Source organism: Streptomyces sp. NPDC058052 (assembly GCF_042885515.1).
In the GTDB taxonomy this organism is placed as follows: Bacteria; Actinomycetota; Actinomycetes; order Streptomycetales; family Streptomycetaceae; genus Streptomyces.
In genome coordinates, this window is sequence record NZ_JBHVRX010000004.1 from 1 (window position 1) to 115,343 (window position 115,343).

Annotated in this window: 77 protein-coding genes and 2 pseudogenes; 47 read left to right on the top strand and 32 right to left on the bottom strand. The window is 71.1% G+C overall.

Going from position 1 to position 115,343, the window contains the following annotated elements; all coding sequences use genetic code 11:
* The first annotated feature begins 509 nt into the window (after positions 1-509).
* The gene (locus ACFVU3_RS06830) at positions 510-6,164 is read left to right on the top strand and encodes a DUF4011 domain-containing protein (protein WP_390064330.1); all 5,655 of its coding nucleotides are present in this window, start codon (positions 510-512) and stop codon (positions 6,162-6,164) included.
* A gap of 82 nt (positions 6,165-6,246) precedes the next feature.
* On the opposite strand, the gene ACFVU3_RS06835 is transcribed toward ACFVU3_RS06830, so the two are convergent.
* The gene (locus ACFVU3_RS06835) at positions 6,247-8,508 is read right to left on the bottom strand and encodes a UvrD-helicase domain-containing protein (RefSeq protein ID WP_390064332.1); all 2,262 of its coding nucleotides are present in this window, start codon (positions 8,506-8,508) and stop codon (positions 6,247-6,249) included.
* The gene (locus ACFVU3_RS06840; RefSeq protein ID WP_390064334.1) at positions 8,505-15,329 is read right to left on the bottom strand and encodes a DEAD/DEAH box helicase; all 6,825 of its coding nucleotides are present in this window, start codon (positions 15,327-15,329) and stop codon (positions 8,505-8,507) included. Before ACFVU3_RS06840 ends, ACFVU3_RS06835 begins: the two co-directional genes overlap by 4 nt.
* Before the next feature lie 490 nt (positions 15,330-15,819).
* On the opposite strand from ACFVU3_RS06840, the gene ACFVU3_RS06845 reads away from it, so the two are divergent.
* Entirely contained in the window at positions 15,820-18,615 is a 2,796-nt protein-coding gene (locus tag ACFVU3_RS06845) for an AAA domain-containing protein (RefSeq protein WP_390064335.1), read from the top strand.
* 76 nt (positions 18,616-18,691) lie between these two features.
* Here the strand turns inward: ACFVU3_RS06845 and ACFVU3_RS06850 are convergent, their stop codons facing one another.
* Positions 18,692-18,847: a hypothetical protein gene (locus tag ACFVU3_RS06850; protein WP_390064337.1), complete on the bottom strand. Its 156-nt coding sequence runs from the start codon at positions 18,845-18,847 to the stop codon at positions 18,692-18,694.
* Positions 18,848-18,945: 98 nt separating this feature from the next.
* On the opposite strand from ACFVU3_RS06850, the gene ACFVU3_RS06855 reads away from it, so the two are divergent.
* A complete protein-coding gene (locus ACFVU3_RS06855; RefSeq protein WP_390064339.1) occupies positions 18,946-19,074 on the top strand; it encodes a hypothetical protein in 129 nt (42 codons plus the stop codon).
* 181 nt (positions 19,075-19,255) lie between these two features.
* Here the strand turns inward: ACFVU3_RS06855 and ACFVU3_RS06860 are convergent, their stop codons facing one another.
* The 3 genes from ACFVU3_RS06860 to ACFVU3_RS06870 form a co-directional block, all read right to left on the bottom strand.
* Entirely contained in the window at positions 19,256-19,612 is a 357-nt protein-coding gene (locus ACFVU3_RS06860; RefSeq protein ID WP_390064340.1) for a hypothetical protein, read from the bottom strand.
* A gap of 164 nt (positions 19,613-19,776) precedes the next feature.
* Complete coding sequence (locus ACFVU3_RS06865) at positions 19,777-21,222, bottom strand: hypothetical protein (RefSeq protein WP_390064342.1); 1,446 nt, start codon at positions 21,220-21,222, stop codon at positions 19,777-19,779.
* A 50-nt stretch (positions 21,223-21,272) separates the two neighbouring features.
* Positions 21,273-21,713, bottom strand: a complete 441-nt coding sequence (locus ACFVU3_RS06870) for a hypothetical protein (protein WP_390064343.1) — start codon at positions 21,711-21,713, stop codon at positions 21,273-21,275.
* Positions 21,714-22,084: 371 nt separating this feature from the next.
* On the opposite strand from ACFVU3_RS06870, the gene ACFVU3_RS06875 reads away from it, so the two are divergent.
* Positions 22,085-22,642, top strand: a complete 558-nt coding sequence (locus tag ACFVU3_RS06875) for a hypothetical protein (protein WP_390064344.1) — start codon at positions 22,085-22,087, stop codon at positions 22,640-22,642.
* A gap of 155 nt (positions 22,643-22,797) precedes the next feature.
* Here ACFVU3_RS06875 and ACFVU3_RS06880 read toward each other — a convergent pair whose 3' ends face one another.
* The gene (locus tag ACFVU3_RS06880; RefSeq protein ID WP_390064346.1) at positions 22,798-23,214 is read right to left on the bottom strand and encodes an ATP-binding protein; all 417 of its coding nucleotides are present in this window, start codon (positions 23,212-23,214) and stop codon (positions 22,798-22,800) included.
* A 213-nt stretch (positions 23,215-23,427) separates the two neighbouring features.
* On the opposite strand from ACFVU3_RS06880, the gene ACFVU3_RS06885 reads away from it, so the two are divergent.
* Positions 23,428-24,267 (top strand): helix-turn-helix domain-containing protein, encoded by an 840-nt coding sequence (locus ACFVU3_RS06885; RefSeq protein ID WP_390064348.1) that lies wholly within the window; start codon positions 23,428-23,430, stop codon positions 24,265-24,267.
* Positions 24,264-24,467 carry a DUF397 domain-containing protein gene (locus ACFVU3_RS06890; protein WP_390064349.1) on the top strand — a complete coding sequence of 68 codons (204 nt, stop codon included), beginning with the start codon at positions 24,264-24,266 and terminating at the stop codon, positions 24,465-24,467. The genes ACFVU3_RS06885 and ACFVU3_RS06890 overlap by 4 nt, the downstream gene beginning before the upstream one ends.
* Positions 24,468-24,522: 55 nt before the next feature.
* On the opposite strand, the gene ACFVU3_RS06895 is transcribed toward ACFVU3_RS06890, so the two are convergent.
* From ACFVU3_RS06895 to ACFVU3_RS06905, 3 genes are all read right to left on the bottom strand, one after another.
* Positions 24,523-29,592 (bottom strand): class I SAM-dependent DNA methyltransferase, encoded by a 5,070-nt coding sequence (locus ACFVU3_RS06895; RefSeq protein ID WP_390064350.1) that lies wholly within the window; start codon positions 29,590-29,592, stop codon positions 24,523-24,525.
* A 10-nt stretch (positions 29,593-29,602) separates the two neighbouring features.
* A complete protein-coding gene (locus ACFVU3_RS06900) occupies positions 29,603-32,497 on the bottom strand; it encodes a DEAD/DEAH box helicase (RefSeq protein ID WP_390064352.1) in 2,895 nt (964 codons plus the stop codon).
* Between the two features lie 120 nt (positions 32,498-32,617).
* Entirely contained in the window at positions 32,618-33,832 is a 1,215-nt protein-coding gene (locus ACFVU3_RS06905; protein WP_390064353.1) for a protein kinase, read from the bottom strand.
* Between the two features lie 261 nt (positions 33,833-34,093).
* On the opposite strand from ACFVU3_RS06905, the gene ACFVU3_RS06910 reads away from it, so the two are divergent.
* Genes ACFVU3_RS06910 through ACFVU3_RS06925 form a run of 4 tightly spaced genes read left to right on the top strand, consistent with a single transcriptional unit; the run spans position 34,094 to position 42,385 of the window.
* Positions 34,094-35,794 (top strand): TIGR02677 family protein, encoded by a 1,701-nt coding sequence (locus ACFVU3_RS06910; RefSeq protein ID WP_390064355.1) that lies wholly within the window; start codon positions 34,094-34,096, stop codon positions 35,792-35,794.
* Positions 35,791-37,023: a TIGR02678 family protein gene (locus tag ACFVU3_RS06915; protein ID WP_390064357.1), complete on the top strand. Its 1,233-nt coding sequence runs from the start codon at positions 35,791-35,793 to the stop codon at positions 37,021-37,023. The genes ACFVU3_RS06910 and ACFVU3_RS06915 overlap by 4 nt, the downstream gene beginning before the upstream one ends.
* Positions 37,020-41,135: a TIGR02680 family protein gene (locus tag ACFVU3_RS06920; RefSeq protein WP_390064358.1), complete on the top strand. Its 4,116-nt coding sequence runs from the start codon at positions 37,020-37,022 to the stop codon at positions 41,133-41,135. The genes ACFVU3_RS06915 and ACFVU3_RS06920 overlap by 4 nt, the downstream gene beginning before the upstream one ends.
* Positions 41,126-42,385 (top strand): TIGR02679 family protein, encoded by a 1,260-nt coding sequence (locus ACFVU3_RS06925; RefSeq protein WP_390064360.1) that lies wholly within the window; start codon positions 41,126-41,128, stop codon positions 42,383-42,385. Before ACFVU3_RS06920 ends, ACFVU3_RS06925 begins: the two co-directional genes overlap by 10 nt.
* 883 nt (positions 42,386-43,268) lie before the next feature.
* Here the strand turns inward: ACFVU3_RS06925 and ACFVU3_RS06930 are convergent.
* From ACFVU3_RS06930 to ACFVU3_RS06945, 4 genes are all read right to left on the bottom strand, one after another.
* A complete protein-coding gene (locus ACFVU3_RS06930; RefSeq protein ID WP_390064362.1) occupies positions 43,269-43,934 on the bottom strand; it encodes a hypothetical protein in 666 nt (221 codons plus the stop codon).
* Between the two features lie 87 nt (positions 43,935-44,021).
* A complete protein-coding gene (locus ACFVU3_RS06935; RefSeq protein WP_390064364.1) occupies positions 44,022-44,843 on the bottom strand; it encodes a hypothetical protein in 822 nt (273 codons plus the stop codon).
* Between the two features lie 323 nt (positions 44,844-45,166).
* Positions 45,167-47,017: a DUF262 domain-containing protein gene (locus ACFVU3_RS06940; protein WP_390064365.1), complete on the bottom strand. Its 1,851-nt coding sequence runs from the start codon at positions 47,015-47,017 to the stop codon at positions 45,167-45,169.
* Positions 47,018-47,299: 282 nt separating this feature from the next.
* Entirely contained in the window at positions 47,300-48,019 is a 720-nt protein-coding gene (locus tag ACFVU3_RS06945) for a TioE family transcriptional regulator (protein ID WP_390064367.1), read from the bottom strand.
* A gap of 280 nt (positions 48,020-48,299) precedes the next feature.
* Between ACFVU3_RS06945 and ACFVU3_RS06950 the strand changes: the two genes are divergently transcribed.
* The 7 genes and pseudogenes from ACFVU3_RS06950 to ACFVU3_RS06980 form a co-directional block, all read left to right on the top strand.
* Positions 48,300-49,523 carry an erythromycin esterase family protein gene (locus ACFVU3_RS06950; RefSeq protein WP_390064369.1) on the top strand — a complete coding sequence of 408 codons (1,224 nt, stop codon included), beginning with the start codon at positions 48,300-48,302 and terminating at the stop codon, positions 49,521-49,523.
* 398 nt (positions 49,524-49,921) lie between these two features.
* Positions 49,922-51,052, top strand: coding sequence for a GHMP kinase (locus ACFVU3_RS06955; RefSeq protein WP_390064371.1), 1,131 nt, complete (start codon positions 49,922-49,924; stop codon positions 51,050-51,052).
* Between the two features lie 5 nt (positions 51,053-51,057).
* Positions 51,058-52,266: a PLP-dependent aminotransferase family protein gene (locus ACFVU3_RS06960; RefSeq protein WP_390064373.1), complete on the top strand. Its 1,209-nt coding sequence runs from the start codon at positions 51,058-51,060 to the stop codon at positions 52,264-52,266.
* A 76-nt stretch (positions 52,267-52,342) separates the two neighbouring features.
* Positions 52,343-52,786: a cell division protein SepF gene (locus ACFVU3_RS06965; RefSeq protein WP_043232592.1), complete on the top strand. Its 444-nt coding sequence runs from the start codon at positions 52,343-52,345 to the stop codon at positions 52,784-52,786.
* A gap of 493 nt (positions 52,787-53,279) precedes the next feature.
* The gene (locus tag ACFVU3_RS06970; protein ID WP_390064375.1) at positions 53,280-54,425 is read left to right on the top strand and encodes an AAA family ATPase; all 1,146 of its coding nucleotides are present in this window, start codon (positions 53,280-53,282) and stop codon (positions 54,423-54,425) included.
* Positions 54,422-54,799, top strand: a complete 378-nt coding sequence (locus ACFVU3_RS06975; protein WP_390064377.1) for a nucleotide pyrophosphohydrolase — start codon at positions 54,422-54,424, stop codon at positions 54,797-54,799. Before ACFVU3_RS06970 ends, ACFVU3_RS06975 begins: the two co-directional genes overlap by 4 nt.
* Before the next feature lie 234 nt (positions 54,800-55,033).
* Positions 55,034-55,516, top strand: a pseudogene (locus tag ACFVU3_RS06980) (DUF6099 family protein); the annotation flags it as partial.
* Positions 55,517-55,695: 179 nt separating this feature from the next.
* Here ACFVU3_RS06980 and ACFVU3_RS06985 read toward each other — a convergent pair.
* Positions 55,696-55,977 carry a hypothetical protein gene (locus ACFVU3_RS06985; RefSeq protein ID WP_390064379.1) on the bottom strand — a complete coding sequence of 94 codons (282 nt, stop codon included), beginning with the start codon at positions 55,975-55,977 and terminating at the stop codon, positions 55,696-55,698.
* A gap of 251 nt (positions 55,978-56,228) precedes the next feature.
* Here ACFVU3_RS06985 and ACFVU3_RS06990 point away from each other — a divergent pair, with 251 nt between their 5' ends.
* Together ACFVU3_RS06990 and mmuM are read left to right on the top strand one after the other, a co-directional pair.
* On the top strand, positions 56,229-57,152 hold the full coding sequence (locus ACFVU3_RS06990; protein ID WP_390064381.1) for an LLM class F420-dependent oxidoreductase: 924 nt from the start codon (positions 56,229-56,231) through the stop codon (positions 57,150-57,152).
* A gap of 4 nt (positions 57,153-57,156) precedes the next feature.
* Complete coding sequence (gene mmuM / locus ACFVU3_RS06995) at positions 57,157-58,083, top strand: homocysteine S-methyltransferase (protein ID WP_390064383.1); 927 nt, start codon at positions 57,157-57,159, stop codon at positions 58,081-58,083.
* Between the two features lie 106 nt (positions 58,084-58,189).
* On the opposite strand, the gene ACFVU3_RS07000 is transcribed toward mmuM, so the two are convergent.
* The gene (locus ACFVU3_RS07000) at positions 58,190-58,711 is read right to left on the bottom strand and encodes a hypothetical protein (RefSeq protein ID WP_390064385.1); all 522 of its coding nucleotides are present in this window, start codon (positions 58,709-58,711) and stop codon (positions 58,190-58,192) included.
* A 94-nt stretch (positions 58,712-58,805) separates the two neighbouring features.
* Here ACFVU3_RS07000 and ACFVU3_RS07005 point away from each other — a divergent pair.
* The 11 genes and pseudogenes from ACFVU3_RS07005 to ACFVU3_RS07055 form a co-directional block, all read left to right on the top strand.
* Positions 58,806-58,919, top strand: a pseudogene (locus ACFVU3_RS07005) (hypothetical protein); the annotation flags it as partial.
* A 40-nt stretch (positions 58,920-58,959) separates the two neighbouring features.
* Positions 58,960-60,648: a recombinase family protein gene (locus tag ACFVU3_RS07010; protein ID WP_390064387.1), complete on the top strand. Its 1,689-nt coding sequence runs from the start codon at positions 58,960-58,962 to the stop codon at positions 60,646-60,648.
* 190 nt (positions 60,649-60,838) lie between these two features.
* The gene (locus tag ACFVU3_RS07015; protein ID WP_390064389.1) at positions 60,839-62,053 is read left to right on the top strand and encodes a helix-turn-helix domain-containing protein; all 1,215 of its coding nucleotides are present in this window, start codon (positions 60,839-60,841) and stop codon (positions 62,051-62,053) included.
* Positions 62,054-62,177: 124 nt separating this feature from the next.
* Complete coding sequence (locus ACFVU3_RS07020) at positions 62,178-62,585, top strand: DUF6415 family natural product biosynthesis protein (protein ID WP_390064390.1); 408 nt, start codon at positions 62,178-62,180, stop codon at positions 62,583-62,585.
* Positions 62,582-62,812, top strand: coding sequence for a hypothetical protein (locus ACFVU3_RS07025; RefSeq protein WP_390064391.1), 231 nt, complete (start codon positions 62,582-62,584; stop codon positions 62,810-62,812). Before ACFVU3_RS07020 ends, ACFVU3_RS07025 begins: the two co-directional genes overlap by 4 nt.
* A gap of 476 nt (positions 62,813-63,288) precedes the next feature.
* Entirely contained in the window at positions 63,289-63,723 is a 435-nt protein-coding gene (locus ACFVU3_RS07030) for a recombinase family protein (RefSeq protein ID WP_390064392.1), read from the top strand.
* A 100-nt stretch (positions 63,724-63,823) separates the two neighbouring features.
* On the top strand, positions 63,824-65,305 hold the full coding sequence (locus ACFVU3_RS07035) for a 3' terminal RNA ribose 2'-O-methyltransferase Hen1 (RefSeq protein WP_390064393.1): 1,482 nt from the start codon (positions 63,824-63,826) through the stop codon (positions 65,303-65,305).
* Complete coding sequence (locus ACFVU3_RS07040) at positions 65,302-67,872, top strand: polynucleotide kinase-phosphatase (RefSeq protein WP_390064395.1); 2,571 nt, start codon at positions 65,302-65,304, stop codon at positions 67,870-67,872. The genes ACFVU3_RS07035 and ACFVU3_RS07040 overlap by 4 nt, the downstream gene beginning before the upstream one ends.
* Before the next feature lie 111 nt (positions 67,873-67,983).
* Positions 67,984-69,216, top strand: coding sequence for an arginine deiminase (locus tag ACFVU3_RS07045; RefSeq protein WP_390064396.1), 1,233 nt, complete (start codon positions 67,984-67,986; stop codon positions 69,214-69,216).
* A gap of 106 nt (positions 69,217-69,322) precedes the next feature.
* Positions 69,323-70,336 (top strand): ornithine carbamoyltransferase, encoded by a 1,014-nt coding sequence (argF, locus tag ACFVU3_RS07050; RefSeq protein WP_390064398.1) that lies wholly within the window; start codon positions 69,323-69,325, stop codon positions 70,334-70,336.
* A 133-nt stretch (positions 70,337-70,469) separates the two neighbouring features.
* Positions 70,470-71,903: an amino acid permease gene (locus ACFVU3_RS07055; RefSeq protein ID WP_390064400.1), complete on the top strand. Its 1,434-nt coding sequence runs from the start codon at positions 70,470-70,472 to the stop codon at positions 71,901-71,903.
* Here the strand turns inward: ACFVU3_RS07055 and ACFVU3_RS07060 are convergent.
* The 3 genes from ACFVU3_RS07060 to ACFVU3_RS07070 all read right to left on the bottom strand — a co-directional run bounded on the left by ACFVU3_RS07060 (position 71,857) and on the right by ACFVU3_RS07070 (position 75,014).
* Positions 71,857-72,336, bottom strand: coding sequence for an ATP-binding protein (locus ACFVU3_RS07060; RefSeq protein WP_390064401.1), 480 nt, complete (start codon positions 72,334-72,336; stop codon positions 71,857-71,859). The genes ACFVU3_RS07055 and ACFVU3_RS07060 overlap by 47 nt on opposite strands.
* A 173-nt stretch (positions 72,337-72,509) precedes the next feature.
* Positions 72,510-73,331 (bottom strand): PaaX family transcriptional regulator C-terminal domain-containing protein, encoded by an 822-nt coding sequence (locus ACFVU3_RS07065; RefSeq protein WP_390064403.1) that lies wholly within the window; start codon positions 73,329-73,331, stop codon positions 72,510-72,512.
* Positions 73,332-73,340: 9 nt separating this feature from the next.
* Positions 73,341-75,014, bottom strand: coding sequence for an AMP-binding protein (locus ACFVU3_RS07070; protein ID WP_390064404.1), 1,674 nt, complete (start codon positions 75,012-75,014; stop codon positions 73,341-73,343).
* 458 nt (positions 75,015-75,472) lie between these two features.
* Between ACFVU3_RS07070 and ACFVU3_RS07075 the strand changes: the two genes are divergently transcribed.
* Positions 75,473-75,889, top strand: coding sequence for a RidA family protein (locus tag ACFVU3_RS07075; RefSeq protein WP_390064406.1), 417 nt, complete (start codon positions 75,473-75,475; stop codon positions 75,887-75,889).
* A 97-nt stretch (positions 75,890-75,986) separates the two neighbouring features.
* Complete coding sequence (locus tag ACFVU3_RS07080) at positions 75,987-77,543, top strand: MFS transporter (protein ID WP_390064408.1); 1,557 nt, start codon at positions 75,987-75,989, stop codon at positions 77,541-77,543.
* 62 nt (positions 77,544-77,605) lie between these two features.
* Here the strand turns inward: ACFVU3_RS07080 and ACFVU3_RS07085 are convergent, their stop codons facing one another.
* Positions 77,606-79,135 carry a helix-turn-helix domain-containing protein gene (locus ACFVU3_RS07085; RefSeq protein WP_390064410.1) on the bottom strand — a complete coding sequence of 510 codons (1,530 nt, stop codon included), beginning with the start codon at positions 79,133-79,135 and terminating at the stop codon, positions 77,606-77,608.
* Between the two features lie 96 nt (positions 79,136-79,231).
* Complete coding sequence (locus ACFVU3_RS07090) at positions 79,232-79,591, bottom strand: VOC family protein (RefSeq protein ID WP_390064411.1); 360 nt, start codon at positions 79,589-79,591, stop codon at positions 79,232-79,234.
* Between the two features lie 528 nt (positions 79,592-80,119).
* Here ACFVU3_RS07090 and acnA point away from each other — a divergent pair.
* A complete protein-coding gene (gene acnA / locus ACFVU3_RS07095; RefSeq protein WP_390064413.1) occupies positions 80,120-82,849 on the top strand; it encodes an aconitate hydratase AcnA in 2,730 nt (909 codons plus the stop codon).
* A 97-nt stretch (positions 82,850-82,946) separates the two neighbouring features.
* Here acnA and ACFVU3_RS07100 read toward each other — a convergent pair whose 3' ends face one another.
* The gene (locus tag ACFVU3_RS07100; RefSeq protein ID WP_390064415.1) at positions 82,947-83,897 is read right to left on the bottom strand and encodes an FG-GAP repeat domain-containing protein; all 951 of its coding nucleotides are present in this window, start codon (positions 83,895-83,897) and stop codon (positions 82,947-82,949) included.
* Positions 83,898-84,414: 517 nt separating this feature from the next.
* On the opposite strand from ACFVU3_RS07100, the gene ngcE reads away from it, so the two are divergent.
* From ngcE to ACFVU3_RS07150, 10 genes are all read left to right on the top strand, one after another.
* On the top strand, positions 84,415-85,863 hold the full coding sequence (gene ngcE, locus ACFVU3_RS07105) for an N-acetylglucosamine/diacetylchitobiose ABC transporter substrate-binding protein (protein ID WP_390064417.1): 1,449 nt from the start codon (positions 84,415-84,417) through the stop codon (positions 85,861-85,863).
* A 94-nt stretch (positions 85,864-85,957) separates the two neighbouring features.
* Complete coding sequence (locus ACFVU3_RS07110) at positions 85,958-86,887, top strand: carbohydrate ABC transporter permease (RefSeq protein WP_390064419.1); 930 nt, start codon at positions 85,958-85,960, stop codon at positions 86,885-86,887.
* Entirely contained in the window at positions 86,887-87,819 is a 933-nt protein-coding gene (locus tag ACFVU3_RS07115) for a carbohydrate ABC transporter permease (protein WP_390064421.1), read from the top strand. The genes ACFVU3_RS07110 and ACFVU3_RS07115 overlap by 1 nt, the downstream gene beginning before the upstream one ends.
* A gap of 158 nt (positions 87,820-87,977) precedes the next feature.
* Entirely contained in the window at positions 87,978-89,198 is a 1,221-nt protein-coding gene (locus tag ACFVU3_RS07120; RefSeq protein ID WP_390064422.1) for an ROK family protein, read from the top strand.
* Between the two features lie 121 nt (positions 89,199-89,319).
* Entirely contained in the window at positions 89,320-90,384 is a 1,065-nt protein-coding gene (locus tag ACFVU3_RS07125) for a sugar ABC transporter substrate-binding protein (RefSeq protein ID WP_390064424.1), read from the top strand.
* A 240-nt stretch (positions 90,385-90,624) separates the two neighbouring features.
* Positions 90,625-91,404 carry an ATP-binding cassette domain-containing protein gene (locus ACFVU3_RS07130; protein WP_390064426.1) on the top strand — a complete coding sequence of 260 codons (780 nt, stop codon included), beginning with the start codon at positions 90,625-90,627 and terminating at the stop codon, positions 91,402-91,404.
* On the top strand, positions 91,401-92,711 hold the full coding sequence (locus tag ACFVU3_RS07135) for a sugar ABC transporter permease (RefSeq protein WP_390064428.1): 1,311 nt from the start codon (positions 91,401-91,403) through the stop codon (positions 92,709-92,711). The genes ACFVU3_RS07130 and ACFVU3_RS07135 overlap by 4 nt, the downstream gene beginning before the upstream one ends.
* A 222-nt stretch (positions 92,712-92,933) precedes the next feature.
* Complete coding sequence (gene dxs, locus ACFVU3_RS07140; RefSeq protein WP_390064429.1) at positions 92,934-94,853, top strand: 1-deoxy-D-xylulose-5-phosphate synthase; 1,920 nt, start codon at positions 92,934-92,936, stop codon at positions 94,851-94,853.
* A 214-nt stretch (positions 94,854-95,067) separates the two neighbouring features.
* Positions 95,068-96,546, top strand: a complete 1,479-nt coding sequence (locus tag ACFVU3_RS07145; protein ID WP_390064899.1) for an amino acid permease — start codon at positions 95,068-95,070, stop codon at positions 96,544-96,546.
* A gap of 106 nt (positions 96,547-96,652) precedes the next feature.
* Positions 96,653-97,738, top strand: coding sequence for a hypothetical protein (locus ACFVU3_RS07150; protein WP_390064431.1), 1,086 nt, complete (start codon positions 96,653-96,655; stop codon positions 97,736-97,738).
* Between the two features lie 106 nt (positions 97,739-97,844).
* On the opposite strand, the gene ACFVU3_RS07155 is transcribed toward ACFVU3_RS07150, so the two are convergent.
* Positions 97,845-99,983, bottom strand: a complete 2,139-nt coding sequence (locus ACFVU3_RS07155) for a 3-hydroxyacyl-CoA dehydrogenase NAD-binding domain-containing protein (protein WP_390064433.1) — start codon at positions 99,981-99,983, stop codon at positions 97,845-97,847.
* Positions 99,980-101,194, bottom strand: a complete 1,215-nt coding sequence (locus ACFVU3_RS07160; RefSeq protein WP_364944522.1) for an acetyl-CoA C-acyltransferase — start codon at positions 101,192-101,194, stop codon at positions 99,980-99,982. The genes ACFVU3_RS07155 and ACFVU3_RS07160 overlap by 4 nt, the downstream gene beginning before the upstream one ends.
* Before the next feature lie 308 nt (positions 101,195-101,502).
* On the opposite strand from ACFVU3_RS07160, the gene ACFVU3_RS07165 reads away from it, so the two are divergent.
* Positions 101,503-102,624, top strand: a complete 1,122-nt coding sequence (locus tag ACFVU3_RS07165; RefSeq protein WP_390064435.1) for an alpha/beta fold hydrolase — start codon at positions 101,503-101,505, stop codon at positions 102,622-102,624.
* A gap of 47 nt (positions 102,625-102,671) precedes the next feature.
* Here the strand turns inward: ACFVU3_RS07165 and ACFVU3_RS07170 are convergent, their stop codons facing one another.
* From ACFVU3_RS07170 to ACFVU3_RS07180, 3 genes are all read right to left on the bottom strand, one after another.
* Positions 102,672-103,955: an HRDC domain-containing protein gene (locus ACFVU3_RS07170; protein ID WP_390064437.1), complete on the bottom strand. Its 1,284-nt coding sequence runs from the start codon at positions 103,953-103,955 to the stop codon at positions 102,672-102,674.
* 81 nt (positions 103,956-104,036) lie between these two features.
* Complete coding sequence (locus ACFVU3_RS07175) at positions 104,037-104,702, bottom strand: response regulator transcription factor (RefSeq protein ID WP_015037008.1); 666 nt, start codon at positions 104,700-104,702, stop codon at positions 104,037-104,039.
* A 303-nt stretch (positions 104,703-105,005) separates the two neighbouring features.
* Complete coding sequence (locus ACFVU3_RS07180) at positions 105,006-105,731, bottom strand: DUF3000 domain-containing protein (protein WP_390064438.1); 726 nt, start codon at positions 105,729-105,731, stop codon at positions 105,006-105,008.
* A gap of 90 nt (positions 105,732-105,821) precedes the next feature.
* Here ACFVU3_RS07180 and hemE point away from each other — a divergent pair, with 90 nt between their 5' ends.
* Complete coding sequence (gene hemE / locus ACFVU3_RS07185; RefSeq protein ID WP_390064440.1) at positions 105,822-106,898, top strand: uroporphyrinogen decarboxylase; 1,077 nt, start codon at positions 105,822-105,824, stop codon at positions 106,896-106,898.
* A gap of 79 nt (positions 106,899-106,977) precedes the next feature.
* On the opposite strand, the gene ACFVU3_RS07190 is transcribed toward hemE, so the two are convergent.
* Together ACFVU3_RS07190 and ACFVU3_RS07195 are read right to left on the bottom strand one after the other, a co-directional pair.
* Positions 106,978-108,351 carry an FAD-dependent oxidoreductase gene (locus ACFVU3_RS07190; RefSeq protein WP_390064442.1) on the bottom strand — a complete coding sequence of 458 codons (1,374 nt, stop codon included), beginning with the start codon at positions 108,349-108,351 and terminating at the stop codon, positions 106,978-106,980.
* 9 nt (positions 108,352-108,360) lie between these two features.
* Positions 108,361-109,452, bottom strand: coding sequence for a DUF4349 domain-containing protein (locus ACFVU3_RS07195; protein WP_390064443.1), 1,092 nt, complete (start codon positions 109,450-109,452; stop codon positions 108,361-108,363).
* 138 nt (positions 109,453-109,590) lie between these two features.
* Between ACFVU3_RS07195 and hemG the strand changes: the two genes are divergently transcribed.
* Together hemG and hemQ are read left to right on the top strand one after the other, a co-directional pair.
* Entirely contained in the window at positions 109,591-111,075 is a 1,485-nt protein-coding gene (hemG, locus tag ACFVU3_RS07200; protein ID WP_390064445.1) for a protoporphyrinogen oxidase, read from the top strand.
* Positions 111,076-111,092: 17 nt separating this feature from the next.
* The gene (hemQ, locus tag ACFVU3_RS07205) at positions 111,093-111,806 is read left to right on the top strand and encodes a hydrogen peroxide-dependent heme synthase (protein ID WP_390064447.1); all 714 of its coding nucleotides are present in this window, start codon (positions 111,093-111,095) and stop codon (positions 111,804-111,806) included.
* Positions 111,807-111,968: 162 nt separating this feature from the next.
* Here the strand turns inward: hemQ and ACFVU3_RS07210 are convergent, their stop codons facing one another.
* The 3 genes from ACFVU3_RS07210 to ACFVU3_RS07220 are packed head-to-tail and all read right to left on the bottom strand — an operon-like array spanning position 111,969 to position 115,312.
* Positions 111,969-112,691: a TIGR04222 domain-containing membrane protein gene (locus tag ACFVU3_RS07210; RefSeq protein ID WP_390064448.1), complete on the bottom strand. Its 723-nt coding sequence runs from the start codon at positions 112,689-112,691 to the stop codon at positions 111,969-111,971.
* 45 nt (positions 112,692-112,736) lie between these two features.
* On the bottom strand, positions 112,737-113,771 hold the full coding sequence (locus tag ACFVU3_RS07215; protein WP_390064450.1) for a TIGR04222 domain-containing membrane protein: 1,035 nt from the start codon (positions 113,769-113,771) through the stop codon (positions 112,737-112,739).
* A gap of 5 nt (positions 113,772-113,776) precedes the next feature.
* Positions 113,777-115,312, bottom strand: a complete 1,536-nt coding sequence (locus tag ACFVU3_RS07220) for a DUF692 domain-containing protein (protein ID WP_390064452.1) — start codon at positions 115,310-115,312, stop codon at positions 113,777-113,779.
* Positions 115,313-115,343 lie beyond the last annotated feature (31 nt).

Consider the following 115,343-nt stretch of genomic DNA (forward strand, 5'->3'; position numbering starts at 1 on the left):
CCCGCTTCGGCGCCGGCTCAGGCAGCAACGGCTCGATCAGCGACCACAGTTCATCCGACACGATCCACGGCCGCGACTGACGTTTCCCCACGGCTAGACCAACGACCAGCCGAACCGAAAGTCACATGATCAACAGCTTCTGTTAGGACCTCTTACTGCCCCAACGACGGATCAGGCCCGAAGTCGGCGACCTGCATGGTGGCGGATCCTCCGGGCGGGCTGTTGACCTCGCCGCTGCCAGTCGAAGAAGGCCGCGAAGGCACCGGCAACCTTCTGCGCAGGCATATCGACACATTCGACCCACTGGGCCTCAAGTGGACCATCCGGGGGCGCGGAACGGCCGGTGTGGAGGCAGGTCGTGCCTTCTGAAGCCCTGCCGTCCCGCCTCTTCCGCGCTTGTTTCGTCCTCCTGGAGATCTTCCCCGGACGATGGGGGCGACGCACCGCTATGCTTCACCCATTTCGTCTCATGCCTTCACGGCATCTCCACAGTGAGGGAGCTGCGCTGTATGCCCCGTCAAGGCTCGCTGCCTGCCGCGGACCGCGCTCGGCTGGACAAGCTGCTCGCCTCATGGCGGGACTCGCTCATTGACCTGAGTCTTCGCAACCGGCTGCTCAACTATCAGCGCCGCTCCTCGTCCGCGGGCATGGATCTGGTTGAGCCCGGACTTGCAGGGGTGCTCGAAGGACTCTCCCGGGGCTGCACCTTCTCTGTCGTGCGCGACGGGGAGCCTGGCGAAGAGATTGCCGGTTCGGCCCCGACCCGCGAGGCGACCCCGACCAGCTCCACCACCGGCGCCAGGGCGATCGACACCCCCGCGTCCCGAGCCGGAGTAGGCGCCAACCGCCCTGGTGTGCAGCTCAAGACCTCCAAGACCACCCAGGCCGAGCAGGTCCGGCACCTACGGCGTCTGGCCCTGGTCGCGCGGGAGAAGTTCAACGACTACGGCCTCTGGGTTCTCCATTTGGGCGTGGGATTCCTTGACTGGACGCCGGTCTCAACCGCGGAGAAGAGCTTCAGTTCGCCCTTGGTGATCGTGCCGGTCGTTCTGGAGCGGCGTCGCGGGGACTCGTACGTCCTGAAGATCAACGCGAATGAGGAACCGTCCCTCAACCCGGCCCTCGCCATCAAGATGGGCGAGTTGGGTGTCACATGGCCGAGCGTTGAGCAGGTGGACCACCGAGACATTCCGGCTCTGATCGCGCGGGTACGGAATGCGGTCTCCGGGATGCGCGGTTGGAGAGTCACCAACCGAGTCGTGCTGGACACGTTCAACTCCAGCAAGGAGGTCATGTACCGGGACCTCCTCGACAACGCCGACCGAGTTCAGGCCAGCGACCTCGTGCGAGCGATCGGGCTCGGCGCCGACTCCGGAATCGCGTCCGGAACCTTTGCCTTCGAACCTGTCGACACAGACCGCATCGACGAGGTCCAGCCGCCCGAGAACGCTCCGCTCGTGCTCGACGCGGACTCGTCGCAGCGGCAATGCGTCGCTGCCGCGCTCGAAGGCCGCAGCTTCGTCATGGACGGGCCGCCCGGCACCGGCAAGAGCCAGACGATCACCAATATGATCGCGGGCCTGTTGGAGCAGGGCCGCACCGTGCTGTTCGTCAGTGAGAAGGCCGCCGCCCTCGATGTGGTCCGCAACCGCCTCGGCGATGTCGGTCTCGACGACTACGTCCTGGCGCTGCACAGCAACAACATGGGCCGGAAGCAGGTGGCGCAGGAGCTCGGCCAGGCGCTTCTGGCGCCTCGCCGTACCTCACCCGGCAGCGCCCAGGCGGACCTTCAGCGCGCGCGTCAGCTGCGCATGGACCTCTCCGGATACGCGGCGGCGATGAACGAGATACGCCCAGGTCTCGACGCGAGCCTCCACGATGTCCTGGGGCAGATCTCCCTTCTGGACGATTCCCACCCACTGCCCCCCGGTCCCGCCTTCGACGCGGCGGCCCTCACGGCTGAGCGGCTCGGTCATTCGACCGTGGCCGCCCGTCAGGTCAGCAGGTCGTGGCGTCCTGCGGCCGAAGGTGCCGCGTTCTCCTGGTACGGGCTGACCGCCGGCGAGGACCCGCTGCAGGCGCTCGACCTGACCACCGAGACCCTGGGCGAGCTGGCGACGAGGCTGCTGGAGCACACGGCCCTCCTGGCCGAACTCGACTGGGAGGGAGTCCGGGACACATCCCGGCTGATCTCCCTTCTCCGTGTCGCCGACGGACGGCCCACGCTGCCGCTCTCATGGCTGACCACCGACCACCACCGTCTGATCACGGACGTGTCGGACTTCCGGCGCCGTCTGGGCGAGGTCGTCGAAGCCGAACGCTCGGCGGAGCGGAAACTCGGAGTGGCGTGGAACCGACTGCCGGCCGAGGCGGACTCCACGCCGAGCCCGGAGGAAACCGCTCTCGCAACTCTGCTGCCCCCGGCGATCGACCTCGGTGCACTCACCGCTGACGCCACGCGCGAGCTCGGCGATCGACTGGAAGCCGATGCCGCAGCACTCGACGAGGCGGTCAAGTCACTGGCGGCGGTAGCCGCGATGTACGGTCTTCCGGCACCCGAGACCTGCGACGAGGCGCTTCGCCTGGGGCGCCTCGCCGGCCTGGCGGGGCACGCCGACGACGCCAAGCCGCCGGCGGTATGGCTCACCGGGGACAGTGCGAAGAGCGCGAGGGTCGCCGCGCACGTCCTGCGTGAAGCCGTCGACCGGCTGCGTGAGGCCCGGCGAAAGGCCGAAGAGTTCTTCACCGAGCGGGTGTTGCAGGAGGAGTCCCTCGAGGACGTGGCACACCGGTTCGCTACCGTGCACCGGTCCATCACGGCAAGGCTGACCGCGGCATGTCGCGCGGACCGGCGGGTGGTGCGGTCGCTTCTGCCCGAGGGCGGCAAGTGCAGCAAGGCGGTGCTGGCCGCGCTGCCGGGAGCGGTGGCCTGGCAGCAGGCGGCGCGGGCCCTGGACACCGAGGTCGGTCGCCACGCACAGATTCTCGGCACATACTGGCAGGGCGAGGGCACCGATTTCGAGGGACTGGGCACCCTCATCGGACGGGCGGACGAAATCCTCGGGCTCGCCCCCCGGGTGATCAACCATGACGCGTTGGCACGCGAGATGGCTTCCGGAGGGGAACCGCGTGCTGCTGCGAGGAACACCGCGGAACAGGCTGCCGCCCGGCTGACCGAGTGGCGGGATTCCCTCGTGCTCCCGCCCATGCCCGGGCCGTCGTACGAGTTGGAACCGGGAAGCCTCCGTGCCGCCGCGCAGTGGAGTCGCGCCCATGTGGCGCCGCTCCGGACCGCGGAGCGCCTGATTCGTACCGTGGAGCGGGCAGCCGCCGAGGACGGATCCGGGGTCGCGGCGCCAGGCACCTGGACCCTCACCGCCGCACGCGTGGCCGTCCGCGCCGTACAGGCGGCGCGTGTCGCCGTGGCCGAGTTCCGGTCACGGGCGGAAACGGACCGGGAACTCCTCGGAGACCTCTACACGGACCGGAAAACCAGGGTGGCCGACCTGACCACCGGCCTGGACTGGATCACCACGCTGCGCGAGTCGTGCGCGCTTCGGCAGGAGGCTTCCCTGAGCGCCTCCGCCGCCGAGACTCTCTACCGGGCGGAAGCCGACGCGGAACTGGAAGCCGCCGCCGACGCGTGGTCACGTGCCTCGGAGGCGCTGGCGGGGCTGTTCCGGGCGGAACGCGCCGAGCAGCTGCGCCGGATGTTCGCCGACGGCCACGACGTGGCCGTCAAGGCGCTCGGCGTCCTGGACGGTGACCGCGGTGGTCCCGACGAGTGGCGCGCCTACGACATCGGGCGCAGCGCCCTCGACGGTCTGGGCCTCGGGGACCTGGTGGATCGGGCGGTGCGCCGAGGGGTCGCTCCGGCAGACTTCCCGGACGTGGTCGAACGCGCGGTGCTCCGTGCCTGGGCGGATCTCCAGCTGACAGCCGACCGACGACTGGCCGTCTCCCGGTCCGACGACCGCGACGACCTGGTGACCGGCTTCCGGAAATTGGACGCGAAACTGGCCGACCACGCCCGTCTGCGCGTCGTCCAGGCGTGCGACGGCCGCCGTCCCCGGAGTGCGAACACCCCGGGTGCGGCGCTGCTCAAGCGCGAAGGCGAGAAGAAGAGCCGGCACAAGCCCGTACGAGAGTTGCTGGAAGCCGCCAGGGACACGGTGTCACGGGTCAAGCCGTGCTTCATGATGAGTCCGCTCACCGTGAGTCGTTTCCTGCCGCCCGACTTCGTCTTCGACGTGGTGATCTTCGACGAGGCATCGCAGGTGCTGCCGCAGGACGCCATCAACTGTGTCTACCGCGGCCGGGCACTGATCGTCGCCGGCGACCAGAAGCAGCTTCCGCCCACCGCGTTCTTCTCCTCGGCGGACGACGACGAGGAGGACGTAGAGGACGAGGAGGCCCCGGACAGGTTCGCTTCCGTGCTGGACCTCTGCAAGGCGAGCGGGCTGCTGGAGAGCCTGTCGCTGCGCTGGCACTACCGCAGCCGCCACGAGGACCTGATCGCCTTCAGCAACCGGGAGTTCTACGACGAGTCGATGACCACCTTCCCGGGGGCTCACGCCGAGGGGGACGACGTCGGCGTCGCCTTCTACCGCGCTGCGGAAGGCGTTTACCGTTCCGGTGCCGCCGCTCGGAACAACCCGGGGGAGGCGGCGGAGGTGGCCCGCCGGGTCATCCACCACTTCAGTACGCGTCAGGGCAGATCGCTCGGTGTGGTCGCACTGTCCCAGTCCCAGGCTGTCGCGATCCAGGACGCCGTGGACGCGGCACGGCAGAGGCGGCCTGACCTCGACGCATGCTTTTCCGAGGACCGGCTGAACGGATTCTTCGTCAAGAACCTGGAGAGCGTGCAGGGCGACGAGCGGGACATCATGATCCTTTCCGTCGGCTACGGCCCGGACGCCCAGGGCAAGTTCTCGAAGAACTTCGGCCCGATGAACAAGGCCGATGGCTGGCGCCGTCTGAACGTCGCCGTGACCCGAGCGCGCTACCGCGTGGAGGTCGTGGCCTCGTTCGAGCCGGGTGAGGTGGGAGACACCGGTAGCAAGAGTTTCCGGCACTTCGGCCGCTACCTGCGGTATTCGCAGAGCGGTCCGTCCGTGCTTTCCCAGGAGTCGGTGGACCCGGACGCCCAGCCGGAGAGCCCGTTCGAGGAATCCGTACTGGCGGTGCTCCGCAACTGGGGCTATGACGTACAGCCCCAGGTCGGTGTAGCCGGCTACCGCATCGACCTGGGCGTCCGGCATCCGGACCGGCCGGGCCTGTACGCGTTGGGCGTGGAGTGCGACGGCGCCATGTACCACTCCTCGAAGGCCGCCCGCGACCGTGACCGTCTGCGTGAAGGAGTGCTGCGAGGGCTCGGCTGGGAGCTACACCGGATCTGGGGCACCGATTGGTACCGCGACCGCTCCGGGGCCGAAGCCCGGCTTCGTGCTGCTGTCGAACGCGCGGTGGCCCTCGCCAGGACGAGCACCCGTAGCCCGCGCGTGGTCGCAGGCAGCTCGGCGGGACCTGAAGCACCGTCGCTGACGGTGTCGTCGCCGCGAGCCGAACCGCTGAGCGGGCCCGCACGGCGGCCCTCTTCGGCTCGTGGGACCGGAACGAGGGCCGTCGGCGCCCCCGCTCCCTCCGCGCGGCGGAGCGGAACCGTGCCGGCTCCGCGACGCGACGAAGCCGCCCCTGTCACCCGGTACCCGGTGACAGCACTGGCCGAGACGTCCCGTCGCCGCGTCGAGAACGAGCTTTCCCAGATCCGTGAGTACCTGAGGCAGCCGGAACCCCTGGACACCGCCACCGACTACCGGGTGCGCGCCGACAACCGGCGCCACTGGGAGAAGCGGTGCGCGCAGCTCAAGGAGCGTGCCACCTTCCTGGAGGCCCTTCTCAGGGCGGTGCCCTCCACTCCACGCGCAGCCGGCGGCCAGATGGTCGCCCCTGGCCGCTTGGTCGGCCTGACCTTCGGTGGGTCGAGGGACGTCGAGGAGTGCGAAATCACTTCTCAGAGTCCGGCGACGGAGGAGGGCGAGGTGCTCAGCCCGTTCACGCCTCTCGCCGTTGCCCTGCTGTGGTCCACAGCAGGCTCCACGGTCGAGTACGAAGACGGCTCAGGGAAGCGGCGGACCGCCCACATCCGGCACGTTCGCGACTGAAAGGCCGTATGCCCCGCAGGACCGGGCGGCTGAGTCACCCCGAGACTTTCCTGTCTCAGGGAGGCTCAGCCGCCCGGTGTGTTCATGAAGTGGGCATGTGCATGAGTGGTTCGAGGAACGGGCTAGGACGGCCGTGCCAGAAGATGGCGAGGCTGTCCCGGGACCGGGTGGCCGCGACGAAGAGCAGAGAGCGGGCCCGCTGGAGCTCGCGCCGGTAGCGGACGGCATCGTCGCTCCGTAGGCGGTTGACCGCTTCCCGAGGCACGAGCCCGTCCCGCACTCCCGCGATGACCATGCGCTGGTACTCGAGTCCCTTGAAGCGGAACATCGTGCCGATGTGCACGCCTTCGTCTCCCCGGGGGCCCTCGGGGCCGATCTCGACGGCCTTGATCCCCTTGTGGGCGAGCAGGGTGTAAGCCAGCTCGCTCGCCATGGCGTTGGTCGGAACGCAGACGGCGATCTGCCCGGGCGGTGTCGGCAGGGCGATCCAGTCGGCGAGGAGCGTGGCGATCGACTCCTGCTCGGCCTCCCAGTTGTCGCAACCGTGCAACTGCGGGAGGCTTCCGGTCAGGACGGACCTGTACCCGGCCAGGTCCTCGGTGCTGCCGTCCAGGTCGTCGAAGCTCTCGCCGCTGAGTACGCCGAGTGCGGACCCAAGGATCTGTCGTGTCGTCCGGTAGCTCAATGTCAGCTTGGCCGAGCGGCCGCGGATGTGGACACCGAGGCTTCCCAGCGTGACCTGGTTGCCGTAGATGCGCTGGTGGGTGTCGCCCACGAGGAAGATGTCGTTGGCGGTACGCGGCGCCATCGCCCGGAGCAGCTTCCAGTGCGCGGCCCGCAGGTCCTGTGCCTCGTCGACGACGATGTGCTGGAATCGGTGCCGCAGCCAGCCCGCTGACCCGGCCTGAAGATGGATGTTGTCAAGACCACCCGCCTCCTCCCGCTGACGCTCGACGGCCTGGATACGCCGCTCGCGGTCCATCTCCAGCCGCGCGGCGCGCTCGGCGACCTGTTCCCAGGTCTGCCGTCCGAGGCGGTCGAGCCGCTGGGTGAACCGCTCCGCGAGCTGCCAGATCTCGGCGCGCTCTGCCCGTGCGATGTTCTTGCCCCGGCCGGCTCGGCGCGCACGGAAGTATTCGGTCCGGGAGACGACGGCCTGGCCCAGGATGACCTGCGACCACTCGTCGTGCAGGAACTGGGCGTCCCACCCGGTTTCACCCAGCTCGTCGAGCATGGCACGCCACTCACGGAGAGCCTGGCTCTCGTCGAGCGTCTGCTTGGCGCTTCCGGGCTCGGCCTCGCGTACGACGCGCAGCGCGAGTTGATCGACGTGGCTGATCTCCACGCGCGCCAACAGCTCCTCGCCACCCAGCTGGAGGAGACGGGACCTCAGGTCGGCGGCAAGGTTCTTGTTGTACGTGGTGAGGAGGACTGGCTTGTTGCGGCCAGGAGGCAGCCGGTCCACCAGGTGCTTGACCCGGTGCAAGGCCACGATGGTCTTGCCGGTGCCAGGCCCGCCCCCCACCCGGGCCGGACCCGAGTACTCGCGTTCGACGAGCCGGGACTGGGTCGGGTGGAGGAATACCTTCCACCGACCGAAGTCGCCGCCCTCCAGGGCTTCTCGTAGCGCCTCGTCCGTCGTCGTGACCATGGTGGCGGGCCGCTCGGCGGCGGCCCGGAAGTCGTCGGTGTCGACGGGGTCCGGAGCGGAGACGGGACTGGTGATCTGCTCCAGTACCGCGTCGTACGACGCACCGTCGTGGAGTGCGAGCAGGACTTCCGAGGTGAGCTGAGGGGCGTACTCCGCCAGGCCGAGAAGCTGATCCTCGGTGGTCAGAGTCCGGACGACCGGTACGAGCGGTCCCGCAACGCCGAGGTCGGTGAGCTGCTCGTCGGAGAACGCGGCGAACAGAGGGACGGGGGTGGGCGCGGGCGCCGGGACGGGCTCGGCCGGAGGGGTGACGTTCCTGGGAGCCGCCGCTCGGCGAAGGACGCTCTCCTCGACGATCTGGAGGTCGACGTACTCGATACCGCCGGTGATCCGGTTGATGCCGTACGAGAGTCGGTCGAGCTTCTCGTACGCCTCCTTGCGGTGCTTGACGGAGACGATGAGCCAGTCGGTGTCCGCCAGACGCAGCAGCAGGACCCTGTACTCGTCGTTGACACGGGCCGACCAGAGTCGGTCGTGGCCCTCCAGCTGCTTCAGCCGCAGGCCCCGGAGAAGGGGATTCTCCTTGAACTTGTGCTGGAAGTCGTAGATCGCACCCTTGACCGCACGCGGCAGTCTGAGGATCTCCTTGTCCGCCTTGTCGAGCAGACGCAGGGTCACGCCTGTGGTCGTCATCGGTGCTGGTCTCCGTCGTTCGTGTCCGTGTCTTCGCCCTCTGCCGTGGCAAGGAGGCCCTTGATGTCTTGGGGGGTGCAGGAGGCGGCTGTGCGGATCTGCCAGCCCGCCGAGGCGAAAGCCCTGTCCCGGTCCTCCGCATCGTGATCCCGTTCTCCGTCGACCGGGCGGTGGGCCGTCACCACGGCGATCCGAGCGGAGGGCCAGGCGAGTTCGGCCATCCAACCGTGCTCGTCCAACTCGTAGCCGGCTTCCGGCGGTACCACGCCCAGAGCGCGGAGCCCCTGGCTGAGGGGGAGCAGGCCGGGTTCATCGGGGTCGAGGAACTCCAGTACCTGCTCCCAGTCGGTGTCATGAACCGTATCGGAGGGCCGGGCTGACCCAGATGTGGGGACGACTGGGGCAGGCTCTTCCGCGAGGCCTTCGGCGGGGCTCGCCGTAACGGCGGCCGGCTGCTCGACCCGCTGTGACTCGAGCCAGCCCGACCCCCCGGTGACGGCGAGGCCGTCGGCGGTGAAGCCTTCCAGCAGGCTGGTCGTCAACTGGACACTGTCACCGCCTCCGTGCTCCAGGAACTGCAGCACATTGCTCCAGTAGAGCCAGCCCTGCCAGCGTCGCTTGTGCGCGGACTCGTCCGAGAGGGCCCGGTCGCTGTCGTCGAGCAGGGTCAGCGCGGTCCACACCGGCGGCCGGTGCCGACCGTCCGCGGCAGCGGTGACCACACATCCTGCGGCGTCGACCGCGGAGAGCAGCTGCACCGGCCCCTTGGGCCCCTGCGGGGCGCCGCCCCGCAGCGCCGTGAGTAGTTGTTCGCCGACCGCTTGAGGATGCAGTGCGGCGATCCGGGCTCCGGCGCCCAGTAGCCCTGCGACGGCGGCCTCGGCGCGCTGCTGCCACAAGGAAGCGTCCGGGGTGCGCAGATGGGCGATCAGAAGGTCTGCCGGATTCACCCAGAGGTTCGCGGACAGCTCGCCGGGCAGGCCGCCGTGCACGCCCGCGTAGTAGTCGCGGGCACGCTTCTGGCCCTGCTCGCCGTACGGCACCCAGACTGGGTGTTCCGGCCCCGTGCTCGCGTAGCCCGTGTCACGGACTCGGGTCCGCCAGTCCTTCACGTCGTAGTAGGTGAGCTGGAAGACCCGTACTCCGTCGGCACGCAGCCGGGTGCGCTTGGCTGCGTCGTCGGCCAGCCTGTCCTTGTGCTTGGGGCCGGCATGGAACTCGTATCCGTCGAGGTAGAGCGCGATCCGCGGACCGGGTGCGTCGGTGCGCTCGAAGAGGACGTCAGGCCGGGTGCCGTCGAGGACCCGCTGCTGGGAGACGCGCCAGCTGACGGTGGCTCCGTCGATGCCGGTCAGTCGCAGGTCCAGCGAGTACGTTCCGGCCGTGGTCGTGTAGGCGTCCGCGCTGGCCTTGGCCGAGGGCTGCTTCGCCCATTCGCCCAAGGTCTCCAGGAACATGACCTCGAGATCGCTCTCGGCCTGCCGCTCCAGAGGGATCTGGTGGGTGGCCGCCACCGGTGAGGTGGCCCAGTCGCCGCCGTCGGCTCCCAGCAGCTCGTCGAACATCTGCCGGACCTCGTTGCGGCTGACCTTGTCGTAGTCGCCGGCCGGTACGCGGCGCAGCAGGCAGCGGTGGCAGCCGTCGAGGCCCTTCTCGATGCACGGGCAGCTGTCGATCACCTCGCGGGCCTTCAGCAGCACTTCGCGGAAGCCGTCGGAGGTGGCGAGCCGGTGCAGGTAGCCGGTGCCGCCCGGCAGCCGGTCGTACACGACGAGGAAACGGCGAGGCCATTCCACGTCGTTGCCGTCGGGCATGGACGCGGCAGTGATGTCGATGTGGTCCGGGTCGCCGCCGTAGCGTGCGGCGATGCCCACGAACAGGGCGGCGGTGAAGGACGCGAGGCGTTCCTTGACACGGGCGACCGACGCGGGAAGCAGGATACGGACGGCCTCGGTGGTCAGCTCGTGGGCCAGGAGCAGGGGAACGTCCTCACCCTTCCCCTGGCCTTCCGGGGTACTCGTGCGGACCTTGCGGCGCGGGCACCACAGCTGGTGGTGAGCGCTGGCCCTGGTCGCCGCGGCAAGGGATTCGGTGAGTGCGTCCTGGTGGTGATCCACGACCGGGCGCCCCTCGGAGGTGGCGCCGCCGCAGCTCGTGCAGACGTAAAACGGATTGATCCGTACGTCGGCGCCGGCGAGGGGCACGGTGCTGCTGCCGTCCTGGCGGTCGAGGCCCAGGTTCAGCGTGCGCACCACCGCCTGGCGGGTGAAGTCGACGCCGAAGACGGCGGTGTCGTGGCGCCAGGAGCCCATGGCCAGGTGCACCGGGTCGATGTCCACGGTCGTGAGGCCGGCGTACCTCTTGCTGTCGCGCTCGTCCTTGTCGTCGCGGACCCGGGCGTCGTCCCGCTTGTCGCGCGACATGACCCGCTTCGGTTCGAGGACGCGCTGGACACAGCCGGCGTCGGCGATCTCCCGGCCGCCGCACCGGGGGCAGGGCGAGGCATCGGCCTGGGCGTTCTCCGTACGGACGTAGCCGCAGGCGGGGCACAGCCGCCACACCGACCAGGCGCGACGCTCCGGACTGCCGATGTCGAGGGCCCGGACGACGTGCTTGTAGCCGTTGACGTAGAAGCTGTTTCCGGGCGCAAGCTCGGACAGCGCGGACCGGCGTGAGCGTTCGTAGTCCCGGACCTCGCTGTGGTAGGTCTTCTTGGCCCCGTCGGTTTCGGGCTGCTCGGTCCAGTAGAGGGTGGCCTCCAGCTGCGTGGTGGTGTCCGAGAGGGTGTAGTTGGGCAGGAGACCGAGCTCGACGAGGGCCCCGTGGGCGCTGGTCTGGTTCAGGTCGCGCAGCAGGTTGCCCGTCGCGTTGCGCTCGGCGCGCAACTCGCGCCATTCGCGTTCCTGCTCGGGATCGCTGCGCACGAGCTGGTCCATCGCCGTGTCGATGGCGTGGATCCGGCGCCGGAGTTCCTCACCGCGGCCCGTCCATTCCTCCTCGGCCTCCTGGAGCGCGCGCACGATGCCACCGCACGCGTACGTGCGCAGCTCCTCGGCGGCCTGCTCGGAGACCCCGGTGTCCGGCCGGCCGGGGAGGGAGGGGAAGAGGTCCAGGAACGATTCGACGAGCACGGCGCCATGGGCGAGGGCCGCGTCCGCGAGCTCCTGGCACCAGGCCGTACTGCCGAACAGCGCCGACACCAGGCGCGGCGCGGGCTGCAGCGGCTCACCGTCACTCGTCGTGAGCCGGCCCCGGGCCGCGAGGTCCAGAAGGTGCGCCGTGTACTGGCGGCGCAGGATCTCCACCGCGGAGAGGTAGCAGCCGGGCGGCACGATGTCCCCGGCGATCATTTCCCTCGGCGCGTCCAGGTAGTACAGGTCGCGGGCCCGGCGGCCGCCGAAGGCCACCACCAGGGCGTTGCCCGTCTTGCGGCCGGCCCGGCCCGCTCGCTGCACGTAGTTGGCAGGGCCCTTCGGAAGCGATCCCAGCAGGACCGCGGACAGGTCTCCGATGTCGATGCCGAGCTCCAGAGTCGGAGTGCACGACAGCACGTTTGGGTCGGTGTAGTGGGTGCCGTCGCGGAAGGCCCGCTCCACGCGCTCCCGCTGGGGCCGGGTGAGCATGCCGGTGTGTTCGGCCGTGACCACCCGGAACGTGCCACCCGTCCGGTACAGATGCCGGTAGTAGTCGTCACGGTAGTCGCGCGGCCGGGGGCCGCCGAAGCTGGTGGAACCGGAGGTCGGCACCGTGGCCTGACCCGGTTGCGGTGCGGTGATCTGTCCGCGGCACCGGTACCGCGGACAGGGATGGCCGTACCAGCGGGTCCGCCGGGAGGGATGGACCACCTGCTGCCAGCCGCACGCCTCACAGGTGACGAATGCCTTGTTGACGATGTCGTCCTCGAGCAGCCGCACCTCGATGTGGCCGGGCTGCAGGCCGTAGACCTTCGTCGTCCGGTCCTGTGCCGTCCGCACCGCGAGCAGCCCCTCGTCGACGAGGACGGGCAGCAGCCTGCGGAGGTACTCGCCCGCCCCGGGGGCATCGAGGCCCAGGCACCGGCGTGCCCAGTCCTGGTACCAGCCGGCGCGAGCCGTCGTCGAGTCGAAGTCGGACCTGCCCTTGTCACCCTCGAGCAGGAAGCGCGGCGCGGCCACACTGTCGGGGAACGCCGGCATGCCGTCGGGCCGACCACCCCAGATCTTGAACCGGGTCACACCGGCGTCCTTCATCCACGGCTCCAGCCACCGGTGCCGGACGCCACCGCGAACTCGGACCCGCTCCAGCAGTCCGCGGACGAAGGCGAGGTAGCGCTCGGCCGTCGGCAGTCCGGTGCCCAGCAGCTGACCGGGCAGGGCCATGTGCAGGTCGCGGGCGAGCATGGTGATCCGGTGCTGGTCCTCGATGACGACCTCGGCGGCCGCCGTCCGGGTCAGCTCCAGGGTGCGGCCCTGCCGGGAACGGAGCCCGAATTCCATGACGGTGGCGAAGGCGAGCCGCTCTCCGATGAGCTTCCAGGTCCGCAGGTCGCCCGTGCCCCGCCCGGAGAGCAGCCGGTCCACCCCTGGCTCGTCGTACAGATCGGGCGGGACGACGGCGGCGAGGGCCTGCGGATCCTCGACGGAGTCGAGCACGTTACCGATCAGGTCGTTGAGAGCCGACGGCTTGCCGGACTCGTCCAGGTTGCGCGCGAGGAGCGAGCGCAGCGAGAACGTGAACGACCGGTTCGCCACGTAGCCCGCGCGGTGGGCGGCGTCCTGGGTCGAGTCGTTGAACAGGAGGGTCTTGCGCTCCTCCGCTTCGAGCGCGACCTCCTGCCCGGTGAACAGCTGGGTCACCGTCGCGGCCGCCAGGGCGGCCGGCCGAGTGCCGAGGAAACGCATCGCGTTGTCGGTGTCGCAGGCGGGGCAGCGCTGATCGACGGCGGCTCGGTCGGCGGTCTTCTTCTCGGTGATCGCCAGGACGAAGCTGGCGTCCTGGAGGTTCCCGGCGTCCTGGGCGACCGGCAGCCGGTACGTACCCTGAGCACCGTCCAGGATCAGCGCCGGCGACTGTCCACCCCCCGTCGCCGGCCGGGACTGGCTGACCGCCGCCAGCGTGTCCTCCTGCTCCGCGGCCGTGGCGGCGATGAAATAGCGGACCCGCCGCTTCTCCCGCCCCACGCTGGCGCGCCAGATCTTGTCGTGGGCCATCACCAGCTGCTGGGGATCAGCCTCCGGCGAGATGGCCGCCCAGCCGGAGCGGCCGCAGTTGCGGCAGTACACGGCGGGCAGCCTTATGCTCGCCTGTCGCACGGTGGTGTCCGCACCGATCGCCGACTGCGCGCGATGAGAACGCGTCACGTGCCCGATCTGACCGGCTTCGGGCTCCTCGTCGCCCTCAGGGGGCGTCGCGGGCAGCGCAGAGCGCCGAGCGCGATCATCCTCGTACCAGTGGAACTCGGGCTTGCCGGGGCCGACTCCGCGCACGATCCGGCCCACCGGCCGGACCCACAGGTGGGTCTCCACATGAAGCAGGGGCCGCGGGTGGCGCTCGTCCGACTCCGGATCGCGGGCGGCCGACAGCAGGGCGACGAACCGCGCGAGCGCGGCGAGAGCGAGGCGGGGATTCTCCCGGGCGGTCCGGCCCCAGGCGTACCCGAACCGGCCGAGGCGGTCGCGGAGCTCCCATTCGCTCAGCGGATCCCCGTCGAGAAGGGACAGTACCCCCTGAGTGAAGTCGTGCTGCTTGAGCAGCCGTCCGATCTCGAAGGCGGACAGGCCCTGCTGTCCCAGCATCCGTGCCGCCAGGGCGTTGAGATCGAGCTTGTCCGGACGCGACACCACATCGGGGCCGCCCGAGCAGGCGATGACCTCCTCGGGCGAAGGCGGTTCGGGCAGCCCGTAGTTCACCGGCCCGGTGAATTGCTCGGGCGTCATCCGTTCCTCGCCCACCAGCGCGTCAGAGGAGAACGGCATCCCGAAGACCTGCGCCGCCACCTCCAGAATGGAGCCGGGGCCGGCCCCGGGGCCGGCCTCACCAAGGGTCGCCGAGGTCGCCACCGGGCAGATCGAACCGAGGGGACGCCCGGGCTCGCTCTGACCCGTGGTCATCGCCAGCCGGCGCAGCAGCATGGCGACGTCCGTGCCCTGCGCCCCGTCGTAGGTGTGGAACTCGTCGAGCACCACGTATTGGATCCTGGAGTCCTGCCACAGCGCGCGGTCCTCGGTCCGCTGGAGCAGCAGATCGAGCATCTTGTAGTTCGTGATGAGCAGGTCGGGCGGCGACTGCCGCATCTCCTCGCGCCGCGTCATCACCCGGCGGAAGTCGGTGTCCGGTCGGTCGCCGATGTAGAGCCCCGCCGTCACCTGGGCCAGGTCCGGCTGCGCGAGATAGTCGCCGATGCGGCTTGCCTGGTCGGTGGCGAGCGCGTTCATCGGATAGAGCAGCACGGCCTTGACCCCGGTCCGGCCGAGGGCCTTCTCACGGCGGCAGTGGTCGAGGACGGGCACAAGGAACGACTCGGTCTTTCCGGAACCCGTGCCCGTCGTGACCAGCGTCGGCAGGGCGGGCCCGTGGAGCGTGCTCAGCCGCTCGTACGCCTTCGCTTGATGCCGGTACGGGGTGAATCCCGGGTTCCACTCCAGGTGCTTCTCCCAGCCGGCACCGGCCTTGTGGAAGGGGGTCCTGATCCGCAGATAGGGACCGCGGAACATTCCGGTCTCGGGATGCTCCAGGAACCGCTCCAGCGCCCGCCGGGTGTCCTCGTCGGTGAGCGCGTACGTCGTCGTGAGGTACTGGGTGAGACTGCCCCGCAGCTGCGCGGCGGCCAGCGTGGGCCTCACGACGTTCTCCTTCGTTTCGTCCCAGGTCGGTGAGCTGCGTCAACGGTATACGGAGCCGCCGACATCGCTCCTGGCAATGACTGATCGCGAATGATTCAGGCCAGCGACAGGCCGGTGCCTGGTCATGGCCGTCCAATGCACCGTCCGGCGGTGGCTGACTCACGTACAGTCACCGGATCTTTGGGGCGATGGTGGGGGAGCGGTGCACATGACCGGGGCGGGACGTCCTTATCCTGTCGAGGAGCTTCTGACGGCGGTGAACGCCGAGATCCTCGCCGAACTCCGGAACGACGCCGAGGGCGCACCAAAGGCTGATCTCTCCAAGGGGCGGCTTCTCTCGCACTCCGGAGGGATGCGCGAGTACCTCTTCGAGTGCCGCACGTGGCAAGACAGCCTGGACGGTGCTCCCGTCCTCGCCCGGCCGTCCCGTTCCCGGAAGGCGTGGGACCCGGCTGAGGCATCTCGCGCTCCGGACGGGACCGTACGGCTCGTGACGAAAGCCGACCTCGGGGCCTCGCCCCAGAACATCCAGATCCGGAAGGACGACTCCGCGAACTGGGCCGCTCTGGCCGAGCGCCTGGAGACGGCCGGCAGCCAGGACAGCCCCATCGACGCGGACCACGCGGGCTGGCTGGTCGGCCGGGGTACCCCGCGCACCGGCCGTGCCGAGAACCCGGGACAGTGGGTGGCGAACTGGGCCGGGCTCCAGCTGAACCCGCGTCAGCGTGACGCCGTCGCGCAGGCCCTCGCCAGTGAGGTGCTGTTCCTGTGGGGGCCGCCCGGCACCGGAAAGACGGATGTCGTCGGCCACATCGTCGAGGGCAGCTTCCGCCAGGGACTCAAGGTCCTCTTCCTGGCCCCCACGAACGTCGCGGTGGACCAGGCCCTGGAACGGATGTGCTCCCTGCTGGAGCACGAGGAGGGCTTCGCCGAGGGAATCGTCCAGCGGGCCGGGCCCATCGTCCTGCCGTCGCTGCGCAGCCGCTACGGAGACCAGGTCGACCCGGCCCGGATCGCCGCCCTGCTCGTGGAGAGCATCGACCGGCAGATCAGCACGGCGACCGACCAGCTCAAGGGAGCGAGGGCGGCGCTGGCCCTGCACGACCGTGTCCGGGACCTGGAGACGGACCTGGCCGCCGGCACGAAGGAGATGGCCGAAGCCGGCCGTGACCACGCCACCGCAGCTCGATCGGTGGCGGCCGCGGACACCCTGGCAGCGCAGTTGCGGCAGAAGATGGAGAAGGTGGGGCCACCGGCCGGATTCCTCGCGGAGCGCAGAGCGGCGAAACTGCGCGAGCTCCGGTTCGACCTGGCGCATGAGGAGGACGAGGCGACGCGGGCCAGACAGGACGTCGCGCGCGCGGCCCGTCGCCACACGGCGGGCGAGAAGCAGGCGGCCGAGGCCCGCCGAGCCCTCTCCGCGGCCAAGGCCGCCGTCGTAGGGATTCCGCCCAGACAGACCGTCGCCGAGTCCGCCGCCTCTCTCCAGGCGAGACTTGACGAACTCGGGCGGAAACGCAAGCAGATCCAGGATGAGGTTCGCTCCCACTGCCGGGTGCTCGGAGCGACCGTGGCCAAGGCCGTCCAGTCGAGGAAGCTGCTCGACGAGATCGATGTCGTGGTGATCGACGAGGCCGGGATGGTCAACCTGCCGTCTGCATGGTTCGCCGCCGGTCTCGCCCGCAAGCGGGTGATCGTGGCAGGCGACTTCCGGCAGCTGCCCGCCGTGACCAAGGGCGACGGTGACCGGGAGGCGAGCGAGGAGGAGCGCGCCCACTCCCGCGAGTGGACGGCGCGGGACGCCTTCCACGCCGCCGGCCTGGTCGATCCCTCCGGTCGGGTACGCCAGGACCCTCGCCTGGTGGCGCTCGACACCCAGTACCGGATGCGGGAGCCGATCTGCGCGGTCGTCAACGAGGTGGCGTACCCCGACGCACCGCTCAGGACCGGGCGCGGCGACACCAGCCGGCTCCCGTTCGCACCGCTCATCGACTCCCCGGTGATCCTGATCGACACCTCCGGCCGCCGGATCCCCGGCGGCGGCCGCAAGCCCCACATGACGAACGCCGTCCACGCCGCCGTCATCCATGAACTGGTCCGAGGGCTCCAGTACGAGGGAATCCTGCCCGGCCGCAAGTGGCAGGACGTCCCGGAGGGGGAACGGGCGACCGACCGGCTCGCCGTCATCTCCCCGTACAGGGAGCAGGTCAAGGAGCTCAAGAGCAGCCTGGCCCACCGGTTCGGGGAGGACTACGACGGCCTCGTCGACACCGTCCACCGCTTCCAGGGCAGCCAGCGCCCCGTCGTGCTCCTCGACACGGTGGCGGGCGCAGGAAAGGACCCCGGCTTCTTCTACAGCGGAACGGGTCTGTCCTCGCAGACCTGCCGCCTCCTGAACGTCGCCCTCAGCCGGGCCCAGGACCACCTGGTCGTCGTGGCGGACGTCGCCTTCCTGCGCAAGCACCTGGCCCCGCACAGCGAGGCACTCGCGATGGTCGACCATCTGGAGGCGCACGCGCAGACCATCTCCGCCGACCAGCTGATCCCGATCCGCGACGCGGATCAGCTGGCCACGCTGTCGGAGGAGGAGCTGGCACGGCCGGCCTTCTTCGAGCACAGCGAAGTCCTGGAGGCAGTGGCGTGGGACGTAGAGCGGGCGCAGCGCGGCATCGAGCTGTACTCGGCGTTCATGGACCCGTCTCCGGTCCGCTGGTGGGCCGGGATGCTCGCGCCCAAGGTGGCTGCCGGGCTCCGGGTCACGGTCTTTACCCGCCCGCCGGAGGAGCAGCAGGAACCCACCCGCGTGGCACGGCACCGGGAGCTCGTCGGGCAGCTTGAGGCCGTCGGCTGCCGGGTCGAGTTCCGTGACCGCATGCACGAGAAGGTCCTCATCCTGGACGGTGCGGTCCTGTGGCACGGCTCGAAGAACCTGCTCGCGAACATCGGGCCGACGGACCTGATGATGCGCTACACCGACCCCGCCTCCTGCGACCGCGTACGGCGGCTGATGGAGCGCACGCGCATGGAACGTCCGGCGCGCGCACCATGGCGTCCTGCCGAGGAGACCGCACCGGTGCCCCAGGTGCCTGCCCCGCGAGCCGAGGCGCCGACCGGCAAGGTGTACCCGGGGCTGATTCGGGACGGTCGCCTGTATCTCAAAGTCCCGTACGCGGAGAAGGACGAGGCGAAGAGCCTGCTGAGGGCCAGGTGGGACAAGGAAGCGGGGCACTGGTGGGTCGATGCGTCGCGGGTCAGCCGGGAACAGGCCGCGCGCTGGCTGCCGTAGTCGCCGCTACCGGGCGCTACGCGGTACCCCGGCCGTCAGGCGTTTGCGGCCGATGTAGCCGATGCGTACGGCCCTCCTAGGTGACCACCCTCAGATGGATGCGTCCGGGCCTCGGCCGGAACCGGGTGTGGAGGCTGAACAGCCGCTTGGTCCCGTCGGTGTCGGTGAAGTTGCACAGTCCGAGGTTGATCCGGGTGTCACTCCTACTTCGGGGTGGAACCGGAGTGGACATGCGTCGAGCCGACGGTTCCCGCGGCGAAACTCGGCAGCCGGGGTGGTGTTCTGAAGCCCGAGCGACCGTACCTGTCGTTCGGGGAGGCCGGAGGAACGGTGTCGCTCTGGAACGAGCCGACGGGCACGGCGCTCCAGATGCCCGCCGAGCAGGTACGCCTGGTTCCCGCGGCCGACGGCCGGGTCCGGTGCACCTTCTCGTACGAGCGCGTGCCGAAGGACGACTGACCTCTATCAGCCCAGGGAACCCTGGTCGGGCTCGAAGAACGACATCTGGTCCTCGACCAGGGGCTGCCTCGACGTGCCGACGCCCGGGGGAGAGGCTCGCGTCTCGGCCGATGGCGACGGGGACTCCTCCCCGCGGCGCGTTCCGTGACGGATCTGTCGAGCGTTCGCGGCACCGGGCAGGTCAGTACGCCGCCAGGTAGACCCGCACGCGATCCCCCGAAACCGCGCCGATGTGGATCTCGATGCCTTGGATATGGCGGCGCCTTGAGTCGCCGACGCAGGGCGGACACGCACTTGTCGTCCGAACGTTCTTGAGCTCTTGCGGCGGAGCGAGATCGAGGTGCTTGAACCCCTCCCCACTCAACGACGAGGACGACGGACCTTCCACGGTCAGCGGGTCGTCAGGGTGCAGGTCCTCGGTGATCGCCTCCGCGGTCTGCTCGCTCGTGACGAAGGACAGCAGGTAGACGTTCTCCTGCGGCTGGATCCGTACGGCACCCTTCACCTCCGTCGCCCCCTGGGGGATCTGGATCTTCATGAACGCCGCTGCCTCCGGGGCGCCCGCTCCCTTCTCCCAACTGGGGGAGGGAGCCGTGCGCGTCACGTGGTCCGAGGACGCGGACGTACAGCCGCCAAGTGTCAGCCCTGCGGCGAGAGCGGCCGCCGGGACCAGCGGGAGGGCTCTTGAGGTGCGGCGGGACTTCATCGGTTCTTCTCCTCGCCACGGGACACGTCGCCCCGGGTGCCTTCGCGTCCCTGGTCCTGGGGAGCGATGGTCGGGGGTGTGGAGCCGTCGAGATCGTGGTGGTGGGTGGAGCTGCCACCCTGCATGTCGAATTCCCGGCCGAAGCCGACCTTGTGCAAACGGCCCATGTCGTCGTCCGAGATGTTGACGAGGCCGTCGAGGAAGGGTGTGGACTTGCCGGGGTCCCAGTTGTAGCGGTCCCAGACGTTGACCTGGTAGTCGAGTGAGACCCTGGGGGCGCCGCCGTGGGTGTCCGGGGTGACGGTGACGAACCCGGAGACGTTGTGTGCGTTGGAGCCCACCGCGTGGAACCACTCGTCGCTGCCCAGGGTGCTGTGCCTGGTCCGGCTCTCGACCGGGACGACCACGGTCTCGGTGCCCCCGGCCTTGTGGAATTCCTCCAGTGCCTGTCGTCGCCAGGCATCTTGGTTCCGGGCGACATGCTGGTCCTGGATCTCCGACCGGAAGCCGAGGTCGTCGGCCAGTATCCGGTCCACGTCCAGGTCGAGGGTTTCGCCGGTGCCCCGCAGGTAGTGCAGCATGTTGCGGGAGGCTCCGGTCTGTCCGATGGCGTCGCCGGCCGTCGCGATGCCCAGGGCTCGCGCGTGGAACCACAGGTCCTCGGGAGTGGGTTCTTCCGTGTCGAACCGGCCGGAGCCGGGGTCGGGGGAGCGCCACTGGTACCGCGGGTCCATGACGCCGGCCGCTCGGAGTTCGTCGCCCTTCTCCTTCAGCAGGATGCCACGGGTGACCGGGTCGAGGCTCTGCCACCAGGCGGGGACGTCCTTGCGGTCCTTGGGCATGTTGGCGGCCTTGCCGGCCTCCTCCAGGGAGGGGTAGGGGCTGGCCTGGGGGTTCCGGTTGAAGCCGTTGAAGGTGCCGTCCATGGGGTCGGAGTCGAGGACGGCGGCGTCGAGGGCGAGGCGGATGCCGTCGTCGGCGTCGGTGACCGCCTTGACCGCCTGGACGAGCTTTTCGGCCCACTCGTTCGCCTGGGTACGGGCGGTCTGCTGGAAGTCGGGGTCGTGGACGTAGGCCGTGCGCTCGGTCTGGGTGAGCCGTTCCGTGTCGAAGGCGACCGTGCCCTGGTCGGAGACGCGCATGCCGGCCTTGACGGCGTCGTCACGGATCGCCTTGAGCCGGTTGCGGAGGTCGGTGAGCTGGGTGTGCGCGTCACGCAGGACGCGCGCGACCGCCTTTGCCTCCTTCTGCGCTCCTTGCAGTTCCTTGAGCGTGACGGTGAACCTGGCGTTTGCGGCGTTCGCACTCAGCCCGATCCAGGACTCGCCGAGCGAGACACCGTGGACGTCCTTCTCGTATCGGTCCTCGAGCGCCTTGAACTTGGCGGCCATCTCCTCCCACGTGCCCGCGGCGGCGGTCAGCGTGGACAGGTCGGTGCTCATGGCTTCGTGATAGGTCGGCATGACTCCCCTGAGACCGGTCTGGCGGCCCGTCAGATGCCTTGGATCCGCGACTGGTGGGCCAGTCGCGCGGCGATGTCGAGTTCGTTGTTCTGCATGCTGATGCCGGTCGCGCTGAGGGCCTGCTTCTCCGAGGACAGGCGTCCGAGCAGCATCTTGACCTGCTTCTCCCACGTCTCGTGGGCTCGCTTCAGCGCGCCGGAGGTGTCCCACCCGTGGCCGTCCTTCGCCCCGAACGCCCTGGCCGCGTCCTTCGTGGTCTCGGCCGCGTGCTTGCCGTCCCTCGTGACCCCCGGCTCCAGGTCGTCGTCGATCGCCTTCGCCGCCGCCTTCTTGGCCGCTGGGCTGGAGGCCAGGTCCGGCTTGCCGGCACCGCCACCTCCCGCCGCCGGAGCGAGCTGGTTCAGCCGCATCGACGCGGACGGCCCGGCTGCCGCGCCCGCCTTAATCTGCTCCCATTCGTCCCAAGCCATGCTTCTCCCCCGTTGATGGTCCCTCAAATAACTTACGGAACGGTGGCCGCGTACAGTAAGTGACATCGGGTCAGAGGGTGTTGGAGTGGCTGAATTGTGCTCCGGCAGGTGTGCACTCCTCAATGTGCGCGGGAGCAGGCGAGCGGCTCTTGTTCGCACGGGGAGCGGCCGCCGGGTCTGGAGCGGATATCCAGGTACGGGCCTGGAACCGGATCCGGCCACCCTGAGTGGCCGCCGGATCCGGAACTGAGCGGTCGGCCCCGGCGTCGGGTGGCGCCTGGCTAGGGTGATCAACGCCGTCGCGCCCACGGCGTGGTCCTTCGATCCCCCAAGGAGAAACAGTGCGTCCGCAGTCGCGAATGTGGCCTCTGGTGCCGCTGGCCGTTCTGGCGTCGGCGTGTGCCGCGTCCGATCAGCAGCCGGCCGCGTCCGCGAAGGCGGACGCCGGGCAACACGTGGCCGTGGCGCCGATCAACACCAGCGGAGTGACCGAGAACTCCGTCTGCGAAGCCAGCCTCACCGAGGCGCAGCAGAAGGCCATCGGCGTGTGGGACGCGAAGCCGATGTCCGGTAAGGGCGAATTCAGCTGCTACTTCTCCATGACTCCGGACGAGAACAACCCGGCCGGCTACGTGGTCTCCGTCTTCAAGAACGAGGATGCCCTGCTGGAGACCGCCGACGGCACGGACCCCAGCCCCACGAAGGCCGTGCCGATCACCGTGAAGGGACGTGGTGCGGCCCGCCAGGTCATGTACGGCGACGACTGGCGGGCTTCGCTCACGGTGGACATCGGGGCCGGTCAGTTCCTTTTCGTCGAGAGGTACTCGCCGCCTCACGTGGTGTCCGAACCGGACCTCAACGCTCAGGCACACAAGGTGGCCGAGCAGGTGTTGGCGAATCTGGAGAAAGGCGGCGCCAAGGGGGTGTGACGGCTGGTGCTCACGGTTGTCAGCGACACGAGGTGTCACGCGTGAGGGGACGGCACTCGCCGCCGACGACCGGAATGAACCGGGCGGGTCCGTCACGGTACTCGGCCATCCGGGCCGCATGCTCGGTGCGGATCAGTTCCTCCGCGGCGGAGGAATCACACGCCGGCGTGAGCGCTGAACTCTGCCCAGACGGTCTTGCCGGGGGCGGCGATGCGGGGTGTGGTGCCCCAGCGGGTGGCGAGGGCGGCCACGAGGAGCAGGCCACGGCCGGATTCGGCGTCTGGCGCGGAGGTGGTGAGGGCGGGCATCCGCTCGGTGCGGGTGTCGGTGACCTCGATACGGATGCTCGTGGGGCCGGTGTCGGCGTCGGCGGGCGCGTCGACGGTGAGGCGGAGACGGAAGTCCCGGACGGGGACGTGGCCGTGGCGTACGGCGTTCGCGGTGAGCTCGGCGGCGAGGAGGGTGACGGTGTCGTTGGCGGTCGCGCTGTACGGGTGGCCCCACTCGTGGAGGCGGTGCGAGACGAGACGCCGGGCGAGCCGTGCGCCGCGTGGGGTGGATGTGAAACGCATGTCGAACTCCCGCGCGGGGGCTTTGAATTCGCGCGCGGACTGGGTGGGGTGAGTTGTGGATTCCATGCGGCCAACGGTGGCGTTGCGTGAGTAACGTTGACCAGGAGTGACGCGCGGACGGGTACGGGCTGTACGCGTCGGTGCGGAGGGTGTCGGCGGTACGGGGCGTGACCGGCGGGACGGCCGGGGCGTTGGGTGCGGGAGGCGCGGATCATGGACGAGCGTGAAGTGGAAGCCGGGTACGAGGCCGAGCAGGGGGCGGCGGGCATCCTCCAGGTCTTCGGGCGGCAGTTGAAGCGGTTCCGGGAGTGGGCGGAGCTGGAGCGGCCGGAGTTCGCGGCGATGGCGGGGTACTCGGCGTCGACGATCGCGGCGTACGAGCAGGGGCGGCGGATCCCGCCGGCGAAGTTCATCGACCAGGCGGACGAGCTGCTCGGGGCGCGCGGCATCCTGAAGGAGATGAAGGAGGAGGTCGCGCGGGCCCAGTACCCGGCGTTCTTCCGGGGCGCGGCAAAGCTGGAGAAAGAGGCCGTGGAACTGCACGTGTTTGCGACGAAGGCCATTCCGGGGCTGTTGCAGACCGAGGAGTACGCACGCGCGGTCTGTGCCATGTGGCGGCCGTTGCTGTCTGAGGAGACCGCCGAGCAGCGGGTGACGGCGCGCCTGGCTCGACAGACGATCTTTGCGCGAATGCCGCTGCCCACTATCAGCTTCGTCATCGAGGAGTCGCTCCTGCGCCGCCCGTTCGGAGGACGGGCTGTCATGCGCGGTCAGCTGGAGCAGATCCTCCTCTGTGGGCAGCGGCGCAATGTCGAAATCCAGGTGATGCCGACCGAGGTGGAGGAGCACGCTGGTCTTGAAGGCCCCTTCACCTTGATCGAAACGCGAGAGGGGCGGAGGATCGCCTACGTGGAGGGGTACAAGGACAGCCGTCTGTACACAGAGCGGAAGCCGGTCCGAGAGCTTGAGGAGCAGTACGGCATCCTCAGGGCTCAGGCACTCACTCCGCGCGAGACGCTGGCCCTCATCGAGAAGCTGCTGGGAGACGCATGAACACTGAAGAGCCTGCCGGGACGGTACCTGAGCCGGCCTGGTTCAAGAGCAGTTACAGCACCGGATCGGGCGGCGAGTGTGTGGAGGTGGCGAACGTCGTTGGTTCGACCCACGTCCGCGACTCGAAGAACAAGGCCGGGGCTGTGCTGAGCTTCGACGCGGAGCAGTGGGCGACGTTCGTCGCCTTCGCGTCGCACTGACCTGTACGGCAACGCGGGCCGCGTCAACCTCGGTTGGCGCGGCCCGTTCGTCTTCCTACGCGTCACCCTTCACGGGCGGCGTCCACCGGCCGGCGGCGATCTCCGCGTCGAGCCGAGCGGAGAAGTGCGCGTGCGCTGCCCGCATCTCGGTCTCCCGGTCAGCCTTGTAGAAGGGTGCGGTGTACCCCTCGGGGGGCGGGACGGTGGCCGGGCTGTCCAGGTGATCGAGGAGAGCCAGGTATGTCTCCTTGGTCTGGCCGTAGCCATATGAGAATGAATCACGCGAGATCTTACGGCCGTTGGCGTCGAAGTACATTTCTGATCCGCGTTCGGAAAGCAACGGATACCGAGATTTGTAGATTGCGACGAGTTGATCTGAAGCGATCCCAAGCCAGACAGATACGAGTGCGTCCAGCTCGACAAGCGCGGCGCGGCGCTCGTACTCGCTTCGCAGGGGGGTGTCGTAACGCCAGTCGGCGGCGAGATGTTCGGCGAGTGGCTTGAGGTTAGGCCAGCTCTGAGTCCACCCTTCGTATCCTGGCCACGTGGGGTGGCACAGCTCCTGCCAGAGTGGCGCGTAGGCGTTGGTGAGGCAATTCAACCGAAGCGTACGCAGGAGGAGAGGGTGGGCGAGCGGGTGCTCTGGAGTGGCTGCGGGCAATTTATGTGCGGTTCCGACATCGAGGTGACCGCGCCCCGTGATGCGCAGCAGGTAATCCATCGGGAGTGATGCCCAGAAGCCACATTGGAGAGCGGTCGTTAGGTTGCTTTGCACAAACATTGAGCGTACTGCGTGAATGTGATTGGGGCCTGGCGGGATAATGGCGGCAAAAAGGCTGCGCTCATTGCTTGGCGGGATCATCTCCCGCCAAGCGAGTCGGAAGTACTCGGTGAATGGCCTCCCCTGCCACTTGTCTTGCGCGGCAATATATTCGACTTCCGTTTCGCATCGCACATAGTTCGTCCGCATTTTGGCGGTCTCGCTCAGGGTTGTGAGGTCCCAGGGGGCGTAGTCGTTTCGATGGAGGCATGGCAGATTTGGCTGCTTTTCGAACGGTGTTGCGATGCCGAAGTGGGGGCCCTGCAGGATTACGTCACTGAGTGAGCGTGGGGCCGATGTATCCCATGTGATGCGACCATCCTTCTTCCCGGTCGCCTCGTCGATCCCCCGGCTGATGTAGGGATCCTCTGATCCGAGCCGCAGAGGTGCGGTCGATAGCGATTCGATTGCCCCCTGTTCGTTGCGCGTGATTGGGTAGAGCAAGGGTGTCTGATTCGTCGGAACGGTATCGTCACCTGATAGGCGATTCCATGATTCGAGGATCTCGCCATCGATCATCAAAATTCGCGACTCGTGAGGTCGGAAGTCCCAATGTCCTCGGTGTTTAATTCCGGGCGTTTCTCCGGATCCGTCGTGTTGTAGCGATTCGATGATGGTGGATGGGGTCATAATCCAGCTCATGTTCCTGAATGCTGGACTGTTTGATTCTTCTCCATAGACGTGCACACCGAACTGTGCGCTGTCATTGACTTCGCTAAACAGTAGGAGCTTATTGATGAAATGGGCGTGGAATCTCAGATGAGAGTACGTTGCAGCGCGAAGAGCACCCTCTTTCGTGCCGGCGAAGTGGCTGTCTGGGTGGATGAGGCCGGTGACCCCCTGAGGGGAGAGTGACTGCCAAGTGCGGCACATAAACGCCCTGTAGAGATCGGGCTGTGTCCCTGCGAGTAGAGGGTAGGTAGTGGCGTCACCTAGCATCGCCACTGTCCCGGTATTCATGGTCAATTCACGGAGGAGGTACCTAGTTGTGTGAGAGGTGCTGTCGCCAAGGGTTTCCTGCTTCCGTAGCTGCCACTCGGCTGGGCTCGGCTTCTGCGACAGAACGAACCATGGCTCCAATTCTGCGAGGACCACGTCCTCCTGCCACCTGGGACGGACCCACGGAGGGTTGCCCACCTGCAGGTCGTAGCCTCCGCGCAAAAAGACCTGGGCGTATTCGAGTTCCCAGTGGAAGAAGCCCTGCTGGGCCGCGATGCTCTCGGCTTGAGTCACCCACGGGAATCGTGGCAGCAGCCACTGGAACCGGTCCATGCCCATCAGGTCGGGGAGGGCGTTCTCGTACGGACCCAGAGCGCTGAGCGACTCGAACTCGGCGATCAGAGACTTCGAGGGCACATCCTGCGTCCCCAGCAACGACTCCGCGAAGTCCAGCCAGTCGTCCAGGTTCGCCAGCGGGATCACCGCGCGCCGCTTCTCCGCAATGGACTCCTTGCGGCGGCCCATCCGCCGCTTGGCCACGTCCTCCTGCGTCAGAGAAAGCTGCTTGGCCTCCATACCGAAACCGGGCAGGGCCTCCTCCTCCCAGGACATCAGGACGCCGGCGTCCTCGTCCTCCGCTCCCGAGACGGCCACCTCATACGCAGCCGACTGCTCCGCCAGCTCCACCGCCTGCCGGTACCGGCCGTTCGTACCATCCAGCAGCGACGCCTCCTGGACCGGCCAGAACCACAGCGCGCACCACGCGTCCATCAGCGTCTTCAGCCGCCAGTACGGGGTGTCCACCGCCTCAAGGTCCGCCAGGACCTCCTCGCGCTGGACCGCCTCCACCGGCTGCCGCAGCCACTCCTGCTCCGCACCCCAGACGTCGATCTTGCGGCTGATGTCCCGCTCAGAGATCTCCAGACGACGCACCACCAGCTGCCACAGGTACTCCGCCCGACGCGCGAGCCCCTGGAGCCGGGCCGTCTGCTTCGCGCTCGGCGACTTCGTGATCGCCTTGCGCCAGGCACCCAGCGCCTTCGCCTCGTCCGGGGCCAGCGCCTTTGCCTCCTTCTCGGCCGCGACCGCGCCCCACTCCTTCGCCGGGAGCAGGAAGTGGTGGACCGAGCCGGTCGGCAGGCCCGCCCCCGCATCCGTAAGAGGGAAGCGTTCCGGCGTGGCGCCCAGCCAACCACCCTTCTTCAGGCGCTCCGCGCCGTAGATCTCCCTACGGCCGCCGATCAGCGAGTTGCCCCGCCGCAGGTGCAGGCCGAACCACGGTGCCTCCATGCCCGGGTGCATCGTGTTCAGCCACAGCGAGACCTCGGCCAGCTCCACGGCCGTCGAGTTGAGGTCGACGCCGTACGAGTTGTGCAGCGCGATGTACGCCTTGGCCTTCTGGAGCTCCACCGGGTACTGCTCGGTGTCGATGGCCCGGCCGGTCTCGTCCTGGCGGCGGCGCAGGTACTCGGCCGCGACCTGGTTGATGGCCTCGTTGAGGAACGCGCCCGAGCCGAGGGCGGGCTCGCAGATCTTCCAGTCCAGGAGTTCCCGGGCTTCTGTGACCGTGTCGTCCTGGTCCAGGCGGTGCTGCAACGCCAGCTGGACGGTGACCTTCGTCAGGGATTCCGGCGTGTAGTACGAGGCCGAGGTCTGACGGTCGCGACCCGAGAGACGGTAGACGAACGAGCCCGGGCGGTACCGGACCCGGACGTCGGCGCCCGTCTCCTCGTCCCGGCGGCGCACAAAGACGGAGTCCGCGTACTCGTCGGCCTTCGAGGACGGGATCAGCCAGGAGCCGTCCTTCGGGTCGCCGTTCTTCGCGACCTCGTACAGTTCCTCGCCCGCGATGAATCCCGCGTACGACATCAGCCCCTCGTACACCGCGCCGAGCTGGTTGATGCCGAGCTGTGCGTACGAGATGAAGCCGCCGCGCTCGCCCTTCCTGCCCCGGGTGAGCATCAGCTTGCGCAGGACCTTGTACAGGGTCGCGTTGCGGAGGCGGGTGTCCAGGTAGCGCGGGCCCTCGTCCGAGTCGTCGTCGTGGCGGGGGTCCTTGACCGACTCCGCGCCGATGAGGCGGATCGACTCCGGCTCGAAGAGCTTCGAGTGGAGAGGCTCGAAGCGGAGACCGATGTCTTCGGACTCCTTCTCCGCCACCCCGTGCGTGCGGCGCGGCCGGTAGCCCTCCTGGACCTTGCTGAAGAGCAGGTCCAAGGACTCGTACAGGTACACGCCCTCGCGGGCCTTCTCGCCCACCAGGTCGCGTTCCGCGACGAGTTCGCCGAGACGGCCGAGGCCGTACCCCTGGTGGTACTCGGGGTAGTCGGACGGCAGGATGCCCAGTTCGGGGCGGGCCTCCGCGTACAGGAGGAAGAGGATGCGGTACAGGTAGCGGAGCGACTCGCGGGTGAGCTGCCGAGAGAGTTCGGGGAGTTCCTTCACGTCCTCCAGGTGGACGCCCTCATGGCTGGTGATCCGTTCCAGGACCTCGTTAGCGATGAGTTCGACCGACTCGCGCAGGCCGTCTCGGAGTTCGGACGAGACACCCACCGCGTGCTTCGTGGACTTGTCGACGAGTCCGGCGAGCGGGTTCTCGCCGCCCTCCTCCGGCGTACGCAGCGAGTCCGCGCCGAACAAGGCAGCCAGGGTGTCGAGTTCCTGGCCGTCCTTGGTGTTGTTGCGGTCGAGGGAGGTGTCGAGCGAGGCCGCGAGGTAGCGGCCCTCGCCCCAGGCCGCCCGGTCCGCGAGGACGATCACGCCGCCGGCGAGCAGCAGCACGTACCGGGGTGCGTCCTCGCTCGCGAAGAGGAACGAGGCAAGCTTCGAGCCCGTACGGAGGGAAGAGGACGCGTCCAGCTGTACGGGGGTGAGGAGGCGGCCGGGGCCGTCCGGGTCCAGGGCCGCGTCGGGTTCGGCAGCCCAGCCGCAGTCGACGGCCACCAGGCCGGGTTCGGCGTGCGCGACCGGGATCTCGTACGTGTGGTCGGCTCGCGACACCGTGAGGGTCTGGGGCTTGGCGTCGTAGCCGAGGGCGCGGAGTACGGAGGTGTTGAGGGAGGTCGCGCGCTCGCGCCACTCGGGCGCGTCGTACGTCGTCGCGTCGTCGTGTGCGACCGCCGCCTCCGCGAAGAAGGCGCGGGTACGGAAGTACGGGCGGCGCAGGGCGCGCAGACCCATACGAGGGGTGACCGGGAGGGCCTCCGGGTCCGGCTCCTGCTCGGAGTCCGAGGACGAGGACTTGGCCTCCTCCTCGCGGGTCTTCCAGGCCGCGAGGAGCCCGGACTTGAGGTCCTTCGGGAAGACCTCGGCCAGGTAGTGCGCGGAGAAGTAGTCACCGCGGTTGACCAGGGAGTCGTACGTCATGGGGATTCTCCTAGGCGTGCGCGGCGGAGCCGTGGGCGGAGTCGAGGACGGCCAGGACGCGGAGCATCGGGCGGCCCGTCGTCAGGAGGGAGTCGGCGAGGCGGGAGAGGTCGTCCTTGGTCTCCTCGCCCGCGAGGGTGGCCTGTTCCCACTGGCCGAGGCGGTGGCGGTACTCCTCGATCGGCGCGAGGAGGGCCTTGTCCCACTCCGAGCTGTGGCGCGAGAGGAAGGCCTCGGCGGCCTCCAGGGCGGCGGGGATGCCGGCCCGCAGGCCGTCCACGTCGTGGGGGTGCAAGGGGTTGGCCATCGTCGGTCCGATGCCGGCCTCGCGGAGTATCCCCACCATGTCGTCGGTGACGTCCTCGCCGGTGACGGCCATCCACTTGACGACGGTCGGGCGGCCCAGGGCGTTGGAGTAGATGCCCTGCACGAGGTACACGGGGGCCTCGACGCCGGCCGTGATGACCGGGGCCTCCTGGCGGCCCAGCTTGACGAGGACCTTGTCGGTCAGCCACTCCACCACCGGGTGGAGGTCGGTGAGCAGGGAGATCTCCGGCCAGCTGGAGGTGCCCGACTCGCGGGCCCGTACGAGGGCGCGGTCGGCCAGCTTGCGGTTGAGGGTGACGAGGAGGCGCTCGCTCAGGCGCTGCTCGCGGCGGTAGTCGGGCGGCAGCGCCTTCAGGCGGTGCACCAGGTCGACAGGGGGCTTGAAGGAGATCAGGCCGTTCTCGGGGTCGCGGTCCATCCCGAGGGACTGCTGGGCGTCCGGGTAGACCTCCCGTACGGCCTCGTCGACGAACTCGCGGGTGGTCGTGAAGAGACGGGGCACGTGGGCCTTCGGCGGGGCGGCCGAGGAACCGTCCGATGCGGGAGTCTCGGCGGAGGGCTCGTCGGACACGTCGTCGACCTGGGCGAAGAAGTCGGCCAGGAAGTCGTCCGCCCCGCCTGCCTCCTCGGCGGTGTGCTGGAGGGACTCGTCGACCGTCCGGCCCTTGAGCAGGTCCTGGATGAGCGACTTCTCCTCGGCCTCCGCGCGGTACAGGCCGGAGACCGCCTCCGCCGTGCCGAGCGAGCGGTGTGCCTCGTCCTCCCGCTCAAGAAGACGTTCGGCGACCGTGCGGTCGTCCTTCGCGCCGTCCACCTCGCTGGTCAGGATCAGGGCGCGGAACTGCGGCTTGTGGACCTGGCCGTAGCGGTCGATACGGCCGTTGCGCTGTTCGATGCGGATCAGCGACCACGGAACGTCGTAGTGGATGAGCTGGTGGCACTGCCGGTGGAGGTTGACGCCCTCGGAGGCCACGTCGCCGGTGAAGAGGATGCGTACGGGTGCGTCGGCGAGGCCGAAGTCCTCGACGCATTGCATCTGCTGCTCGTCGGAGAGGCCGCCGTGCATCACACGGGCTGCTTCCTCTAGGGCCTTGCCCTTGAAGCCGAGCGCGGCCGGTACGGCGGAGCGCAGCCACTCCAGGGTCTGGACGCGCTCGGAGAAGACCACGACGCGTGTCTCGCTGCGCGGCCCGACCCCGATCGCCTTCAGCTGAGCGACGAGAGCGGTGAACTTGGCCGAGTCCTGGGCGGTCAGACCGTCCGTCAGCTCCCGCAGGCGCTGGAGGGCGGCCAGTTCGGTGCCCGTCGCGTCCGGGTCGTTCTTCTTCTCCAGCGTCTTGATACGGGTGTCGACCGTCGAGCTCAGGGCGGCGTGCGAGGAGAGGAACGACTTGAGCAGCGTGTACGGGAAGAGCGGGACCTCGCTCACCGAGCGGCCGTCGGCGGGCAGCCAGACCTGGGCCAGCTCCTCGAAGATCTTCTCCTCGGCCGGGGTCGCCGGGCAGTGCACCGACTCGGAAGGGCCCCGGTCGGCCCACTGGCCGGACATCTTCTCCCGTACCTCGGCGCTGACCTTGGTGCGGCGGATGAACAGGTGCTTGATGTCCTCGGCCGAGTAGCGCTCCGGGTCGCGGATCGCCGCCGGGTCGAGCAGCGCGATCAGCTCGGCGAACGAGCGGGCGTTGCCGTTGTGGGGGGTGGCGCTGGCGAGGATGAGGGCGTCGGTCTGGGGGGCGAGGAGCTGCGCGAGCTGGTTGCGCAGTGAGCCGCGGTTGATCAGGTTGTGCGACTCGTCGATGACGACGGCGTCCCACCGGATGTGCTCCAGGTGGTGCTTGTACTGATCGGTGTTCTTGAGGGTGTCGATCGAGACGATCACCCGCTTGAAGAACGTGAAGGGGTTGCGGCCCGCGGGGATCTCCCGCTGGATCCGCTCGATGCCCGCGGAGTCGAGGCGGATCAGCGGGATCGCGAACCGCGTCCACAGCTCGTGCTGGAACTGCTCCAGAACGTGCTGCGGGGTCACGACGAGGATCCGCTCGCCGCGGCCGCGGCGGATCAGCTCCGCAAGGGTGAGTCCGATCTCCAGGGTCTTGCCGAGGCCGACGACGTCCGCGATCAGCATGCGGGGGCGCAGGTTCCGGCCCGAGAGTGCGAGCTGCGCGGGCCGCTGCTGATAGGGGAGCGAGTCGAGCAGGAAGCTGTCGGCGAGGGCCAGGCCGCGCTCGGACTGGGGCAGCGGGGTCTTGCGCAGGATCGCTTCGAGGAAGAGCCGGCTGCGGCGGAAGTTCGGCGAGTCGTCGCTGATCAGGGTGGTCTTGGCGGGGTCCATCAGCTCGATGCCGGGCGCGCCGTCGCGGGTGCGCTCCAGGCCGGTGAAGAAGACGGCCTCCTGATCGCGGACGAACTCGGAGATCCCGACGGCCTCGATGCGGTCGCCGTCATGATCGGTCCGGGTGACGTTCTTGACCAGCCATTCCTCATCGCGGACGACGATCTGGGCGCCGGGCGGAAGACTCGTACCGGTACCCGGGGCGGGCTGCCGACCGGACTGCCGACTGGACTGCTGGGCGGTCACCCGCGGTACCTCCTGATAGCTGCTGAACTGTGTAGATCTTCGTGCGGGCCATGACTCCGGACAAGGGGCGATGGTCACCTTTGTCCGGGGGCCCCGGCGCCTTGCTGTCTGTCGGCCCGCTCAGAACGCCGCTGTCGACGCGTATGTCTCCCGCAACTGGGATGCGATCCGGAGCGCGGCGGCGGAACGTCGAGGGCCGGCGGGAGGCGCGGGAGTGGGCGTGGCCGGCGTGGGTTGTGCCGGGGTTTCGGCTGTGGGCTCTGCGTCCGGGGTGGTCACCACGACCGTCGGGGTGTAACCCGGCGGTTGGGCGGGGGCGGACTGCTGCGGCAGCGGGACGGTCGGCGCCACGGCCGCCGGGTTCGGGGCCAGGAGAGTCGACGCCTCGGCGAAGGTCTCGGCGTCCGTCGGCGGCGGAGTGGGAGCCAGTACGGGGGAGGGCTCTGGTGCTTCGTACGCGGCCGCGGTGAGGGAGGCCAGCTGTCGTCGAGCCTGGGCCACCGTCGCCCCGTGCGCCTTGATGACCGCCACGCACCGGGCGACCACCTCGTCCATCGTCGGACGGTCGTGCTGTGCGTACCGGAGCATGGACGACAGGAGATCGACCAGTTCCTCGGGGGCTCCCGACAGGTCGGGGGCCTTGTCGGGGTTGACGATGTGACTGAAGAGCACCTGTACGTGATCGGCCTGGTACGGATAGTGGCCCGTGGTCATGAAGAGCAGAACCGCCCCGAGCGCGTACACGTCCACGGGTGCCGTCAGGGGCTTCTCTCCGTTCGCCTGCTCCGGAGACATGCAGGCGGGGGTGCCCATCACCATGTTCGGCGCGGTGAGGGAGGCGCTGGACTCGGCGAAGACGGCGAGGCCGAAGTCGATGATCTTGGGGCCGTTGGGGCCGAGCAGGATGTTCGCCGGCTTGAGGTCCCGGTGCAGCAGCCCCTGGCTGTGGACTCCGGCCAGCGCCTCGGCAAGGGTCGCGCCGAGCGAGGCGGCCGCCAGCGGGGACAGGACACCCCGGGTGTCGAGGAGCCGGCGCAGGTCGGGGCCCTCCACGTACTCGGTCGCGAGCCACGGCTGCTCCGACTCCGTGTCGGCCTTCACGAACGCGGCGACGCGAGGTCCCCAGATCGTCTTGAGGACCTCGATCTCCTGGGCGAACCGCTGACGGGTCTCCGAATCGACGACCGTGGGTTTGATCACCTTCACCGCGACGGCCTCACCGGCGGCGGACTCGCCGAGGTAGACCTGACCCATGCCGCCGTGGCCGATCCGTCCCAGCAGCGTGAACCCGCCCAGCTCGGCCGGATCGTCCGGGCTCAGCGGCGTTGTGTTCACTCTGGTCTCCACCTCGAAGATCCACCGAAGGTCGCGCGACGGTCGCGTACGTACGGGCCAAGGGTATCGGCGGTGTCCGACATACGGTCGGGTTCGGGTCAGACCGCCCATGCCCTGGCCGGATACAGCCATGGGTGATCGAGAACAGTCCCCGCGAGCTCAGGCTTCGCCTGCCCTCCCGAGTCGACCAGGGCGGCGTGAATCAGCCAGGTACTTCGGTCTCTCTCCGCGGTCGCCGCACCCCGGTGACAATGACGGGCGATGACCGTCACCGCCCCCAGCGCCTCCACCGGCCAGCTTCCCGAGCCGTTGGGCTTCGGCCCCTTCACTCACCTCACCGTGCCGAACGCCCCGCTCTACCGCCAGGTGATGCGGGCGTTCCTGACGGCCAAGGAACGGTTCGCGGTCCATCTACGGCCAGAGGACGTGCACACCGCACTGCCGGCGGACATCCGGCCCGCCGAGCCGGATGCCGTCGCCGGCGCGCTCGACAAGCTCGTTGGCTGGGGCAATCTGCGGGCGGACCCCGACACCGCCCGTGTGACCGCGGTCGAAGACTTCTACCGGAAGCGGTTCATCTACCAGCTCACGCGGGAGGGAGAGGCCGCCGAGGAGGCGCTGTCCGCCTATGACGAGGCGCTCGGGCGTCGCGGCGCCCTTCAGGCCGTGGCCCTCCACGACATCGTCACCCAGCTTCGCGCCCTTCTCGTCCTTGCTGCCGAGGAGGAGCCGGATCCGGCGAAGACGCATCTGGCGCTCGACGCGCTGGCCAGCCGGTTCGCGGCGCTCGCCGACAACGCCCGGGCCTTCATGGGATCGCTCCAGCGGACCATCGATCTGCACGATGTCGAGGAGGAGGTCTTCCTCGCGTACAAGGACCGGCTCATCCAGTACCTGGAGCGGTTCATCCAGGATCTGATCACGCTGGGCGGGCGGATCGCGCGGCTGATCCTGGAGCTGGAAGAGGACGGGAGGGTGGAGCCTCTGTTGTGGGCAGCCGCCAAGCGGGAGGCCGCCGACGCCTCGCCGGAGGAGGCCGCGAACGCGGAACGGGAGGTGTACGAGCGGTGGGCCGCCCGCTGGTCAGGGCTCGGCGCGTGGTTCATCAGCAGGGACGGGCGCGAGTCGCAGGCCAGGCTCCTGCGCAGTCGGGCGCTCGGCGCCATTCCCCAGCTCCTGGCCGTCGTACGAGCGCTGAACGAGCGCCGGGCCGGTCGCTCCGACCGGTCGGCCGACTTCCGTACGCTCGCGCGCTGGTTCGCCGAGGCGCCTGACGACGACGCCCGGCACCGGCTGTGGCGGGCCGCCTTCGGCCTCTATCCGGCCCGGCACCTCACCGTCGACGCCGACACCCTCGCCGCCCGCGCGGCGCGGCCCGTCCCGGCCGCCACCCCGTGGGCCGAGGCGGAGCCGCTGCGCATCAGCCCGCAGCTGCGCCGCACCGGCAGCTACGAGCGGCGTGGCAAGCCCCGCAAGGTCGAGGACCGGGAGGAGCGGCGGCGCTCGCTCGCCGAGACCGCCGCCAAGCAGGCCGCCGAAACGGCCGCCGCCCGCGCCCGGCTCGTCACCCATGGCGTCACGCGCCTGTCCGGTCTCGGTGAGCTCGACCCCGCTTCCTTCGGGCTGTTCCTCCAGCTGCTCGGGGACGCCCTGGCCACCTGGCGGCCCGGCATGCGGCACACCACCGCCACCAGCAACGACGGCTCCATGGAGATCAGACTCACCGCACTCGCCGACGGCACGACCGCCGAGGTTCGTACCCCTGGCGGAGTCTTCAGCGGCCCGGACCACCTCATCGAGATCGTCGACTTGATGGACGGAGACGCTCTGACGGACGGAGACGGCCTGACGGACGGAGACGGCCTGACGGACGGAGACGGCCTGACGGACGGAGACGGCCTGACGGACGGAGACGGCCTGACGGACGGAGATGGCCTGGCGGGCGGAGAACCCGGACGATGACCACACCACTCGCCGAGGTGCTGGACGGCCAGCACGCCGCCGAGCTGCGCAAGGCGGCCCGCGCCCTGCTCAAGCAGCCGCTTCTGCTCGCGCGCGGCCGGTACGCCGACGAGTTCCGCCTCGCCCGCCGGCACGCATCGGAACTACGGGAGTGGTTCGACCGCAACACCGGCTGGGCACTCCAGGTGGACGCCGAAGCCGCCAGGCTGCGCAAGAGTCCCGGTGTCCTCACCGACCCGACCCACCCCGCGCGGGACACGACCCGCGGTGCCGCCCCCTTCACCCGCCGCCGCTACGTCCTGCTCTGTCTCGCGCTCGCCGCCCTCGAACGCGGCGAGGCCCAGATCGCCCTCGGGCGCCTCGCCGACCAGATCGTCCTCGACGCCGCCGATCCCCGACTCGCCGCGACGGGGATCGAGTTCGCCCTGGAACGCCGCGACGAGCGCCTCGACCTCGCCGTCGTCGTACGGCTGCTGCTCGACCTCGGCGTGCTGCGGCGGGTCGCGGGTGAGGAAGAGGCTTACGTCAGCGGAGCGGGCGACGTCCTGTACGACGTCGAACGCCGGGTCCTCGCCGGGCTCCTGGCTTCCCGCCGCGGCCCCTCCACCGTCCACGCCGAAGCCTTCGACGACCGGCTCGCCGAACTCGTCGCCGAAACCGCCCTGGACAGCGACGAGCTGCGCTTCCGTGCGATGCGTCGCTCGCTCACCCGCACGCTCCTCGACGACCCGGTGCTCTACTACGACGACCTGAGCGACGCCGAACTCGGCTACCTCACGCGGCAGCGCGGCTTCCTCACCGCCCGGATCACCGAGCTGACCGGACTGGTCGCCGAGGTGCGCGCCGAGGGAATCGCCATGGTCGACCCTGAAGACGACCTCACCGACCTCCGCATGCCCGAACAGGGCACCTACGGTCACGTCACCCTGCTGCTCGCCGAGCACCTGGCCGCCGCCGACGGCCCCGTTGATCTCGACGAGCTTGCCCTCCGAGTCCGTGAACTCGCCTCCCGGCACGGCGGCTTCTGGTCGAAGTCAGCCCGGGAGCCAGGCATGGAGACCGAGCTCGTCGAACAGGCCGTCGCCCGGCTCACCGCGCTCGGCCTGGTCTCCCGTACTCCGTACACGGTCGTGGTGCGACCCGCCCTCGCCCGGTACGCGGTCGGCGAGACCGTCATCCGCGGACCCGGCTCCGCCCCCGTGCCTCCGCCGCGAAAGGCCGCCCCGTGACCCGCCTCCCCACCCCGCGACGCACCCGCTGGCAGCCCCTGCGCGTCGGGCTCGTCGACCTGTTCCACTACGACGTGGACGAGTTCCACTTCCGGGACGGGCGCCTGTTGCTGCGCGGCAACAACGGCACCGGCAAATCCAAGGTGCTCGCCCTGACCTTGCCGTTCCTGCTCGACGGTGACCTCAGCCCGCGTCGTGTCGAACCCGACGGCGACCCCGGCAAGCGGATGGAGTGGAACCTGCTCCTCGGTGGCGAGCACCCGCACTCCGAACGGCTCGGCTACACCTGGGTCGAGTTCGGCAGGCTCGACGACACGACCGGTGAGCAGCACTTCCGTACCCTGCTGTGCGGGCTCAAGGCCGTCAGCGGGCGGGGCATCGCCCGGCACTGGTACGCCGTCACCCGTCAGCGCGTCGACCACGGCTCCGTCGAACGCACGGAGGAGACCTTCCGACTCCTCGACGCCACCGGCACGGCCCTGTCCCGGGACCGCCTCGCCGAGGCCGTCGCCGGACACGGCATGGTGTACGACCAGGCCAAGGCGTACCGCAGGGCCGTCGACGAAGCGCTCTTCGGCCTCGGCGAGCAGCGGTACGCCGCCCTCGTCGACCTGCTCGTCCAGTTGCGCCAGCCCCAGCTCTCCAAGCGGCCCAACGAAGCCGCTCTCTCCCGCGCGCTCACCGAGGCGTTGCCGCCCGTGGACCAGGCCGTCATCGCCGACGTGGCCGAGGCGTTCCGCTCCCTGGACGAGGAGAAGGAGGAGCTGGCGGCCGCGTCCGCCGCCGAGCGGGCCGCCTCCGCCTTCCTGGAGCACTACAGGCGGTACGCCCGGATCGCCACCCGGCGTCGTGCCCGGCTTCCGCGCACCGAGCACTCCCGCTACGAGCGCGTGCAGCGAGATCTGGCCGAGGGCCAGGAGCGTCGAACCCGCGCCGAGGAGAAGCGAGCGGCGGCCGAAGTGGAGATCAGTTCCCTGGCCGAGACCGGGGAACGTCTGAGGGCTCAGGAGGCAGCGCTGCGCGAGGCGCCCGAGATGCGCGACGCCCGGGAGCTGGAGCACGCCGCCCAGGCCGTGACGCGAACCGGGCAGGCGGCGGACCAGGCGCGGGAGGACCGGCGGCAGGCGGACGCCCACCACACCAAGGCGCTCGGGCGGCTCGGCACCGCCGGCAACCGGCTGCGTGCCGCGCGGGGCCGGGCCGAAGAGACCTACGCCCACGCGCGGGAGCAGGCAGCCGCCGGGCACGTCGCCCTACCGGCGGACGACCTGCTGCCCGAGCCCGCATCGCGGCGGGCCGTCGAGGAAGCCACGGACCGCGCCCAGCGGGCGCTCGACCACGTCGAGGGCCGCCTCGAAGCGTCCGAGCAGGCAGCCGCCGCGCACGGTCGGGCGTCGGGTCGTCTCGACGAGGCGGAGACCGACCTCGCGCTGGCCGCCGAGACGCACGGCGAGGCGGAGGAGAACGCGGCGCGGGCGGGCCGGGCCCTCCTGGACGACGTACGCGAGCGCGCCCGCGCCTGGAAGGAGCTGGCCTACTCCGACGAGACGGGTCTCCTGGACGAACTCCAGGAGTGGACCCGTCACCTCGACGGCCCCTACCCGGCGCGGGTCCGTGTCACCCGGGCGCACACCGCCCGCTCGGCGGACCTCGCCGACCAGGCGGCCGAAGCCGCCCGCGAGACCACGGAGCTGGCAGAGCGCACCGCCGAGGCCCGTCGCGAGCTCGCCGCGCTGGAAGCCGGCACCGGACGCGAGCCCCGGCCCCCGGCGACGCGCGCCCCCGGCCTGCGCGCAACGCTGCCGGGCGCGCCGCTCTGGCGCCTGGTCGACTTCCGTGACGAACTGCCCGAAGCGGACCGTGCCGGGCTCGAAGCGGCGCTCGAAGCCTCCGGCCTCCTCGACGCCTGGGTGCTGCCCGACGGCTCCGCCCTCGCTGTGGACGGACACGACGTCCTGCTCTCCCCGTCGAACGGACCGGTGAGTGGCTCCTCGCTGGCAGACGTGCTGTGCCCGGCCGTGGACGACGGCGATGGACAGGCTGCTGCCCTGGACGAGACGACGGTGCCCCGACTTCTTGCCGCCATCGGCCTCGACGGCGGGGGAGGAGCCGCGACATGGGTGGCACCCGACGGGCGCTTCCGGATCGGTGCGCTCACCGGTACGTGGGCCAAGCCCGCCGCCACGTACATCGGCGAGGGCGCGCGCGAGGCGGCGCGCCGGGCCCGTGTCGCCGCGCTCGGCATCGAACTCGCCTCCCTGCGCAAGGAGTCGGAGAATCTCGCGGCTCGGTCCGAGGCGATCGCGGCGCGCCGGCGCACGCTCGACGCCGAACTCGCCGACGTCCCCGACGAGTCGTCGCTCACCAAGGCACACGCGCTCGTGAGCGCCGCCGCCGAGACCGTACGCAAGGCCCGTGCCCGGTACGAAGGGCGTGCCACCGAGGTCAGCAAGGCGGCAGAGCACGCCGAGCGGGCCGCCGTCGAACTCGCCGAGGCCGCCGCTGATCTGGTGCTGCCCGCCGACCGGGCCGGACTCACCGCCGTGCGTCACGCCCTCGGCTCCCTCGCCACCGCGCTGGCGGCTCTCTGGCCCGCGCTGCGCGAACAAGGGGAGGCCGCGCGGCAGGTGGACGACGAGCGTGCCGAGGTGGCCGAGGCGGAGCAGCGGGTCGACGACCTCGCCCAGCGGGCCGAAGAGGCGGCGCGTGAGGCGGCGGCGGCCGACGAGCGGCACCGGACCCTGCGCTCCACCGTCGGTGCCGCCGTCGCCGAACTCCAACGGCGTCTCGCCGAGACCGCCGAGGCACAGCGGATCTGTGAGACCGACGAGAAGAACGCCCGACAGCGTCACGCCAAGGCGGACCGGGAGGCGATCCGGGCCGAGGGGCGGATCGAGGAGCTGGAGAAGCACCTCGCCGAAGCCGTCGACGCACGTGCGAAGACCATCGCCGCGCTCCAGCGCTTCACGGCCACCGGTCTGGTCGCGGTCGCGCTGCCCGAGGTCACCGTCCCCGCCTCGGACGACGGGCACTGGGCTGCGACCCCGGCCATCGCGTTCGCCCGCGCCATCGACTCCGGCCTGTCCTCCGTGGACGACACGGATGCCGCCTGGGAACGCGTCCAGCGTCGACTCAGCGAGGAACTCAAGACCCTGCAGGACACCCTGTCCCGGCACGGGCACAGCGCGTCCGCCCGCATGGTCGAGGACGGCGTGGTCGTCGACATCGTCTACCAGGGGCGCGAGCGTGCCGTACCCGAACTCGCCGACGCGCTCGCCACGGAGGTCGGCGAGCTCACTCGCATCCTGTCCGCGCACGAACGCGAGATCCTCGAAACCCACCTGATCAACGAGGTCGCCGGCACCCTCCAGGAACTCATCGGTGCCGCCGAACGACAGGTGCGGGACATGAACACCGAACTGGAGGACCGTCCCACCTCCACCGGCATGAGACTCCGGCTGGTGTGGCGGGCCTCGCGCAAGGCCCCGTCCGGACTGGCCCAAGCCCGCGAGAGGCTGCGCCAGTCCGCGGACGCCTGGACGTCGGAGGACCGTGCGGCGGTGGGCGAGTTCCTCCAGGCCCAGATCGCCCGCCAGCAGTCCGGCGACGGCTCGGGCAGCTGGCTCGAACACCTCACCGCCGCGCTCGACTACCGCTCCTGGCACGAATTCGGCGTCGAGCGCCACCAGCACGGGCGCTGGGTCCCGGCCACCGGCCCCGCCTCCGGCGGAGAACGCGTCCTCGCCGTGTCCGTACCGCTGTTCGCCGCAGCCTCTTCGCACTACGCCAGCGCGGGCAGCCCCCACGCGCCCCGGCTGGTCACCCTCGACGAGGCGTTCGCCGGCGTGGACGACGACTCCCGCGCCAAGTGCCTCGGCCTGCTGAGCGCCTTCGACCTCGATGTGGTCATGACCAGCGAACGGGAGTGGGCCTGCTACCCGCAGGTGCCCGGCATCGCCATCGCTCAACTGTCTCGCATCGACGAGGTGGCGGCGGTCCTCGTCACCCGCTGGGAATGGGACGGCACGCGACGGCAGCGCCGCGAGGACCCCGTACGGCACGCGCTCCAGGACGCGCCCGGCGCAGAGGAGCCCGAGCCGCTGTGGAACTGACCCACGGGCCTGAGCCCGGCACCGAAGCAGTCGACAGCCCGCGGCTCGCCAGGCTGCTCGGCACACCGGACCTCTCCTGGCTCGTCGAACGAGCGCGCCGACGACTGGTGGCCGGGCAGCCCCTGACTGGTTCCGTGTCCCTGGCCGATCCCACTTCGGCTCAGCGGGCGGCGGCCGAACGACTTCTCGCCCGGGCCCCCGGTGGCGGCAAGTCTCTGACCGTACGGCTGGAAGCGGTCGACGCCGTACTGCGCCGTTCGGGCGCAAGCCCCCATGGCCTCGCCGCCGCGGTCGCGGCGCTCACCGGGCCTGTCACCTCGCTTGTCCAAACCCGTCAAGAGGAGGAGGACGCCTGGAAGCGGGCGCACACGCCGCTCGACGAGCTCGTCGCTACGGTCCCCGCGCTTGCGGAGTGGGCGGCCCGGATACGCGCAGACGGCCTGGCGCGGCGCCTGGGGCGCACTCCAGACGTCGCGTTCGATCTGCTCACCGGGGTGTCCACCGCCCTGCGCGCGCTCCCCGCCGTCCCGGTGGTCTCGCTACCTGCCTTCGCCGCCCGGGTCCTCGGCTGGGCTCACGCCCTTGACGACGGCACACCGCTGGCCACCCTCACCCTGTCCGGGGCTCGTGCGCTGACCGGTTTCCACGACGGCCAGGGCGCCGAATGGCGACGCGAGGCATGGGCCTCGGTGGGACTGCTGCGGGACGAGCTGTCCTCGACCGTCCTGACCCTGAACCTGCGCGGCACTCCAGCCCTGGACCACCTGGCCGAAGACGGCGAACCCTGCGTGCTCACCCTTCGCCAGCTCACCCGCAAGCCGCCGGCCGTCGCCGCTCCCATGGTGCGGATCTGCGAGAACCCGACCGTCCTCGCGGCGGCGGCCGACACGCTCGGTCCTGCCTGCCCGCCCCTGGTCTGCCTCCAAGGTCAGCCTTCCGCCGCCGCCCTCACATTGCTCCGTGGGCTGCACGACCACGGAGCGACCCTGTACTACCACGGGGACTTCGACTGGGGCGGACTCCGGATCGCCGGCGTCCTTCGCCGCCGCGTCCCGTGGCGGCCCTGGCGCTACACGGCTGCGGACTACCGCGCCGCCGTGCTCCGTAGCGCCACACCTCCACTGTCATCGCTCCCAGGCACCCCCACGGTGACTCCCTGGGAGCCCGCACTTGCTGCGACCGTCGCCGAACTCGGCGTCCGTGTCGAGGAGGAGAGGGAACTGGAGTTGCTTTTGTCCGATCTCGCGTGAGAATCGGTACCGCCCGTCGTGCACATAATGCACACTGGCCTTGAGTCCGTCTCGCTCGTTTCGCAACTCTGACCTGCAGTCTTCTTTGACCTGTTTTTGGATCTACAACTTCCCGATGACGCACCGTGTGCAGTGCGTGGCGATTCTGAAGCCACTGGAGCAGGATGCCTGTGCTGGGGTTTTGCAGGTGTGCGATAGGTGCGGTGTGGTGCCGTGGTGCCGGTACTTGAACTCCTGCCTGGCAGGCTCGCTGGGGCGCGCGAGACGACCTGGATGGCGGCGGGAGCGGGAGGCGAACTGCCCCCGCCACTCACGCACTGCGTTCACGGTGATGTCCAGCTCCCGGGCGATCGTGTGGTTGGCGAGCCCATCCGCCGACAGCACGATCCGAGCCCGCAGGATCGCCCGTACCTCGGACTGCGCCGAAGCCTCTGTCTTCACCCACCGCACGCGGGGCCGTACCGTCCAGCATCATCGCAACCGCTGTCCCTGCTCATCGCCGACCACGCGCGGACGACGATCACGCGAGTCACCGCCGGTCCCGGCAGAATGGGACCATGCCAATAAGCCGCTGGCATCGATGCAGCACTAGCTGGTGTCAGCGCCTGAACCCCCATTCTCATGAACGCCGGCCGCCCGTGGACATCATTTCTGTCTATATCCGGGTCGGATTCGCCTACGTAGTAGCCGAGTTGCCCGGCCGGCAGACCCGGCCGCTGCGTCGCCTTCGCTTCACCCGCGTGCTGCACATCTGCGTCTTCGCCCTTTCCCCGGCCGGCAACGACAGCCCTGCCCAATGGTCTACCAACTGGCCCCCAAGGAGGAGCCCTCGAGTGCGCAGACGCTTGATCAAGACCCCTGCACGGACTCTTACGGAACAGCTCTAGCGTCCCCTCCTCGTCACCAGCCGCGTACGAGACGGGGAACTCAGCATGTCGATCCGTGCCTCCACCACCGCGAGCCGGTGCGTCGCCCCCGTGTGGAACATTCGGCGCTGTCGCCGCTGGTAGCGGTACGCGCACTCCATGGTGGTCCAGGACAGTCCGAAACCCATGGCCCCGGCAGCCGCGGGGGCCGCGTGCAGTCGCGCCCAGTCCCAGCCTTCGAGCCCGTTTCCGAGGGGGACGGTCCAGGCGAGTGTGAGGGCGACGGTGAGCGCCAGCCATGGGACGTACCCGCTGAAGACCCAGGGCTGCGCCTCGCGCAGCCACAGCGACCATCCGCGCTCCGCCGCCCGTCCCTGAGCCGCCACGGCCTCCGCCAGTTCTCCGAGCGCGAACCGTGCCCGGTCCCGCTGCTCTCGCCGGATCGGCGCGATCCACCCTTGCGTACGCGCGTCAAGCCGGGCGATCTCCCGCCGCACCACCGCCATGGGAGCCTCTGAAGGCATCGCCTCCGGCCACCGCACCCACCGTTCGCGGTCCTGCTTGAGTGAGCGAACGAAGCGTGCCGCCATCTGGCCGACGGCGATACACATGCCCAGCATCAGGACGACGGCGAAGCCAGGACTCCGCCCCCACGCCTGGATCACGACGACCGCCGCGAACAAGCCTGATGGTGGTGCTGACGTCCGCTTGGTCGCTGCTGATGCTCACTGACACGGTCCCCCTCCGTCGGGCATGCCCACGGCGAGAAACTATCGCGGGGCCGGTGCCCCGGAATCCGTTTCGCCGATGGGGGTCGGGCCCGGCTCTCCGCCTAGCTCTGCATCTCGTGCGAGGCCCTGGCCGCGCCGGTAGAGCCGGAGGAACTCGACGGCACTGAGGATCACGGTGATCAGGAGCCCAGTGAGCGCGAACGGGTCCTTGAGGTTGGCGGGTGTGGTGACGATGTTTCCGGAGAACCGGTCTATGACGATCGCGCCCACTGCCACAAGCGGTGCTGCGAGGGCGGGGATGGCGGGATGGGCGTTGGCCGCGTTGAAGATCGTGCCCGCGACGCTGAGCGGAGCGAAGAAGAGGAAGACTGCTGCGGGAAGCAGGAGCAGGATCCCGGTCACGAGGCTCACGAATGCGTTGTCGTATTCCTCGATCGTGTTCACCGACCAGGCCACGACCCCGGTCGTCGCGCCCGCCAGAGCAAGGACGGAGAGCGGGCCGGGAATCGTCAACCCCTCGCCGTCGATGCGGAACAGGCGAACCAGCCGAGGCCGGCGGCTACCAGGTGGGCCGACGACGACGTACACGCCTGCTAGGACGACAAGGACGATGCTGGTGATGATTGCCAACAGCCCGTACTTCACGATGACGGCGTCCACCCACCCGAAGAACCCGTCAGTGGCGAGCCCGTAGCGATAGGCCAGGGTCAGCACGACGACGGCGGTGACGATCGTGCGCGCAAGCGCGAACAGGGAAAAGGACGTCCGGAGGAACAGAGCCACGATGGTGAGGCCCACGAGCACCCATGTGCCCACGATCTGAATCAGCCAGAGCACGAAGGCCCCTAAGACGCCGAGCATGGAGCACCTCCCTACAAGTCGATTGATCCGGCGGCGACCGTATCGGAAAGGTCAGGCTGGCGGCCTGCTCGACGAAGGTCGTGCGTGGGTACTGGGGCGCACCGCAGAGAGACCTTCGGGCCTGAGGCGCCTCATCTCATGCTTGTTGCCCATAGTGCCGAAACCACCCCGCGACCGAAGGTGAGACCTCAGGTTTCGCTCCTGGGAGCACCGAGAACGCAGGAATGGCCTGATCCTCACTGAGGAACAGGCCCTTGACCTGGGTTTGGTTTATGAACGCAGTGCAGGGCGCCGGCGCCGGCCGGTCTCGTGGGTTGGGGGTGTCATCCGTTGTGGTGCTCGGACGACGACGGGTCGGCGCGTAGGGCGTCGGCGTGCGGCCAGATGTCCAGGGACAGCGAGGTGAGGTACGTGCCTCGGGTGCGGATGCGATGCTCGTCCCAGGTCGTGGCCCAGTCGCCGATGTCCGTGTCCGGTGGAGCGCTGAGCAGAGTGCCGTGGGTGAGGCGCAGCAGGCTGTGCTTGCCGAGCCACTGCCGCTTGTCCTCCCAGGCCATGTTGCCCAGGGTGGGGTTCAGGCGGGCGGTGACCAGGGTCAGGTTGCCGAGCGTGTGGACCAGTTCGTCTCGGTCGGCTCCTTCGGTCTCATCGTCGTCGAGGGGCGGCCAGTTGTCGCGCCAGCTCTGCGGCATGACGTGCTCGATGGTCAGCTTCGCGCCGCTCTGCTCCCCGACCGGGGCGGTGAGCTGTTCGGTGTGATCGGTGCGCAGCTCGTCCTCCAGCGCCTCCAGGAGGATGCGTACGCTGCGGCGGACCAGGCGGGAGTAGAGGGGGTCCTGTTCCAGCGAGGCGCGGAACTCGTTGTCGCTCGGCCAGTGACGGTGGTGGCCGTGCATGGCCGAGAGTGCCGTGATGACGGCATCGTCCGCGCGGTCGGGCTGCCGGGCCACGGCCGAGACCAGGTCGCGGAAGACGTTGTTGTAGTCGCGGGTGCTGAGATTGAGCACCGCCCGGCGAACGAGGTAGCTGTCGATGGCCCGGATCGTCCGCCGTCGGCGCTCCAGGGGCAGCACCGACTCGTCCAGACCGTAGAGGAAGAGGAGCAGGGGCATCGGAGTGGAGGTCTGAAGGACCTTCATCCGGTACAGGAACCGCCCCTCGACACCATGAAGGGGATGGTCGTCGATGAGGTCGTAGATCTCGGCGTACCGGGCCAGCTCGGCGAAGATGTCCTCGGTGGGGACGGCGGCCGAGAGCAGCCAGCGCTCGAACTCCTTGAACAGCGTCGAGGCGGTGAACTCGCGCTGGGTGCGCATGGTGAGCCAGTAGGTCAGGAACACGTCGAGGCGGCTTCGCGTGATGCGGCCGGTCGTCTGTTCCATGCGCCATTCGTCCTGGTCGAAGGGCGCCCAGTACGTCTTGTACAGCCGGTCGACGTCCGCGCCGGCGCGTTCGGCGTCGCGGAACAGCAGGTTCTTGATCAGATCCGCGTGCTCCAGCGGTGTACCGCGGCTGTTCAGCGTCTCGAAGACGACCTGCGCGTCGTCGTGCTCTTCCAAGTCGATGATGACCAGGCGCAGTTGTTCCCGCAGTGCCTGAACCAGCATCCCGAGTCGCTCGTGCGGCTCATCGGCGTCCGCCAGCCACCGGTCGATCTCCTGCTGAAAGTAGCCGACGGCTTCGGCGAGTCGCCCCGACCCCGCCTGGCCGAGCATGACGGTGCGGAACTCGTCACGGTCCGCGTTGGTCGGCCAGACCTTGTAGAGGTGATCGGGGTGCTCGTCGCGGTCGAACAGGTCCTCGTCGTTCTCCAGGAACTTGCTCAGCAGCCGTACGGAGCGCTCGTGGTTGAGGGCGGCCGCCGACAGGCGCGCGGCGAACAGGAACAACTGCAGTGTCGTCAGGCGCTGCTGGCCGTCGATGACCTGCCGTGTCTCCAGGCTCGACGAGAGGTACGGGGTCGCGTCGAAGACGACCGCCCCGAGGAAGTGCGGCGCCACCGTCTCCCCGGTCAGAGCCGCCTGTTCGGCCCGTTCGACCGTGCGGCGGATGTCCTCCCACAGCGCCGACCAGTTGTCGTCCCGGTTCCACACGTACGGCCTCTGGAACAGTGGCACCGTGTAACGCACATCCCGGCCGAAGATCCGCCGCAGGTCGACCGTGTCCGCTCTCATGGATGGGGGTCCCCTCCCTCGCGTTCAGGGTATTAACGTAGCGATCTTCGCTCTGCTCGATCTGCCTGATGCGTGAACTTCTGCGGGAAAGCGGAGGGCGTTCACGATCCTGACCGGAGGCTGTCGGGTTTCCGAGCCCGACGCCGCGGTGCCGGGCTGCGCGAACGACAGGGGCGTGGCCGGTGGCCCTGCGGGCTTCGAGGCGGTCCTCGTCCTGCCTCTGCGGATCGCCCCGGAGCAGCTCTCGGAGGGGTGCTCCTCCCGGCTGCTCGGGCGCCGGTGTCAGGAGTCCTTCAGGGTGAGGTAGTCGGAGAGGAGCGCTGCCGCCCTCAGCATCGCCGTGCCCCTCGCCGTGACGCGGTGGCGCCAGCTCTCCAGGGCCGTCTCCAGGGCGTCGGTGTCGCCGGCCGTCCGGACCTGGCCGACGACGGTGGCGATGAGGTCCAGGGGATAGCGGCCGCGGCGGAGGAAGTGGGCCAGCTCGGCGTCGCGGACGTCGTCGGCGTCGTAGGTGCGGTGACGGGTGTCGGGGCGGCGGTCCGGGACGAGGATGCCCGCCCTCTCCCACGTGCGGATCGTCGCCACGCTGACGCCGATGCGGCGGGCCAGCTCGCCGATGGTGAAGGGCTGGGGGGTGCGCGGGGCGGCGCGCCAGGTGGAGCCCTGTGCGCGTCGCGTGAGGTGGGCGAGGACCTCGCCGACCGCGTCCAGGGTGCCCCGGTCGCGGAGGAGTTCGGCGTGGCTCCGGTCGATCGCCGCCAGGGCGTCGTCCAGGCGGCCGCCGGTGACCGCCCGCATGATCGTGCCGCCCTCGGCGTACCCATGGGCCGGGACGAGGGCGAGATACGCCCGCAGGGCCGCCGCGTGGTGCCGGGTGTACCGGCGGTACCCGGCCTCGGTGCGCTCGGCCGGCGGCAGGAAGCCCTCGCGCTCGTAATTGCGCACGGTCTGAGGAGAGATGCCGTGCTCCTGGGCGAGATCGACCGGTCGCAGATGAGCCATGTTTGAAACTATAGGAGGGTGAGAGGCGGTCGATTCCGGGCCAACCTTCAAAGGGATGTTCAGGTGTAGCTTCCAGCGTGAGGCGCACTCGGGGCGCTCCCGCGACGCTCGGCGGACGCTTTCCACGGACGCTTTCCACGGACGCTTTCGAGGGACGCTTTCCACGGGGGCTCTCGACGCGCTGCTCCTGAGGCGCGCGTCGGCGGACCCGCCGGCTCGTCCCCCAGACCGGGCGCCCCGGGTGATCCGCGCCTCACCCAGCCCGAGAAAGGTGGACCGCATGACCGTCGCCCTCAAGGACGCCGTCCGAACCGCCGACGCCGCGAACCTCGTCGAACTGCTCGGGTCCCGCCCGCGGTTGCTCGCCCTGGGCGAGCCCACCCATGGCGAGGACGCCCTCCTCGACGTCCGCAACGACCTCTTCCGCCGGCTCGTCGAGGACGAGGGGTACCGGATCTTCGCGATGGAGAGCGACTGCCTGGCCGGTCTGATCGTCGACGCCCACGTCACCACCGGTACCGGCGACCTCGACGACGTCATGGCCCGCGGATTCAGCCACGGATTCGGCGGTTCCGCCGCCAACCGCGCCCTCGTCCGGTGGATGCGCGCCTACAACGACGGGCGGCCCGCGGCGGAGCAGGTGCGGTTCGCCGGCTTCGACGGCCCGCTGGAGACGAGCGGCGGCGCGAGCCCCCGGCAGGCGCTCGTCGCGCTCCACGCCCACCTCGCCGCCCGGTACGACGCCACGATGCTGCCCTGCACCGCCGAGACCCTCGACGCCCTCCTCGGCGACGACGGCCGCTGGACCGAACCCGCCGCGATGAGGGACCCCTCCCGGTCCGTGGGGCGGACGCCCGAAGCGGAACGGCTGCGGCTGGTCGCCGACGACCTGACGGCCCTGCTCGACGCGCTGACCCCGGACCTCGCGGAGCCGGCCGCACGCGAGGACTGGGAGCGGGCGCGGCTCCGCGCCCGCACCGCCGCCGGGCTCCTGCGCTACCACTCGGCCATGGCCGACACCTCGCCCGCCCGCCTGGGCCGGCTGCTGACCCTCCGCGACGGCCTCATGGCCGCGAACCTGCTCGCCCTCACCGAGCGCGGCCCCGTCTTCGCCCACGGCCACAACGCGCACCTCCAGCGCGAGCGGAGCGGCATGCGGATGGGGGAGCGGCGCTGGGAATGGTGGAGCGCCGGCGCGATCGCCGCCTCCCGCCTCGGCGAGGAGTACGCCTTCGTCGCCACCGCCCTCGGCACCGCCCGCCACCGCGGTGTGCAGGATCCGCCGCCGGACACCGTCGAGGGACTGCTGTACGCGCTCCCCGAGGACCGCTGCCTGGTCGACGTACGCCTCCTCGCCGACGCGCTCGGGGACGTACCGCCCGCTCCCCGCGCGTCCCCCTGGTACGGCTACGCGCCCCTCGACCCCGCCCGCCTGGCCGACAAGGACGCCCTCGTCTTCGTGAAGGACGCCCCCGAGGGGCCGCAGTGGTGGCCCGCGGGCTGATCCACCCCCGCCCCGAGGGGGGCGGAGGCCAGAGCCCAGTGCTGGTAGTGGCGGGGGTCGCGGTACGGCTGCGGGGCGGACGACGGCGCCCCGCAGCCCGCCCGCCCGCTGCCCCGCCCGCTTGCCTGCCCGTCCTGTCCCGGGCCGGGGCGAGCCGGGCCGGGGCGGCCCGTTGAGCGGCTGGCGTACGAACCGGCGCCCGCGCGTCCGTACGTCCTTCCGCCCCGCCTCCGCTCCGAGCCCCCGCTCCGACCTCACCCCCGCCGCTCCGCCCCCGCCCCCGGCCCTCCGCCCCTGCCCCCGGTCCTCCGCCCCCGCCCCCGCTCCGACCCCACCCTCGCCGCTCCAACCCCTCCCCACCCCCACCCCACCCCCGCACCACACGTCACACTCTCCCCGTGACCACCAGCACGCCCGCCACCGACCCGGCCGCCTCCGCCGCTTCCGCCCCCGGCTCCCGCCCCGCCCCCCGCCCCGTCCTTCGTTCCGGCCCCCGTCCCCACTCCCGCCCCCACCTCCGTCCCGGCACCGGTCACGCCCCCTCCCACCACGGCGAACTCCTCCAGGGCTTCTTCCGGGGGGCCGACGGCCGCCCGTGCGCCGGGCTCGTCACCCTCCCCCTGGCCACCCCCGGCACGCGGGCCGACTTCACCCCCCGTACCGGGGTTCCGGCCGGCGCCGTCACCGTCGCCCCCGCCGGCCGCGCCAAGGCCGCCGAAGCCGCGCGGCTCGCCGTCGCCGAGTGCGCCGCCCGCACCGGCCGCCCCGCCCGCGGCGGCACCCTGCGTCTCACCGGCGCGGTCCCGCTCGGTCTCGGCATGGGCAGCTCCACCAGCGACGTCCTCGCCACCGTGCGCGCCGTCGCCGACGCGTACGGGCTCCGCCTCGATCCCGGCACCACCGCGCGCCTCGCCGTCCGCGCCGAACGCGCCAGCGATCCCCTGATGCTCGACGCCCGGCCCGTCCTCTTCGCCCAGCGCGAGGGCCGCGTCCTCGACGTCCTCGGCCCCGCCCTGCCGCCGCTCCTCGTCGTCGGCTGCCTCCTCGGCGGCGGCGCCCCCGTCGACACCCTCGCCCTGCCCGTCCCCACGCCCACCGACGCCGACCTCCACGCCTACGCCCTCCTCCGCGACCGGCTCCGCCGCGCCCTCGCCGACGGCGACACCGCGCTCCTCGGCCAGGTCGCCACCGCGAGCGCCCGCAAGGCCCAACGCCACCTGCGGCAGCCGGAGTTCGACACACTCATAGCCCTCGCCCGCCGGACCGGTGCCGTCGGCGTGCAGATCGCGCACAGCGGCTCCGTCGCCGGCGTCCTCCACGACCCGGCCACCCCCGGCGCCGCCGCCCGCGCCGACGCCACCCGCCGCGCCCTCGACGCCCACCGCATCCCGTACACCCGCACGTTCACCGCGGGCGGCGCCGACCCGGCGGACGACGGCATCGTCGCCTCCGGCGCCAACTCCACCGGCGCGCACGGTCTTCGGACCGTGAGACAACCCTGGACAGGGAACGGTTGCTCCCTACACTGAACCGCATGCCTTCTGCCGCCCCGGTGTCCCGGACCGCCGCCCCCACGCCCTCCGTCGCCTCCCGGCTGGGGAACGTCGCCTCCTCGCCGGTACGCGAGATCCTGGCGCTGACGGCCCGGCCCGAGGTCATCTCGTTCGCCGGCGGGCTGCCCGCCCCCGAACTCTTCGACACCGAGGGCATCAAGGCCGCCTACCAGGCCGTCCTCACCGACAGCCCGCGCTCCGCCCTCCAGTACTCCACCACCGAGGGCGACCCCTCGCTCCGGGCCGCGGTCGCCGACCGGCTCACCGCCCGGGGCCTGCCGACCGACACCGACGACCTGCTCGTCACCACCGGCTCCCAGCAGGCGCTCACCCTGCTCGCCACCGCGCTCCTCGAACCCGGCAGCGTCGTCCTCGTCGAGGACCCCTGCTACCTCGCGGCCCTCCAGACCTTCGGCTTCGCCGGCGCCCGCGTCGTCCCCGTCCCCACCGACGACGACGGCATCCTCCCCGAGGCCCTCGACGAGATCGCCGCCCGCGAGAAGCCCACCCTGCTGTACATCATCCCCACCTTCCAGAACCCCACCGGCCGCACCCTGCCCGCCGGCCGCCGCGCCGCCGTCGCCGAGGCCGCCGCCCGGCACGGCTTCTGGATCGCCGAGGACGACCCGTACGGCGAACTGCGCTTCGAGGGCGAGGCCGTCCCGAACCTCGCCGGCATCCCCGCCGCGGCCGACCGCACCGTCCTCCTCGGCTCCTTCTCCAAGGTCATGGCCCCCGGCCTGCGCCTCGGGTACCTCCGCGCCCCCGCCGCGCTCCGCCGCGCCTGCGCCATCGCCAAGCAGGCCGCCGACCTGCACACCTCCACCGTCGACCAGGCCGCCGCCGCCCGCTACCTCCGCGACAGCGACCTCGACGCCCACGTCGCCGGCATGCGCGCCGCCTACCGGGCCCGCCGGGACGCCATGCTCGACGGCCTGCCCGGCGCCCTCCCCGCGGGCAGCCGCTGGAACCGGCCCGAAGGCGGCATGTTCGTCTGGGCCACCCTCCCCGACGGCCACGACGCCACCGCCCTCCTCGCCACCGCCATCGGGCACGACGTCGCCTACGTCCCCGGCGCCCCCTTCTTCTCCGGCACCCCCGACCCCGCCTCCCTCCGCCTCTCCTTCACCACGCACGCGCCGGACGAGATCGCCGAGGGCCTGCGCCGCCTGGCCAAGACCTTCGCGTGACGCCCGTGGCCCCGCCGTGACCCGTTCACCCGTGTCGTTGTTGGGCCGAACGGGTGAGGAGCGGGAGGATGGGGCCATGAGTAGGTACGAGAGGTACGACGTCACCGACGAGCAGTGGGAGGGCCTGGCCCAGGTCCTGCCGCTGCGCGGCCGTGACGAATGGCCGTCCAGGGTCGATCACCGCACGATCCCCGAGCAGTACGAGTCCGTCGAACAGCGCCGCATGGTCGTGCTGCGGGTCCAGGTCTTCGCCGACGCCCGCGAGGTCGCCGAGTACCTCATCGCCCAGATCCCGGTCCTGCTCGACCTCACCAGCGCCGACCCCGAAGTCGCCAAGCGCGTCCTCGACTTCAGCAGCGGCGTCGTCTTCGGCCTCGGCAGCGGCATGCACCGCGTCGACCGCAACGTCTTCCTGCTCGCCCCTCCCGGGACCGAGGTCGAGAGCACCGGCGACGGCCCGGCCGGCGACGAGGACGACGAGCCCGTCGGCGCCCCCCGCGCGGGCGTCCCCCGATCGTAGGAAGGTCATCTCGCCGTAACGGTTCGTCAGCACCGTCCCTGCGTACGGTCCGCTCATGGACCTCACCGGCGGCCCCGCCCTCGCCCGCACCCCCGGCCCCCGCACCTCCGAGCCCCGCACCCCGGACCCGCGGACGCCCGACCCTCGTACCTCCGACCCACGTACCCCTGACCCTCGTACCCCCGACCCACGGACTTCCGTTCCACGGACCTCCGACCGTCGTCCCTCCGATCCACGTGCCACTGACCCCCGGGCCCAGCGCCTGAACACCGTCCCGCACCCCCGCCCGACCCCACCGGCCCCCACCCGGGGACCGGGGCAGGGCGGCGGCGCCGGTACGAGGACGAGGACGAGGACGGGGGCGGGGGCGGGTGCTGGCGCAGGCGCAGGGACAGAGCCAGGAACAAGGGCAGAGTCAGGGGCAGAGGCAGGGGCAGGGGCAGGGGCAGGGGCAGAGGCGGGGACAGAGGCGGGGACAGGCGCGGTGGGGCCGGTGGCCGCGGCCGTACGGTCGGCCTTCGCGCGGCCCGTCGTGACCGAACTGCGGCTCTCCGCCTACGCGGGCCGCCGCAGCGCCACCTACCCCCTCGGTCCCGTCACCCTCTTCACCGGGCCCAGCGGCAGCGGCAAGTCCACCGTCCTCGGCGCGTACGAGGCGCTCGCCCGGCTCGGCGCGGGCGACCCCCTCGGCGAGGTCTTCCCGGACCCCGCCGCCCACGTGCCCGACAGCGCCCGGCCCGACGCCCAGGGCCGCCGCGGCTTCCGCATCGGCTGCACCGTCGACGGCCCCGTCGGCCCCGTCCGCCTCGACCTCGCCGTCCAGGCCGAGCCCGAACTCCGCATCGTCGGCGAACGCCTCACCCGCCACGGCCGCACCCTCCTCACCACCGCCCTCAGGGACCCCGGCCGCACCACCGTCCAGGCCGCCTGGCTCACCGCCGGCAGCACCCCCGTCACCCGCGCCCCACTCCCCGGCGACCTCCTCGGTACCGCCCTCCTCCCGCTGCGCGTCGCCGGCTCCACCGCGGGCCAGCGTGAAGTCCTCGCCGCCGCTGAACAGACCGTGGTCGGCCTCCGCTCCCTCTTCCCCTGCACCCCCGCACCGGGCAGGATGCGCGCCCCCGTCGTCCCGGGCGAGGGCCGGCTCCTGCGCGACTGCGCCAACCTCGCCGAGGTCCTGCACCGCACCCACACCGCCTGCCCCCGCCGGCACCAGCGCCTCGCGGCCGTCGCCGACGCGGGCTGCGCGGGCCCCGTCACCGGCGTCGCCGTCGAAGAACTCCCCGACGGCACCGTCCAGGCCCTCCTCGCCCGGGACGCCGGCCGCCCCGCCACCCCGCTCGGCCGGCTCGGCGACGGCGAACTGCGCTACCTCGCCGTCGCGTTGACGCTCCTCACCGGCCCCGGCGTCCTCGCCATGGACCGGATCGCCGAGGTCCCGGACGCCATGCAGTGCCTCACCCTGCTCACCGACGACCTCGACCGGGGCCTCGACCCCCGCCAGGCCACCGCCCTCCTCGGCCTGGCCGCGGACATCTCCGCCGACGGCCACATCCGGCTCGCCGGCTCAATCGGCGGGGCCGCTGCCGCGGAAGCCCGGCGAACCCCGGGGGTGACAGTGGTAGACCTGACCCCGTGACGGACACCGAACACGACGTGGCCGGGCTCCAGCGCCGCCTCGCCGACTTCGCGGCGGCGCGCGACTGGCAGCCCTACCACACGCCCAAGAACCTGGCGGCGGCGCTCAGCGTCGAGGCGGCCGAACTCCTGGAGATCTTCCAGTGGTCGACACCCGAGCAGGCGGAGAAGGTGATGGACGACCCGGACTCCGCCCACCGGGTCACCGACGAGGTCGCCGACGTCCTCGCCTACCTCCTCCAGTTCTGCCAGGTGCTGGGGATCGACCCCCTCGCCGCCCTCGCCGCCAAGATCGACCGGAACAAGCTCCGCTTCCCGGCCCGCAGACGGGACGTAACGGGCGAGTCGGACAGTGAGGGCGGCGATCGGCGGTGATCGGGCGGTGGTCAGGCGACGGTCAGGCAACGGTCAGGCGGTGATCGGGGGGTGGTCGAGCGATGGTCAGGCGGTGATCGAGCGGTGATTGTCACTCTTCGGAGTGATCGCTTTACCTCCTTCGAGCCGCCTGTCCACAGATTTCCGAATTCCTCTGGTGCAGGGGCTCAGGCGGCCTCACTCTGGGTAGTGGACTGAAGGGAACGGCAAGTCGCACGAACGGGGGCGGAGTTGATGGAAGCGGAGCGACTCGTCCTGGCCGGCCTGCACGCGCTGGCCGAGAGCAGGACGGCACACGACATCGTGGCGGAAGCCTGGCAGGCCCGGGCGCTCGCCCAGGCGATAGGAAGTCACCTCGCGCTCTGCGGACCGCTGGAGCTGCGCGGTGAGGCACGGGGACTCAGCGAGGCCGGGGAGTACCCGACGTGGGGAGCGACCGGTCCCCGCGCCGCCCGGCTCAGCGAGGTCGGCGACCCGCGCTCGGCGCTCACCGCTCTCGGTGAGCTCCTCGGGGAGGTCGGCATCGCCCTCGTCGGCGTGGCCTCGGTCACCGACGACGAGGGCCTCTACTGGCAGTGCATGGAGGCCATCGACGCCGCCGACGAGGCCGGCGACCGCGTCCGGGGCATGCTCCGGCGCCTCGACGTCCGAGAACAGGGCCGGGCGCGCCCTCCCGACCCGCCCCTGGGCAGGGCGGGCCCCCTGCCGACCGCCTCGCACCCCAGGAACCCGACCCCCCGCACGGCCCCCGAGCCCGTGCGGGAGTCGGAGCCGGAGCGGGAGAGAGACCGGGAGCGGGAACGGGAGGGAGAGCGGGAACGGGATCGGGAGCGGGAACGCGACCGGACCCGGGACCGATGACGGTCCAGGGCCCGGGCAGCGGGGGAAGGGAGAGGTCAGCGCACTCCGGCGCCGTCGCCGCTCCCACCGCCGGAAGGAGTGTCGGAACGACGGGAGGAGGCGCCGTCGGAACGGCCGCCGGACGGCTCCGGCTCGTGACGGTCCACGGAGGACTGGAGGTCGGCGTCCAGCTGGGAGAGATCTGCGGAGAGCGCCGCCATCAGCTCCTCCATCTGCTGGAGCAGCCCCTTCGGGGCTCCCGGAGCCTGCTGCTCGGGCACGGACTGCGGCACCTGCCGCTCGGGCAGCGCCTGCTCAGACGCGGCTTCCTGGGACATCGCGGCCTCCTCACCCCGGGCCCCGGCCGGCGCGGACGGGATCACGGGAGAAGAACGACGCACCGGCTGCTGCCGCCGGCACGCGGGCCGGGCGGTCCGGCTCCGCCCGAGCCAACGACGAGGCCCGGTCACGGTCACTGGCCAGCGGCGACGCGTCCCGCCAGGGGGGACGGATATTCACCCGACCGGGCCGGGCGGCCCCGCGCGCTGACGCGCGGCTTGACACGCACCCTTCGGTGCAGGATGGAGGCATGGATCTTCGCATCTTCACGGAACCCCAGCAGGGCGCCGACTACGACACCCTCCTCCGGGTGGCCCGCGCCACCGAGGAACTCGGCTTCGACGCCTTCTTCCGCTCCGACCACTACCTGCGGATGGGCTCCGCCGACGGGCTGCCCGGGCCGACCGACGCCTGGATCACCCTCGCCGGCCTCGCCCGCGAGACCAAGCGGATCCGCCTCGGCACCCTGATGACCGCCGCCACCTTCCGGCTGCCGGGAGTCCTCGCCATCCAGGTCGCGCAGGTCGACCAGATGTCCGGCGGACGCATCGAACTCGGTCTCGGCGCGGGCTGGTTCGAGGAGGAGCACACCGCGTACGGCATCCCGTTCCCGAAGGAGAAGTTCGGCCGGCTGGAGGAGCAGCTGGCGATCGTCACGGGCCTGTGGGGGACCGAGGCCGGCAAGAACTTCTCCTACGAGGGGAAGCACTACCGCCTCGCCGACTCGCCCGCCCTGCCCAAGCCCGCCCAGCAGAAGATCCCGGTCCTCGTCGGCGGCCACGGAGCCACCCGCACGCCCCGGCTGGCGGCGCGGTACGCGGACGAGTTCAACATCCCGTTCGCGTCCCTGGAGGACACCGAGCGGCAGTTCGGACGCGTCCGGGCCGCGGCCGAGGAAGCCGGCCGGCGCGCCGACGACCTCGTGTACTCCAACGCGCTGGTCGTCTGCGTCGGCAAGGACGACGCCGAGGTCGCGCGCCGGGCCGCCGCCATCGGCCGGGACGTGGAGGAACTGAAGGCCAACGGCCTCGCGGGCTCGCCCGCCGAGGTCACCGACAAGCTCGGCCGGTACGCGGCGGCCGGCTCCTCCCGGGTCTACCTCCAGGTCCTGGACCTGGACGACCTGGACCACCTGGAGCTGATCTCCGCCCAGGTCGCACCGCAGCTGGGCTGAGCCGATGGCACCGGACCGGACGTTCGCCCAGGTGCTCGCCGACGGCGTGCTCGTCCTCGACGGCGGGCTCTCCAACCAGCTGGAGGCCGAAGGCTGCGACCTGTCGGACGCGCTCTGGTCGGCGCGGCTGCTCGCCGACGCGCCCGACCGGATCGAGGCCGCCCACGCCGCCTACGTCCGGGCCGGTGCCCAGGTGCTGATCACCTCCAGCTACCAGGCCACCTACGAGGGCTTCGCCCGCCGCGGCCTCGACCCCGCGGCCACGACGGCGCTCCTGCGCCGCAGCGTGTCGCTGGCCGAGGCGGCGGGGGCAGGGCGGAGGTGGGTGGCCGCCTCCGTCGGGCCGTACGGGGCGATGCTGGCGGACGGGAGCGAGTACCGGGGACGGTACGGGCTGTCGGTCCGGCAGCTGGAGAGCTTCCACCGCCCGAGGGTGGAGGCCCTCGCGGCGGCGGGGCCGGACGTGCTGGCGCTGGAGACGGTGCCGGACGCCGACGAGGCGGAGGCCCTGCTGCGGGCGGCCGACGGGTGCGGGGTCCCGGTGTGGCTCTCGTACACGGTGGCGGGCGGCCGCACGCGGGCCGGCCAGGACCTGGCCGACGCCTTCGCGGTGGCGGCCGGGAACGACCAGGTGGTGGCGGTCGGCGTGAACTGCTGCGATCCGGCCGAGGCCGCCGGGGCGGTGGCGAGCGCCGTCGCCGCGACCGGCAAACCCGGTGTCGCCTACCCCAACAGCGGGGAGCGGTGGGACGCCCGGGCCGGCGGATGGCGCGGCCGTACGGCCTTCGGCCCCGCCGAAGCCCCGGCCCTCGCCACCGCCTGGGCGACGGCGGGCGCCCGCCTGATCGGCGGCTGCTGCCGCGTCGGCCCCGGCACGATCGCCGCCTTGGCGGGGTGGAGGGGCGAGGGGGAGGGGGTTGGGGTGGCGTGAGGGGGTGAGGGTGGGGGCGGGGAGGGAGGGGAGGGGGAGCCCCCCAGAGTTACGGACAAGGGCAGCGCCCTCCCTGTGACCTCGTGCCCTCCCCGTGACCCCGGGGTCACGCGGACGCTGAGCAGCTGCACGTCGGGGAACAAGGAGCGCGTCGTGTGACCGTCGCGTTGTCCACGTGGACGGATGCGGTGCCGTCCTCCGTGCAGCGGAGGGCCACCGAGATGCGGCGGACCTCGTCGGCCGGGGTGGTCGTGCAGGCGACGGCGACTTCGAAGAGGTCGTGGCCCTCGGGGCAGGTGAGGACGGCCGGCGCGGCGCCGGGGGGTGTGGGGGCCGCATGCCGGGCGGGGGTGAGCGTCCAGGGGAAGCCGTTCGGGTGGACGCCGCCGTCCTCGATGCCGAGCGGCAGGCAGCAGCCCTCGCAGAAGCACTCGTCCGCCACCACTTCGAACTGGTCCCAGCCGCACATCGGGCAGAGGGCGGGGGCGATGGTGAGCCGTTCGTCCGGAGCGGGGGCGGTGGCCGTCCGGTGGAGGAGTGCCACCGGGTCGACGTGTTCCCAGGGATCCCGAGCCTCCGAGGCCACTCGGGCTTCCCGGACGTCCCGGGTGTTCGCGCTGTCGTCCATGGGGTCATCCTGGCAGTCGTGCGGGGGCTCGGGGGCGGGTGGGGCGGGAGAAATTGCCTGGTGGGTGGGGCGGGGCGTGCCCATACTCGGATGTGTGTTCCTGACGATCAGTACCACCGGCACCCCGGAGCGTCCCGCGACCGATCTCGGTTTCCTGCTGCACAAGCATCCCGAGCGGGCCCAGGCGTTCTCGACCTCGCACGGCACTCCGTAGATTCACTGGATGAAACCGCGCTAGCCTTTGGCCCATGACCAACCCGCAGAGAGCGCTGCTCGCCGCTCGCATCAGCGTCGACACCGACGAATCAACGTCCATCGACCGGCAGTTGGAGAAGCTGAACGCATGGGCGCAGCAGCACAGCTACGCCGTAGCGGGTGTAGTTGAGGACCGGTCCGTCTCCGGCTCGATAGATCTCCCCGATCGCCCCTCCATGGGCCCATGGCTCACAGAGGAAGGGCGAGAACAGTGGGACGTCCTGGCCGTCACCACACAGGACCGGCTGAGCCGTGATGACCTCCACTTCATGGCGTTCGTAAAGAACGTCCTGGACTGGGGCAAGCTCCTCGTTGTCCTGGACGATCCGTCGTTCGACATCTCCACGGAGACAGGACGGCTCATCGCCTATGCCAAGGCGACACAGGCAGCAGCAGAGCTGCGGAAGATCCGGCAGCGTGTCTCTGATGCCCGGTCCTACCTGCGCCGGAACGGCCTGTTCGCTGGCGGTACAACGCCCTGCGGCTACCTCTACGAGGAGTCCCCGGACGGCCGGCACTACGTCCTCACCCCAGAGCCCACCTACTCCAAGTTGGTCAAGGAGATGTCAGAGCGGGTACGGGCAGGCGTGTCCACGAACCAGCTAGCCCGAGAGCTGAACGCCAAGGGTGTGCTGACGTGGCGTGACCACCTGCGGGTCCTGCGGGGACAGAAGACCAAGCACAGGGACGGAAAGGCGCTCACAGAGGCGCAGGGGACCAAGTGGAGCCCTCAGGTAGTGCAGCGCATCCTCAAGCACCCTTCCTGCGCTGGCTTCCTGGCCTACAAGGGAGAGCCGTTCGAGGACGACGAAGGCAACCCGGTCATGGCCACCGAGTATCCGATCCTCACTCAGGCAGAGTGGCAAGCCACGGTTGCGGCGGTCACGTCCCGTGGACTGTCGAACATCCGGCGCACCAACGAAGCATCGCTGCTCACGGGTACTGCACGCTGCGGTAGCTGCGGTGCGCGACTTTTCTGTCACCGGCTCAAGAAGACGTTGGCGTCAGGAGAGGTCAAGACGTACCGGCACTACTCCTGCACGTCCCACTCCAAGGCGACGCCCTGTAGCTCTCCCGTGCGCATCCCTGAGGTGTTGCTGAACGAGATCTTCGAAGACGCGCTGCTGAGCCGTCTCGGTGAGCTTGCAGAGGTCGTCAAGGTGACCGAGCCGGGGGAGGACCACACGGCAGAGCTGGAACAGGTCACCGCGCGTCTGCTGCGCCTGGAGAGGGACTACGAGAACGGCAAGTACGACGACCCCGAGAAGGAAGAGTCCTACTGGCGGATGCACGGGAACCTCACCAGGAAGCAGAAGGATCTCAAGGCCAAGCCTGTACGTCCTGCGGTCACCCGCTACGTGCCCACGGGGCTCACGCTGGCGCAGAAGTGGGGAGGGATGAGGACCGACGAACGCAGGGACTACCTGACAGGCAGAGGCGTCAAGGTCTGGGCATGGAAGAACGCCATTCCTGGCGTTGCACACGGGGCTGTCGTATCGCTCGGTGACCTGAAAGAGCTTGCCCGAGCAGCAGGGCTGGACGCTGTGTCAGTAGAGGGATGGCAGGTGTCGAGCTGGAACGTGCCAGCGCACTGGACCGCCCCTGACCTGCGAGAGTTCGTCACGGACCCGGTTCCTGACGTTCTTTCAGGACTATTCGGAGAAGATAAAGAAAGCGCATAAAGTAAAGCCTCGCAGAAATGCGGGGCTTTATTGTTTTAGCGAATTCAATTCAGAATAAAGACCCCCCACCTCTAATGATTCAATTTCAATTCGGGGTGGTCTAGTCGCGCGGGTGCCTTGAGCGCCTAGGGGGTAGGGCAGGAGCCCCGAACCCTGATGGGCGGGGGAGTGGTCGGCGTACGGTGTCGGCGTGACGACCGAAGACCTGGGGAAGACCCTGCGCCGTCTGCGCCGTCTGGCTGGACTGACACAGGAAGAGCTGTCAGAGCGTTCCAACGTGTCCGTGGACGTGATCAGACAGCTAGAGCAGCAGCGCAAGCACTCCGCACGTCTCCCTACGCTTCACGCCCTGGCGAACGGTCTCGGGGTGGAGCTGACGACGCTCCTGGGGGACCCTCCTGCGGTCTCGTCCAAGGGGGAGACGGACGGTCCTAAGTTCGTAGCGATGCGCCGGGCGGTCATGCCCGCGCTCTGGGGACCCGAGCCGCAACCGCCGGCCTCTGACTTCTCCCTGGACTCCCTGCGTGAGCAGATCGCAGAGGGGTGGACGCGCTATCACGCTGCTGAGTTCGACTCCGTGATGGACGCTCTGCCTGCCCTGATCGCGGACGCTCGCTCTGTCTCGGCCTCAGCCGACAAGGAGGAGCAGGAGGAAGGGTTCGCGGCTCTGGGCAAGGCTCTGCAACTGGCTGGACACGTAGCCGTGCGCATGGGGAAGACAGACCTGGCACTGATCAGCCTGGAACGGGCGATAGACGCTGCCGCCCAGTCCGCGAACCCTCTGCTGCTCCCCATGCTCGTGAACTCCACTGCGTGGACGTACCAGCGACAGGGACGCCTGGAAGACGCTCTGTCCATCGCCCTGAGGGCTGCGGACGACATGAAGAGCGCGGGTCTCACCGAGACGGCAGACGGGCTCAAGGTCTGGGGCGGACTGACGATGAGCGCTGCTACGTCGGCGGCGAGGAGCGGTGACTATGACCGCGCTGCGGACCTCATGGAACGAGCGGAGAAGGAAGCCGCACGAGTCTCCAAGCTCCCTGAGGGCGGCGACAGCCGCATGGTGAGCGTGTTCAGTCCATCGTCAGTACGTATCGAGCGTGTACGTCTCGCGGTCCAGTACGGCCACCCTCACGACGCGTTGGCTCTGGCCAAGGGAATGAGGCTCAGGAAGGACACTCCGCCGTCCTGGCGTACGTGGCTGCTCCTGGACGTGGCCCGTGCCCACACGGACACCGGAGACGCTGCCGGGGCGGTCAAGACACTTGAGTCCCTGCGGAAGGTGGCACCGACGTGGATGCAGCACCACACGTTGGCCGTGGCGATCGTCCGTGACCTGTGGTCGCTTCCCAACCATCCTCCGGGGCTGCGGTCGTTGGCTGAGTTCCTGGGGGTCGTCAGCTAAGCGACCAGAACTAGGACGTTGTGTCCCTGTAAGCGATCACGCCAACTCGATTGCATGAGAGGTCAAGCGCTCCGGCGACCGCGCGAACGGCCCCGGAGCTTGGCCGACTGCAAGGAGTCGACACGTGAACGCTACCGCGCACGGCGCAGCGGAACAGGTCCCGGAGCAGACGATCCCGCTCGACCTCCAGACGATGCGTCAGACGGCCCTCAAAGCGCTCGGGGAAGGGGCGGACGATCTCCCCATGGACGCCGTGGAGAGCCTGATTCAGGCGCTCCGGGGGATGCTGCTCCTGCTCCTCCCTGAGGTCACCGCAGCGGCTGGCAGGCACCCCAAGGGAGACATGCCCCGTGTCTGCGCCCTGGTGGGCATCGAGGAAGCCTGGCGGCACCTCAGGACCCCATACGTGCCCGCTGCTTCCCCGTGGGCTCTCAGGCACGCTCAGAGGCTCGCACGGTCCGTCATGGCGCTCACCGACCACTATGTGAACCTGGGTGGTCCCGACTCTGCGAACCTGGGCGGGCAGGCATGAGCCAGACGCTCTTCTACTGCCGTGGCTGCGAGGGTGTGATCACGGAGGAAGCTGACGCGGTGTTCCTGTGGCATGAGCCGGGGAGCAGCGGTCCGGGAAGGGATGTCTACGCGCACCGTGAGCACGTCCACCAGGTGAAGGAAGACGAGACCGCTATTCGTCTCCTGGCGCGCATCGTCGTAAATCGTCTGACGTCTCCGGATGCGGAGTGGCGTAAGACTCTCTGATCTTCCAGGCATACCGATACCCCCATGCCCTTGTCGGGTGTGGGGGTATTCGCGTAAGCGGAATCGGTCCGTCTCGTTTGTCAGTGGTGGATGGGACTCTAGAAGTAGCTCGAAGAACGAGCCCAACACACCAGGAGGAAACATCAGAACGGTAAGCAAGCGCGCCGACAAGCTCAAGGCCGGCGACTACGTCAAGGGGCCGAAGGGTAAGCCCGTAGAGATTCTATCGATTGAAGAGGGGGTCAACCAGGACAACAGGAGGTGCCGCATCCTGCGGCTGTACAAGGCAGGGAACCTGGTCGTCAAGGATGGGAGGTTCCTGGACACCTACCCCACGCAAGACAAGTAACTCCAACGCTGATATGTCGATACCTCGAAACTCGGAGGTGTCGGCATTTGTAGTTGGTGGTGTTCGCGAGAGGCAGACAGGAGTAACTGCATCTGAATGCCAACACCCGTGAACTACCCTGGAGTACATGCGCCCCGGTGACATGCTCACCGTCCAGGAAGTTGACCGGCTCGGCCGGAACCTCCTTGAGGGGCTGATCATGCTCACCGACCTGTTCGAGCAGGGCTACGCGGTCAAGGTTCTCGACGGCATCGCTGCCGGGGAGCACACGGAGCGCAGCCTGATCCTGGATCTTGCCCTGGCTCTCGCAGAGGACCGACGGCGCGACATCTCTAAGAAGACGAAGAACGGACTGGACGCAGCCAAGGCACGTGGGCGTGTCGGTGGTCGTCGTCCTGTCATGTCTGACGTGCTCACGGCTCAGGCCGTAGCCCTGCGGGACAAGGGGTTCACCATCCGGCAGATCCAGCCGCACCTGACGTACAAAACGGCCGGCGGTGAGACCCGTAACCCCTCTGTCGGTGCCATCTCTCAGGCGCTCAAGACGCACGACGCCGAGTAGCCGCAGCGCCCCACAGGGCCCCTGCCAACACGGTGGGGGTCTTCTGCTGTCGCGGGTAAACCAGTACCGCCGTGAGCCCGCACCTGCCCATACTCGCCGTGTGTTCCTGACAATCTCGACTACCGGCAACGAGCAGAACCCCGCCACTGACCTGGGCTTTCTGCTCCATAAGCATCCAGCGCGGGCCTTCTCAGCTAGTACGTCCCACGGCACCGCGCACGTGCTCTACCCCGAGGCCACCGCGGAGCGTTGCACCGCGGCGCTGCTTCTGGAGGTGGATCCCGTGGCGCTGGTGCGCCGCGGCAAGGGGAAGGGCCGGGGCGGTGCCCCGGACGCGGCCCTCGCGCAGTACGTGAACGACCGTCCCTATGCCGCTTCGTCGTTGCTGGCGGTGGCGCTCGCGCAGGTCTTCAAGACGGCGCTGCACGGTGTGTGCCGTGCGCTGCCCGAGCGGGCGGCGGAGCCGTTGCCGCTGCGGGTCGAGGTGCCGGTGCTGCCCGCGCGGGGCGGTGTCGAGCTGGTCCGGGAGCTGTTCGGGCCGCTGGGCTGGACGACGGTGGACGCCGAACCGGTGGCGCTGGACGCGGAGTTCCCCGAGTGGGGCGACTCCCGGTACGTGCGGCTGGTGCTGGAGGGCGACGGGCTGCGGCTCGCGGACGCGCTGAACCAGCTCTATGTGCTGCTGCCCGTCCTCGACGACGCCAAGCACTACTGGGTGGCGCCGGACGAGGTGGACAAGCTGCTGCGGGCCGGTGAGGGCTGGCTGGCGTCGCACCCCCGGCGCGAGCTGATCACCACCCGCTATCTGTCGCGCCGGCGGAGCCTCGCCCGTGAGGCGTCGGAGCGGCTGGAGCTGGTCCGGCTGGCCGAGGCCGAGGGGCTGGACGTCGAGGACGTCGACAACGCCGTGGACGAGGCGAGCGACACGGAGGAGCGGCCGGTGCCGCTCGCCGAGCGGCGGCGTGCCGCGATCCTGGCGGCCCTGCGGGCGGCCGGTGCCGCGCGTGTCCTCGATCTGGGCTGCGGGCAGGGCCAGTTGGTGCAGGCGCTGCTGAAGGACGTCCGGTTCACGGAGATCGTGGGCGTGGACGTGTCGGTGCGGGCGCTGACCGTGGCGGCGCGCCGGCTGCGGCTGGACCGGATGGGCGAGCGGCAGGCCGCCCGGGTCGCGCTGGTGCAGGGCTCGCTCGCGTACACGGACAAGCGGCTGGCCGGGTACGACGCGGCCGTGCTGAGCGAGGTGATCGAGCACCTCGACCTGCCGCGGCTGCCGGCCCTGGAGTACGCGGTGTTCGGTGCGGCCCGGCCCCGTACGGTCGTGGTGACGACGCCGAACGTCGAGTACAACGTGCGCTGGGAGTCGCTGCCCGCCGGGCACGTCCGGCACACCGACCACCGCTTCGAGTGGACCCGGGCGGAGTTCCGGGAGTGGGCCGCCGCCGTGGCAGGACGGTACGGGTACGGCGTGGGGTTCGAGCCGGTCGGGCCGGACGATCCCGAGGTCGGCCCGCCCACGCAGATGGCCGTGTTCACCCGCGCCGGCGCGGAGGACGACGAGACGAAGAAGGAGGATCGGGCATGAGTGCCGACACGACCACCACCGCCGCGGCGGACACCGTGGAGCGCCGGGTGCTGCCCGTCACCGACCTGTCCCTCGTCGTGCTCGTGGGCGCGACCGGTTCGGGCAAGTCGTCGTTCGCGCGGCGGCACTTCAGGCCGACCGAGGTGGTGTCCTCGGACTTCTGCCGGGGGCTCGTCGCGGACGACGAGAACGACCAGTCGGCGTCCCGGGACGCCTTCGACGTGCTGCACTACATCGTCGGCAAGCGGCTCGCGGCCGGCCGGCTGACCGTCGTCGACGCCACCAACGTGCAGCGCGAGGCGCGCCGGCAGCTGGTGGAGCTGGCGCGGGCGCACGACGTGCTGCCGATCGCGATCGTGCTCGACCTGCCGGAGTCGGTCTGCCGGGAGCGGAACGCGCTGCGGGCGGACCGGGCCGGCATGCCCGCCCATGTGATCCCCCGTCACCGGCGCGAGCTGCACCGCGGGCTCAAGGGGCTGGAGCGGGAGGGCTTCCGCAAGGTCCACGTGCTGCGGTCGGTCGAGGAGGTGGAGGCGGCGGAGGTGCGGCTGGAGCGCCGCTTCAACGATCTGCGGCACCTGCGCGGCCCGTTCGACATCATCGGTGACGTCCACGGCTGCCGGAGCGAGCTGGAGACGCTGCTCGGCCGGCTCGGTTATGTGGACGGCGTGCACCCGGAGGGGCGTACGGCGGTCTTCGTCGGCGACCTGGTCGACCGGGGTCCGGACTCGCCGGGCGTGCTGCGCCGGGTGATGGGCATGGTGGCGGCGGGGACGGCGCTGTGCGTGCCGGGCAACCACGAGAACAAGCTGGGGCGCTGGCTCAAGGGCCGGAAGGTCCAGGTGACGCACGGTCTCGCCGAGACCGTCGAGCAGCTGGAGCGGGAGCCGGCCGGGTTCCGCGACGAGGTCGCCCGGTTCATCGACGGTCTGGTGAGCCACTACGTCCTGGACGACGGGAACCTGGTGGTGTGCCACGCGGGTCTGCCGGAGAAGTACCACGGCCGTACGTCGGGGCGGGTCCGCTCGCACGCGCTGTACGGGGACACGACCGGTGAGACCGACGAGTTCGGGCTGCCGGTGCGCTACCCGTGGGCGGAGGACTACCGCGGCCGGGCGGCGGTCGTGTACGGGCACACGCCGGTGCCGACGACGTCCTGGGTGAACAACACCCTCTGCCTGGACACGGGTGCCGTGTTCGGCGGGCGGATGACGGCGCTGCGGTGGCCGGAGCGCGAGCTGGTCGACGTGCCCGCGGAGAAGGTCTGGTACGAGCCGGCCCGGCCGCTGGCGTCGGAGGCGCCGGGTGGGCACGAGGGCCGGCCGCTCGATCTGGCCGACGTGCACGGGCGGCGGACGGTGGAGACCCGGCACCTGGGCCGGGTGACGGTGCGGGAGGAGAACGCGGCGGCGGCGCTGGAGGTGATGAGCCGGTTCGCGGTCGACCCGCGGCTGCTCGCGTACCTGCCGCCGACGATGGCGCCGACGCCGACCTCGGGTGCGGAGGGCTATCTGGAGCATCCGGCGGAGGCGTTCGCCCAGTACCGGGCGGACGGGGTCGAGCGGGTCGTGTGCGAGGAGAAGCACATGGGTTCGCGGGCGGTGGCGCTGGTCTGCCGGGACGCGGACGCGGCCCGGGAGCGGTTCGGGGTGGACGGGCCGACGGGCGCGCTGCACACCCGTACCGGCCGGCCGTTCTTCGACGACGAGGCGGCCACCGAGCAGGTCCTCGCCCGGCTGCGGACGGCGATCGGCGCGGCGGGGCTGTGGGACGAGCTGGACACGGACTGGCTGCTGCTCGACGGCGAGCTGATGCCGTGGTCGCTGAAGTCGGGCGGGCTGCTGCGTCACCAGTACGCGGCGGTCGGCGCGGCCTCCGGGGCCGTGCTCCCGGATGCCGTGCGGGCGCTGGAGCAGGCGGTCGCGCGCGGGGTCGAGGGCCTCGGCGGTCTGCTGGCGGCGCAGCGGGAGCGGGCGGCGGACGCGGGCGCGTTCACCGAGGCGTACCGGCGGTACTGCTGGCCGACGGAGGGTCTGGACGGGGTGCGGTTCGCGCCGTTCCAGCTGCTCGCGGGGCGGGGGCGGTCGCTCGCCGAGGTGCCGCACGACATCCAGCTGGGGTGGCTGGACCGGCTCGTGGAGCACGATCCGACGGGTCTGCTCCAGGTGACGCGGCGGATCGTCGTGGACACCGGCGACGAGGCGTCCGTCCGCGCGGGCACCGAGTGGTGGCTGGAGCTGACCGGCGCGGGGGGTGAGGGCATGGTCGTGAAGCCGCTCGCCGCGCTGGTCGTGGACGGCTCGGGCCGTCCGGTGCAGCCGGGGGTCAAGGTGCGGGGCCGGGAGTACCTGCGGATCGTGTACGGCCCCGAGTACACCCGTCCGGAGAACCTGGCGCGGCTGCGGCAGCGGTTCCTCGGCCACAAGCGGTCGCTCGCCCTGCGCGAGTACGCGCTCGGCCTGGAGGCGCTGGAGCGGCTCGCGGCCGGGGAGCCGCTGTGGCGGGTGCACGAGGCGGTGTTCGCGGTGCTGGCGCTGGAGTCGGAGCCGGTGGACCCGAGGCTGTAGAGAGGGAGGGGAGGGGGCGGTCGCCGTACCGTCCCTTCCTTCTTCTCCCGGCGCGGAATTCGGTCGTGCGCGTGTCACGCGCGCGGCGGTCCGCTCCGTCAGGATGGGCGCATGGGATTCCATGTCGACTCCGAGACCGGCCGGCTCCGCCGCGTGATCCTCCACCGCCCCGATCTGGAGCTCAAGCGGCTGACCCCGTCCAACAAGGACGCCCTGCTCTTCGACGACGTGCTGTGGGTGCGGCGGGCCCGTCAGGAGCACGACGGCTTCGCGGACGTGCTGCGGGACCGGGGTGTCGAGGTGCATCTCTTCGGTGATCTGCTGCGGGAGGCGCTGGACGTGCCCGCGGCGCGGGCGCTGGTCCTGGACCGGGTCTTCGACGAGAAGGAGTACGGGCCGCTCGCCGCCGACCACCTGCGGGAGGCGTTCGACTCGCTGGACTCCGGGGCGCTGGTGGAGGCGCTGGTCGGCGGGATGACGAAGCGGGAGTTCCTGGCGGCGCACCGGGAGCCGACGTCGGTGCGGTTCCACGCGCTCGATCTCGACGACTTCGTGCTCGGTCCGCTGCCGAACCACCTCTTCACGCGGGACACCTCGGCGTGGATCTATGACGGGGTGTCGATCAACGCGATGCGCTGGCCGGCGCGGCAGCGCGAGACCGTGCACTTCGAGGCGATCTACAAGCACCATCCGCTCTTCGCGGGGCCGGAGGCGGGGCCGTTCCACCACTGGTCGGAGGGGCAGGCGGACTATCCGTCGACGATCGAGGGCGGGGACGTGCTCGTCATCGGCAACGGCGCGGTGCTCATCGGGATGAGCGAGCGGACGACGCCGCAGGCGGTGGAGATGCTGGCGCGGGGGCTGTTCGCGGCGGGTTCGGCGCGGACGATCGTGGCGCTGGACATGCCGAAGCGGCGGGCGTTCATGCATCTGGACACGGTGATGACGATGGTGGACGGGGACACGTTCACCCAGTACGCGGGGCTGGGGATGCTGCGCTCGTACACGATCGAGCCGGGTGACGAGGGGCAGGCGCTGCGGGTGACGGACCATCCGCCGGAGCAGATGCACAGTGCGATCGCGGCGGCGCTGGGGCTCCAGGACGTGCGGGTGCTGACGGCGACGCAGGATGTGCACGCGGCGGAGCGGGAGCAGTGGGACGACGGCTGCAACGTGCTGGCGGTGGAGCCGGGGGTGGTGGTGGCGTACGAGCGGAACGTGACGACCAACACGCATCTGCGGAAGCGGGGCATCGAGGTGATCGAGATCCCGGGGAGCGAGCTGGGGCGGGGGCGGGGCGGCCCGCGCTGCATGAGCTGTCCGGTGGTGCGGGACGCGGTGTGAGCGGGGGGCGGGCTGCCACCCGGGGGTGTATAAGAATGCCTTCGTATGTATAGACTTCCAGCAATCCGCAGGATCCGCCCCCGCCCGTACCCCAGGAGCGCCCCTCATGGCCCTTGACCTCTCCGGCCGCCACTTCCTCAAGGAGCTGGACTTCACCGCCGAGGAGTTCCGCGGCCTGATCGACCTCGCCGCCGAGCTGAAGGCCGCCAAGAAGGCGGGCGCCGAGGTGCAGCGGCTGCGCGGCCGGAACATCGCCCTGATCTTCGAGAAGACCTCCACCCGCACCCGCTGCGCCTTCGAGGTCGCCGCCGCCGACCAGGGCGCCTCCACCACGTACCTCGACCCCTCCGGCTCGCAGATGGGGCACAAGGAGTCGGTGAAGGACACCGCCCGCGTCCTCGGCCGGATGTTCGACGGCATCGAGTACCGGGGCGACAGCCAGGCCACCGTGGACGAGCTGGCCGCCTTCGCCGGCGTCCCCGTCTTCAACGGGCTGACCGACGACTGGCACCCCACCCAGATGCTCGCCGACGTGCTCACCATGACCGAGCACAGCGACAAGCCGCTGGAGGGCATCTCCTTCGCCTACCTCGGCGACGCCCGCTTCAACATGGGCAACTCCTACCTCGTCACCGGCGCCCTGCTCGGCATGGACGTGCGGATCGTCGCCCCCGAGGCGTACTGGCCGGCCGACGAGGTCGTCGCCGCCGCCCGCGAACTGGCCGACAGGAGCGGCGCCACCCTCACCCTCACCGAGTCCGTCGAGGACGGCGTCCGGGGCGCCGACTTCGTCGTCACCGACGTCTGGGTCTCGATGGGCGAGCCCAAGGAGGTGTGGGACGAGCGGATCGCCGCCCTCGCCCCGTACTCCGTCACCATGGACGTCCTGCGCGCCACCGGGAACCCGGACGTCAAGTTCCTGCACTGCCTGCCCGCCTACCACGACCTGGGCACGAAGGTCGCCCGCGAGGTCCACGACCGGCACGGGCTGACCGAGCTGGAGGTCTCCGACGAGGTCTTCGAGTCGGCGCACTCCGTCGTCTTCGACGAGGCCGAGAACCGGCTGCACACCATCAAGGCGGTCCTCGTCGCGACCCTGGCCGGGCCCGCTTCGGCATAGCTTTACGCCCGATTGGGTGAATATGCGGGGTGGGGTCTACTATCGCATCGTTCAGGGGGGTCCGGGCCTTATACCCGGACCCCCCTGACGCATGCACGACCGGACAGGCAAGACCAGAGATGAGAACCCCCGCATGCCGTCGCGGATCAAGTCCCCCCAGCAGCTGATCGCCGAATCCGGCGCCGACCTCGAGGGCCACGGCCTCAAGCGCACGATGGGCCTCTTCCAGCTCGTCTGCTTCGGCGTCGGGGCGATCGTCGGCACCGGCATCTTCGTCGGACTCGCCGACAGCGTCGCCGAGGCGGGCCCCGCGGTCGTCGTCTCCTTCGTCCTCGCCGCCGTCACCTGCGTCTTCACCGCCTTCTCCTTCGCGGAACTCGGCGGGGCGATCCCGGTCTCCGGCTCCTCCTACTCCTTCGCCTACGCGAGCCTCGGCGAGCGGGCCGCCTTCCTCGTCGGCTGGTGCCTGCTCCTGGAGTACGGCGTCTCGGTCTCCGCGGTCGCCGTCGGCTGGAGCCAGTACCTCGACGAGCTCCTGCACAGCGTCACCGGCCTCCGGCTCCCCGACGCGCTCGCCGCGGGACCCGCCGAGGGCGGCGTGATCAACCTGCCCGCGGTGATCGTCATCCTGATGGCCGCCACCCTCCTGGTCCGCGGGGTCCGGGAGAGCGCCCGCGCCACCGCCGCCATGTCGATCCTCAAGATCGGCATCCTGATCGCCTTCTGCGCGATCGGCTTCTCGGCCTTCCAGGCCGGCCACCTCTCGCCGTTCGCCACCGAGGGCATGAGCGGCATCACGGCCGGCGCCTCGGTCGCCTTCTTCTCCTACATCGGCTTCGACGCCATCACCACCGCCGGCGAGGAGGTGAAGAACCCGCGCCGGAACATCCCGCTCGCCATCCTCATCTGCATCGGCATCGTCACCGTGCTCTACTGCGCGGTCGCCCTCGCCGCGATCGGCGCGCTCGGCGCCGACGAGGTCGCCGACAAGCCGGCCGCGCTCTCCCTCGTCGTCGACCAGGTCACCGGCTCGTCCGTCGGCGGCGGCATCATCGCCTTCGGCGCGGTCGTCGCCATCGCCTCCGTCGTCCTCGCCGTGATGTACGGCCAGACCCGCATCCTGATGGCGATGTCCCGCGACGGCCTCATGCCCCGGATCCTCGAACGGGTCTCCCCGAAGACCTCCACCCCGGTCGCCAACACCTGGATCGTCGCCGCCGTCTTCGCCGTCCCTGCCGCCTTCGCCCCGCTCGACGTGGTCGTCGATCTCACCACCATCGGCACCCTCGCGATCATGGCCGTGGTCAACCTCGCGGTGATGGTGCTGCGCCGCCGCGACCCCGGTCTCACCCGCTCCTTCAAGGTGCCCCTCTACCCGCTCAGCCCCGTCCTCGGCATCGGCTTCTGCCTCTACCTCATCTGGGGCACCGGCTGGCGCACCTGGATCGTCTTCGCCTGCTTCCTCGTCGCCGGCGCCGCGCTGTACGCCGGCTACGGGCGCCGCCGCTCCCGCCTCGCGCTCACGGCCGCCGACGGCTCCGCTGGGCGGGCACCCGGGGGAGCGTGAACCAGACCGCCTTGCCGCGCGCGGTCGGACGGTGGCCGCAGTCGCTGCTCAGCGCCCTGATCAGCAGCAGCCCGCGGCCGTGCTCCTGCCAGGGATCCACCTCGGCCTCCGGATCCGGGCAGACCAGCTGACCCGGGTGGGCGGGGTCGGGATCGTGGACCTCGATCTGACAGCCGTCCGGCGCGGCCAGCAGCTCCACGACCAGCTCGATGGGCCCGTCGCCCGAGGTGTGCTCGACGGCGTTGGCCACCAGCTCGGCCGTGAGCAGCTCCGCCGTGTCGCGGTCCGGCCCGCCCGCCGCGGCGGGCTCGATCTCGCCGAGGGCGGTACGGACGAGGGCGCGGGCGAGCGGGACGGCGGCGGTGGTACGGGGCAGCCGGACGCGTCGCCAGGGTCCTGGCGCGGCGGGTGCGGGGCCGGTGACGTCGGGCATGGGGGGACGGGCTCCCTTGGCCGGGGATGGCGGACGGGCGACAGGGGAACGGGGGACGACCCGAGACGTCCTGGTTTCCACCCTATAAGGGGGCGATTCCCGTCCACAGAGGCACCCCTCCCGACCCCGGGGGACCCAGGTCCCCGGCGGGCCGGGACCTTGGACGAGCCGTCCTACAGGTCCTTCTCCACCGCCCGGACGTACTCGGCGCCCCGCTCCCACAGCAGCGCGTGCAGCTCCGCGAAGACCTCCGCCGACCGCCGTCCCGGCCAGTCCGCGGGCAGCAGCCCGGCCGGCAGCACCGGGTCCGCGTACGGCAGCCGGCGCCAGGCGTCCAGGGTGAGCAGGTAGTCCCGGTAGGCGTCCTCCACCGTGCCCGGCGTCTCCCGCCAGGCCGCGAGGACCGGCTCGTGACCGGCCAGGAACTCCTCGTGCAGCCGCGCGATCGCCGGCAGGTCCCACCAGCGGGCCACCGCCTCCGCCGTCGCCGCGTACCCCAGGTGGTCGCCGCGGAAGAAGTCCACGTACGCGGAGAGCCCGAGCCGCTCCAGGGCGTTGCGGGTCTCCTCGTACAGCCGGGCCGGCGCGATCCACACGCCCGGTGCCGCCGTCCCGAAGCCGAGCCGGCCGAGCCGGGAGCGCAGCAGGTGCCGCTTGTGCCGCTCCTGCTCCGGCACCGAGAAGACGGCGAGGACCCAGCCGTCGGACAGGGACGGTTCGGTCCGGGCGTAGATCCGCCGGTCGCCGTCCTCCAGGAGCCGCCGGGCGTCGTCGGAGAGCGCGTAGCCGGCCGAGCCGTCGGGGGTCCGGCGGGCGAGCAGCAGTCCGCGCCGCTTCAGGCGGGACACCGAGGAACGCACCGAGGGCGCGTCCACGCCGACCGCCGCGAGCAGCCGGATCAGCGCGGCCACCGGCATCGGCGTCTCCTCCGACGGGCGGCCGTAGGCGCCGTAGAGCGAGACGATCAGGGAACGGGGGGTGTGCTGCTCGGCCACGTGATCACTTTAGGCCGTGCCGCCCGGACCGTGCCGCGCGGACCCGGGCGCCTCCGGCGCCGGCCGGACGCGCAGCCGGTGGCGCTGGAGCTTGCCGGTGGCGGTGCGGGGGAGGGCGTCCAGGAAGACGACCGCGCGGGGCGACTTGTGCGGGTCGAGGCGGGCGCGCACGAAGGAGCGCAGCGCGGCGGCGGTGGCCGCGTCGCGCGGCACCCCGTCCCGTACCACCGCGTAGGCGACGACGACCTGGCCGCGCAGCGGGTCCGGGCGGCCCACGACCGCCGTCTCGACGACGTCCGGATGGCCGAGAAGCACCTCCTCCACCTGGGGGCCGGCGATCGTGTACCCGGCCGAGATGATCATGTCGTCGGCGCGGGAGACGTACCGGAACCGGCCGTCGGCCTCGCGGACGTACCGGTCGCCGGTGATGTTCCAGCCGCCCCGCACGTACTCCGTCTGGCGGGGGTCGGCCAGATAGCGGCAGCCGACCGGGCCGCGGACCGCGAGCAGCCCCTCCCGCCCGTCGGGGACGGGCCGGCCGTCCGGGCCCAGGACGGCCGCCTGCCAGCCCGGCACAGGGCGGCCCGTCGTCCCCGGCCGGCTGTCGGCGTCGGCGGCGGCGACGAAGATGTGGAGGAGCTCGGTGGCGCCGATGCCGTTGATCAGCCGGAGCCCGGTCCGCGCGTACCAGGCGGTCCAGACGGCGTCGGGCAGGTCCTCGCCCGCCGAGACGCACCGGCGCAGCGAGGACAGGTCGGCGCCGGAGCCCCCGTCGAGCAGGCGGAGCATCGCGCGGTAGGCGGTGGGCGCGGTGAACAGCACCGAGACCCGGTGCCGGCCGATCGCCGCCAGCAGCTGCTGGGGCCCGGCCCGGTCCAGGAGCACCGTGCTGGCCCCGGCCCGCAGCGGGAAGACCAGCAGCCCGCCCAGGCCGAAGGTGAAGGCGAGCTGCGGGGAGCCGGCGAAGACGTCGTCCGGGCGGGGCCGCAGCACGTGCGCGGAGAAGGTGTCGGCGGAGGCGAGGACGTCCCGGTGGAAGTGGACGCACCCCTTGGGGCGGCCGGTGGTGCCGGAGGTGAAGGCGATCAGGGCCACGTCGTCGGCGGCCGTGTCCGCGGCCCGGTAGGGGCGGGTGGTCCGGCGCCCGGCGAGGGCCAGGAGGTCCCCGGGCCCGTCTCCGCCGTACGGGACGACCGTCAGGCCCGGCACCCGGGCGGCCCGCAGCTCGTCGAGCGCCTCCGCGGCGCACAGCGCCAGCGAGCAGGAGGCCGTCCCGGCGACGAAGGCGAGCTCGGCGGCCCGCTGCTCCGCGGGGACGGCGACGGCGATCCCGCCGGCCTTCACGACCGCGAGCCAGCAGGCGGCGAGCCAGGGCGTGGTCGGCCCGCGCAGCAGCACCCGGTTGCCGGGCCGCAGTCCGAGGTCGCCGGTGAGCACATGCGCGATCCGGTCCACGTGCCCGCGCAGCTCGCCGTAGCTCCAGGACCCGCCCTCGCCGTCGTGGAAGGCGGGCCGTCCGGCGCCGAACCGTTCCGCCGTGGCGTCGAGCAGCTCGGCGGCGCAGTTGAGCCGTTCGGGGTAGGCAAGCCCGGGGAGCCCGAAGACGAGCCGGGGCCACTGGGCGGCGGGCGGCAGCCGGTCCCGGGCGAAGCCGTCCACGTGGCCGGAGGGGGTCAGCTCCACGGGTCCGGCCCTCCGGGACCGGGCGGCGGGGGCGGCGCCGCCCGGCCGGCGGCCCGCCGGCCGCCCGGGTGACGTATCGTGTCAGTGACGGAAGTCACCGACCCGCGACAAGGTGGTGTCACCGCACCGCCTGGTCCGGGCCGGAGACGGCGACCGGGACGCCCGAGGGCGTCGGAGAAGGCCCACATGCCCGCATTCTCACCCAATTCGGCACGGACGGCCCGGCGTGGCGCACGCGCCCCCTCGGGCCGCACCGCGCGGGAACACCGTCCCTCGACGTGGCTCCGCGGCTCCGGCCGCCGCCGGCCCTGCACGGAGCCACGGAGCCACGGAGCCTCCGCGCCACCGTCGCCCCCGCACCGCGCCACGGAGCCACGGCAACTCCGCGCCGCCGTCGTCATCGGCGCACCGCGCCGTCGCCGCGCCACCGCCCCTCCCGACCGCCGAGGAGCCGTCCGATGAGCCTGCACCGCCACAACCCCGCGGAACTCGCCCCGCCCGCCGGCTTCTCGCACGCGGTCACCGCCAACGGCAGCCGGCTCGTCTTCCTCTCCGGACAGACGGCCCTCGACAGCGGCAGCGGAGTCGTCATCGGCGCCACGCCCGCCGAGCAGTTCGCCGCGGCGCTCGGCAACCTCCTCACCGCCCTGCGGCACGCCGGCGGCGGCCCCGCGGACCTGGCCCGCGTCACGGTCTACACGACCGACATCGCGGCCTACGACGCCGACGCCGACGAACTGCGCGACATCTGGCGCCGGATGGCGGGCCGTGACTATCCGGCGATGACGGTCGTGGAGGTCGTACGGCTCCGGGAGGAACGGGCCGTCGTCGAACTCGACGGCTTCGCCGTGCTGGAGGAGCCGGGCGGGGCTTGATCGACTGGTCGCGCTCAGGGGTCGGGCTTAGGGTCGAATGGTGGACCGACCGGCCCACGGCTCCTGCGGTGAGGGCGCGAAGCGCCATGAACGAATCATGAGTAGCACACCGAAGCCGACGACTCCGGCGGTGGACCCGACTCCTACCGGCGCGGGCGACGGCAAGGGCATCGCCCTGTTCGTCATCGCCTCCTGCCAGCTGATGGTCGTCCTCGACATCACCATCGTCAACATCGCACTGCCGCACATCCAGAGCGATCTCGACTTCTCGACCACCAGCCTCTCCTGGGTGGTCAACGCCTACACGCTGACCTTCGGCGGTCTGCTGCTGCTCGGCGGCCGGGCCGGCGACATCCTCGGCAGGCGCCGCGTCTTCATCTTCGGCGTCCTGCTCTTCGGATTCGCCTCCCTGCTGGGCGGGTTCGCGCAGGAGGGCTGGCAACTCCTCGCGGCCCGCGCCCTCCAGGGCGTCGGTGGCGCGATCGCCTCGCCGACCTCGCTCTCGCTCATCACGACGACCTTCGAGGAAGGCCCCGAACGCAACCGGGCCTTCGGCGTGTTCGCGGGCGTGTCGGCGGCCGGCGGAGCGATCGGACTGCTCGCAGGCGGCGTACTCGTCGAATGGCTCGACTGGCGCTGGATCTTCTTCGTGAACGTGCCGATCGCGGTGATGATCGCGATCCTGACACCCCGTCACGTCAAGGAGTCCGAACGCCATCCGGGCCACTTCGACCTGGCGGGCGCGCTGACGTCGACCCTCGGCATGGTGGCCCTGGTGTACGGCTTCATCCGCGCGGCGCAGGAAGGATGGAGCGATCCCTGGACGATCGCCTCGTTCTGCGCCGCGGTGATCCTGCTGGTCACGTTCATCCTGGTGGAGCGCCGCAGCCGGCAGCCGATCACCCCGCTGCACATGTTCGCCGACCGCAACCGGGCCGGCACGTACGGCATGATGCTCTGCCTGGCGGCGGCGATCTTCGGGATGTTCTTCTTCCTGACCCTCTTCGTGCAGCAGGTCCTCGGCTTCAGCCCGCTGGAGGCGGGACTCGCCTTCCTGCCGGTCAGCGCGGTCATCGCGGTCGTGGCCGGCATCACCTCCCAGCTCCTGCCGAAATACGGCCCGAAGCCCTTCATGGTGCTGGGCTCGCTCTGCCTGGCGCTGGGCCTCTCCTGGCTGACCCTGACGGACGTCCACTCCACCTACGCGGGCTCGATCCTCGGACCGATGCTGGTCTTCAGCGCCGGCATGGGCTTCATGTTCGTCTCGCTGACCCTGATGGCCCTCTCCAACGTGCAGCCCGCCGAGTCCGGCGCCGCGTCCGGCATCCTCAACGCGACCCAGCAGGTGGGCGGTTCGCTGGGCCTCTCCATCCTGGTCACGGTCTTCGGCACCGTCAGCCGCAACGAGGCCGACGAACAGGTCCCGGCCTTCCTCGCGCAGGCCGGCCCCATCGAGAAGGCCCGCTTCGCCGAGACCGGCCAACTCCCGCCCCCCTACGCCGACCAGGTCCTCACCTCGGGCGTCTCCGCCGGCTTCATCGTCGCCGCCGCCTTCGCCATCGTGTCCTTCCTGATCGCCCTCTTCGTCATCAAGGTCCGCCCCTCCGACATCGAACGCCTCAAGGGCGGCGGCATGATGCCGGGCGGCGGCTGACCCCCCCCCGCACGGAAACACGAAGGGCCCCGCCGGATCGGCGGGGCCCTGCGCGTGGCGGATCAGATGTCCCGGAAGATCTCGATCTGGGCGCCCACCGAGTTGAGGCGCTCGGCCAGTTCCTCGTAGCCGCGGTTGATGACGTAGACGTTGCGGAGGACGGAGGTGCCCTCGGCGGCCATCATCGCGAGGAGGACGACCACGGCGGGGCGGAGGGCGGGCGGGCACATCATCTCGGCGGCGCGCCAGCGGGTGGGGCCCTCGACCAGGACGCGGTGGGGGTCCAGGAGCTGGAGGCGGCCGCCGAGGCGGTTGAGGTCGGTGAGGTAGATGGCGCGGTTGTCGTAGACCCAGTCGTGGATGAGGGTCTGGCCCTGCGCGGTGGCCGCGATGGCCGCGAAGAAGGGGACGTTGTCGATGTTGAGGCCCGGGAAGGGCATCGGGTGGATCTTGTCGATCGGCGCCTCCAGCTTGGAGGGGCGGACCGTCAGGTCGACCAGGCGGGTGCGGCCGTTGTCGGCGGCGTACTCGGCCGAGCGGTCGTGGTCGAGGCCCATCTCCTCCAGGACCGCGAGCTCGATCTCCAGGAACTCGATCGGCACCCGGCGGATCGTCAGCTCGGACTCGGTGACGACGGCCGCGGCGAGGAGGCTCATCGCCTCGACCGGGTCCTCGGAGGGGGAGTAGTCGACGTCCACGTCGATCTCCGGGACGCCGTGCACGGTCAGCGTGGTGGTGCCGACGCCGTCGACCCGTACGCCGAGGGCCTCCAGGAAGAAGCACAGGTCCTGGACCATGTAGTTGGAGGAGGCGTTGCGGATGACGGTGACGCCGTCGTGGCGGGCGGCCGCCAGGAGCGCGTTCTCGGTCACGGTGTCGCCGCGCTCGGTCAGCACGATCGGGCGGTCCGGGGCCACGGCCTTCTCCACCTGGGCGTGGTAGAGGCCCTCGGTGGCGGTGATGTCCAGGCCGAAGCGGCGCAGCGCGATCATGTGCGGCTCGATCGTGCGGGTACCGAGGTCGCAGCCGCCGGCGTACGGCAGCTTGAAGCGGTCCATGCGGTGCAGCAGCGGGCCGAGGAACATGATGATGGAGCGGGTGCGGATGGCGGCCTCGGCGTCGATGGACTCCATGTCCAGCTCGGCCGGCGGCACGATCTCCAGGTCCACGCCGTCGTTGATCCAGCGGGTGCGGACGCCGATGGAGTTGAGGACCTCCAGGAGGCGGAAGACCTCCTCGATCCTCGCCACCCGGCGCAGCACCGTGCGGCCCTTGTTGAGGAGGGTGGCGCAGAGCAGGGCGACGCAGGCGTTCTTGCTGGTCTTGACGTCGATGGAGCCGGAGAGCCGGCGGCGGCCGACGACACGCAGGTGCATCGGGCCGGCGTAGCCCAGGGACACGATCTCGCTGTCGAGTGCCTCGCCGATACGGGCGATCATCTCAAGGCTGATGTTCTGGTTGCCCCGCTCGATGCGGTTGACCGCGCTCTGGCTGGTGGCCAGGGCCTCGGCGAGCTGCGTCTGGGTCCAGCCGCGGTGCTGCCGGGCGTCACGGATGAGCTTGCCGATGCGTACGAGGTAGTCGTCTGCCATGCCGTCACGTTATCTCAGATATGAGATGTGTCGATCATCGGGGTGCGGCAAACGGGTGACGTTCCCTTATGAAGCGGGGCATAAGGGCGATTCGGGTCACGCGGGGAGGTCGAGCGCCGTGGGGTGCCGCGGCTCGTACAGCGGCAGCTCCGTGCCGCTCGGCAGCCGGACCGCCGCGAGCAGCCCCCACCCCTGGTCGGTGATGGCCCGTGAGATCTCCGCGCCCTTGTCCTCCAGGGCGGTGAGGGTGCGGGTGAGGTCCTCGCACATCAGATAGACCTCGGGCCGGGTCCCGCCCTCCTCGACGGGGTGGACCGCGACCTCGGCCGGTGGCAGCCGGAAGATCAGCCACCCCCGCCCCGCGTCCACGGACGGGAACCCGGCGACGTCCCTGAGGAAGGCCCGGTCGGCCTCCGCGTCCCGGCTGTAGAGGGTGATGTGCGCGCCGCTGAACATGCCCCGATCCTCGGCCCGCCCCGCCGGCCGGGCAACGCGCGCGCGTCCGGACGGGGGATTCCCCTCGTCGGGCGGGGGCCCTCCTCGTCGCGGGCCCACGTACCCACGTACCCACGTACCCACGTACCCGCGGACCCGCGGACCCGCGGACCCGCGGACCCACGGACCCATGGACCCGCGGACCCACGAACCCGCGGACGGCCGCCCGGCCCCCGACCCCGACTCCCGATCCCCGACTCTCGACCCCCGGCCCCCGGCCCCCGGCCCCCGGCCCCCGACCCCCAGCCCCCGGCCCTAGGCCCACGTCTCCCTCCCCCGCGCGCGCGTACGGAGAGGGGCGCCACGTGAGATCGCGGGGCGCCCGGGCATGACCGACGGGCGGGGATGCACTAGAGTTATCTCGACATCGAGATAACTGCTTACGGCGCACCGTGGCCGCCTGAACGGTAAGGGTTACCTAACTTAGCCTTACCTTAGCGGATCGGCGAGGAGCCGTGGCGGCAGCATGACGGTAGTACGCGCACATTGATGAAGGAGACTGTCGTGTCGGCGAACAGCTTCGACGCCCGCAGCACGCTGCGCGTGGGCGACGAGTCGTACGAGATCTTCAAGCTGGACAAGGTCGAGGGCTCCGCGCGCCTCCCTTACAGCCTGAAGGTCCTCCTGGAGAACCTGCTCCGCACCGAGGACGGCGCGAACATCACCGCCGACCACATCCGGGCCCTCGGCAACTGGGACTCGCAGGCCCAGCCGAGCCAGGAGATCCAGTTCACGCCGGCGCGCGTGATCATGCAGGACTTCACCGGTGTCCCCTGTGTCGTCGACCTCGCCACCATGCGCGAGGCCGTCGCGGCGCTCGGCGGCGACCCGGCGAAGATCAACCCGCTCTCCCCGGCCGAGATGGTCATCGACCACTCCGTCATCGCCGACAAGTTCGGCACCAACGACGCGTTCGCGCAGAACGTCGAGCTGGAGTACGGCCGCAACAAGGAGCGCTACCAGTTCCTGCGCTGGGGCCAGACCGCCTTCGACGACTTCAAGGTCGTCCCCCCGGGCACCGGCATCGTCCACCAGGTGAACATCGAGCACCTGGCCCGCACCGTCATGGTCCGCAACGGCCAGGCGTACCCCGACACCCTCGTCGGCACCGACTCCCACACCACCATGGTCAACGGCCTCGGTGTGCTCGGCTGGGGCGTCGGCGGCATCGAGGCCGAGGCCGCCATGCTGGGCCAGCCGGTCTCCATGCTGATCCCGCGCGTCGTCGGCTTCAAGCTGACCGGCGAGCTCCCCACCGGCACCACCGCCACCGACCTGGTGCTCACCATCACCGAGATGCTGCGCAAGCACGGTGTCGTCGGCAAGTTCGTCGAGTTCTACGGTGAGGGCGTCGCCGCCACCTCGCTCGCGAACCGCGCCACCATCGGCAACATGTCGCCGGAGTTCGGCTCCACCGCCGCGGTCTTCCCGATCGACGACGAGACCCTGAACTACCTCAAGCTCACCGGCCGCTCCGCCCAGCAGGTCGCGCTGGTCGAGGCGTACGCCAAGGAGCAGGGCCTCTGGCTGGACCCGAAGGCCGAGCCGGACTTCTCCGAGAAGCTGGAGCTCGACCTCTCCACGGTCGTCCCGTCGATCGCCGGCCCGAAGCGCCCGCAGGACCGCATCATCCTCGCGAACGCCGCCGCGCAGTTCGCCCAGGACGTGCGCAACTACGTCGCCACCGCCGACGAGGCCGGCGAGGAGTCCTTCCCGGCCTCCGACGCCCCGGCCGTCTCCAACGGCGTCCCGTCGAACCCGGTCCAGGTCACCGCCCCCGACGGCACGACCTACACCCTCGACCACGGTGCGGTGACGGTCGCGGCCATCACCTCCTGCACCAACACGTCGAACCCGTACGTCATGGTCGCCGCCGCGCTCGTCGCGAAGAAGGCCGTGGAGAAGGGCCTGACCCGCAAGCCGTGGGTCAAGACCACCCTCGCCCCGGGCTCGAAGGTCGTCACCGACTACTTCGACAAGGCGGGCCTCACCCCGTACCTCGACAAGGTCGGCTTCAACCTCGTCGGCTACGGCTGCACCACCTGCATCGGCAACTCCGGCCCGCTGCCGGAGGAGGTCTCCAAGGCGGTCAACGACCACGACCTGGCCGTGACCTCGGTGCTCTCGGGCAACCGCAACTTCGAGGGTCGCATCAACCCCGACGTCAAGATGAACTACCTGGCCTCCCCGCCGCTGGTCGTCGCGTACGCCCTCGCGGGTTCCATGAAGGTGGACATCACCCAGGACGCGCTCGGTGTCGACACCGAGGGCAACCCGGTCTTCCTCAAGGACATCTGGCCCTCCGAGGCCGAGGTGAACGACGTCGTCGCCAACGCGATCGGCGAGGACATGTTCGCCAAGTCCTACCAGGACGTCTTCGCCGGCGACGCCCAGTGGCAGGCGCTGTCGATCCCGACCGGCAACACCTTCGAGTGGGACGCCGAGTCGACCTACGTCCGCAAGCCCCCGTACTTCGAGGGCATGACGATGGAGACCACCCCGGTCACCGACATCACGGGCGCCCGCGTGCTCGCGAAGCTCGGCGACTCGGTCACCACCGACCACATCTCCCCGGCCGGTGCCATCAAGGCCGACACCCCGGCCGGCAAGTACCTCACCGAGCACGGTGTGGAGCGTCGTGACTTCAACTCCTACGGCTCGCGCCGTGGCAACCACGAGGTCATGATCCGCGGCACCTTCGCCAACATCCGCCTGCGCAACCAGATCGCGCCGGGCACCGAGGGCGGCTACACCCGCGACTTCACCGTCGAGGGCGCGCCGGTGTCGTTCATCTACGACGCCTCGCAGAACTACCAGGCCGCCGGCACCCCGCTGGTCATCCTGGGCGGCAAGGAGTACGGCTCCGGCTCGTCCCGCGACTGGGCCGCCAAGGGCACCGCGCTCCTCGGCGTCAAGGCCGTCATCACCGAGTCGTACGAGCGCATCCACCGCTCGAACCTCATCGGCATGGGCGTCCTCCCGCTCCAGTTCCCGGCCGGCCAGTCGGCCGACTCGCTCGGCCTGACCGGCGAGGAGACCTTCTCCATCGCCGGCATCACCGAGCTGAACGAGGGCACCACCCCCAGCACGGTGAAGGTCACCACCGACACCGGTGTCGAGTTCGACGCGGTCGTCCGCATCGACACCCCCGGCGAGGCGGACTACTACCGCAACGGCGGCATCATGCAGTACGTGCTCCGCAACCTGATCCGCGGCTGAACACCCCGCTGATCCGGTAGCAAGCGGGAAGGGCCCCGCTCCTCGTCACGAGGAGCGGGGCCCTTCCGTCGTGTCCGGCGGAGCGGACAGCGGTGGATCAGAACATCATGCGGAAGCCGTTCCAGCCCGCCGTGCCGATCTTGATGCGGGTGGTGTACGGCGAGGACGCGCTGCCCTTGCCCTTGTACAGCCACAGCGCGCCGCTGCCGTCACGGGCGACGAGGTCCGCGCGGCCGTCGCCGGTCAGGTCACCGGGGGAGAACAGGTAGTTGTACATGTTCCAGCCGGCGCCGACGCGGACGCGGCTGGAGAAGGGCGCCCGGTAGTTGCCGGTGCCCTTGTACAGCCACAGGACGCCGCTGCCGTCACGGGCCACGACGTCGGCGCGGCCGTCGCCGGTCACGTCGCCCTTGCCCGCGATCTGGTTGTACGCGTTCCAGCCGGAGCCGACGCGGTAGCGCTGGGTCAGGGAGGCGTTGCCGTTGCCCAGGTAGTGCCAGAGCACACCGGCGCTGTCGCGGGCCAGGACGTCGTCCGGGGCGCCGCCGCCGGTGTTGCCGGCCGAGACGACCTTGTTGTAGATGTTCCAGCCGCCGCCGAGGTCGCGGACCGGGCCGTCGCTGGCGTAGTGCAGGCGGCCGCCGGTGGTGATGCCGTACCAGCCGTCGGAGTGGTACCAGTCGCCCTCCAGACGGCCGTCGGTGTCCGCCTGGTTCATGTGCTTGTAGCCCACCCAGCCGTCGCCGGACAGGCCGGCGATGCGCTGGATGGTGCCGCCGCCGACGGGCGTGTAGCCGATGACGTCGCCGTTGCTGTGCACGCCGTAGAGGTTGTTGAGCGCCGCCGGAGCGGCCGCGGCGGCCGCGGAGGTCGCCGAGGCGGCACCCGCGGAGGCCGCGAGGTTCGCCTGCTGCGAGGGCTTGAACGTCGGGCCGACCGGCTCCGCCGCCACCGCTGCCGTCGTGGTGCCCACCAGGGCGGCGGTCAGCGCGGCGACCGTGACACGGGCGAGCGCGCCCGAGCGGTTCAGGCCAGAAGTCTTGGCCACGTAGGTCTCCAGATCCATATCGAGAACAGGACAGTACGGACAGCCACCGAACTCGGCCCGGTTCGGCGGGATTTCCCCCGTTTCCGCCCACCCGGCGGCGAGTCCGTACATGACAGGAAGACGGTGCCCCGGCCCGTGCGGTTCCAGCCATCCGCAACTTCTTCCGGGCCGCGTCCTGTTCGCCGGATTTCGAATGGACCATTCATCTTGTGAAGGCACGCCGGAGGGGTGGATTCCGCACCGGCCGGGCAGTCTTCCGGCGGAAGCCCCGGAGAAAACCCCGAGGTCTCAACTCGGGAAAGATGCCTGACGAATGCTGCTTTCGATCTTGCTCCGGCCGAGGGAAGTGGACTATACCTGTCGGCGTCCAGCCCGTCGGAACGCTTCCGGCGACGGCCCGACGCCTGCACGACCCAGCTGCAAATGACCGCGGTGGCGGGGCCCTTCGCCGGTGGCGAGACGAAGTACGGGCGACCGGTACACCGCCTGAGTCCTGAATGAAGGCGAGGACTTGAGCATGGGATCCACCTCCGCCCACTCGAACGAGGGCGGCCTCGGCCGTCGTGATCTGATCAAGCGTTCCGCTGCTCTCGGTCTGATCTCCGTCCCGGCCATGGGCTTCCTTTCCGCCTGCGCCAGCGGCGGCGGCAAGGCCAACGACAAGGTCGAGAAGGGCGTCAAGTCCGACAAGAACCCGCTCGGGGTCAATGAGTCGGCCGAGCTCGATTTCTTCCTTTTCGACGGCGGTTTCGGCCAGCAGTACGCCAAGGACGCGATCAAGCTCTTCGAGCAGGCGTACCCGAAGGCCAAGGTCAAGTTCACCCCGACGCAGAAGATCACCACCGAGCTCCAGCCGCGGTTCAACGGCGGCAACCCGCCGGACCTGATCGACAACTCCGGTGCCGAGCAGATGGACATGGGCGTCCTCGTCGGCCAGAAGCAGCTGACCGACCTGACCCCCCTGCTCGACGCGCCCTCCGTGGACGACCCGAGCAAGAAGGTCCGCGACACCCTGCGCCCCGGCATCATCGAGATGGGCCAGTTCGACGGCGAGCCCTGCTGGATGCTGAACTACGCGTACACCGTCTACGGCGTGTGGTACTCGCAGAAGGCCCTCGACTCGCTGGAGGCCAAGTACCCCGAGACCTGGGACGAGATGCTGGCCCTCTGCGAGAAGGCCAAGAAGAAGGGCATCGCGCCCTGGACGTACGCGGGCAAGCACCCGTACTACATCCCCTTCTCGCTCTACCCCATGATCGCCAAGGTCGGCGGCCGTGAGGTCCTCGACGCCATCGACAACCTGGAGCCGAAGGCGTGGGAGCACCCCGCCGTCAAGGCGTGTTTCGAGGCGTACTACGAGCTCCAGCGCAAGGGCTACATCCTCCAGGGCACCCCCGGCCTCGACCACATCCAGTCGCAGACCGCCTGGACCGAGGGCAAGGCGCTCTTCATCCCGAACGGCTCCTGGGTCGAGAACGAGGCCGCCAAGACCATGCCGGCCGACTTCGGCCTCGCGGTCTCCGCGCCGACCGGCCTCGACTCCTCGGACAAGATGCCCTTCGGCACCATCTGGGCGGCCGGCGGCGAGCCCTTCATCGTCCCGGCGAAGGCGAAGAACCCCGAGGGCGCCATGGAGCAGCTGCGCATCATGCTCAGCGAGGCGTCCTCCAAGAGCTTCACCCAGTCCGTGAAGTCGCTCAGCGCGCTCAACGGCGGCACCGACGGCATCGAGCTCTCCCCGGGCCTCAAGTCCGGCGTCGCGGCCCTGGAGAAGGCGGGCACCAACGTGGTGAACCCCCGCCTCCAGGACTGGTACGTGGCCCTCCAGAAGGAGAAGATCGGCGTCGCCGGCATCGGCGAGATGATGGCCGGCCGCGCCACCCCGGCCGAGACGATCAAGAAGATCCAGAAGTTCGCCGACGAGGCGGCCGCGGACCCGAACATCAAGCACTACAAGCACCAGTGAGCAGTGCCGGGGCCCCTTCCCGCCGACCGGGAGCGGGCCCCGGCCCCTCGGCGCGCGGCGCGCGTCCTTCGCCGGAGATCGGGGTCGGTTCGGAATGCAGCACGGCAAGTACCGTTTCATCGTGGGGTTCCTGGCGGCACCCCTGGCGCTGTACGCGCTCTTCGTCATTTGGCCGTTCATCCAGTCCATCTACTACTCGCTCACGGACTGGACCGGTCTGAGTCCCGAATTCGGGTTCGTGGGCCTCGACAACTACACCAGGCTGTTCGAGGACGAGATCTTCTGGAAGTCGCTCCAGCACAGCCTCACCTTCGCCGTCGTCCTTCCCCTGGTGACGGTGGGATTCGCGCTCTTCCTGGCGTTCATGCTGAATGTGGGCGGCAGACGGCGCAAGGGAGCGGCGATCGCGGGCGTCCGCGGCTCCTCGATCTACAAGATCGTCTATTTCTTCCCGCAGGTGCTGTCGATCGTCATCGTGGCCCTGCTCTTCCAGTTCGCGTACAACCCGAACAGCGGCGCCATCAATTCGGTCCTGAAGGCGGTCGGGCTCGGCAGCATCCAGCCGGACTGGCTCGGTGATCCGAACCTCGCCCTCATCTGCGTGATGGTGGTCCTCGTCTGGTCCACGGTCGGATTCTTCGTGGTGCTCTTCTCGGCGGGCATGGCGTCCATTCCGCGCGATTTCTACGAGGCCGCGCTGCTCGACGGCGCCAACCGCTTCACCACGTTCTTCAAGATCACCCTGCCGCTGCTCTGGGACACCGTGCAGTCGGGCTGGATCTACATGGGCATCCTCGCGCTCGGCGCGGAGTCCTTCGCGGTCGTGCAGATCATGACCGTCGGCCCCAACGGCGGCGGGCCCGACTACTCCACCATCGTCATGCCGCTGTACGTGTACCAGAAGGCGTTCCGGGACGGTCAGGCCGCCTACGCCACGACCATCGGTGTCGCGCTCCTCCTCGTCACGCTCGCCTTCGCCGCGGTCGTGATGAAGCTGGGCCGGCGCGAGCGGCTGGAGTTCTGATGAAGACCACCGACACCCCGCCCACCGGGGACGCGCGGATCCCCGTCCCCCGGACCGGCCAGGCCCCCGAGGTCAGGAAGACCGCGGCCCCCGTGAAGGAGAAGCGCGAGGGCTCCGTCCTCAACGTCTTCTCGCACGGTGTCCTGATCATCTGGGCGATCATGGTGGTGATGCCGCTGCTCTGGGCGGTCATGACCTCCTTCAAGACCGACCGCGCGATCTTCACCTCGCCCTGGTCGCTGCCGGACGCGCTGCACTTCGAGAACTGGTCGCGCGCCTGGACCCAGGCGCACATGAGCGAGTACTTCCTGAACACGCTCGTGGTGGTCGGCGGCTCGCTCGTCGGCACCCTGCTCTTCGGCTCGATGGCGGCGTACGTGCTGGCCCGCTTCGAGTTCCCCGGGAACCGCTTCCTCTACTTCCTCTTCATCGGAGGGATGAGCTTCCCGATCATCCTGGCGCTGGTGCCGCTCTTCTACGTCATGCAGAACATGGCCCTGCTCAACACCCTGCACGGCCTGATCCTCGTCTACATCGCGTACTCGCTGCCCTTCACCGTCTTCTTCCTGACCGCCTTCTTCCGGACGCTGCCGACCTCGGTGGCGGAGGCGGCCTTCATCGACGGGGCCAGCCACACCCGCACCTTCTTCCAGGTGATGCTGCCGATGGCCCGGCCGGGCCTGATCAGCGTCGGCATCTTCAACTTCCTCGGCCAGTGGAACCAGTACCTGCTGCCGACCGTGCTCAACACCGACCCCGAGAACAAGGTGCTCTCGCAGGGCCTGGTGCAGCTCGCGGTCAGCCAGGGGTACAAGGGCGACTGGTCCGGGCTCTTCGCCGGCCTGGTGATGGCGATGCTGCCCGTGCTCGCCGCGTACATCGTCTTCCAGCGGCAGGTGGTGGCCGGTCTCACCGCCGGCGCCGTGAAATAGCCTGAAAGCGCTCCCAAGCCCCCGCACGCCCGCGTGCGGGGGCTTTCGCGTGCCCGCCGCGCATCCCCTGCCCTCGCTCCGGGTCTTGACGGAAGCGAAGACGAAAGCGTCCCCTTAGAGTTCACATGTTGGAGAAAACGGTGGGAGTGAGAGAGTCGATGGAGACTCCGGGGTCGCAGACGTCTCTGCACAGGGCCAATCTCGAGCGGGTCGTCCGGGCCGTCCGGATGGCCGGTTCGCTGACCCAGGCGGAGATCGCCCGGTCGACGGGGCTGTCCGCCGCGACGGTCTCCAACATCGTCCGGGAGCTGAAGGACGGCGGCACGGTCGAGGTCACCCCGACCTCGGCGGGCGGCCGGCGGGCCCGCAGCGTCTCGCTCTCCGGCGACGCCGGCATCGTCATCGGCGTCGACTTCGGCCACACCCACCTGCGGGTCGCGGTCGGCAACCTCGCCCACCAGGTGCTCGCCGAGGAGGCCGAGCCGCTCGACGTGGACGCCTCCGCAGCGGAGGGCTTCGACCGGGCGGAACAGCTGGTCAACCGGCTGATCGCGGCCACCGGCATCGGCCGCGACAAGGTGATCGGCGTCGGTCTCGGCGTCCCCGGCCCCATCGACGTCTCCTCCGGCACGCTCGGCTCGACGTCGATCCTGCCGGGGTGGAGCGGCATCAACCCGGCCGAGGAGCTGTCCGCCCGCCTCGGGGTCCCCGTCCACGTCGACAACGACGCCAACCTGGGCGCGCTCGGCGAGCTGGTGTGGGGGAGCGGCCGGGGGGTCAAGGACCTGGCCTACATCAAGGTGGCGAGCGGTGTCGGCGCCGGCCTGGTGATTGACGGGCGGGTCTACCGGGGGCCGGGCGGCACGGCCGGCGAGATCGGCCACATCACCCTCGACGAGTCGGGCCCGGTCTGCCGCTGCGGCAACCGCGGCTGCCTGGAGACCTTCACCGCCGCCCGGTACGTGCTGCCGCTGCTCCAGCCGAGCCACGGAGCCGACCTCACCATGGAGCGCGTGGTGCAGCTGGCCCGCGAGGGCGACCCCGGATGCCGGAGGGTCATCGCCGACGTCGGACGTCATATCGGCAGCGGCATCGCCAACCTTTGCAATCTCTTGAACCCGAGCCGGGTCGTGCTCGGCGGCGACCTCGCCGAGGCGGGCGAGCTGGTGCTCGCCCCGATCCGGGACTCGGTCGGCCGGTACGCCATCCCGAGCGCCGCACGCCAGCTCTCCCTTGTGCAGGGGGCGTTGGGCGGGCGCGCCGAGGTGCTCGGGGCGCTGGCCCTGGTGCTGAGCGAGATGGGCGACTCGACGCTGCTCAACGGGACAGAGGGCGCATTTCAGGCGACGGCTCCGGCTTCCGTGCCCGCCTTCACTTAGAGAACGCTAACCACCGTTGTCATCTCGTTAAGTTTTCACTTCTTGACGACGGTGTTGCGGCCGAGTTGACTTCGTGGCACCTCGGCCGCACCGTCGCGGCCTCGTCAGGGAGGCACCCCACATGAACGCAATGTCCCGTCGCGTCGTCATAGGTACGGCCGCGGTCTCCATGGCCCTCGCTCTCTCCGCGTGCGGCCAGGCCGGCGGCGACGACAGCGGTGACAAGGGCAGCTCGACCAAGATCGGTCTGCTCCTGCCGGAGAACAAGACCGCGCGGTACGAGGCGCTCGACAAGCCGCAGTTCGAGAAGGCCGTCAAGGCCGCCTGCGGCGACTGCGAGGTCGTCTACAACAACGCCGTCTCCGACGTCGTGAAGCAGAAGCAGCAGTTCGACCAGCTCATCGCCGACGGCGTGAAGGTCATCGCGCTCGGCTCGGTCGACGCGGCCAAGTCCGCCGGCTGGGTCAAGGAGGCGCAGGGCAAGGGCGTCAAGGTCGTCGCGTACGACCGCGCGATCGAGGGCGCGGACGCCTACGTCAGCCACGACAACAACAAGGTCGGCGAGCTCCAGGGCCAGGCCCTGCTCTCCGCCCTCGGCGCCAAGGCCGCCACCGCCCAGATCGTCATGATCAACGGTGACGAGAAGGACCCGAACGCCGGTCTCTTCAAGAAGGGCGCCCACGCCGCCCTCGACGGCAAGGTCGGCAAGATCGCCTACGAGGCGTCCGGCGAGTGGGACCCGAAGGTCGCGGGCGAGAAGATGGCCGCCGCCGTCTCCTCCGTCGGCAAGGACAAGATCGGCGCCGTCTACTCCGCCAACGACGGCATGGCGGGCGGCATCATCACCTCGCTGGAGAACGCCGGCATCAAGGGCATCCCGGTCGGCGGCCAGGACGCCGAGGTCGCGGGCATCCAGCGCATCGTCGCCGGCACCCAGACCTTCACCATCTACAAGTCCCCGCTCCAGCTGGCCCCCGAGGCCGCCAAGTTCGCGGTCAACCTGCTCCAGGGCAAGGACCTCGGCGCCCAGGGCGAGACCGACGGCGTCAAGTCCACCCTCTTCGCCCCGGTGGTCGTTGACAAGACCAACATCCAGTCCACGGTGATCAAGGACGGCATCTACGCCGCCGCCGACATCTGCTCCGCGGACCTCGCCGCCAAGTGCGCCGAGCTGGGCATCAAGTAGTCCTCGGGGAGCCCGGACCCCCGGGCTCCGCCTCCCTCCCGCCGGTGCGTCAGACCCGGCGGGACGCGGAACGCGCCCACCCCCGTGACGCGGCTCCGCGACCCTGACCCGTCCGGCCCCGGCCGACCCAGACCCCGCTGTCGGTCCGGGGCCGGACGAGCACAGCCCCCCTCGAACTCGGCGCCGTACGGCGCGACATGCCGCTGCCCCCGTCCACGGGCGGCGAAGGAGTTGGTTCACGTGTCCCAGACGCCTGTCCTGGCGTTGCGCGGGATCTTCAAGCGATTCGGAGCGGTCCAGGTCCTCTCCGGTGTCGACCTCGAAGTCCACGCGGGTGAAGTCGTCGCCCTGGTCGGCGACAACGGCGCCGGAAAGTCCACCCTGGTCAAGACGATCGCCGGCGTCCACCCGATCGACGAGGGCGTCATCGAGTGGGAGGGACGCCCGGTCGAGATCGCCCGCCCGCAGGACTCCCAGACCCTCGGCGTGGCCACCGTCTACCAGGACCTCGCCCTCTGCGACAACCTCGACGTCGTCGCCAACCTCTTCCTCGGCCGCGAGCTCAAGAAGGGCGGCGTCCTCGACGAGGTCGCCATGGAGAAGCGGGCCAAGGACCTCCTCTCCACGCTCTCCATCCGCATCCCCAGCGTCCGCATCCCCGTCGCCGCCCTCTCCGGCGGTCAGCGGCAGGTCGTCGCCATCGCCCGCGCCCTGGTCGGCGACCCCAAGATCGTGATCCTGGACGAGCCCACCGCCGCCCTCGGCGTCGAGCAGACCGCCCAGGTCCTCGACCTCGTCGAGCGGCTGCGCGAGCAGGGCCTCGGCGTCATCCTCATCAGCCACAACATGGCCGACGTGAAGGCGGTCGCCGACACCGTCGCCGTGCTCCGCCTCGGCCGCAACAACGGCACCTTCCCGGTCGCCACCACCACGCACGAAGAGATCATCGCCGCGATCACCGGCGCCACGGACAACGCCGTGACCCGCCGGCAGGCCCGCACCGCGGAGGTAGCCCAGTGAGCACGACCCCGAAGGCGACCGACGAGGCGCCCGTGCCCGAGCCCCGCACCTCCGAGGACGCCGCCGCCGAGACCCCGGCCGCCGCCGCGGTCCCCGCCGTCGACCCCCGCCTCCTCGTCCGCGAGCAGGGCTTCAAGGGCTACGTCGACGAGTTCAAGCGCAAGATCCGCTCCGGCGAGATCGGCTCCCTGCCCGTCGTCGTCGGCCTGATCGTCATCGGCATCGTCTTCCAGGCGCTGACCGGCAACTTCATCACCTCGTACAACCTCGACCAGATCACGCTGTACGCGGCCGGCCCCGGCATCATGGCCGTCGGCATCGTCTTCGTGCTGCTGCTCGGCGAGATCGACCTCGCCGTCGGCTCCGTCGCCGGCCTCGCGGGCTCCGTCTGGGGCGTCTTCGCCACCGACATGCCGGACTCCCTCGCGATCCTCCTCGGCATCCTCTCCGGCACCCTCCTGGGCGCCTTCCACGGCCTGGTCTTCGCCAAGATCGGCGTCCCCGCCTTCGTCGTCACCCTCGCGGGCTTCCTCGGCTGGGCCGGACTCCAGACCTGGGTAATGGGCGACCGGTCCACCATCCCGACCCCCATCGGCAGCTTCGTCGGCGACCTCACCAAGTACTACTTCTCCGACGTCGCCGCCGCCTACGGCCTCGCCGCCGTGGTCATCGCCGCCTTCTACCTCGCACAGCTGCGCGACTCCGGCCGCCGCAGGGCCGCCGAGCTGCCGCACCGCCCGCACAGCGAGATCCTGCTGCGCACCGGCGTCCTCGCGGTCCTCGTCCTGGTCGCCGCGTACGGCTTCAACCAGGAGAAGGGCCTGCCGCTCTCCCTGGTGATCTTCCTGGTGATCCTGCTGGTCACCGACTTCGTGCTGCGCCGCACCACCTACGGCCGCCAGGTCTTCGCGGTCGGCGGCGGCATCGAGGCGGCCCGGCGCGCCGGCATCAACGTCGCCTGGATCCGGATCTCCGTCTTCATGATCTCCGGCACCCTCGGCGCGATCGGCGGCCTCTTCCTGGCCTCCGCCACCGGCGGCGCCGACCGCTCCCTCGGCGGCGGCAACCAGCTCATGATGTGCATCGCCGCGGCGGTCATCGGCGGCACGTCCCTCTTCGGCGGCCGCGGCAAGGTCTGGTCGGCGCTCCTGGGCATCCTGGTGCTCCAGTCGATCGTCCAGGGCCTCAACCAGCTCAACCTGGAGTCCAACGCCATCCAGTACATGATCACCGGCGCCGTGCTCCTCATCGCCGTGATCATCGACTCCGTCTCCCGCAAGACCCAGAAATCCGCGGGACGGGCGTGACACGCCCGTCGGGTGCGACGCCCCCGGGGTAAGACGCGCCACATTCGCCCGGCACCGGTGAACCGGTGCCGGGCACCGTCGCGTCCGGAGCAGTGTCCGGACCAGTACATCCCCCATACGGGTGATGCCACTCCGCCTGGCCCGATGCCCACGATCCAGGACGGAACATTAGACTCGGCAAAATCGGCAAGCTCGACCAGCTCAGAACGCAAGGAGGCACGGGTGGCCCTGCTGACCCGTATCAGGACACCGCGCGACCTGGACCGGCTCTCCCCGGAACAGCTGGACCAGCTGGCCGCGGAGGTCCGGACCTTCCTCGTCGACGCCGTCTCCAAGACCGGCGGACACCTCGGCCCCAACCTCGGTGTGGTCGAACTGACCATCGCCCTGCACCGCGTCTTCGACTCGCCGAAGGACAAGGTCCTCTGGGACACCGGCCACCAGAGCTACGTGCACAAGCTCCTCACCGGCCGCCAGGACTTCTCGAAGCTCAAGATGAAGGGCGGCCTCTCCGGCTACCCCTCGCAGGCCGAGTCCGAGCACGACGTGATCGAGAACTCGCACGCCTCGACCGTCCTCGGCTGGGCCGACGGCCTCGCCAAGGCGAACCAGATCCTGAAGAAGGACGACCACGTCGTCGCCGTCATCGGCGACGGGGCCCTCACCGGCGGCATGGCCTGGGAGGCGCTCAACAACATCGCCACCGCCAAGGACCGCCCGCTCGTCATCGTCGTCAACGACAACGAGCGCTCCTACGCGCCCACCATCGGCGGCCTCGCCAACCACCTGGCCACCCTGCGCACCACCGACGGCTACGAGCGCTTCCTCGCCCGCGGCAAGGACATCCTGGAGCGCACCCCGGTCGTCGGGAAGCCGCTCTACGAGACCCTGCACGGCGCGAAGAAGGGCCTCAAGGACTTCATCGCCCCCCAGGGCATGTTCGAGGACCTCGGCCTGAAGTACGTCGGCCCCATCGACGGGCACGACATCGAGGCCCTGGAGTCCGCCCTCACCCGCGCCAAGCGCTTCGGCGGCCCGGTCATCGTCCACTGCCTCACCGAGAAGGGCCGCGGCTACCAGCCCGCCCTCCAGGACGAGGCCGACCGCTTCCACGCCGTCGGCAAGATCCACCCCGACACCGGTCTCCCGATCGCCACCTCCGGCGCCGACTGGACCAGCGTCTTCGGCGAGGAGATGGTCGCGCTCGGCAAGGAGCGCGAGGACATCGTGGCGATCACCGCCGCCATGCTCCAGCCGGTCGGCCTGGACCGCTTCGCCAAGGAGTTCCCGGAGCGCGTCTTCGACGTCGGCATCGCCGAGCAGCACGGCGCCGTCTCCGCCGCCGGCCTCGCCACCGGCGGACTGCACCCGGTCTTCGCGGTCTACGCGACCTTCCTCAACCGCGCCTTCGACCAGGTCCTGATGGACGTGGCCCTGCACAGGTGCGGCGTCACCTTCGTCCTCGACCGGGCCGGCGTCACCGGCACCGACGGCGCCTCGCACAACGGCATGTGGGACATGTCGATCCTCCAGGTCGTGCCCGGCCTGCGGCTCGCCGCCCCGCGCGACGCCGACCAGGTCCGCGCCCAGCTGCGCGAGGCCGTCGAGGTCACCGACGCGCCCACCGTGGTCCGCTTCTCCAAGGGCGCGGTCGGCCCCGCCGTCCCCGCCGTGGGCCGGGTCGGCGGCATGGACGTGCTCCGCGAGGCCGGCACCGACCGGCCCGACGTCCTCCTGGTCTCCGTCGGCGCGCTCGCCCCGATGTGCCTGGAGATCGCCGGTCTCCTCGACCGCCAGGGCATCTCCACCACCGTGGTCGACCCCCGCTGGGTCAAGCCGGTCGACGAGGCCCTCGCGCCGCTCGCCGCCGACCACCGGGTCGTCGTCACCGTCGAGGACAACAGCCGCGTCGGCGGCGTCGGCTCGGCCGTCGCCCAGGCGCTGCGCGACGCCGGCGTCGACGTGCCGCTGCGTGACTTCGGCATCCCGCCGGTCTTCCTCGACCACGCCTCCCGCGGCGAGGTCATGGCCGAGATCGGTCTGACCGCCCCCGACATCGCCCGCCAGGTCACCGGACTGGTCTCCCGCCTGGACGGACGGTTCGAGGCGGCCCGGCAGGCCGTGGAGCCCGCCCGCGACTGATCCCGCCCCGGCGGAACGGTCACTCCGCGTCACCATTGGGCCGGTCGGTTCACCCTCCCGGGTGCCGACCGGCCCTTTCGCGTGCATCCTGGCTTCACTGCGGGCAGCGTCCCCTCGACCCCCGTCCACCGGGGGCCCCGAGACCCGACGTCACGGACGACGCGGAGGTACGACGGTGAGTACGGATCAGCGCCCCCCACGGGCCAACTCCGGAATGTTCCGGACGAAGTCGGTCGAACAGTCCATCAGGGACACCGAGGAACCGGAGCACGCGCTCCGGAAGTCACTCTCGGCCTGGGACCTCACGGTCTTCGGCGTCGGTGTGATCATCGGCACCGGCATCTTCGTCCTGACCGGCAAGGTCGCCAAGGAGAACGCCGGCCCGGCCACCGCGCTCGCCTTCGTCGCGGCCGGCATCGTGTGCGCCCTGGCGGCCCTCTGCTACGCCGAGTTCGCCTCGACGGTGCCGGTGGCGGGATCGGCGTACACCTTCGCCTACGCCTCCATCGGCGAGCTGCCCGCCTGGATCATCGGCTGGGACCTCGTCCTGGAGTTCGCGCTGGGCACGGCGGTGGTGGCGGTCGGCTGGTCCGGCTACGTGCGCTCGCTGATGGACAACATCGGCTGGCACCTGCCCGCCGCCCTGGAGGGCCCGGACGCGCCGGGCGGCACCTTCGACATCCTGGCCTTCCTGCTGGTCCTGGTGCTCACCGTGATCCTGGTCATCGGCATGAAGCTGTCCGCCCGGATCACCGCCGTCGTGGTGGCCATCAAGGTCACGGTCGTCATGATCGTGATCGTCGCGGGCCTCTTCTTCATCGTCGGCGACAACTACTCGCCGTTCATCCCGCCGGCCGTGACCCCGGAGGGCGGCGGCTCCAACTGGGACTCCCCGCTCGTCCAGCTCCTCTTCGGCTACGAGCCCACCAACTTCGGCGTCATGGGCATCTTCACGGCCGCCTCCATCGTCTTCTTCGCCTTCATCGGCTTCGACGTGGTCGCCACCGCCGCCGAGGAGACCAAGCTGCCGCAGCGGGACATGCCCCGCGGCATCCTCGGCTCGCTCCTCATCTGCACCGTGCTGTACGTGGCGGTCGCCCTGGTCGTCACCGGCATGCAGCACTACTCCGAACTGTCCGTCAGCGCCCCGCTCGCCGACGCCTTCAAAGCCGCCGGCCATCCCTTCTACGCGGGCGTGATCAGCTTCGGCGCCGCCGTCGGCCTCACCACGGTCTGTCTGATCCTGCTGCTCGGCCAGACCCGCGTCTTCTTCGCCATGAGCCGCGACGGACTGCTGCCCCGCTTCTTCTCGGTCACGCACCCGCGCTTCAAGACGCCGTACCGCCCGACCGTCCTGCTCGGCGTGATCATCGCGATCGTGGCCGGCTTCACCAGCATCAACGAGCTGGCGACCCTGGTGAACATCGGCACCCTCTTCGCCTTCGTGATGGTCGCCGCCGGTGTCATCGTCCTCCGCCGGACCCGTCCCGACCTGCACCGCGCCTTCCGCACCCCGTGGGTCCCGGTGCTGCCGATCATCTCCATCGCCGCCTCCCTGTGGCTGATGCTCAACCTGCCGGGCGAGACCTGGTTCCGCTTCGCGGTCTGGATGGCGATCGGCGTCGTCGTGTACTTCCTGTACGGGCGCCGTCACAGCCGGCTGGGCCGGGAGGGCCGGGACGCCCTGTACTAGCCGTGTACCGGCCACGGACCCAGCGGGCGGGCGGAAGGCGCCCGGGCCGGGCGGATACAGTCGGTGGGAACCGACCCCCACTCGACCCGGAGCGCTGGATCCCCCCATGGTGAACCGACCCCAGGCCCCCGCCGTCCCCTCCCACGGCTCCCCCCGCGCCCCCAGAATGCACGGCGACTGGCTGGCCCGGGGCGCCGAAGGACGCTTCAGCGTGTACGTCCCCCGGGACGGCGAGGTGCTCCGCTGGACCGAGGGCGCCGGCGGCCGGTTCGGCGGCCCCGAACCGATCGGCGGCGGGGGCCTGCTGCCGTTCCTGGCGGCCGCTCAGGGACCCGACCGCTATGTGCACCTGATCGGCCTCCGGCCCACCGACACCGGCGCGGAGGCCGGGGAGGACCACGTCGAGCTGGTGCACAGCGTCCAGTTCCAGACCGGCCGGCCCAACGTGGAGTGGAAGTCCATCGGCCACGCCAACGGCCGGGCCGAGTGGTACGGCAACCCGGCGGTCGCCGTCGACGCCAAGGGCCGCGTCCACGTCTTCGTCCGCAACCGCGGCGGCGGCGTCAGCGCCCGGGTCCAGAAGGACGCCGGCGGCTGGCACCCGTGGTGGGACCTCAAGGGCGGCCGCACCGACCAGAACCCGGTGGCCGCGGTGAACGGCGACGGTCTCGTCGAGCTGTACACCGCCACCGACCGCGGGCTGCTCCGGTACGTGCAGAAGGAGCCGGGCGCCCGCCCGGTCGTCGAGCCGCTGCTCGTGACCCCGGTCGTCCAGGGCACGCTCGCCGCGGTGACCGGCCCCTCCGGGCACGTGACCCTCTTCTACGCCGACGGCGAGGGACGGATCCGCGCCTGGTCGCCGGGGCGCGGCCTGGAGCCCACCCCGTTCGCCGACGCGGCCGGTGACGGCCCGCTGAACGCCGGGCGCTGCATGATCGACGGCTACGACTGCACCCTGCTCGCCCAGTGCGACGAGAAGGGCGGCGCGGTCCTGGCGGCCTACCTCACGGAGCGCGAGGACACCGGCCTGCACTGGACCCCGTCCGGCCCGCCCGTGCTCGGCCCGCCGGCCCTCACGGCCGACGCCGACGGCGCCGCGGCGGTCGCCGCGCTGGCGGACGACGGCGGGGTGGTCGTCACCCGCCAGAAGGACGAGCCGGGCCTCGCCCTGGCCGCCTGGACGCGCCTCTGAGACCCTCCGGGCCCCGCCGCCTCCGGCCGGCGGGGCCCGGGAAACGCCGAAGGCGCTGCCCGGCCCCTGGAGAGGGGGCCGGGCAGCGCCTTTCGTACGGGGCGCGTTACGCCGGGACGCTCGCGACGCCCTGCGCCAGGAAACGCTTGCCGTTGACGCGCTCGGAGACGCCCTCGCGGTCCAGGTACGGCGTGATGCCGCCCAGGTGGAAGGGCCAGCCGGCACCGGTGATCAGGCAGAGGTCGATGTCCTGCGCCTCGGCGACGACACCCTCCTCCAGCATCAGGCCGATCTCCTGCGCCACCGCGTCGAGGACGCGGTCGCGGACCTGCTGCTCGGTGAGGACGGTGTCGCCCTGCTTGAGCAGCGCGGCGACCTCGGGGTCGAGCTCCGGCTTGAAGCCGTTCTCCGGCTTGTAGACGTAGAAGCCGCGCTTGCCGGCCTCGACGACGGCCTTCAGGTTGGGGGAGACGATGAAGCGCTCCGGGAAGGCGCGGTTCAGGGTCTCGGAGACGTGCAGACCGATGGCCGGGCCGACGAGCTCCAGGAGGACCAGCGGGGACATCGGCAGACCGAGCGGCTCGATGGCCTTCTCCGCGGTCTCGACCGAGGTGCCCTCGTCGATGACGTTCTGGATCTCGCCCATGAAGCGGGTCAGGATGCGGTTCACGACGAACGCCGGGGCGTCCTTGGTGAGGACCGCGGTCTTCTTCAGCTTCTTCGCCACGCCGAAGGCGGTGGCGAGCGAGGCGTCGTCCGTCTTCTCGCCGCGGACGATCTCCAGGAGCGGGAGGATCGCGACCGGGTTGAAGAAGTGGAAGCCGACCACGCGCTCCGGGTGCTGGAGCTTCGAGGCCATCTCGGAGACCGACAGCGAGGAGGTGTTGGTGGCGAGGATCGCGTGCGCCGGGGCGACCGCCTCGACCTCCGCGAACACCTTCTGCTTGACGGACATCTCCTCGAACACGGCCTCGATGATGAAGTCCGCGTCCGCGAAGCCCTCGGCCTTGTCGAGGACACCGGAGACCAGGCCCTTGAGACGGTTGGCCTTGTCCTGGTTGATGCGGCCCTTGCCGAGCAGCTTCTCGATCTCGCCGTGGACGTAGCCGACGCCCTTGTCCACGCGCTCCTGGTCGATGTCGGTCAGGACGACCGGCACCTCCAGGCGGCGCAGGAAGAGCAGGGCGAGCTGCGAGGCCATCAGACCGGCGCCGACGACGCCGACCTTGGTGACCTGGCGCGCGAGCGACTTGTCCGGGGCGCCGGCGGGGCGCTTGCCGCGCTTCTGCACCAGGTTGAAGGCGTAGATGCCGGAGCGGAGCTCGCCGCCCATGATCAGGTCCGCGAGGGCCTGGTCCTCGGCGTCGAAGCCCTTCTGCAGGTCGCCGTCCTTGGCGGCCTCGATGATGTCGAGGGCGCGGTAGGCGGCCGGCGCGGCGCCGTGCACCTTGGAGTCGGCGATGGCGCGGCCCTTGGCGACGGCGGCGTCCCAGCCCTCGCCGCGGTCGATCTCCGGGCGCTCGACGGTGACGGAGCCGTTCAGCACGCCGGCGGTCCAGAGGAGCGACTGCTCCAGGAAGTCGGCGCCCTCGAAGAGCGCGTCGGCGATGCCGAGCTCGAAGACCTGCTTGCCCTTGAGCTGGCGGTTCTGGTTCAGCGAGTTCTCGATGATGACCTGGACGGCCTTCTCGGCGCCGATCAGGTTCGGGAGGATCGCGCAGCCGCCCCAGCCGGGCACCAGGCCGAGGAAGACCTCGGGGAGCGAGAAGGCCGGGAGGGCCTTCGACACGGTGCGGTAGGTGCAGTGCAGACCGACCTCGACGCCGCCGCCCATGGCCGCGCCGTTGTAGTACGCGAAGGTCGGCACGGCGAGCGCGGACAGACGCTTGAAGACGTCGTGGCCGCCCTTGCCGATGGCGAGCGCCTCGTCGTGCTTCTTCAGCAGCTCGACGCCCTTGAGGTCGGCGCCGACGGCGAAGATGAACGGCTTGCCGGTGATGCCGGCGGCGACGATCTCGCCGTTGGCGGCCTCGGCCTCGACCTGGTCGATCGCCGTGTTCAGGTTGGCCAGCGACTGCGGGCCGAAGGTGGTCGGCTTGGTGTGGTCGAAGCCGTTGTCCAGGGTGACGAGCGCGAAACGGCCGGCCCCGAAGGGCAGCTCGAAGTGGCGCACGTGGGCCGAGGTGACGACCTCGTCCGGGAAGAGCTCGGCGGCGCCCTTCAGAAGCTCGGCGGTGGTGCTCACTTGCCCTCCCAGTGGGGGTTCTCCCAGATGACCGTCGCGCCCATGCCGAAGCCGACGCACATGGTGTTGAGGCCGTAACGGACCTGCGGGTTCTCCTCGAACTGGCGCGCCAGCTGCGTCATCAGACGGACGCCGGAGGAGGCCAGCGGGTGACCGTAGGCGATGGCGCCGCCGTACTGGTTGACGCGCGCGTCGTCGTCGGCGATGCCGTAGTGCTCCAGGAACGCGAGGACCTGGACGGCGAATGCCTCGTTGATCTCGAAGAGACCGATGTCGTCGATCGAGAGGCCGGCCTGGGCCAGGGCCTTCTCGGTCGCCGGGATCGGGCCGTAGCCCATGACCTCGGGCTCGACGCCGGCGAAGGCGTACGAGACGAGGCGCATCTTGACGGGGAGGTCGTTCTCCCGCGCGAAGTCCTCGGAGGCGATGATCGAGGCGGTGGCGCCGTCGTTCAGGCCGGCCGCGTTGCCCGCGGTGACGTTGCCGTGGACGCGGAACGGCGTCTTCAGGCCCGCCAGCGACTCCAGGGTGGTGCCCGGGCGCATCGGCTCGTCGGCGGTGACCAGGCCCCAGCCGGTCTCGCCGGCCTCGGCGTTGGTGCGGCGGACGGAGATCGGCACCAGGTCGGGCTGGATCTTGTTGTCCGCGTACGCCTTGGCGGCCTTCTCCTGCGAGCGCACGGCGTACTCGTCGGCGCGCTGCTTGGTGATGCTCGGGTAGCGGTCGTGCAGGTTCTCGGCGGTCATGCCCATGAAGAGGGCGGACTCGTCGACCAGCTTCTCGCTGACGAAGCGCGGGTTCGGGTCGACGCCCTCGCCCATGGGGTGGCGGCCCATGTGCTCGACACCGCCGGCGATGACGGCGTCGTAGGCGCCGAAGGCGATGGAGCCGGCGACCGAGGTGACGGCGGTGAGGGCACCGGCGCACATGCGGTCGATGGAGTAGCCGGGCACGGACTGCGGGAGGCCCGCGAGGATGCCGGCGGTGCGGCCGAGGGTGAGGCCCTGGTCGCCGATCTGGGTCGTCGCGGCGATCGCGACCTCGTCGATCTTCGCCGGGTCGAGGGCCGGGTTGCGGCGCAGCAGCTCCCGGATGGCCTTCACGACGAGGTCGTCGGCGCGGGTCTCGTGGTAGATGCCCTTCGGGCCCGCCTTGCCGAACGGGGTGCGGACGCCGTCGACGAAGACGACGTCCCTGACGGTACGAGGCACGATGGCTCTCCTCCAGGTGCGGGACGGCACTGCTGCGGCGCACACCACTAAGCGTGCGCTTGCTTCCCCCATGCTACTTGTGGGTAACCAAGCTGCCCACCCCTTGGGGGCCAAGCGGCGAAGGTCACATGCCGGGGACGGCGCCGGGCGGCCACGCGCCCCCCGCGTACGCCCGTCCGTTGGGAGGGTCCCACGACCCGGGCGGCGCAGGGCGGCGGCCGCGTCGCGGCGTGTCCGTCCGCCGGCGGACGGACGCTGGCACCGGTCGGGGCACGAGGCCCCGGCCCCTGCGCGCAGATCGGACTCCTATGGCGATCGACACCATCGACCACGCGGTCCCCCACGTCTCCACCGTCCCCGCGAACGCGGGCGACAAGGTCGAACTCTTCGTGAGGGAGCGGCGTCACACCTCCACCACCGGGCCGCGCAGACCGGTCCTCATGCTCCACGGCCGGAGCGTCCCGGTGCTGGCCGGCTTCGACCTCCAGCACGAGTCGTACAGCTGGGCGGAGGCGCTGGCGAAGGCGGGCTACGACGTCTTCATGATGGACCTCCAGGGCTCGGGACGGTCTCCGCGTCCCCAGATGGACGACCCCCGCAACGTCAACCCGGCCCAGCAGCCCCTGCTGACTCCGAGGCCGCCGGGATTCACCCCGGGCCCGCTGAACTACCCGTTCCAGCTGACCAACTCGCACAGCGACCGGGACGAACTGAACACCGTCGTGGAGTACGTCCTCGACGAGTGCGGGGTGGAGAAGCTCGCGTTCATCGGCTGGTCCGCCGCCGCCTTCACCATGGGGCCGTACGCGGTCAAGAACCCCGGCAAGGTCGAGAGCCTCTTCCTGCTGGCGCCGATCTTCCCGCCCCTGGCCACGTCGAACCCGCCGGCCACGCTGCCGCGACCGGGGTTCCCCACCACCATCGCCGGGAAGCAGGGGTTCGACGACGGCTGGAAGGGGGAGGCGCCCTGTGTCGGTCAGCGCGCGCCCGGCATCGTCGACGCGGCATGGAACGCGATCATGGCCAACGACGCCGTGGGCAGCACCTGGGGACCCCCGTCGGGGTTCAACCGCATCAGGAACTTCGCCCGGTGGGGGTGGAACAGCACGACCGCGGCGCAGGGCGGTGTGCTCGGCGGCGCCGTGCCCGTACTGATGGTGTACGGGGAGCACGACAGGCAGGTGAACACGTCTCCGCCCCATCCGGACCCGGAGTTCAACTTCTCCGTCCCCAAGCTCTACGAGGCCGTCGCGGGCCCGCACAAGCTGATGGTCAAGCTGGAGTGCGCGGGGCACTCGGTGGTGTGGGAGATGCAGCACAAGAACGTGCACAACCTGTCGAAGCACTGGCTGAAGCACCTCACGGTGGACGGCAAGACCCAGGGCGTCTTCGAGATGGACACCGACGGCAACCTCAGCCCGGCCCCGTAGGACGGCGAAGCCCCCGGCCGCTTCCGGCCGGGGGCTCGCGCGGCGGGTCACGCCGTCGCCGTCAGCGCCTTCACGAGCAGCGGGCTCACCAGGCCGACCTGCCAGGGGCGGGCGCCGTGGGCGGCCAGGGCGGCGGCGACGGCGTCCTGGTCCGCGGCGGCCGGGGGCTCCCAGCAGATGCGGCGGACGGTGTCCGGGGTGATCAGGTTCTCCTGCGGGAGGTGCAGCTCCTCGGCGAGGGCCGAGACGCCGGCCCGGGCGGCCGAGAGCCGGGCGGCGGCCGCCGGGTCCTTGTCCGCCCAGGCGCGCGGCGGGGGAGGACCGGCCACCTGGGCGCCCGGCTGGGGGAGCTCGTTCTCGGGGAGGGCGCGGGCCCGGTCCACGGCCGCCTGCCACTGCTCCAGCTGGCGCCGGCCCATGCGGTGGCCGAATCCGGGCAGGGCCGTGAGGGCGCCGACGTTCACCGGGACGGCGAGCGCCGCCTCGACGATCGCCGCGTCGCTCAGCACCTTGCCGGGGGAGACGTCGCGCCGCTGGGCGACCCGGTCGCGGGCCGTCCACAGCTCGCGTACGACCGCCATCTGGCGGCGGCGGCGGACCTTGTGCATGCCGGAGGTGCGGCGCCAGGGGTCCTTGCGCGGCGGGGCGGGCGGGGCGGCGGCGATGGAGTCGAACTCCTCGTGGGCCCACTCCAGCTTCCCCTGCCGGTCCAGCTCCTTCTCCAGTGCGTCGCGGAGGTCGACGAGGAGCTCGACGTCGAGGGCGGCGTAGCGCAGCCAGGGGTCGGGGAGCGGGCGGGTGGACCAGTCGACCGCCGAGTGGCCCTTCTCCAGGGCGTAGCCGAGGACGGACTCGACCATCGCGCCGAGGCCGACGCGGGGGAATCCGGCGAGCCGGCCCGCGAGCTCGGTGTCGAAGAGCGAGGAGGGGCGCATGCCTATGTCGCGGAGGCAGGGCAGGTCCTGGGTGGCCGCGTGGAGGATCCACTCGGTGCCGTCGAGGGCCTGTCCGAGGCCGGAGAGGTCGGGGCAGCCGACCGGGTCGATCAGCGCGGTGCCCGCGCCCTCGCGGCGGAGCTGGACGAGGTAGGCGCGCTGGCCGTAGCGGTAGCCGGAGGCGCGCTCGGCGTCGACGGCGACGGGTCCGCGTCCGGCGGCGAAGGCGGCGATCACATGGGTGAGGTCCTGCTCGCTCGCGACGACCGGCGGGATGCCCTCGCGGGGCTCCAGCAACGGGATCGGAAGCCCATTCGCAGGGACGTTCTCGTCCGGGGGGCCGCCCCCGGTGGTGCGCAGTGCGGTGTCTGCTGCGGTCTCTTGGGCGTCGGTCACCTGTCAAGGGTATCCGCCGACGGCAAGCGCCTGCCGACGGAACGTTCCGTCGGCAGGCGCCGCGTTTCCGTCACGCCGGTGTCAGTGGATGATCCCGGTCCGCAGGGCCACGGCGACCATGCCGGCCCGGTCGCCGGTGCCCAGCTTGCGGGCGATCCGGGCGAGGTGGCTCTTCACGGTGAGCGCCGAGAGCCCCATGGAGACGCCGATGGCCTTGTTGGACTGGCCCTCGGCGACCAGGCGGAGCACCTCGACCTCACGGCCGGAGAGCTCGCGGTAGCCGCCCGGGTGGCTCGGGGCACCCGGGGGGCGGCGGTGGCCGAGCCGCGCGGCCGCGGCGCCGATGGGCGCGGCGCCGGGGCGAGTCGGGTGGCCGATATTGGTCCGCGTGCCGGTGACGACGTAGCCCTTCACGCCGCCGGCGAGCGCGTTGCGCACCGCGCCGATGTCGTCGGCGGCCGAGAGGGCGAGGCCGTTGGGCCAGCCGGCGGCGCGGGTCTCGGACAGCAGGGTGAGGCCGCTGCCGTCGGGAAGGTGGACGTCGGCCACGCAGATGTCGCGCGGGTTGCCGACGCGGGGACGGGCCTCCGCGATGGACGACGCCTCGATCACGTCCCGTACGCCGAGCGCCCACAGGTGGCGGGTGACGGTGGAGCGGACGCGCGGGTCGGCCACGACGACCATGGCCGTCGGCTTGTTCGGGCGGTAGGCGACCAGGCTAGCGGGCTGCTCGAGCAGAACGGACACTCGGCCTCCTGGGGGGGAAGGTGCGGGACGGAGCCGGCTCGGGGAAGAAGCCGGGGGCGAACCCGTGCTCTGAAGGGGTCAATGACTCCTTCGGCAGCAGGGCCGCCCGCCTTTAGGGAAAGATCACGATTTAGTGAGTAACAATTCGGGCAATTCGGACGCGCGATCGATCATCCTACGAGCGGCCCCCGTTCCCTCACCCCCACGGGGGACCCCCGTACGAACGCGAGAAGGGGCCCCGGAGGGCCCCTCGCGCACACCTGTCCGACGGGACGGACGGCCGGGATCGGCGGCCGCCCGGACTCAGGCCCCCTGCGGCCCCCGTCGCTGGGGCAGCGAGACGACCCCCGCGCCCGACACCGTCCCCGCCGGGCCCGTCGCCCCCGTCGGGCCGTGCGCCCCCGGCGGCTCCGCGGCCGCCGGCGGCAGCCCCGCGATCTGGCACAGCAGGTCCGACCAGGCCGCCAGGTGCGCCGCCGTGTCCGGCGCCCCGCCGAGCCCCTCCCGGGGCGTCCAGGACGCCCGGATCTCGATCTGGGTGGCCGGCCGGCGGTCCGCCAGTCCCCCGAAGTAGTGCGAGCCCGCCATCGTCACGGTCCCGCTCGCCTCCCCGTACGCGAGCCCGCGCGCCTCCAGGGCTCCGGTCAGCCACGACCAGCACACCTCCGGCAGCAGCGGGTCCGCCGCCATCTCCGGCTCCAGCTCCGCCCGCACCAGCGTCACCAGCCGGAAGGTCCCCTTCCAGGCGTCGTGGCCCTCCGGGTCGTGCAGCAGCACCAGGCGCCCGTCCGCGAGGTCCTCCTCGCCGTCGACGACCGCCGCCTCCACCGCGTACGCGTACGGCGCGAGCCGCTGCGGCGGGCGGGTCGGCTCGACCTCCATCTCGGACCGCAGCCGTGCCGTCCGCAGGGCGTCCACCGCTCTCCGGAACGCCGCCGGCACCGGGGTCCCCGCCGTACTGTCCGCCTTGTCGCCCGTCCCTCGAATGCCGTCGGAATGATCGGAAAAATGTCCCTGAGCCGCAGCCATGCGGGGAAGAGTAGGCGGAACGGGGCCGCCATGCGGGGAGGGACACCCGCCCGGCACGAGCGGCTTCCGGCCACATGCGAAGATTTGGGCGTGAGTGCCATGGACAGCCCGACGGGCCAGCAGACGAAGCAGCAGTCGCGGACGTACGACTCCGCGTTCCTCAAGGCGTGCCGGCGCGAGCCCGTGCCCCACACCCCCGTCTGGTTCATGCGACAGGCCGGGCGGTCCCTCCCCGAGTACCTGAAGGTGCGCGAGGGCATCCCCATGCTGGAGTCCTGCATGCGGCCCGAGCTGGTCACCGAGATCACGCTCCAGCCCGTCCGCCGGCACAAGGTCGACGCCGCCATCTTCTTCAGCGACATCGTCGTCCCGCTCAAGGCCATCGGCGTCGACCTCGACATCAAGCCCGGCGTGGGCCCCGTCGTCGCCGAGCCGATCCGCACCCGCGCCGACCTCGACCGGCTGCGCGACCTCACCCCCGACGACGTCCGCTACGTCACCGAGGCCATCGGCATGCTCACCGAGGAGCTCGGCGACACCCCGCTGATCGGCTTCGCCGGCGCGCCCTTCACCCTCGCGAGCTACCTCGTCGAGGGCGGCCCGTCCCGCAACCACGAGCACACCAAGGCGCTCATGTACGGCGACCCGCAGCTCTGGGCCGACCTGCTCGACCGCCTCGCCGAGATCACCTCCGCCTTCCTGACGGTGCAGATCGAGGCCGGCGCCTCCGCGATCCAGCTCTTCGACTCCTGGGTCGGCGCCCTCGCCCCCGCCGACTACCGCCGCTCGATCCTGCCCGCCTCCGCCAAGGTCTTCGACGCGGTCGCCGGCCACGGCGTCCCGCGCATCCACTTCGGCGTCGGCACCGGCGAGCTCCTCGGCCTCATGGGCGAGGCCGGCGCGGACGTCGTCGGCGTCGACTGGCGCGTCCCGCTCGACGAGGCCGCCCGCCGCGTCGGCCCCGGGAAGGCGCTCCAGGGCAACCTCGACCCGGCCGTCCTCTTCGCCTCCACCGAGGTCGTGGAGGCCAAGGCCGACGAGGTCCTGGCCGCCGCGAAGGACCTGGAGGGCCACGTCTTCAACCTGGGCCACGGCGTCATGCCGTCGATGGACCCCGACGCCCTCACCCGCCTCGTCGCCCACGTCCACGAGCGCACCGCCGTCTGACGCCCCGCGACCGGCGGGGCGGACGGCGGGCCCGGCCCGCCGTCCGCACCGCCACCCCTCGCGGTCCGCGGCCGGACGGTCAGCCCGCCGCCCGCACCGCCGCCACCGCCTTCCGGGCCGCGACCAGCACCGGGTCCCACACCGGGGAGAACGGCGGCGCGTACCCCAGGTCCAGCGCCGTCATCCGCTCCACCGTCATCCGGGCCGTCAGCGCCACCGCCGCGACGTCCACCCGCTTCGCCGCGCCCTCCCGGCCCACGATCTGCACCCCGAGCAGCCGCCCGGTCCGCTTCTCGGCCAGCATCTTCACCGTCATCGGCGCCGCCCCCGGGTAGTACCCCGCCCGGCTCGTCGACTCCACCGTCACGGTCACGAACCGCAGCCCCACCGCCCGGGCGTCCTTCTCCCGCAGCCCGGTCCGGGCGATCTCCAGGTCGCAGACCTTCGACACCGCCGTCCCCACCACCCCGGGGAAGGTCGCGTAGTCGCCGCCCACGTTCGAGCCGATGACCTGCCCCTGCTTGTTGGCGTGGGTGCCCAGCGGCACGTGCCGCTCCCGGCCCGACACCAGGTCGAGGACCTCGACGCAGTCGCCGCCCGCCCACACGTTCTCCTGCCCCCGCACCCGCATCGCCAGGTCCGTGAGCAGCCCGCCGTGCGTCCCGAGCGGCAGCCCCGCCGCCTCCGCCAGCGAGGTCTCCGGCACCACGCCGGTCCCCAGGACCACCACGTCCGCCGGGTACTCGGCGTCGTCCGTCGCCACCGCCCGGACCCGGCCGTCGTCGCCGGTGAGGATCTTCCGCACCGCCGCCGAGCCGACCGTACGGATCCCCAGACCGTCCATCGCCGCGTGCACCAGCCGGCCCATGTCCGGGTCGAGCGTGGACATCGGCTGCTCGCCCCGGTTGAGGACCGTCACCTCGTACCCCCGGTTCAGCAGCGCCTCGGCCATCTCCACGCCGATGTACCCGGCGCCGACCACGACCGCCCGCCGCCCCGCCGTCCCGGCCAGCGAGTCGAGCAGCGCCTGCCCGTCCTCCAGGGTCTGCACCCCGTGCACCCCGGCCGCGTCGATCCCCGGCAGCGGCGGACGGGCCGGGCGCGCCCCGGTCGCGATCACCAGCTTGTCGAAACCCGTCCACGCCTCCGTACCGGCCGCCAGATCCCTGGCCAGAACCCTCTGCCCGGCGAGGTCGATCTCCGTCACCTCGGTCCGGGTCCGCAGCCCGATCCCGCGCGCCCGGTGCTCTTCGGGGGAGCGGGCGATCAGCTCGTCCCGCCCGGACACGTCCCCGCCCACCCAGTACGGGATCCCGCAGGCCGAGTACGAGGAGAAACGGCCCCGTTCGAAGGCCGTGATCTCCAGCTCCCCGGGCCCCTTGAGCCTGCGCGCCTGCGACGCGGCGGACATGCCCGCCGCGTCGCCGCCGATGACCACCAGTCGTTCGCTCATGCGCCCACGCTACGGGGCGGGGGTCTCCTCGTCCGGCTCCTCTCCGGGCAGCGGCAGCCCGGCCGCGTTCGCCCGCGTCCGCTGCGTCGGCACGGCGGCGGACACCGGCGCCGGCCCGGGCGCGGGCCGGGGCGCCGCGGCGGACGCGCGGGCCCGGCGGCGCGGGCGCAGGACCCACCGCCACACCGCGTACGCCGCCAGCGCCACCACCAGCCAGGGGGCGAGCGCCGCGAGCACCACGAGGGCCCACGCCGCCACCGCGACCAGGGCGTTCCACCCGCCGGAGAGCGCGTCGTCGACGGCCGGGCGGCCGTCGCCGGTCCGCTCGTCCTCGACGGTCGCCCGCCGCTTCTCCTGGAGGTTCAGTGTGATCGTCGCCAGCGAGGTCCGGTCCTTCAGCGACGCCTGCTGGGCCAGCAGCGCCTCCAGGTCCGCCTGCCGGCGGCTCAGCTCGCCCTCCAGCGTCACCACGTCGGCCAGCCGCTCCGCCCGGTCCATCAGCGCCCGTACGCGGGCCACGCTCGCCCGCTGGGTGGCGATCCGGCTCCCCACGTCCACCACCTGGTCGGTGACGTCCTGCGCCTCCGCCTTGCGGGCCAGCAGCTTCCCGGTCCCGGCCAGCGCGGAGAGGACCTGGTCGTACCGGTCCTGCGGCACCCGGAGCACCATCGTCGAGGAGGTGTACTCCCGCGGCGCCCGCCCGTCGTACCCCTCCTCCGCGCGCTCGGTCGTCTCCGACTCCACCCGGCCGCCCGCGCCCGTCACCACCGCCCGCACCCGGTCGGCGGTCTCCGTGACCCGGTCGACCTCCACCTGGAGCGAGGCCGTCCGGATCACGTGCTGCACGGCCGGCGGCTTCGACGCCCCCGGGTCCGTGCCGGCCGCGTCCGCCTTCGCGGCCTCCGGCCCCGAGCCGCCGGAGCCGCCGGTGGTCCCCTCCGGCTTCGCGGCCGCGCCGGCCGCCTCGTCCGCCGCCGCGGCCTTGGAGTCGGCGGCGCCGCTGTCCGCGCCGCCGCAGCCCGCCGTCAGCGCCAGCGAGACGGCCAGCAGCAGCGCCGCCCCCGCCCGTCTCCGTCCGCCCGTTCCGTCCGCGTTTCGCATCGTGCCCCCCCAGGGGTCGCAGGAAGTGACGTCCCTAGGACGTGCGGGGCCCGCCGCCGGTTTGCGCCGCGCGGTAGCGATGCGGTCACGTTCCGGCCTCGGAACGGGAGCGCGGGGGCGATTTGAGAGAGTGGTCCCATGAACGCGGACACCTCGGGACCCCAGGCCGGACCTCACGCCGGACCTCACGCCGTCGTCGTCGGCGGCGGCATCACCGGACTCGCCGCCGCCCGGCGGCTGCTCGCCGCCGGCGCGCGCGTCACCCTCGTGGAGGCCGGCGGCCGGCTCGGCGGCAAACTGCTCGCCGGCGAGATCGCCGGCGCCCCCGTGGATCTCGGCGCCGAGTCGCTGCTCGCCCGACGCCCCGAGGCCGTCGCCCTCGCCGAGGCCGTCGGCCTCGGCGACCGGCTCCAGACCCCCGGCACCACCACCGCCTCCGTCTGGTCGCGCGGCCGCCTCGTGCCGATGCCCAAGGGCCACGTCATGGGCGTCCCCGGCGACGCCGGAGCCGTCGCCGGCCTCCTCTCCGAGGAAGGGCTGCGCCGGATCGGCCGGGACTCGGAGCTGCCGCCCACCGAGGTCGGCGACGACACCGCCATCGGCGCCTACGTCGCCGAGCGCATGGGCCGCGAGGTCGTCGACCGGCTCGTCGAGCCCCTCCTCGGCGGCGTCTACGCCGGCGACGCGTACCGCATCTCGATGAAGGCATCCGTCCCCGCCCTCTTCGAGGCCGCCCGCCGCCACCCCACCCTCACCGGCGCCGTCCGCGCCGTCCAGGCGGCCGGCGCCGCCGTCCCCGCCGACGTGGCGGGAGCCGCCACCGGCCTCGGCGGAGCCGCCTTCGCCGGCCTCGCCGGCGGCATCGGCACCCTCCCCGGCGCCGTTGCCGACGCCGTCCGCGCCGCCGGCGGCACGGTCCTCACCGACACCCCCGCGACCGCGCTGCTCCGGGCCGGCACCGGCTGGCGGGTCGTGACCCCCGGGCGGACCCTCGACGCGGACGCCGTCGTCCTCGCCGCCCCCGCCCCCGTCGCCGCCCGTCTCCTCGGCGGCCACGCCCCGGACGCCGCCGCGCTCCTCGCCGAGATCGCCTACGCGTCCATGGCCCTGGTGACCCTCGCCTTCCGCCGCGCCGACCTGCCGGACCTGCCGGGCTCCGGCTTCCTCGTCCCGCCCGTCGACGGCCACACCATCAAGGCGTCCACCTTCTCCAGCCAGAAGTGGCGCTGGGTCGGCGAGGCGGCCCCCGAGCTCTTCGTGCTCCGCACCTCCGTCGGCCGGCACGGCGAGGAGACCTGGCTCCACCGCGACGACGAGGACCTGGTCGCCGCCTCCCTCAAGGACCTCGGCGCCGCCACCGGCCTCGCCGCCCGGCCCGTCGCGACCACCGTCACCCGCTGGGCCGGCGGCCTGCCCCAGTACCCCGTCGGCCATCTCGACCGTGTCGCCCGGGCCCGTACCGCCCTCGCCGGCCTGCCCGGACTGCGCCTCGCCGGGGCCGCGTACGACGGCGTCGGCATCCCCGCCTGCGTCGCCTCGGCGCACCGCGCGGCCGACGCCGTCGCGGACGAGATCATCGCCACGTCGGAAACGGGGCACCCCGGTGCGGGGCACTCCTCGTGACGGGCGAGAATAGGCGTATGAGTGCGCCCGAAAAGATCCCGAACGCCGGTAAGAAGGCGAAGGACCTCAACGAGGTCATCCGCTACACCCTGTGGTCCGTCTTCAAGCTGCGCGACGTCCTGCCCGCCGACCGAGCCGGTTACGCCAACGAGGTCCAGGAGCTCTTCGACAAGCTGGCGGCGGAGGACGTCACCGTCCGCGGCACGTACGACCTCTCCGGTCTGCGCGCCGACGCCGACGTCATGATCTGGTGGCACGCCGAGACGAGCGACGAGCTCCAGACGGCGTACAACCTCTTCCGCCGTACGCGGCTGGGCCGCGCGCTGGAGCCGGTCTGGTCGAACATGGCGCTGCACCGCCCGGCCGAGTTCAACAAGTCGCACATCCCGGCCTTCCTGGCCGACGAGACCCCGCGCGACTACGTCTCGGTCTACCCCTTCGTCCGCTCCTACGACTGGTACCTGCTGCCGGACGAGGACCGCCGCCGGATGCTCGCCGACCACGGCAAGATGGCCCGCGGCTACCCGGACGTCCGGGCCAACACGGTCGCCTCCTTCTCGCTCGGCGACTACGAGTGGCTCCTCGCCTTCGAGGCCGACGAGCTGCACCGCATCGTCGACCTCATGCGCCACCTGCGCGGCTCCGAGGCCCGGATGCACGTCCGCGAGGAGGTCCCCTTCTACACCGGCCGCCGCAAGAGCGTCGCGGACCTGGTGGCGGGCCTGGCCTGACGGCCCCACGACCTGGCGACGCCCCGGCAGCCCGCCGGGGCGTCCGCCCCTCGACCCGGAAGATCAGACGGCGGCCACGCCATGGCCCGCCGCTCCAGCGACACCGGGTCCGGCACCGGGTGCGGCGCGCGCGAGCGCGCCGCACCGGCGTCCCCTTCCCCTTCACCCCGGCGGGCTTCCCAGGGCCGCCCGCAGCTCCGGTTCCAGGACCGAGGGCCCCCGGGTGGCGAGCGCGGTGAGCGGATCCTCCGCCGACAGCCCCGCGAGCAGCCGCCGGCCGGCGTGCGAGGCCCACCGGCTGTGCGGAAACAGGTCCAGCGCCAGACAGAGCCCCGAGGCCGTCAGCGGCAGCGCGAACCCGGCGACCACCTGGGCCCGGTCCCCCTCCGGCACCAGCGGCACCGCGACCGCCCCCAGCGCCAGCGCCAGCAGGAACGCCCCCCGCACCGCCCGCAGCCCGGCCGCGACCTCCCGCCGGCCCGCCCCCGGCACCGCGAGCCCCCGCTCCACCAGACCCTCCTCGATCCGCCGTACGCACGCGGCGGCGGCGACCACCGGACGCAGCCGGGGCACCGGCGCCTGCCCGTCCGGCCCGATCGCGCCGAGCACCGCCCGCTCCAGCTCGTCCCCGCCGCCGGAGCCGTCGACGACGGTGGCCCAGCCGCTGCGCGCGAGCAGCAGCCGCCGGGCCCGGTGCATCGACACCAGCGTCAGATCGATGACCCGCCCCGGACCGCCGGCGAGGAACGCGGCCTCGCCCAGGGTGAGTCCGCCCTCCCCCGCCGCCCCGTCGCCCTCGCCGGCGGCGATCGCGGCCCGGCACAGCCGGGCGCAGGCGACGGCGGTCACGGCGCACGCGAGGAGGAGGAGCGGGAACCAGAGCATGATCGAGTTGTACGACAGGACCGGCGGCCCCGCCACCCGAACGGCTCAGCCGCTCGACCCCCCGCAGGACGAGGACGACGACGAGCCGCAGGACGACGACGAGCCGCAGGACGACGACGAGGAGCCGCACGAGGACGACGACGAGCCGCAGGACGAGGACGACGAGCAGGACGAGCCGCCCGACCCGCAGCTCGCACCCGACCCCGAACCGGAGTCCGGGCCCCAGCCGTCGCCGTCCGTCGCCGCGCCCGCGCACCACACCACCACGGCCGCGGCGGCGGTCGTGTCGGAGGAGTGGCGCGAGGACGGCGAGGGGGTACGGACCCGCCCCGAGAGCGCGGGACCCTGGAGCCGGGCCGCGTTCCGCAGCCGCTCCCAGAGCTCCCGGTCGGACAGCGCGCGGATCCCGTGGAGCGCCACCGTGTCGACGGTGCTCCCCCCGTGCCCGCGCTCACGCCGGTACGCGGTCAGCGCGGCCAGCCCCGCCGGGCTCACCCGGCGCGCGGACATGGTCCCGCAGACGACCGCCGTGGCGAAGCAGACGAAGAACAGCGGCAGCACCTTCACGAAGAACGGCACGACGGACCCGGTCGGCGAGGAGAACTGGACGACGGTCGCCACCAGGGCCACCGGCATCATCAGGAACGCCGCCAGGGCCACGCCGACGCACCAGCGCCGCACCGTCCGGCGCCGGGCCGGGAGGACCACCAGGCCGCGCGCGGCGAGCCCGTCGCCGATCTCCTGCACCGCCGGGTGCGTCATCACCCCGAGCCGCAGGTGGTGGAGGGCGCCGTGCGGGGCGGCGGCGTGGGTGTCGAGCACCGCCCGTTCGACCGGGTCGTGGACGACCTGGCGGAGGACGGCGACCACACCGGGCCCGCCGATCGCCAGCCGCCCGTCCACGTGCATGGCGGCGAGGGCGGCGTCGGCGACCCGGCCGGGACCGCCGCCGAGGAAGGCGGCCTCGTACACGTCCTGGAGCGGACCGCCCGGGCGGCCGCGGCCGCGGCGGGCGAGCACGACGAGCCGGACGACGGCGGCGGTGCCGGCGGCGTAGAAGAGAACGAGCAGGAGGTCCATGCCGGTCACCGCCCCAGGAAGACGTGTCGTGCGGCCCGCGCGACGCGGCCCGCGATGCCGGGCGGACGGCTGTCCGACCGGTCCTGCCACCAGCGGGTCAGCTCCCGCCGCTCGGGCCGCCCGTCCAGCAGCAGCCCCTCGACGAAGTCGAGGGCGTCCCGCCGGTAGCTCCCCGGCATGGGCCGGCGCCGCGCGTACGCCAGGAACGCGGGCCGGAAGTCCTCGCCGAGGATCTTCGGCAGCTCGGGCGCGATCCGCGCCACGACCGAGGCCCGCTTGCCGGCGAGCGCCCGGCTCTGCACCCCGATCCGCCGCACGTCGAACCCCTCCGGCACCGGCGTCCCCGCGACCAGCGCCGACAGCAGCGCCGCCTGCCCGACCCCGAGCCGCTGCCGCACGGTGTCGTGGACGGCGGGGGCCGCGGGTGCGGCGGAGCCGGGCTCGGTGCCGGGCCGTGCCAGGACGGCCACCGGACCGCCGGACGGGGGCGTCCCGTGTCCGGCCGCCGCGTGGGCCCGTCCGGGCTCCGGGGCGGCCGGGGCCGGGGACGGCTCCGGGGCGGGGGCCGGCCGGGCGGCCGGCATCGGGCCGCCCGAGACGCGGGCGCCGGCGCCGATGTGGAGCGGGTCGCCGCCGGCGAGGGCGCGGCCGGCCCGGAGGGCGGCGGCCCCGACGCCGTGGCGCGCGGCGGCCGGAGCCGGAAGCGCGGGACGCCGCCGGGCGGCCGTCGTCACCGTCGTGCGGATGGCGGCCAGTTCACCCGCGAGCTCCGTCGCCGCCGGGAAGCGGTCGTCCCGCTCCAGCAGGACCCCCGGCGGAGCGACCCGGCCGGCGAGGTCGGCCAGGATGTCCAGGACCGGGGCCGGGACCGGGTGGGCGTGGGTGTCGTGCCAGACACCGTCGCGCTCGACCCCGCCCGCCACGTGCACGTAGGCGATGGCCTCCACCGGCAGCTCCGCGAGGGCCTTCGCCGGGTCCTCGCCCCGGTTGCGGTGGTTGGTGTGCAGGTTGGCGACGTCGATGAGGAGCCGTACCCCCGTACGCTCCACCAGCTCCGCCAGGAACCGTCCCTCCGACAGCTCCTCGCCCGGCCAGGAGAACAGGGCGGCGATGTTCTCCAGCGCCAGCGGCACCGGCAGCGCCTCCTGCGCGATGCGCACGTTCTCGCAGAGCACGTCCAGGGCGTCCCGGGTGCGCGGGACCGGCAGCAGGTGCCCGGCCTCCAGTCGCGGGGTCGCCGTCAGCGGCCCGCCGGCCCGGACGAACGCGATGTGCTCGGTGACGAGCGGCGCCCCCAGCGCCTCCGCCTTCGCCGCGAGCGCGGCCAGCCGCTCCGGGTCCGGCCGGTCCGCGCCGCCGAGCCCCAGCGACACCCCGTGCGGCACGACCGTGACGCCGCGCGCCCGCAGCCGGGCCAGCGAGTCGGGCAGGTGGCCGGCGCACACGTTCTCCGCGACGACCTCCACCCAGTCGACGGCAAGCTCCTCGACCGCGTCCGCGATCTCGGGACGCCAGCCGATGCCGATGCCGAGTTCCGTCATGTCCCCCTCCTTCGGTCCTCAGTCATCCACG

Excerpts from the sequence above, each read along its gene's own strand:
- ACFVU3_RS06830 (WP_390064330.1), top strand. The coding sequence starts at position 510 with ATGCCCCGTCAAGGCTCGCTGCCTGCCGCGGACCGCGCTCGGCTGGAC.
- ACFVU3_RS06835 (WP_390064332.1), bottom strand. The coding sequence starts at position 8,508 with ATGACGACCACAGGCGTGACCCTGCGTCTGCTCGACAAGGCGGACAAG.
- ACFVU3_RS06850 (WP_390064337.1), bottom strand. The coding sequence starts at position 18,847 with ATGTCCACTCCGGTTCCACCCCGAAGTAGGAGTGACACCCGGATCAAC.
- ACFVU3_RS06860 (WP_390064340.1), bottom strand. The coding sequence starts at position 19,612 with ATGAAGATCCAGATCCCCCAGGGGGCGACGGAGGTGAAGGGTGCCGTA.
- ACFVU3_RS06865 (WP_390064342.1), bottom strand. The coding sequence starts at position 21,222 with ATGAGCACCGACCTGTCCACGCTGACCGCCGCCGCGGGCACGTGGGAG.
- ACFVU3_RS06870 (WP_390064343.1), bottom strand. The coding sequence starts at position 21,713 with ATGGCTTGGGACGAATGGGAGCAGATTAAGGCGGGCGCGGCAGCCGGG.
- ACFVU3_RS06880 (WP_390064346.1), bottom strand. The coding sequence starts at position 23,214 with ATGCGTTTCACATCCACCCCACGCGGCGCACGGCTCGCCCGGCGTCTC.
- ACFVU3_RS06885 (WP_390064348.1), top strand. The coding sequence starts at position 23,428 with ATGGACGAGCGTGAAGTGGAAGCCGGGTACGAGGCCGAGCAGGGGGCG.
- ACFVU3_RS06890 (WP_390064349.1), top strand. The coding sequence starts at position 24,264 with ATGAACACTGAAGAGCCTGCCGGGACGGTACCTGAGCCGGCCTGGTTC.
- ACFVU3_RS06895 (WP_390064350.1), bottom strand. The coding sequence starts at position 29,592 with ATGACGTACGACTCCCTGGTCAACCGCGGTGACTACTTCTCCGCGCAC.
- ACFVU3_RS06910 (WP_390064355.1), top strand. The coding sequence starts at position 34,094 with ATGACCGTCACCGCCCCCAGCGCCTCCACCGGCCAGCTTCCCGAGCCG.
- ACFVU3_RS06915 (WP_390064357.1), top strand. The coding sequence starts at position 35,791 with ATGACCACACCACTCGCCGAGGTGCTGGACGGCCAGCACGCCGCCGAG.
- ACFVU3_RS06935 (WP_390064364.1), bottom strand. The coding sequence starts at position 44,843 with ATGCTCGGCGTCTTAGGGGCCTTCGTGCTCTGGCTGATTCAGATCGTG.
- ACFVU3_RS06940 (WP_390064365.1), bottom strand. The coding sequence starts at position 47,017 with ATGAGAGCGGACACGGTCGACCTGCGGCGGATCTTCGGCCGGGATGTG.
- ACFVU3_RS06945 (WP_390064367.1), bottom strand. The coding sequence starts at position 48,019 with ATGGCTCATCTGCGACCGGTCGATCTCGCCCAGGAGCACGGCATCTCT.
- ACFVU3_RS06950 (WP_390064369.1), top strand. The coding sequence starts at position 48,300 with ATGACCGTCGCCCTCAAGGACGCCGTCCGAACCGCCGACGCCGCGAAC.
- ACFVU3_RS06960 (WP_390064373.1), top strand. The coding sequence starts at position 51,058 with ATGCCTTCTGCCGCCCCGGTGTCCCGGACCGCCGCCCCCACGCCCTCC.
- ACFVU3_RS06965 (WP_043232592.1), top strand. The coding sequence starts at position 52,343 with ATGAGTAGGTACGAGAGGTACGACGTCACCGACGAGCAGTGGGAGGGC.
- ACFVU3_RS06985 (WP_390064379.1), bottom strand. The coding sequence starts at position 55,977 with ATGTCCCAGGAAGCCGCGTCTGAGCAGGCGCTGCCCGAGCGGCAGGTG.
- ACFVU3_RS06990 (WP_390064381.1), top strand. The coding sequence starts at position 56,229 with ATGGATCTTCGCATCTTCACGGAACCCCAGCAGGGCGCCGACTACGAC.
- mmuM (WP_390064383.1), top strand. The coding sequence starts at position 57,157 with ATGGCACCGGACCGGACGTTCGCCCAGGTGCTCGCCGACGGCGTGCTC.
- ACFVU3_RS07000 (WP_390064385.1), bottom strand. The coding sequence starts at position 58,711 with ATGGACGACAGCGCGAACACCCGGGACGTCCGGGAAGCCCGAGTGGCC.
- ACFVU3_RS07010 (WP_390064387.1), top strand. The coding sequence starts at position 58,960 with ATGACCAACCCGCAGAGAGCGCTGCTCGCCGCTCGCATCAGCGTCGAC.
- ACFVU3_RS07025 (WP_390064391.1), top strand. The coding sequence starts at position 62,582 with ATGAGCCAGACGCTCTTCTACTGCCGTGGCTGCGAGGGTGTGATCACG.
- ACFVU3_RS07030 (WP_390064392.1), top strand. The coding sequence starts at position 63,289 with ATGCGCCCCGGTGACATGCTCACCGTCCAGGAAGTTGACCGGCTCGGC.
- ACFVU3_RS07040 (WP_390064395.1), top strand. The coding sequence starts at position 65,302 with ATGAGTGCCGACACGACCACCACCGCCGCGGCGGACACCGTGGAGCGC.
- ACFVU3_RS07045 (WP_390064396.1), top strand. The coding sequence starts at position 67,984 with ATGGGATTCCATGTCGACTCCGAGACCGGCCGGCTCCGCCGCGTGATC.
- argF (WP_390064398.1), top strand. The coding sequence starts at position 69,323 with ATGGCCCTTGACCTCTCCGGCCGCCACTTCCTCAAGGAGCTGGACTTC.
- ACFVU3_RS07055 (WP_390064400.1), top strand. The coding sequence starts at position 70,470 with ATGCCGTCGCGGATCAAGTCCCCCCAGCAGCTGATCGCCGAATCCGGC.
- ACFVU3_RS07060 (WP_390064401.1), bottom strand. The coding sequence starts at position 72,336 with ATGCCCGACGTCACCGGCCCCGCACCCGCCGCGCCAGGACCCTGGCGA.
- ACFVU3_RS07075 (WP_390064406.1), top strand. The coding sequence starts at position 75,473 with ATGAGCCTGCACCGCCACAACCCCGCGGAACTCGCCCCGCCCGCCGGC.
- ACFVU3_RS07080 (WP_390064408.1), top strand. The coding sequence starts at position 75,987 with ATGAGTAGCACACCGAAGCCGACGACTCCGGCGGTGGACCCGACTCCT.
- ACFVU3_RS07085 (WP_390064410.1), bottom strand. The coding sequence starts at position 79,135 with ATGGCAGACGACTACCTCGTACGCATCGGCAAGCTCATCCGTGACGCC.
- ACFVU3_RS07090 (WP_390064411.1), bottom strand. The coding sequence starts at position 79,591 with ATGTTCAGCGGCGCGCACATCACCCTCTACAGCCGGGACGCGGAGGCC.
- acnA (WP_390064413.1), top strand. The coding sequence starts at position 80,120 with ATGAAGGAGACTGTCGTGTCGGCGAACAGCTTCGACGCCCGCAGCACG.
- ngcE (WP_390064417.1), top strand. The coding sequence starts at position 84,415 with ATGGGATCCACCTCCGCCCACTCGAACGAGGGCGGCCTCGGCCGTCGT.
- ACFVU3_RS07110 (WP_390064419.1), top strand. The coding sequence starts at position 85,958 with ATGCAGCACGGCAAGTACCGTTTCATCGTGGGGTTCCTGGCGGCACCC.
- ACFVU3_RS07115 (WP_390064421.1), top strand. The coding sequence starts at position 86,887 with ATGAAGACCACCGACACCCCGCCCACCGGGGACGCGCGGATCCCCGTC.
- ACFVU3_RS07120 (WP_390064422.1), top strand. The coding sequence starts at position 87,978 with ATGGAGACTCCGGGGTCGCAGACGTCTCTGCACAGGGCCAATCTCGAG.
- ACFVU3_RS07125 (WP_390064424.1), top strand. The coding sequence starts at position 89,320 with ATGAACGCAATGTCCCGTCGCGTCGTCATAGGTACGGCCGCGGTCTCC.
- ACFVU3_RS07145 (WP_390064899.1), top strand. The coding sequence starts at position 95,068 with ATGTTCCGGACGAAGTCGGTCGAACAGTCCATCAGGGACACCGAGGAA.
- ACFVU3_RS07150 (WP_390064431.1), top strand. The coding sequence starts at position 96,653 with ATGGTGAACCGACCCCAGGCCCCCGCCGTCCCCTCCCACGGCTCCCCC.
- ACFVU3_RS07165 (WP_390064435.1), top strand. The coding sequence starts at position 101,503 with ATGGCGATCGACACCATCGACCACGCGGTCCCCCACGTCTCCACCGTC.
- ACFVU3_RS07180 (WP_390064438.1), bottom strand. The coding sequence starts at position 105,731 with ATGGCTGCGGCTCAGGGACATTTTTCCGATCATTCCGACGGCATTCGA.
- ACFVU3_RS07190 (WP_390064442.1), bottom strand. The coding sequence starts at position 108,351 with ATGAGCGAACGACTGGTGGTCATCGGCGGCGACGCGGCGGGCATGTCC.
- ACFVU3_RS07195 (WP_390064443.1), bottom strand. The coding sequence starts at position 109,452 with ATGCGAAACGCGGACGGAACGGGCGGACGGAGACGGGCGGGGGCGGCG.
- hemG (WP_390064445.1), top strand. The coding sequence starts at position 109,591 with ATGAACGCGGACACCTCGGGACCCCAGGCCGGACCTCACGCCGGACCT.
- hemQ (WP_390064447.1), top strand. The coding sequence starts at position 111,093 with ATGAGTGCGCCCGAAAAGATCCCGAACGCCGGTAAGAAGGCGAAGGAC.
- ACFVU3_RS07210 (WP_390064448.1), bottom strand. The coding sequence starts at position 112,691 with ATGCTCTGGTTCCCGCTCCTCCTCCTCGCGTGCGCCGTGACCGCCGTC.
- ACFVU3_RS07215 (WP_390064450.1), bottom strand. The coding sequence starts at position 113,771 with ATGGACCTCCTGCTCGTTCTCTTCTACGCCGCCGGCACCGCCGCCGTC.
- ACFVU3_RS07220 (WP_390064452.1), bottom strand. The coding sequence starts at position 115,312 with ATGACGGAACTCGGCATCGGCATCGGCTGGCGTCCCGAGATCGCGGAC.